The 111676-nt window shown below is 69.9% G+C and carries 105 protein-coding genes, 2 tRNA genes and 1 riboswitch (2 of these 108 cut by a window edge); of the genes, 56 read left to right on the top strand and 51 right to left on the bottom strand.

Annotation, left to right across the window (positions count from 1 at the left end):
* The 3 genes from JUB13_RS18820 to JUB13_RS18810 all read right to left on the bottom strand — a co-directional run.
* Positions 1-530, bottom strand: the 5' end (the start) of a protein-coding gene (locus JUB13_RS18820; RefSeq protein ID WP_207481677.1) for an endo-1,4-beta-xylanase. It extends 610 nt beyond the left edge of the window; 530 of the gene's 1140 nt are visible here — the first part of the coding sequence; its start codon is at positions 528-530; its stop codon lies beyond the left edge, outside the window.
* Between the two features lie 122 nt (positions 531-652).
* Positions 653-2068 (bottom strand): FAD-binding oxidoreductase, encoded by a 1416-nt coding sequence (locus tag JUB13_RS18815; RefSeq protein WP_207481675.1) that lies wholly within the window; start codon positions 2066-2068, stop codon positions 653-655.
* Complete coding sequence (locus tag JUB13_RS18810) at positions 2065-3123, bottom strand: L-threonylcarbamoyladenylate synthase (protein WP_207481673.1); 1059 nt, start codon at positions 3121-3123, stop codon at positions 2065-2067. The genes JUB13_RS18815 and JUB13_RS18810 overlap by 4 nt, the downstream gene beginning before the upstream one ends.
* A gap of 165 nt (positions 3124-3288) precedes the next feature.
* Here JUB13_RS18810 and parA point away from each other — a divergent pair, with 165 nt between their 5' ends.
* The 4 genes from parA (at position 3289) to JUB13_RS18790 (ending at position 6662) form a co-directional block, all read left to right on the top strand.
* Positions 3289-3927, top strand: coding sequence for a ParA family partition ATPase (parA, locus tag JUB13_RS18805; RefSeq protein WP_207481671.1), 639 nt, complete (start codon positions 3289-3291; stop codon positions 3925-3927).
* A 142-nt stretch (positions 3928-4069) separates the two neighbouring features.
* Positions 4070-5014: an ABC transporter substrate-binding protein gene (locus JUB13_RS18800; RefSeq protein ID WP_207481669.1), complete on the top strand. Its 945-nt coding sequence runs from the start codon at positions 4070-4072 to the stop codon at positions 5012-5014.
* Positions 5015-5091: 77 nt separating this feature from the next.
* A complete protein-coding gene (locus JUB13_RS18795; RefSeq protein WP_207481667.1) occupies positions 5092-5874 on the top strand; it encodes an ABC transporter permease in 783 nt (260 codons plus the stop codon).
* Entirely contained in the window at positions 5871-6662 is a 792-nt protein-coding gene (locus JUB13_RS18790; RefSeq protein ID WP_207481666.1) for an ABC transporter ATP-binding protein, read from the top strand. Before JUB13_RS18795 ends, JUB13_RS18790 begins: the two co-directional genes overlap by 4 nt.
* A gap of 27 nt (positions 6663-6689) precedes the next feature.
* Here the strand turns inward: JUB13_RS18790 and JUB13_RS18785 are convergent, their stop codons facing one another.
* Complete coding sequence (locus JUB13_RS18785; RefSeq protein ID WP_236025055.1) at positions 6690-8051, bottom strand: App1 family protein; 1362 nt, start codon at positions 8049-8051, stop codon at positions 6690-6692.
* 131 nt (positions 8052-8182) lie between these two features.
* On the opposite strand from JUB13_RS18785, the gene JUB13_RS18780 reads away from it, so the two are divergent.
* Together JUB13_RS18780 and JUB13_RS18775 are read left to right on the top strand one after the other, a co-directional pair.
* Positions 8183-8386, top strand: a complete 204-nt coding sequence (locus tag JUB13_RS18780) for a hypothetical protein (protein ID WP_207481665.1) — start codon at positions 8183-8185, stop codon at positions 8384-8386.
* 161 nt (positions 8387-8547) lie between these two features.
* Complete coding sequence (locus tag JUB13_RS18775) at positions 8548-9651, top strand: TRAP transporter substrate-binding protein (protein WP_207481733.1); 1104 nt, start codon at positions 8548-8550, stop codon at positions 9649-9651.
* A gap of 61 nt (positions 9652-9712) precedes the next feature.
* Here JUB13_RS18775 and JUB13_RS18770 read toward each other — a convergent pair whose 3' ends face one another.
* Positions 9713-10309: a TetR/AcrR family transcriptional regulator gene (locus JUB13_RS18770; RefSeq protein ID WP_207481664.1), complete on the bottom strand. Its 597-nt coding sequence runs from the start codon at positions 10307-10309 to the stop codon at positions 9713-9715.
* A 205-nt stretch (positions 10310-10514) separates the two neighbouring features.
* Here JUB13_RS18770 and JUB13_RS18765 point away from each other — a divergent pair, with 205 nt between their 5' ends.
* Complete coding sequence (locus JUB13_RS18765) at positions 10515-10913, top strand: RidA family protein (protein WP_207481663.1); 399 nt, start codon at positions 10515-10517, stop codon at positions 10911-10913.
* Between the two features lie 109 nt (positions 10914-11022).
* Here the strand turns inward: JUB13_RS18765 and JUB13_RS18760 are convergent, their stop codons facing one another.
* Positions 11023-11727 (bottom strand): GntR family transcriptional regulator, encoded by a 705-nt coding sequence (locus JUB13_RS18760; protein WP_207481662.1) that lies wholly within the window; start codon positions 11725-11727, stop codon positions 11023-11025.
* A gap of 95 nt (positions 11728-11822) precedes the next feature.
* Here JUB13_RS18760 and JUB13_RS18755 point away from each other — a divergent pair, with 95 nt between their 5' ends.
* Positions 11823-13112, top strand: a complete 1290-nt coding sequence (locus JUB13_RS18755) for a benzoate/H(+) symporter BenE family transporter (protein WP_236025054.1) — start codon at positions 11823-11825, stop codon at positions 13110-13112.
* 49 nt (positions 13113-13161) lie between these two features.
* On the opposite strand, the gene JUB13_RS18750 is transcribed toward JUB13_RS18755, so the two are convergent.
* The 5 genes from JUB13_RS18750 to hutI all read right to left on the bottom strand — a co-directional run bounded on the left by JUB13_RS18750 (position 13162) and on the right by hutI (position 18996).
* On the bottom strand, positions 13162-13671 hold the full coding sequence (locus JUB13_RS18750; RefSeq protein WP_207481661.1) for a HutD/Ves family protein: 510 nt from the start codon (positions 13669-13671) through the stop codon (positions 13162-13164).
* Between the two features lie 4 nt (positions 13672-13675).
* A complete protein-coding gene (gene hutU, locus JUB13_RS18745) occupies positions 13676-15349 on the bottom strand; it encodes a urocanate hydratase (protein ID WP_207481659.1) in 1674 nt (557 codons plus the stop codon).
* A 64-nt stretch (positions 15350-15413) separates the two neighbouring features.
* The gene (gene hutG / locus JUB13_RS18740) at positions 15414-16247 is read right to left on the bottom strand and encodes an N-formylglutamate deformylase (protein WP_207481657.1); all 834 of its coding nucleotides are present in this window, start codon (positions 16245-16247) and stop codon (positions 15414-15416) included.
* Positions 16244-17791 carry a histidine ammonia-lyase gene (gene hutH / locus JUB13_RS18735; RefSeq protein ID WP_207481655.1) on the bottom strand — a complete coding sequence of 516 codons (1548 nt, stop codon included), beginning with the start codon at positions 17789-17791 and terminating at the stop codon, positions 16244-16246. Before hutH ends, hutG begins: the two co-directional genes overlap by 4 nt.
* The gene (hutI, locus tag JUB13_RS18730) at positions 17788-18996 is read right to left on the bottom strand and encodes an imidazolonepropionase (protein ID WP_207481654.1); all 1209 of its coding nucleotides are present in this window, start codon (positions 18994-18996) and stop codon (positions 17788-17790) included. Before hutI ends, hutH begins: the two co-directional genes overlap by 4 nt.
* 90 nt (positions 18997-19086) lie before the next feature.
* Here hutI and JUB13_RS18725 point away from each other — a divergent pair, with 90 nt between their 5' ends.
* From JUB13_RS18725 to JUB13_RS18710, 4 genes are all read left to right on the top strand, one after another.
* Positions 19087-20445 (top strand): formimidoylglutamate deiminase, encoded by a 1359-nt coding sequence (locus JUB13_RS18725; protein ID WP_207481652.1) that lies wholly within the window; start codon positions 19087-19089, stop codon positions 20443-20445.
* Complete coding sequence (gene hutC, locus JUB13_RS18720; RefSeq protein WP_207481650.1) at positions 20442-21194, top strand: histidine utilization repressor; 753 nt, start codon at positions 20442-20444, stop codon at positions 21192-21194. The genes JUB13_RS18725 and hutC overlap by 4 nt, the downstream gene beginning before the upstream one ends.
* Before the next feature lie 116 nt (positions 21195-21310).
* Complete coding sequence (locus JUB13_RS18715; RefSeq protein WP_207481648.1) at positions 21311-22054, top strand: class I SAM-dependent methyltransferase; 744 nt, start codon at positions 21311-21313, stop codon at positions 22052-22054.
* 145 nt (positions 22055-22199) lie between these two features.
* Positions 22200-22274 (top strand) — tRNA-Met (locus tag JUB13_RS18710).
* 229 nt (positions 22275-22503) lie between these two features.
* Here the strand turns inward: JUB13_RS18710 and JUB13_RS18705 are convergent.
* The 5 genes from JUB13_RS18705 to JUB13_RS18690 form a co-directional block, all read right to left on the bottom strand.
* Complete coding sequence (locus JUB13_RS18705) at positions 22504-23232, bottom strand: FkbM family methyltransferase (protein ID WP_207481647.1); 729 nt, start codon at positions 23230-23232, stop codon at positions 22504-22506.
* Between the two features lie 177 nt (positions 23233-23409).
* Positions 23410-24171, bottom strand: coding sequence for a hypothetical protein (locus JUB13_RS18700; protein WP_207481646.1), 762 nt, complete (start codon positions 24169-24171; stop codon positions 23410-23412).
* 600 nt (positions 24172-24771) lie between these two features.
* Positions 24772-25383, bottom strand: a complete 612-nt coding sequence (locus tag JUB13_RS18695; protein ID WP_207481645.1) for a LysE family translocator — start codon at positions 25381-25383, stop codon at positions 24772-24774.
* A gap of 321 nt (positions 25384-25704) precedes the next feature.
* Positions 25705-25836, bottom strand: a complete 132-nt coding sequence (locus JUB13_RS31845; RefSeq protein WP_268914385.1) for a hypothetical protein — start codon at positions 25834-25836, stop codon at positions 25705-25707.
* A gap of 300 nt (positions 25837-26136) precedes the next feature.
* Entirely contained in the window at positions 26137-27105 is a 969-nt protein-coding gene (locus JUB13_RS18690) for a LysR family transcriptional regulator (RefSeq protein WP_207481644.1), read from the bottom strand.
* Positions 27106-27171: 66 nt separating this feature from the next.
* Between JUB13_RS18690 and JUB13_RS18685 the strand changes: the two genes are divergently transcribed.
* Positions 27172-28182, top strand: coding sequence for a zinc-dependent alcohol dehydrogenase family protein (locus tag JUB13_RS18685; protein WP_207481643.1), 1011 nt, complete (start codon positions 27172-27174; stop codon positions 28180-28182).
* 628 nt (positions 28183-28810) lie between these two features.
* Here the strand turns inward: JUB13_RS18685 and JUB13_RS18680 are convergent.
* Positions 28811-29263, bottom strand: a complete 453-nt coding sequence (locus JUB13_RS18680; protein WP_207481642.1) for an Lrp/AsnC family transcriptional regulator — start codon at positions 29261-29263, stop codon at positions 28811-28813.
* Between the two features lie 186 nt (positions 29264-29449).
* On the opposite strand from JUB13_RS18680, the gene JUB13_RS18675 reads away from it, so the two are divergent.
* The gene (locus JUB13_RS18675) at positions 29450-30412 is read left to right on the top strand and encodes a nucleoside recognition domain-containing protein (protein ID WP_207481641.1); all 963 of its coding nucleotides are present in this window, start codon (positions 29450-29452) and stop codon (positions 30410-30412) included.
* A gap of 208 nt (positions 30413-30620) precedes the next feature.
* On the opposite strand, the gene JUB13_RS18670 is transcribed toward JUB13_RS18675, so the two are convergent.
* On the bottom strand, positions 30621-30905 hold the full coding sequence (locus JUB13_RS18670; RefSeq protein WP_207481639.1) for a hypothetical protein: 285 nt from the start codon (positions 30903-30905) through the stop codon (positions 30621-30623).
* Between the two features lie 254 nt (positions 30906-31159).
* Between JUB13_RS18670 and JUB13_RS18665 the strand changes: the two genes are divergently transcribed.
* On the top strand, positions 31160-31441 hold the full coding sequence (locus JUB13_RS18665; RefSeq protein ID WP_207481637.1) for a hypothetical protein: 282 nt from the start codon (positions 31160-31162) through the stop codon (positions 31439-31441).
* A gap of 228 nt (positions 31442-31669) precedes the next feature.
* Here JUB13_RS18665 and JUB13_RS18660 read toward each other — a convergent pair whose 3' ends face one another.
* From JUB13_RS18660 to JUB13_RS18650, 3 genes are read right to left on the bottom strand one after another with little or no spacing between them, the layout of a single operon-like run.
* Entirely contained in the window at positions 31670-33607 is a 1938-nt protein-coding gene (locus JUB13_RS18660) for an MFS transporter (RefSeq protein ID WP_207481635.1), read from the bottom strand.
* On the bottom strand, positions 33604-34302 hold the full coding sequence (locus JUB13_RS18655) for a hypothetical protein (protein WP_207481633.1): 699 nt from the start codon (positions 34300-34302) through the stop codon (positions 33604-33606). The genes JUB13_RS18660 and JUB13_RS18655 overlap by 4 nt, the downstream gene beginning before the upstream one ends.
* 7 nt (positions 34303-34309) lie before the next feature.
* A complete protein-coding gene (locus JUB13_RS18650) occupies positions 34310-35332 on the bottom strand; it encodes a DUF1611 domain-containing protein (protein WP_207481632.1) in 1023 nt (340 codons plus the stop codon).
* Positions 35333-35696: 364 nt separating this feature from the next.
* On the opposite strand from JUB13_RS18650, the gene JUB13_RS18645 reads away from it, so the two are divergent.
* A complete protein-coding gene (locus tag JUB13_RS18645) occupies positions 35697-37277 on the top strand; it encodes a gamma-glutamyltransferase family protein (protein WP_207481631.1) in 1581 nt (526 codons plus the stop codon).
* Positions 37278-37286: 9 nt separating this feature from the next.
* Here JUB13_RS18645 and JUB13_RS18640 read toward each other — a convergent pair whose 3' ends face one another.
* A complete protein-coding gene (locus JUB13_RS18640) occupies positions 37287-37508 on the bottom strand; it encodes a hypothetical protein (protein WP_207481630.1) in 222 nt (73 codons plus the stop codon).
* A gap of 263 nt (positions 37509-37771) precedes the next feature.
* Between JUB13_RS18640 and JUB13_RS18635 the strand changes: the two genes are divergently transcribed.
* From JUB13_RS18635 to JUB13_RS18625, 3 genes are all read left to right on the top strand, one after another.
* Positions 37772-38368, top strand: a complete 597-nt coding sequence (locus JUB13_RS18635) for a DUF2231 domain-containing protein (protein ID WP_207481629.1) — start codon at positions 37772-37774, stop codon at positions 38366-38368.
* A 37-nt stretch (positions 38369-38405) separates the two neighbouring features.
* Positions 38406-38732, top strand: a complete 327-nt coding sequence (locus JUB13_RS18630; protein WP_207481628.1) for a hypothetical protein — start codon at positions 38406-38408, stop codon at positions 38730-38732.
* Positions 38733-38899: 167 nt separating this feature from the next.
* Complete coding sequence (locus JUB13_RS18625; protein WP_207481627.1) at positions 38900-40048, top strand: acyltransferase family protein; 1149 nt, start codon at positions 38900-38902, stop codon at positions 40046-40048.
* Here the strand turns inward: JUB13_RS18625 and JUB13_RS18620 are convergent.
* Positions 39979-40758: a GDSL-type esterase/lipase family protein gene (locus JUB13_RS18620; RefSeq protein ID WP_207481626.1), complete on the bottom strand. Its 780-nt coding sequence runs from the start codon at positions 40756-40758 to the stop codon at positions 39979-39981. The genes JUB13_RS18625 and JUB13_RS18620 overlap by 70 nt on opposite strands.
* A gap of 345 nt (positions 40759-41103) precedes the next feature.
* On the opposite strand from JUB13_RS18620, the gene JUB13_RS18615 reads away from it, so the two are divergent.
* The 4 genes from JUB13_RS18615 (at position 41104) to JUB13_RS18600 (ending at position 46517) form a co-directional block, all read left to right on the top strand.
* Entirely contained in the window at positions 41104-43149 is a 2046-nt protein-coding gene (locus JUB13_RS18615; RefSeq protein WP_207481624.1) for an elongation factor G, read from the top strand.
* A 159-nt stretch (positions 43150-43308) separates the two neighbouring features.
* Positions 43309-43776 (top strand): Dps family protein, encoded by a 468-nt coding sequence (locus JUB13_RS18610; RefSeq protein ID WP_207481621.1) that lies wholly within the window; start codon positions 43309-43311, stop codon positions 43774-43776.
* 364 nt (positions 43777-44140) lie between these two features.
* A complete protein-coding gene (locus JUB13_RS18605; RefSeq protein ID WP_207481620.1) occupies positions 44141-44395 on the top strand; it encodes a hypothetical protein in 255 nt (84 codons plus the stop codon).
* A gap of 70 nt (positions 44396-44465) precedes the next feature.
* Positions 44466-46517: an ATP-binding protein gene (locus JUB13_RS18600; RefSeq protein ID WP_207481619.1), complete on the top strand. Its 2052-nt coding sequence runs from the start codon at positions 44466-44468 to the stop codon at positions 46515-46517.
* Between the two features lie 210 nt (positions 46518-46727).
* Here JUB13_RS18600 and serB read toward each other — a convergent pair whose 3' ends face one another.
* Positions 46728-47624, bottom strand: a complete 897-nt coding sequence (gene serB / locus JUB13_RS18595; RefSeq protein ID WP_207481618.1) for a phosphoserine phosphatase SerB — start codon at positions 47622-47624, stop codon at positions 46728-46730.
* Between the two features lie 62 nt (positions 47625-47686).
* On the opposite strand from serB, the gene miaA reads away from it, so the two are divergent.
* From miaA to JUB13_RS18560, 7 genes are all read left to right on the top strand, one after another.
* Positions 47687-48703, top strand: a complete 1017-nt coding sequence (gene miaA / locus JUB13_RS18590; protein ID WP_207481616.1) for a tRNA (adenosine(37)-N6)-dimethylallyltransferase MiaA — start codon at positions 47687-47689, stop codon at positions 48701-48703.
* An 84-nt stretch (positions 48704-48787) separates the two neighbouring features.
* The gene (locus JUB13_RS18585) at positions 48788-50545 is read left to right on the top strand and encodes an acetolactate synthase 3 large subunit (protein WP_207481614.1); all 1758 of its coding nucleotides are present in this window, start codon (positions 48788-48790) and stop codon (positions 50543-50545) included.
* A 62-nt stretch (positions 50546-50607) separates the two neighbouring features.
* On the top strand, positions 50608-51114 hold the full coding sequence (gene ilvN, locus JUB13_RS18580) for an acetolactate synthase small subunit (RefSeq protein WP_207481612.1): 507 nt from the start codon (positions 50608-50610) through the stop codon (positions 51112-51114).
* A gap of 82 nt (positions 51115-51196) precedes the next feature.
* Complete coding sequence (ilvC, locus tag JUB13_RS18575; protein ID WP_207481605.1) at positions 51197-52216, top strand: ketol-acid reductoisomerase; 1020 nt, start codon at positions 51197-51199, stop codon at positions 52214-52216.
* A 93-nt stretch (positions 52217-52309) separates the two neighbouring features.
* Complete coding sequence (locus JUB13_RS18570; protein ID WP_456237115.1) at positions 52310-52681, top strand: chorismate mutase; 372 nt, start codon at positions 52310-52312, stop codon at positions 52679-52681.
* 97 nt (positions 52682-52778) lie between these two features.
* A complete protein-coding gene (locus JUB13_RS18565; RefSeq protein WP_207481604.1) occupies positions 52779-52988 on the top strand; it encodes a hypothetical protein in 210 nt (69 codons plus the stop codon).
* A gap of 36 nt (positions 52989-53024) precedes the next feature.
* On the top strand, positions 53025-53288 hold the full coding sequence (locus tag JUB13_RS18560) for a DUF3072 domain-containing protein (RefSeq protein WP_207481603.1): 264 nt from the start codon (positions 53025-53027) through the stop codon (positions 53286-53288).
* 96 nt (positions 53289-53384) lie between these two features.
* Here the strand turns inward: JUB13_RS18560 and JUB13_RS18555 are convergent, their stop codons facing one another.
* Positions 53385-54029, bottom strand: a complete 645-nt coding sequence (locus JUB13_RS18555; protein ID WP_236025053.1) for a sigma-70 family RNA polymerase sigma factor — start codon at positions 54027-54029, stop codon at positions 53385-53387.
* 564 nt (positions 54030-54593) lie between these two features.
* On the opposite strand from JUB13_RS18555, the gene JUB13_RS18550 reads away from it, so the two are divergent.
* The 5 genes from JUB13_RS18550 to JUB13_RS18530 all read left to right on the top strand — a co-directional run bounded on the left by JUB13_RS18550 (position 54594) and on the right by JUB13_RS18530 (position 59209).
* Positions 54594-55634 (top strand): rod shape-determining protein, encoded by a 1041-nt coding sequence (locus JUB13_RS18550; RefSeq protein ID WP_207481600.1) that lies wholly within the window; start codon positions 54594-54596, stop codon positions 55632-55634.
* A 70-nt stretch (positions 55635-55704) separates the two neighbouring features.
* Complete coding sequence (mreC, locus tag JUB13_RS18545; RefSeq protein WP_207481599.1) at positions 55705-56610, top strand: rod shape-determining protein MreC; 906 nt, start codon at positions 55705-55707, stop codon at positions 56608-56610.
* Positions 56607-57122, top strand: coding sequence for a rod shape-determining protein MreD (mreD, locus tag JUB13_RS18540; protein ID WP_207481598.1), 516 nt, complete (start codon positions 56607-56609; stop codon positions 57120-57122). The genes mreC and mreD overlap by 4 nt, the downstream gene beginning before the upstream one ends.
* Position 57123: 1 nt before the next feature.
* Entirely contained in the window at positions 57124-59049 is a 1926-nt protein-coding gene (mrdA, locus tag JUB13_RS18535; RefSeq protein WP_207481597.1) for a penicillin-binding protein 2, read from the top strand.
* 84 nt (positions 59050-59133) lie between these two features.
* Positions 59134-59209 (top strand) — tRNA-Lys (locus JUB13_RS18530).
* A 97-nt stretch (positions 59210-59306) separates the two neighbouring features.
* Here JUB13_RS18530 and JUB13_RS18525 read toward each other — a convergent pair.
* Positions 59307-59498: a hypothetical protein gene (locus JUB13_RS18525; protein ID WP_207481596.1), complete on the bottom strand. Its 192-nt coding sequence runs from the start codon at positions 59496-59498 to the stop codon at positions 59307-59309.
* A 105-nt stretch (positions 59499-59603) separates the two neighbouring features.
* Here JUB13_RS18525 and JUB13_RS18520 point away from each other — a divergent pair, with 105 nt between their 5' ends.
* Positions 59604-60512, top strand: a complete 909-nt coding sequence (locus JUB13_RS18520; protein ID WP_207481593.1) for a LysR substrate-binding domain-containing protein — start codon at positions 59604-59606, stop codon at positions 60510-60512.
* A 35-nt stretch (positions 60513-60547) separates the two neighbouring features.
* On the opposite strand, the gene JUB13_RS18515 is transcribed toward JUB13_RS18520, so the two are convergent.
* Both JUB13_RS18515 and JUB13_RS18510 read right to left on the bottom strand, forming a co-directional pair.
* Positions 60548-61204, bottom strand: coding sequence for a sensor histidine kinase (locus JUB13_RS18515; protein WP_207481591.1), 657 nt, complete (start codon positions 61202-61204; stop codon positions 60548-60550).
* Between the two features lie 263 nt (positions 61205-61467).
* Entirely contained in the window at positions 61468-61767 is a 300-nt protein-coding gene (locus JUB13_RS18510) for a hypothetical protein (protein WP_207481589.1), read from the bottom strand.
* Positions 61768-61880: 113 nt separating this feature from the next.
* Between JUB13_RS18510 and JUB13_RS18505 the strand changes: the two genes are divergently transcribed.
* Positions 61881-62882 (top strand): esterase-like activity of phytase family protein, encoded by a 1002-nt coding sequence (locus JUB13_RS18505; protein WP_207481586.1) that lies wholly within the window; start codon positions 61881-61883, stop codon positions 62880-62882.
* Between the two features lie 3 nt (positions 62883-62885).
* Here the strand turns inward: JUB13_RS18505 and ggt are convergent, their stop codons facing one another.
* Positions 62886-64646: a gamma-glutamyltransferase gene (gene ggt, locus JUB13_RS18500; RefSeq protein WP_207481584.1), complete on the bottom strand. Its 1761-nt coding sequence runs from the start codon at positions 64644-64646 to the stop codon at positions 62886-62888.
* 118 nt (positions 64647-64764) lie between these two features.
* Between ggt and JUB13_RS18495 the strand changes: the two genes are divergently transcribed.
* The 3 genes from JUB13_RS18495 (at position 64765) to JUB13_RS18485 (ending at position 67247) form a co-directional block, all read left to right on the top strand.
* Complete coding sequence (locus tag JUB13_RS18495) at positions 64765-66093, top strand: aspartate aminotransferase family protein (RefSeq protein WP_207481581.1); 1329 nt, start codon at positions 64765-64767, stop codon at positions 66091-66093.
* 203 nt (positions 66094-66296) lie between these two features.
* Positions 66297-66767, top strand: a complete 471-nt coding sequence (locus JUB13_RS18490) for an Hsp20 family protein (protein ID WP_207481579.1) — start codon at positions 66297-66299, stop codon at positions 66765-66767.
* 114 nt (positions 66768-66881) lie between these two features.
* Entirely contained in the window at positions 66882-67247 is a 366-nt protein-coding gene (locus tag JUB13_RS18485; protein ID WP_207481577.1) for an SPW repeat protein, read from the top strand.
* A 13-nt stretch (positions 67248-67260) separates the two neighbouring features.
* On the opposite strand, the gene JUB13_RS18480 is transcribed toward JUB13_RS18485, so the two are convergent.
* From JUB13_RS18480 to JUB13_RS18470, 3 genes are all read right to left on the bottom strand, one after another.
* Positions 67261-68538, bottom strand: a complete 1278-nt coding sequence (locus JUB13_RS18480; RefSeq protein WP_328702964.1) for an NAD(P)/FAD-dependent oxidoreductase — start codon at positions 68536-68538, stop codon at positions 67261-67263.
* 2 nt (positions 68539-68540) lie between these two features.
* Positions 68541-69341 (bottom strand): phosphatase PAP2 family protein, encoded by an 801-nt coding sequence (locus tag JUB13_RS18475; RefSeq protein WP_207481575.1) that lies wholly within the window; start codon positions 69339-69341, stop codon positions 68541-68543.
* A gap of 160 nt (positions 69342-69501) precedes the next feature.
* A complete protein-coding gene (locus tag JUB13_RS18470) occupies positions 69502-69771 on the bottom strand; it encodes a hypothetical protein (protein ID WP_207481574.1) in 270 nt (89 codons plus the stop codon).
* 116 nt (positions 69772-69887) lie between these two features.
* Here JUB13_RS18470 and JUB13_RS18465 point away from each other — a divergent pair, with 116 nt between their 5' ends.
* Positions 69888-70514 (top strand): response regulator transcription factor, encoded by a 627-nt coding sequence (locus JUB13_RS18465; protein WP_207481572.1) that lies wholly within the window; start codon positions 69888-69890, stop codon positions 70512-70514.
* Here the strand turns inward: JUB13_RS18465 and JUB13_RS18460 are convergent.
* Positions 70481-71920: a sensor histidine kinase gene (locus tag JUB13_RS18460; protein WP_207481569.1), complete on the bottom strand. Its 1440-nt coding sequence runs from the start codon at positions 71918-71920 to the stop codon at positions 70481-70483. The two genes, JUB13_RS18465 and JUB13_RS18460, sit on opposite strands and share 34 nt — an antisense overlap.
* A gap of 245 nt (positions 71921-72165) precedes the next feature.
* Complete coding sequence (locus tag JUB13_RS18455) at positions 72166-72492, bottom strand: peptidoglycan-binding domain-containing protein (protein WP_207481568.1); 327 nt, start codon at positions 72490-72492, stop codon at positions 72166-72168.
* A 179-nt stretch (positions 72493-72671) separates the two neighbouring features.
* Here JUB13_RS18455 and JUB13_RS18450 point away from each other — a divergent pair, with 179 nt between their 5' ends.
* On the top strand, positions 72672-74015 hold the full coding sequence (locus tag JUB13_RS18450; RefSeq protein ID WP_207481567.1) for a glutamine synthetase family protein: 1344 nt from the start codon (positions 72672-72674) through the stop codon (positions 74013-74015).
* A gap of 36 nt (positions 74016-74051) precedes the next feature.
* Here JUB13_RS18450 and JUB13_RS18445 read toward each other — a convergent pair whose 3' ends face one another.
* Entirely contained in the window at positions 74052-74336 is a 285-nt protein-coding gene (locus tag JUB13_RS18445; protein WP_207481566.1) for a hypothetical protein, read from the bottom strand.
* A gap of 283 nt (positions 74337-74619) precedes the next feature.
* A riboswitch (glycine riboswitch) is annotated at positions 74620-74710 on the top strand.
* 248 nt (positions 74711-74958) lie between these two features.
* On the opposite strand from JUB13_RS18445, the gene JUB13_RS18440 reads away from it, so the two are divergent.
* From JUB13_RS18440 to JUB13_RS18410, 7 genes are all read left to right on the top strand, one after another.
* Positions 74959-76569 (top strand): ABC transporter substrate-binding protein, encoded by a 1611-nt coding sequence (locus JUB13_RS18440; RefSeq protein WP_207481565.1) that lies wholly within the window; start codon positions 74959-74961, stop codon positions 76567-76569.
* A 72-nt stretch (positions 76570-76641) separates the two neighbouring features.
* Entirely contained in the window at positions 76642-77583 is a 942-nt protein-coding gene (locus tag JUB13_RS18435) for an ABC transporter permease (protein WP_207481563.1), read from the top strand.
* Positions 77583-78470 carry an ABC transporter permease gene (locus JUB13_RS18430; protein ID WP_207481560.1) on the top strand — a complete coding sequence of 296 codons (888 nt, stop codon included), beginning with the start codon at positions 77583-77585 and terminating at the stop codon, positions 78468-78470. Before JUB13_RS18435 ends, JUB13_RS18430 begins: the two co-directional genes overlap by 1 nt.
* Positions 78467-80152: an ABC transporter ATP-binding protein gene (locus JUB13_RS18425; protein ID WP_207481559.1), complete on the top strand. Its 1686-nt coding sequence runs from the start codon at positions 78467-78469 to the stop codon at positions 80150-80152. Before JUB13_RS18430 ends, JUB13_RS18425 begins: the two co-directional genes overlap by 4 nt.
* A gap of 4 nt (positions 80153-80156) precedes the next feature.
* Positions 80157-81683: a M81 family metallopeptidase gene (locus JUB13_RS18420; protein WP_207481557.1), complete on the top strand. Its 1527-nt coding sequence runs from the start codon at positions 80157-80159 to the stop codon at positions 81681-81683.
* Positions 81684-81703: 20 nt separating this feature from the next.
* Positions 81704-82867: a M20 aminoacylase family protein gene (locus tag JUB13_RS18415; RefSeq protein WP_207481555.1), complete on the top strand. Its 1164-nt coding sequence runs from the start codon at positions 81704-81706 to the stop codon at positions 82865-82867.
* A 32-nt stretch (positions 82868-82899) separates the two neighbouring features.
* Positions 82900-84033 carry a M20/M25/M40 family metallo-hydrolase gene (locus JUB13_RS18410; RefSeq protein ID WP_207481554.1) on the top strand — a complete coding sequence of 378 codons (1134 nt, stop codon included), beginning with the start codon at positions 82900-82902 and terminating at the stop codon, positions 84031-84033.
* Positions 84034-84098: 65 nt separating this feature from the next.
* On the opposite strand, the gene JUB13_RS18405 is transcribed toward JUB13_RS18410, so the two are convergent.
* Both JUB13_RS18405 and JUB13_RS18400 read right to left on the bottom strand, forming a co-directional pair.
* Entirely contained in the window at positions 84099-85331 is a 1233-nt protein-coding gene (locus tag JUB13_RS18405) for an MFS transporter (protein ID WP_207481553.1), read from the bottom strand.
* A 116-nt stretch (positions 85332-85447) separates the two neighbouring features.
* Positions 85448-86014 (bottom strand): TetR/AcrR family transcriptional regulator, encoded by a 567-nt coding sequence (locus JUB13_RS18400; protein ID WP_207481552.1) that lies wholly within the window; start codon positions 86012-86014, stop codon positions 85448-85450.
* 86 nt (positions 86015-86100) lie between these two features.
* Between JUB13_RS18400 and JUB13_RS18395 the strand changes: the two genes are divergently transcribed.
* Together JUB13_RS18395 and JUB13_RS18390 are read left to right on the top strand one after the other, a co-directional pair.
* Positions 86101-87015 (top strand): SDR family oxidoreductase, encoded by a 915-nt coding sequence (locus JUB13_RS18395; RefSeq protein WP_207481550.1) that lies wholly within the window; start codon positions 86101-86103, stop codon positions 87013-87015.
* A gap of 123 nt (positions 87016-87138) precedes the next feature.
* Entirely contained in the window at positions 87139-87615 is a 477-nt protein-coding gene (locus JUB13_RS18390) for an SRPBCC family protein (protein ID WP_207481549.1), read from the top strand.
* 29 nt (positions 87616-87644) lie between these two features.
* Here JUB13_RS18390 and JUB13_RS18385 read toward each other — a convergent pair whose 3' ends face one another.
* From JUB13_RS18385 to JUB13_RS18355, 7 genes are all read right to left on the bottom strand, one after another.
* Entirely contained in the window at positions 87645-87950 is a 306-nt protein-coding gene (locus JUB13_RS18385) for a hypothetical protein (protein ID WP_207481548.1), read from the bottom strand.
* A gap of 136 nt (positions 87951-88086) precedes the next feature.
* The gene (locus JUB13_RS18380; RefSeq protein ID WP_207481547.1) at positions 88087-88311 is read right to left on the bottom strand and encodes a hypothetical protein; all 225 of its coding nucleotides are present in this window, start codon (positions 88309-88311) and stop codon (positions 88087-88089) included.
* Positions 88312-88443: 132 nt separating this feature from the next.
* The gene (locus tag JUB13_RS18375) at positions 88444-89490 is read right to left on the bottom strand and encodes an agmatine deiminase family protein (RefSeq protein ID WP_236025052.1); all 1047 of its coding nucleotides are present in this window, start codon (positions 89488-89490) and stop codon (positions 88444-88446) included.
* Positions 89491-89632: 142 nt separating this feature from the next.
* A complete protein-coding gene (locus JUB13_RS18370) occupies positions 89633-90514 on the bottom strand; it encodes an ABC transporter permease subunit (protein WP_207481546.1) in 882 nt (293 codons plus the stop codon).
* Entirely contained in the window at positions 90511-91509 is a 999-nt protein-coding gene (locus tag JUB13_RS18365; protein WP_407928159.1) for an ABC transporter permease subunit, read from the bottom strand. The genes JUB13_RS18370 and JUB13_RS18365 overlap by 4 nt, the downstream gene beginning before the upstream one ends.
* Entirely contained in the window at positions 91509-92654 is a 1146-nt protein-coding gene (locus JUB13_RS18360) for an ABC transporter ATP-binding protein (protein WP_207481541.1), read from the bottom strand. Before JUB13_RS18360 ends, JUB13_RS18365 begins: the two co-directional genes overlap by 1 nt.
* A gap of 77 nt (positions 92655-92731) precedes the next feature.
* Complete coding sequence (locus JUB13_RS18355) at positions 92732-93829, bottom strand: polyamine ABC transporter substrate-binding protein (protein WP_207481538.1); 1098 nt, start codon at positions 93827-93829, stop codon at positions 92732-92734.
* A gap of 236 nt (positions 93830-94065) precedes the next feature.
* Between JUB13_RS18355 and JUB13_RS18350 the strand changes: the two genes are divergently transcribed.
* Both JUB13_RS18350 and leuA read left to right on the top strand, forming a co-directional pair.
* The gene (locus JUB13_RS18350) at positions 94066-95106 is read left to right on the top strand and encodes a hypothetical protein (protein WP_207481536.1); all 1041 of its coding nucleotides are present in this window, start codon (positions 94066-94068) and stop codon (positions 95104-95106) included.
* A 369-nt stretch (positions 95107-95475) separates the two neighbouring features.
* Positions 95476-97143, top strand: coding sequence for a 2-isopropylmalate synthase (gene leuA / locus JUB13_RS18345; protein WP_207481533.1), 1668 nt, complete (start codon positions 95476-95478; stop codon positions 97141-97143).
* A 96-nt stretch (positions 97144-97239) separates the two neighbouring features.
* Here leuA and JUB13_RS18340 read toward each other — a convergent pair whose 3' ends face one another.
* The 4 genes from JUB13_RS18340 to JUB13_RS18325 all read right to left on the bottom strand — a co-directional run bounded on the left by JUB13_RS18340 (position 97240) and on the right by JUB13_RS18325 (position 102251).
* Positions 97240-97857, bottom strand: coding sequence for an ATP-dependent Clp protease proteolytic subunit (locus tag JUB13_RS18340; protein ID WP_207481531.1), 618 nt, complete (start codon positions 97855-97857; stop codon positions 97240-97242).
* Between the two features lie 140 nt (positions 97858-97997).
* Positions 97998-98720, bottom strand: a complete 723-nt coding sequence (locus JUB13_RS32090) for a TrmH family RNA methyltransferase (RefSeq protein ID WP_328702963.1) — start codon at positions 98718-98720, stop codon at positions 97998-98000.
* A 137-nt stretch (positions 98721-98857) separates the two neighbouring features.
* A complete protein-coding gene (gene uvrB, locus JUB13_RS18330; RefSeq protein ID WP_407928158.1) occupies positions 98858-100999 on the bottom strand; it encodes an excinuclease ABC subunit UvrB in 2142 nt (713 codons plus the stop codon).
* Between the two features lie 553 nt (positions 101000-101552).
* Positions 101553-102251, bottom strand: a complete 699-nt coding sequence (locus tag JUB13_RS18325) for an NERD domain-containing protein (RefSeq protein ID WP_207481529.1) — start codon at positions 102249-102251, stop codon at positions 101553-101555.
* A 194-nt stretch (positions 102252-102445) separates the two neighbouring features.
* On the opposite strand from JUB13_RS18325, the gene JUB13_RS18320 reads away from it, so the two are divergent.
* Positions 102446-103651: a pyridoxal phosphate-dependent aminotransferase gene (locus JUB13_RS18320; RefSeq protein ID WP_207481527.1), complete on the top strand. Its 1206-nt coding sequence runs from the start codon at positions 102446-102448 to the stop codon at positions 103649-103651.
* A gap of 142 nt (positions 103652-103793) precedes the next feature.
* On the opposite strand, the gene JUB13_RS32085 is transcribed toward JUB13_RS18320, so the two are convergent.
* Both JUB13_RS32085 and JUB13_RS18310 read right to left on the bottom strand, forming a co-directional pair.
* Positions 103794-104360 carry an acyloxyacyl hydrolase gene (locus tag JUB13_RS32085; protein ID WP_207481525.1) on the bottom strand — a complete coding sequence of 189 codons (567 nt, stop codon included), beginning with the start codon at positions 104358-104360 and terminating at the stop codon, positions 103794-103796.
* Between the two features lie 168 nt (positions 104361-104528).
* Positions 104529-107642, bottom strand: coding sequence for a phosphoenolpyruvate carboxylase (locus JUB13_RS18310; RefSeq protein WP_207481523.1), 3114 nt, complete (start codon positions 107640-107642; stop codon positions 104529-104531).
* Positions 107643-107837: 195 nt separating this feature from the next.
* On the opposite strand from JUB13_RS18310, the gene JUB13_RS18305 reads away from it, so the two are divergent.
* Both JUB13_RS18305 and JUB13_RS18300 read left to right on the top strand, forming a co-directional pair.
* A complete protein-coding gene (locus JUB13_RS18305; RefSeq protein ID WP_207481520.1) occupies positions 107838-108701 on the top strand; it encodes a universal stress protein in 864 nt (287 codons plus the stop codon).
* A 221-nt stretch (positions 108702-108922) separates the two neighbouring features.
* Positions 108923-109297: a c-type cytochrome gene (locus tag JUB13_RS18300; protein ID WP_207481518.1), complete on the top strand. Its 375-nt coding sequence runs from the start codon at positions 108923-108925 to the stop codon at positions 109295-109297.
* Between the two features lie 43 nt (positions 109298-109340).
* On the opposite strand, the gene pepN is transcribed toward JUB13_RS18300, so the two are convergent.
* Positions 109341-111676, bottom strand: partial view of an aminopeptidase N gene (gene pepN / locus JUB13_RS18295; RefSeq protein ID WP_207481516.1) — the 3' portion only. 316 nt of this gene lie beyond the right edge of the window; only the last 2336 of its 2652 coding nucleotides appear in the window; the start codon falls outside the window, past its right edge; it ends in the stop codon at positions 109341-109343.

The following is a 111676-nucleotide window of genomic DNA, read 5'->3' as shown; positions in this document are numbered from 1 at the left end:
GGCGTGCGGGCCCAGCCCTGCGTGTGGAAGGGCTCGTTCACGACGTCCCAGGAATGCAGCTTCCCGGCGTAATGCGCGGCGGTCCGCGTCACGTGCCGCTCGATCGCATCCCGCAGGCGCCTCGGGTCGCGAATCTGCTCAACCCAGTCCGGCTGGGCATGGCCCTGGACGAGGTGATGGCCACGCATGCGCAGCCCGTTCCGCTGGCACCAGGCCAACAGGGCATCGGGCGCCGAATAGTCGACCCGGCCCTCCTCGGGCTCCACCTGGGTCCACTTCATCTCGCCTTCGGGCACCAGCATGCCGGCCTCGCGCACGAAGGCATCGGCGAAGGCGTCGTCCTTGAACAGCCTCGGGGTCGACCCGCAGGCTCCGTAGACGAGGCCGGCCCGCGCGGCATGGTCCCTGAGCGGCCGCGCGCCGGACGCCTGGACGGCGGGCGCGGCCGCGACGGGCGCGGCGGCCGTGGCCGCGCTCAGCCCGGCTGCGGCCGAGGCGACGAGGAAGGAGCGTCGATCGAGTCCGGTCATGGGGCCGATATGGGGCAGGGCGCCCGAACGGCCCAGGCGGCAATCGGATAGGGCGGCCACCCCCGACGGGCGGCGCCCGTCGGGCGGCCCTGCCCGAGGCGCGCGCCTCAGGGGGGCCCTCCTCAGGGCATCAGGAGCTTGCCAGGGTTCATCAGCCCCGCGGGGTCGATGGCGGCCTTGAGCCTGCGCATCAGCTCGAGCTCCAGCGGGGATTTCACGCGCGCCAGCTCGGCCGTCTTGAAGGTACCGATCCCGTGCTCGGCGCTGATCGACCCGCCGAGCTCCAGCACCAGGTCGTGGACCGCCCGGTTGATCTCGTCCCAGCGGGCGAGATAGGCCGCCGTGTCCGCCCCCTCGGGCTGGGTCAGGTTGAAGTGGATGTTGCCGTCGCCGACATGGCCGAAGGGCACCGGCCGGATCCCGGGCACCAGGGCTTCGACCAGTTCCGTGCCGCGGGCGATGAACTCGGCGACCCTGGAGACCGGGATCGAGATGTCGTGCTTGATCGACCCGCCCTCGTGCTTCTGGGCCTCGACGATCGCCTCGCGGATGAACCACAGGCGCTTGGATTGCTCGTCGCTGGCCGCCAGCACGGCGTCCTCGACCAGGCCGGCCTCGACCGCCTCGCCCAAGGCCGTCTCCAGCGTCTCGCGCAGCGTCTCGTCGTCCGTGCCGCTCGCGACTTCCAGCAGCACGTACCAGGGGTGCCGGCCCTGCAGCGGGTCGATGGTGCCGGTCACGTGCCGCAGGGCGAAGTCGATGCCGTTCCTCGGCATCAGCTCGAAGGCGGTCAGCGCGTCCGAGGTGGCGGCGCGCAGGATCGAGAGCAGCTCGATCGCCGCGTCGGGCGAGGGGACGCCGAGCAGCGCCACCTCGCGCCGGCGCGGACGCGGGAACAGCTTGAGTGTCGCCGCGGTGATCACGCCCAGGGTCCCCTCGGAGCCGATGAAGAGGTCCTTCAGGTCGTAGCCGGTGTTGTTCTTGCGCAGCGCGTTCAGTCCTTCCCAGACCCGCCCGTCGGGCAGCACCACCTCGAGCCCGAGGACGAGGTCGCGCGCATTGCCGTAGCGGATCGTCAGGATGCCGCCGGCATTGCTCGCGAGGTTGCCGCCGATCTGGCAGCTTCCCTCGGCCCCGAGGCTCAGCGGGAACAGCCGGTCGACCGAGGCCGCGGCCTCCTGCACCTGCTGCAGCACGCAGCCGGCCTCCACCGTCACGGTGAAGTCCAGCGGGTCCATCCTGCGGATCCTGTTCATGCGCGACAGGCTCAGCACCAGCTCGGTGCCGGCATCGGGAATCGAGCCGCCGACCAGCCCCGTGTTGCCGCCCTGGGGCACGATGGGGATCCCGGCCTCGGCGCAGGTGGCGACGGTGAAGGCGACCTCCTCTGTGCTCGCCGGGCGCGCCACGGCGAGCCCGTTCCCGTGCTTGCGCCCGCGCCATTCCATCAGGAACGGCTCCATGTCTTCGGGCGCGGTCAGCAGGCCCGACGGGCCGAGGCGGTCGCGCAGGCGGTCGAGGGCGTCGCGGGGCGTCATGTCGGGGGTCTCGGCTCCGGTTCGGTGCGTGGGGCGGCGGCGCGGCGCAGGCGGTCGTTGATCGCGACGCCCAGGCCGCGCTCCGGGATCGGCATCACGGCGATCGCCGCGTTCTCGGGGCGGTCCAGGCTGCGCAGCATCGCGAACAGGTTGGCGGCCGCCTCTTCCAGGTCGCCCGAGGGGCTCAGGTTCAGCCGCTCGCGCCCGCCGCGCAGGAAGGCATCCGGGCCGAAGGCGAGCAGCGCCTCGTCGGGGCCGACCTGGGCGGCGTCCAGCCGGACCGGCCGGCCCGGCGCGTAGTGGCTGGCGAGCTGCCCGGGCGAGCGTGGCGCGGCGGGATCCTCGGAGGGGACGGAAACGGGGCCGAGCAGCGCCTCGAGCCGCTCGCGGGTAATGCCGCCGGGCCGCAGGATCGCGGGCCGAGCGCCGGACAGGTCGAGCACGGTGGATTCCACCCCGACCTCGCAGCGGCCCGCCGCCAGGATCAGGCCGACGCGGCTGCCCAGCCCCTCGGCCACGTGAAGGGGCGTCGTCGGGCTGACCGAGCCCGAGCGGTTGGCGCTGGGCGCCGCGACGGGGCGGCCCGCCGCGCGCAGCAGGGCCCGGGCGACGGGATGCGCGGGGATGCGGACCGCGATCGTGTCCAACCCCGCGCTGACCAGGAGCGACACCGGGCAGCCGGGCCGGCGCGGAAGGACGAGGGTCAGCGGGCCCGGCCAGAACGCCTCGGCGACGTCGCGCGAGCGATCGCCGAAGAGCACGATCTCCTCGGCGGCGGCCGTGTCCGGGACGTGCACGATCAGCGGGTTGAAGCTGGGGCGGCCCTTGGCCGCGAAGATGGCGGCGACGGCCCGGTCGCTCGTGGCGTCGGCGCCGAGGCCGTAGACGGTCTCGGTCGGGAAGGCGACGAGGCCGCCCGCCCGGATCAGCTCGGCGGCGCGGCCGATCGCCGCGTCGGACGGGTGCAGCAGCGCGGGACCCTCGGCGGAGCCGGGGGCGGGGACGGCTCCAGGCGCGGGGCCAGACACGGGGCTGGTATCGGGCTCGTCGGACATCGCGCCCTTTTAGACGCTTCGGCGCCGCGGGGGAAGCCGACACGGGCCGCGGAGGGGGCTATCGCGCAGGCTGCGGACGGCCGCCGGCCGCTGGTCGAAATCCTTGCCTTTGCTGCACCGCGAGGCACACTCGTCGCGGCGGGGCGGCGAAGAGCGAGGCGGAACATGACGGGCAAGGTGATCACGGTGGCGCAGCAGAAGGGCGGCGCCGGCAAGACCACGCTGGTGGCCCATCTCGCCATCGCTTGGCACGAGGCCGGTCGCAGCGTCGCCGTGGTCGACATCGACCCGCAGGCGAGCCTGACCCGCTGGTTCGAGGCGCGGAACGCGGCGCTGGACGGCGCCGCGGGGATAGAGCACGTCCAGATCACCGGCTGGCGTGCCCAGCGCGAGGTCGAGCGCCTCGCGCGCAACCACGACATCGTGGTGGTCGACAGCCCGCCGCACATGGAGATCGAGGCACGCGTCGCCGTGCGCTCGGCCGACCTGGTCGTGGTGCCCGTTCAGCCGAGCCCAATGGACCTCTGGGCGACCGAGCCGACGTTGAAGCTCGCCAGGGACGAAAAGGTCAGGGTCCTGCTGGTGGTCAACCGCGTGCCGCCGCGCGCCAAGCTCGCCGATACCCTGATCGACCGCATCCAGGAGCTCGGGGCCGATGTCGCCCGCACTCATGTCGGCAACCGGGTCCAGTTCGCCGCCGCCCTGCTGGACGGGCGCAGCGTCACCGAGACCGCCCGCCGGACCCGCGCCGCCGAGGAGGTCCAGGAGCTGGCGGCGGAGATCCTGGAGCGCATCGGCGGCTGACCGGCGCAGCCTGGGAAGCCGCGTGGCGAGCCGCGCCGCCGGCCGGTGTGCGGCGCAGCAATCTCGCGACGTTTGTCTAGACAATTGAATCCTGTTGTGGTGGCATCGCAGCAAAGCCAACCAATGAACAGGGAGTAGGAAGATGAAGGCGATACCGTTGCTTGCCCTCGCGGCGTTCCTGGCCGGCGCGGCGCCTGCCGTCGCGCAGGAGACGACCGTCGCGATCGGCTATTCCGGCTGGACGGGCTTCGCGCCGCTGACGCTGGCCAAGGAGGCCGGGATCTTCAAGAAGAACGGCCTGGACGTCACCCTCAAGAAGATCCCGCAGGCGAGCCGCCATCTTGCCATCGCCTCGGGCGACATCCAGTGCGCCGCGACCACCGTCGAGACGTGGGTGGTGTGGAACGCCAACGGCGTCGCGACCAAGCAGATCTTCCAGCTCGACAAGTCCTACGGCGCCGACGGCATGGTCGTGCGCAACGACATCGCCTCGATCAAGGACCTGAAGGGCAAGACCGTGGCGGCCTCGGCCCCCGGCACCGCGCCCTACTTCACCCTCGCCTGGTTCCTGAAGAAGAACGGGCTCTCGGTGAAGGACGTCACGGTGGTGAACCTGGAGCCCGGCCCCGCCGCCCAGGCCTTCATCGCGGGCCAGAACGACGCCGCCATGACCTACGAGCCCTACCTGTCCTCGGTGCGCGCGGCGCCCCAGGCCGGCAAGATCGTCGCGACGACGCTCGACTATCCCATGATCATGGACACCTTCGGCTGCACGCCGAAGTTCCTGGAGGAGAACCCGAAGGCCGCGAAGGCTCTCGCCGACAGCTACTTCGAGGCGCTCGACATGATCAAGGCCCAGGAGGCCAAGTCCTACGAGATCATGGGCGCCGACGTGAAGCAGACGGGCGAGCAGTTCGGCGCGTCGGCCAAGTTCCTGCGCTGGCAGGACCGCGAGGCGAACGCCAAGTTCTTCGCCGGCGACCTGCAGGCTTTCTCCGCGGAGGCGGCCGACCTGCTGCTGGAGATCGGGATCATCAAGCAGAAGCCCGATCTCGCCACCATCATCGACAACCGCTTCATCAAGTGACGGGCCGGGAGGGGCGGCGACGCCCCTCCATCTCCGCCGGGACATGGCGTCCCGGCCGTCCGGCCCCGGGACCTGCCATGCCCATGCTCCGTCCGCTCGAACCCGTCGGCCGAGGTCCCCGCCTCGTGCTCGGGGTCTCGTTCTTCGTGCTCTTCGTCGCCGTCTGGGCCTTTGCGACCCTCGGCGGCTACGTCTCCAGGACTTTCCTGGCCGATCCCCTCACCATGGTGCAGGACGGCTGGCTGCTGCTGACCCGCTTCGGCTTCCTCGGCGATATCGGGGTGACGGTCTGGCGCGTGCTCGGCGGCTTCGTGCTGGCAGCCGTGGTGGCGGTGCCCCTCGGCATCCTGATGGGGGCCTACAAGCCCGTCGAGGCCTTCCTCGAGCCCTTCGTCTCCTTCGCGCGCTACCTGCCGGCCTCGGCCTTCGTGCCGCTGCTGATCCTGTGGGCCGGCATCGGCGAGACGCAGAAGCTGCTGGTGATCTTCATCGGCTCCGTCTTCCAGATCGTGCTGATGGTGGCGGTCGCCGTCGGCCAGACCCGGCGCGACCTCGTCGAGGCCGCCTACACGCTGGGCGCCACGGACCGCGGCGTGGTGCGCCGGGTGCTGATCCCCGCCAACGCGCCCGAGATCGCGGAGATACTGCGCCTCGTGCTCGGCTGGGCCTGGACCTACGTGATCGTGGCCGAATTCATCGGCTCGTCCTCGGGCATCGGCCACATGATCATCGAAAGCCAGGCGCTGCTCGCGACCGGGCAGATCATCTTCGGCATCATCGTGATCGGGCTGATCGGCCTGGTCTCCGACTTCGCGTTCAAGGCGCTGAACCGGGCGCTGTTCCGCTGGAGGCTGGCATGAGCCAGGCCAAGCTCCTGGTCGAGGGCGTCTCGCGCGTCTTCCCCGCCGCCCGCGGCGGCAAGCCGACCCGCGCGCTGGAGCCCGTCGACCTGCAGGTCGGGGCCAACGACTTCATCACCATCCTGGGCCCCTCGGGCTGCGGGAAGTCGACGCTGCTGCGGATCGTCGCCGGCCTCGACCGGCCGAGCAGCGGGCGGGTGCTGCTGGACGGGCGCCCGGTCGCGGGGCCGGGCCCCGACCGCGGCGTGGTCTTCCAGTCCTACACGCTGTTCCCGTGGCTGACCGTCGCGGAGAACATCGAGTTCGGCCTGCGCGAGAAGGGCATGCCCGCCGCAGAGCGCCGCGGGATCGTCGAGGCCTATCTGGACAAGGTCGGCCTGCGCGGCTTCGAGGGGCACTATCCGCGCCAGCTCTCGGGCGGGATGCAGCAGCGCACGGCGATCGCCCGGGCGCTCGCCAACGACCCCGAGATCCTGCTGCTGGACGAGCCCTTCGGCGCGCTCGACAACCAGACGCGCGCCCTGATGCAGGAGCTGCTGCTGGGCATCTGGGAGCGCGAGGCCAAGACGGTGCTGTTCGTGACCCACGACATCGAGGAGGCGATCTTCATGGCCTCGCGCGTCGTGGTGATGACGGCGCGCCCGGGCCGCATCAAGGCCGACGTCCGCGTCGACCTTCCGCATCCCCGCCACTACACCATCAAGACCTCGCCGGAGTTCTCGGCGCTCAAGGCCCAGCTCACCGAGGAGATCAGGGCCGAGGCCGTGCTGGCCGCAGCCGAGCACTGAGCCCCCTGCCTCAGGCCGAAGCGCGTTTCAGACACGGCGCTTCGGCTCGACCACCACGTTGGGCGGCGCCTCGGCCATACCTTCCGCGTGGGGGCCGTCTGCGGTGCCGCCATTCGCGGCCTCGCCCTCCACGGCCTGCCTGAGCGCGCCCTGGGCCACCGCCTCGGCCGTCGCCGCCCGTCCCGGGAGCGCCACGCGCCGGGTGCCGGCGCGGGCGAAGCGGCCGCGCCCCGCCGCCATCTCGGCCGCGACGGTCTCGGCAGTGCGCGGCGGCACGAGGCCCAGCCGCGCCGCATGCTCGGCCATGGCCGCGCTGTCCGAGGCCAGGACCAGGCTGCTGCCCGACTGCGCGACCGCCATGGCGAGCTGCTCGATCTCACCGATGCGGGCGGGATCGCGCGAGACGTTGCGGATCATGACCGTGAGCACCCGGCCGGGATTCTCGTCGACGATTCGCCGGTAGATCTCGGGGTCGTGCTGGCCGCTGTCGCCGATCAGGACGAAGGGCCGGTCGCGGTAGAGGTCGAGCATGGCCCGGATCAGGACGTCCTTGTGGTCCTCGGCCCGGCGCGGCAGGGGCGAGCGCCAGGACAGGCCCCATTCCCGCAGGAACAGGATCGGGCCGATCGGGACGTCGTGGATGCGGAAGAAGGCATCCAGCACGTCGTAGATGCCCCAGGGCGCGCGCGATACATAGAGCAGGGGGTTGCCCTCGGCGCCGCCGGCCCCGGCGTGGAGCGCGCGGTACAGCGCCGGCACGCCGGGAAAGGGCATGCGGGTCTCGGCGCCCTCGACGAACAGGCGCCACAGCATGCCGAGCTTGCTGGCGACGCCGGTCACCATCAGCGTGTCGTCGATGTCGCTGATGACGACGAAGCGGGACGTCTCGGGCGGCACGTAGATCTGGCCCTCGGCCTGGACCGGCCGCTCGCCCTCGAGCTCCAGCGCCATGGCATGCCAGGCGCGATCCGCGGGCGGCGGCTCCCGCGGCTCCAGATGGATCCTGAAATAGCCCTCGGCATCGGTCTCGGCCCGGCACTCCGCGCCGAGGAAGCGGGCGCGGACGGTCGCGCCCGCCACCGCCCGGCGCGCGATGCGGCGTCCGATGTCGCGCAGATGGGCTGCCACGTCATCGCGCGGCGGCTCGCCGTGGGGTGCGGCCGTGGGAGCGGACTGCAGGAAGGCCCGCCCGATCAGGAAGGCCTCGCGCCGAGACCCGTAGCCGCGATAGGGCTGCAGCACGATGCCGCCGCGGCCCTGCGCCGTGCGCACGGGGCGTGCCGCCAGGGCCAGGAGCCTGGTCGCCGCGTTGCGCCATGTCGTCGTCCTGCCGCCGCGGGTCATGCCCTGCGCGCCCCTGGTCCCACTGCCCATCGCAGCCGGATCCATCGAAATCGGATCCGCCGAATCCGGCCTGCCAGCCTCAATGGCCAGCGGCGCAAAAGATCCTCCTTCGCCATGCGATTTGCCGGGACGGCCGCTGTTGACGGGCTATCACGCAGCCACCGGCGGAGGGAGACATGGAGAACCCCGAATCGGAGAGGGCCGAACCGGGCGGGCGCGGCGCGGACCAGCCCGCGGACCCGAACCTCCGAAGCCCCGAGGATGCCGGGCTGACCGGCGGCGCAGGGCAGAAGGCCATTCCGGACGCCGAGGCGGCCTCCTCCGCAGCGCCGGCTGGCGCCGAAGGGGCGGGGCAGGACGGGCGCCAGAACGGCGGCTGATCGGCCGCCGGCAAGGATTTCCGCCGCAGGGGCGGTCCTGGCAGCCATGCGCATGCCGGATGTGACATCGCGTCGCGCTTTCGCTAGTCCCTTAGGGTCCCGCCAACTGTGCGGCGGGCGAACGGCATCGAAGAAGCATGAAGAACAAGGAAGGGACCAGCATGGAGAGACGCTCGTTCATTAAGACCGCCGGCCTGGGCGCGATCGCCACCGCGGGCGCCGGCACCGTCGCGGCCCCCGCGATCGCGCAGAGCGCTCCCGAGATCCAATGGCGGCTGGCCTCGAGCTTCCCCAAGAGCCTCGACACGATCTACGGCGGCGCCGACACGATCGCGCGCCACGTGGCCGAGGCGACCGACGGCAAGTTCCAGATCCGACCCTATGCCGCTGGCGAGATCGTCCCCGGCCTGCAGGTGCTCGACGCGGTCCAGAACGGGACGATCCAGGCCGGGCACACGGCCAGCTACTACTACGTCGGCAAGGACCCGACCTTCGCCTTCGACGCGACGGTGCCGTTCGGGATGAACACCCGCCAGCTCATGGCCTGGATGTATGGTGGTGGCGGCATCGATGCGATGCGCGACTTCTTCAAGGACTACAACATCGTCCAGTTCCCCGCGGGCCATACGGGGACGCAGATGGGCGGCTGGTTCCGCAAGGAGATCAAGACGGTCGCCGACCTGTCGGGCGTGAAGATGCGCATCGCCGGCATCGCCGGGCAGATCCTCTCCAAGCTCGGCGTGGTGCCGCAGCAGATCGCGGGCGGCGACATCTATCCCGCGCTGGAGAAGGGCACGATCGACGCGGCCGAGTGGATCGGCCCCTATGACGACGAGAAGCTCGGCTTCAACAAGGTCGCCCAGTACTACTACTATCCCGGCTTCTGGGAAGGCGGGCTGCAGCTCTCGCTCTACGTGAACAAGCAGGAATGGGAGAAGCTGCCCAAGACCTACCAGGCGATCCTGCGCGATGCCTCGAACGTGGCCACCACGAGCATGCTGGCCAAGTACGACGTCGAGAATCCCAAGGCGCTGAAGCGGCTGGTGGGCGGCGGCGCCCAGCTCCGCCCGTTCCCGCGCGAGGTGATGGAGGCGGCCCACAAGGCGGCCTTCGAGCTCTACGACGAGATCGCCGCCACCAACCCGCGTTTCAAGAAGATCTACGAGGGCTGGAAGCCGTTCCTGGACGAGCAGCACCTCTGGACCCGCGTGGCCGAGTTCACCTACGACCAGTTCGTCCTCGCCGCCAGCGCCCGCCGGCGCTGAGCGCGGACAAGACTACCAGGAGGCCCCGCGGCATGCCGCGGGGCCTTTTTTCTGCTCCGCGTCAGCCCCGGTTGGCCAGCAGGCCCCCGGCCAGGACCCGGAACGCCTCGACGGCCTTCGGCAGGACATCCTGCGGATGGTCGCTGGCCGCGACCCAGAGCGCGGCGTTCAGCGCCGCTCCGGTCAGCAGCCGGGCCGCCGCCTCGGCATCCACAGGCCGGACGGTTCCCTGCGCGATCAGCTCCTCGAGCTTCTGCCGCGTCGTCTGGAGGCAGCTGTCCTGGCTCGGCCAGCGCGAGGGATCGCCCAGGAACGCCGGCCCGTCCAGCAGCACGATGCGCTGGACCTCGGGCTCCAGCGCCATCTCGATATAAGCGGCGCCTTCCGCCAGCAGCCCCTCCCAGTCGTTCTTCGCTTGGTTGCCGATCGCGAGCGCGCGTGCCGCCATCTCGGCGTCGATCTGGTTGACCACCGCCTGCAGCAGCCCGCGCTTATCGCCGAAGTTGTGGTAGAGCGCCCCGCGCGTCAGCCCGGCCTCGGCCGTCAGCTCGTCCATCGATGCGGCGGCATAGCCCTTCTCGGCGAAGGCCCGGCGCGCCGCCTTGATCAGCTTGGCGCGGGTCTCCTCCATCATCTCGGAACGTCGCTTCCCGGCCACAGCCCTCTCCCCCCATCGGACATACGCATCGTATGTGAGTTGACATACGCGGCGTATCTGTGATGTGGTTCACATACGGTGCGTATATCAATTCGCGCGGCAACCGTGAAGCCCGAAGCTGGACGTGCCTGCCCATACCGACGGGCCGGCGTGGTCCTCCCGCGAACCATCCACCAATCACCCATCAGCGACGAGGAAGACGACGATGCCCCAACGCGAAGCCATCGTTCCCGCCAACCGCCACGCGCTCTACGAGAAGCACCGCTACTCGGCGGCGATCCGCTCTGGCGACCTGCTGTTCGTCTCGGGCCAGGTCGGCAGCCGCCCGGACGGCTCGCCCGAACCCGACTTCGGAAAGCAGGTGCAGCTGGCCTTCGACAATCTCGGAAACGTGCTCAGGGCCGCCGGCTGCACGCTCGATGACGTCGTGGACGTCACGACCTTCCACACGGATCCTGAGGCCCAGCTCGAAACCGTCATGGCGGTGCGCGAGAGGGCCATCGGCGGGCCGCCCTACCCGAACTGGACGGCCGTGGGCGTGAACTGGCTTGCCGGCTTCGATTTCGAGATCAAGGTGATCGCCCGCATACCGCAGGGTGCCTGAGCGGGCTTTGACCGGCTTCGCACAGGTCCTGCTTGCCGGCCTTGATCCCTGGAAGCGCGCTGCTCGGCAGCCACGGACTGACTGGAGTGGGTGAAGGAAACAGCCGCTTTCACCCACCCCTGGTCCGGAAGAACTCGGCGATGGTGGCCGCCGCGCGGTCCAGATGGGCGTGCAGGACGGCCACCGCCGCCGCGACGTCGCGCGCTTCGGCGGCGGCCAGCAGGGCGCGATGCTCGTCCTGGGACAGGTGCTCGCGCCCCTTGGCCGCCAAATGGAAGCGCAGGTAGCGGTCCGCGGCGGCGAGCTGCTGCTCGGTCAGGGCCAGAAGCTTGGCCCGCCCGGCCCGGGAATAGAGCGCCATGTGGAAGCGCCGGTTGAGCTCTCCCAGGGATCCCGGATCGGGATCGGTGTCCATCTCCGCGATCAGGTCGCGGGCGCGGCCGAAATCCTCGGGGCCCAGGGCGGGGATCGACAGGGCCAGGGCTGCCGGCTCCAGCGCGCGGCGGATCGCGTAGTTGTCTGCTGCGTCCTCGGCCGAGATCTCGGTCACCACCGCGCCCTTGTGCGGTACGAAGTCGATCAGCGCCTGGGCCTCGAGCTGCCGCAGCGCCTCGCGCACGGGCATGCGGCTGACGCCGAAGGCCTCCGCCAGCTCCTCCTGGCGCAGGGCCGTGCCGCCGGGTAGCCGCCCTTCGAGGATCGCGGCCTTCAGTGCGGCCTCGACGAATTCCGTGGCGGTGCGATGGCGCCCGCCGGCTGCCGCGACGACCGCCGCAAGCTCCGAGCCGGACCCCTTCTGCCTCTGCGTCTGCATCCGATATCCAGGTGTTGATTGGATCCAATCTCATGGTACCCTGCATGGCCGGCCGGGGCAACGCCCGGCAGCGGCGCAGCGCGGGGAGGACCATCATGGCAGAAGCGGCAGGGGGCGCGACGGCGGGCGTGATGCCGGGCGCAATGGGAGCCGGGGCAATGGCCGGAGCAAGCGTTGGGGCGACGGTGACATCGGATCCGACGGACGAGCGGGAGAGGCCCACGCCGGGCGGATCGCCGGTTCAGCTCCTCTCGGCGGGCCTGCTGGCCGCCGTGGTGGGCTTCGGCAGCTCCTTCGCCATCGTGCTCCAGGGGTTGACCGCCGCTGGGGCCAGCCCGGCCGAGGCGGCGTCGGGCCTCTTCGCGCTCTGCATCGTCATGGGCGGGCTCGCCATTTGGCTCAGCCTGCGCTGGTGCATGCCGGTCAGCATCGCCTGGTCGACCCCGGGCGCGGCGCTGCTCGTCGCGATGGGCGTGCCGGAGGGCGGCTTCCCGGCGGCCGTCGGCGCCTTCCTCGTCGCGGCGGCGCTGGTGGTCGTGGCGGGGTTGTGGCGGCCTTTCGGACGCGCGGTGGCCTCGCTCCCGGTCGCGCTCGCGAACGCCATGCTGGCCGGCGTCCTGCTCGACCTCTGCCTTGCCCCGGTGCGGGCGGTCGCATCCATGCCGGCGATGGCGCTGCCCGTGGTGCTGGTCTGGGCGCTGACCTGGCGCTTCGCCCGTCTCTACGCCGTTCCCGCGGCGGTCGCCGTGGCGGCGGTCATGGTCGTGATGGGCGCGCCCATGCCTGCGGGCGCGCTCGCCGATGCCTGGCCGCATCCGGTCCTGGTGATGCCGGCGTTCACGCTGGAGACGCTGGTGGGCATCGCCCTGCCGCTCTTCATCGTCACCATGGCCTCGCAGAACGTGCCGGGCCTCGCGGTGATGAACGCCAACGGCTACCGACTCGATCCCGGACCGGTCTTCGTCACGACCGGGCTGGCGAGCGGCGCTGCGGCGGCCTTCGGCGGGCATGCCGTGAACCTGGCCGCCATCACCGCGGCCCTCTGCGCGGGGCCCGAGGCGCATCCCGACCCGGCGCGCCGCCATGTCGCCAGCATCACCTGCGGCATCGCCTATCTCGGCTTCGGGCTCTTCGCGGGCTTCGCCGCCGCCTTCATCGCAGCCTCGCCGCCGCTGCTGATCCAGGCGGTGGCCGGGCTCGCCCTGTTCGCGAGCTTCGGGGCCGCCATCTCGGCCGCGCTCGCCCGCGAGGAGGAGCGGCTGCCTGCCGTGCTGACCTTCGTCACCACCGCATCGGGCGTCTCGATGCTGGGCATCGGGCCCGCCTTCTGGGGCCTGCTGGCCGGCGGCGGTCTGATGGCCCTGGCGCGCTACCGCCGGGGCTGAGGGCCCAGACGCGTCCGGATCTGGCGCGTCCGGATCTGGCGCGTCCGGATCAGACGCGCCAGAGGTCGACGACGAATCGCGGCACCACCGGGATCGCGGGCTCGTCCTCCACCAGCCAGGCATCGCCCGCGCGGTCGAGCACCAGCATCAGGTCGCCCTGGCGCTCGATGCGCATCGGCTCGACAGCGTCGATCCGGGCGAGGCGGTGGCGGAAGGCGCCGCGCCGCGTCATCACGTTAAGATCGGTGACGGGTCCGCCCACCGGCTCGCCCTCCACGGGCAGGTCGGCGGGAAATGCCATGGGCGGGGAGGCGAGGTCGAGCCGCACGGTCTCCCGCCCCGCGAAGCGCAGCGCCAGCGTGCCGTCCAGCACGGCGAGCGTGCGATCGATGCCCGGGAAGGCCGAGAAGGGCCCCGGCACCGCCACCGTCGCCATGCTGACCCGCCAGTCGAAGGCGTCCAGCGCCGCGCCCGGCGGGGATATCGCCACCTCCACCGTCTCGCCGCCGCCGTTCTTCCAGGGCATGCGGCGGAACTCGGCCCGGCTGATCCCGCGCATGGGATCAGCCCAGGGCCGGCAGGTTCAGCCCGTGCTCGCGCGCGCAGTCGATCGCGATCTCGTACCCGGCATCGGCATGGCGCATCACGCCGGTCGCGGGGTCGTTCCACAGCACCCGCTCGATCCGCCGGGCCGCCTCGGGCGTGCCGTCGCACACGATCACCATGCCCGAATGCTGGGAATAGCCCATGCCCACGCCGCCGCCATGGTGCAGCGACACCCAGGTCGCGCCCGAGGCGCAGTTCAGCAGCGCGTTCAGCAGCGGCCAGTCCGAAACCGCGTCCGAGCCGTCGCGCATGGCCTCGGTCTCGCGGTTCGGGCTCGCGACCGAGCCGGAATCCAGGTGGTCGCGGCCGATCACGATCGGCGCCTTCAGCTCGCCGCGGGCCACCATCTCGTTGAAGGCGAGGCCCAGACGATGCCGCTGGCCGAGCCCGACCCAGCAGATGCGCGCCGGCAGCCCCTGGAAGGCGATGCGCTGCGCGGCCATGTCGAGCCAGTTGTGCAGGTGCGGATCGTCGGGAATCAGCTCCTTCACCTTGGCGTCGGTGCGCGCGATGTCCTCGGGGTCGCCCGAGAGCGCGGCCCAGCGGAACGGGCCGATGCCGCGGCAGAACAGCGGGCGGATATAGGCCGGGACGAAGCCCGGGAAGGCGAAGGCGTCCTTGACGCCCATGTCCTGCGCCATCTGGCGGATGTTGTTGCCGTAGTCCAGCACCGGCACGCCCTGACGCCAGAAGTCCAGCATCGCCTCGACCTGGGTGGCCATGGAGCGCTTGGCCGCCTCGACGGTCCCCTTGGGGTCGTGGGCGCGCCGCTCCTCCCACTCGGCCAGCGTCCAGCCGGCGGGCAGGTAGCCGTTCAGCGGGTCGTGGGCCGAGGTCTGGTCGGTCACGGCGTCCGGCCGAACGCCGCGGCGGACGAGCTCGGGGAAGATCTCGGCGGCGTTGCCCAGCAGCCCAACCGAGACCGGCTTCCTCTCGCGGCAGGAGCGCTCGATGATCGCCAGCGCCTCGTCCAGATCGGTCGCCTGCATGTCCAGGTAGCGCGTGCGCAGCCGCATCTCGATGCGCGAGGGCTGGCACTCCACCGCCAGCATGGAGGCGCCCGCCATGGTCGCCGCCAGCGGCTGCGCGCCGCCCATGCCCCCGAGGCCGCCGGTCAGGATCCAGCGGCCCGACAGGTCCCCGCCATAGTGGCGCCGGCCGACCTCGGCGAAGGTCTCGTAGGTGCCCTGAACGATGCCCTGGGTCCCGATATAGATCCAGGAGCCGGCCGTCATCTGGCCGTACATCATCAGCCCCTTGCGGTCGAGCTCGTTGAAATGGTCCCAGTTGGCCCAGCCCGGCACCAGGTTGGAATTGGCGATCAGGACCCGCGGCGCGTCGGCATGGGTGCGGAACACGCCCACCGGCTTGCCCGACTGCACCAGCAGCGTCTCGTCGCCTTCCAGCCGGCGCAGGGCGGCGACGATGCGGTCGAAGCTGTCCCAGTCGCGCGCGGCGCGGCCGATGCCGCCATAGACCACCAGCTCCTGCGGGCGCTCCGCGACCTCGGGGTCGAGGTTGTTCATCAGCATGCGCAGCGGCGCCTCGGTCAGCCAGCTCCGGGCCGAGATCTCGGACCCGCGCGGCGCGCGGATGATGCGGGCGTTGTCGAGGCGGGGATTGGCGGTCATGGGGTCCTCGTCTGTCTCGGACGCCTTTGGGGCGTCTGTTTGGCGTCTTCTGGTGCGGGGCTCGTCAGGCGCCGGCCCAGCGCAGCGCGGACTGCAGCAGGCCGGTCAATGCCGCGCGCACGGGGGCGGCGCGCGCCTCGTCCCAGGGGCGCGGCCAGTCGGCCGGGGTGACGGGGCCCGGCGTCTCGTCCATGTAGCCGCGGCAGGCCAGCTCCATCTGCACGGCGTGCACGCCGTCATCGGGCCGGCCGTAGTGGCGGGTGATCCAGCCGCCCTTGAAGCGGCCGTTCACGACGCGCGAGAAGGCGGTTCCGGCGCAGGCCGCCTCGACCAGGCCGGCCAGCTCGGGATCGCAGCTCGCCCCGCCATTGGTGCCGATGTTGAAGTGCGGCAGCTCGCCCTCGAAAAGGCGCGGGATCACGGAGCGGATGGAATGGGCGTCGTAGATCACGACGCGGGCATGGCGCGCGCGCAGGCGGGCCAGCTCCTCGGCCAGGGCGGCGTGGTAGGGCTGGAACCAGCGCGCGCGCCGCTCGGCCACCTCGTCCTCGTCCGGCGCCTGGCCGGGGCGGTACAGCGGCTCCCCGTCGAAGGTCTCGACGGGGCAGAGGCCCGTGGTCGCCTGGCCGGGATAGAGCGAGGCTCCCGAGGGATCGCGGTTCACGTCGATCACGGTGCGCGAGACCGCGGTGTGCACGACCGTCGCGCCGAGCCCACGGGCGAAGGCGTAGAGCCGGTCGATCCACCAGTCCGTGTCCTTGCGCCCGAGCTCCGGCGACACCAGCCGCGCCTCGATTTCCGGCGGGATCTCGGTCCCGGTGTGCGGCAGGCTCAGCAGCAGGGGCGCATCGCCCCGAGTCACGGTCAGCCAGGGTGTCGCGTTCGCCGAGGGGGTCACGATGCGTCTCCGTCGAGATCGGGCAGGAGGCCGGTGCCAGCGGCCTCGGCCAGCGCGCCCGAGGCGGCGAGCCCGGTCGCGAATGCGATCTCCGGCCCCAGGAACCGGTCGTCCTGCAGCATGGGGACGCGGGCGCGCAGCAGCGCCTTGGCCCGCTCCAGCGGATCGCTCGACCGCAGCGGCGCCCGGAAGTCGCATCCCTGGGCCGCGGCCAGGAGCTCGATCCCCAGCACCGCCGCGACGTTGGCCGCCATGGGGCCCAGGCGCCGCGCGCCATGGGTCGCCATGGAGACGTGGTCCTCCTGGTTGGCCGAGGTCGGGATGGAATCGACGCTGGCGGGATGGGCGCGCTGCTTGTTCTCCGAGACGAGCGCGGCCGCCGTCACCTGGGGGATCATGAAGCCCGAGTTCAGGCCAGGCCGCGGCGTCAGGAAGGCCGGCAGGCCCGACAGGGTGGGGTCCGTCAGCAGCGTGATCCGCCGCTCGGCCAGCGATCCGATCTCGCACAGCGCCAGGGCGATCATGTCGGCGGCGAAGGCCACCGGCTCGGCATGGAAGTTCCCGCCCGAGATCACCTCGCCGGTCCCGGCGAAGACCAGCGGGTTGTCCGAGACGCCGTTGGCCTCCACGGCGAGGGTCGCCGCCGCTTGGCGCAGCAGGTCCAGGCAGGCGCCCATCACCTGGGGCTGGCAGCGCAGGCAGTAGGGGTCCTGGATGCGGTCGTCGCCGGTCCGGTGCGAGGCGCGGATCGCGCTGCCCTCCATCAGGCCGCGCAGGGCTGCCGCGACCGCGATCTGGCCGCGATGGCCGCGCAGACGCTGGATCCGCTCGTCGAAGGGCCCGTCGGACCCGCAGGCCGCGTCCGTGGACAGGGCGCCCGTCACCAGCGCCGCCTGGAATGCCCGCTCAGCCTCGAACAGCCCGGCCAGCGCCAGGGCGGTCGAGACCTGAGTCCCGTTCAGCAGCGCCAGGCCCTCCTTGGGGCCGAGCTGCAGCGGGGCGATGCCGGCGCGCGCCAGCGCCTCGGCCGCCGGCAGCGTCTCGCCGTCCAGCCGGGCCTCGCCCTCGCCTAGGAGGACCGCGCTCATATGCGCGAGCGGGGCGAGGTCGCCCGATGCGCCGACCGAGCCCTGGCCCGGGATCACCGGCGTCAGTCCGCGCTCCAGGCAGGCCAGCAGCGTCTCCAGCGTCGCCCAGCGGATGCCGGACGCGCCGCGGGCGAGGCTCGCCGCCTTCAGCGCCATCACCAGGCGGACCACCGCGTCGGGCAGGGGCTCGCCGACGCCCGACGCGTGCGAGAGCACGAGGTTGCGCTGGAGCGTCGCCAGGTCCGCCTCGTCGATGCGCACCGAGGCGAGCCGCCCGAACCCCGTGTTGATGCCGTAGACGGGCTCGCCCTTCGCCAGGATCGCGCGGACGGCCTCGGCGCCGGCCTCGACCTCGCCGCGGCAGGCTGGGTCGAGCGTCACCGCGGCGCCGCGGTAGGCCGCGCGCCAGGCGCGGAGCTCCATCGCGCCCGGGCGCAGGGTCACGGTTTCGGTCATTGGCCCCTCCAGACGCGGGCATGCAGCGGGTTGAAGCCGATGCGGTAGACCAGCTCGGCCGGGCTGCCGATGTCCCAGATCGCGAGATCGCACCACTTGCCGGGCTCGAGCGTGCCCGTCTCGGCGAGCAGGCCCAGGGCGCGCGCGGCTTCGCGCGTCGCGCCGGCCAGGCATTCCTCGACGCGCAGGCCGAACAGCGTCGCCGCCATGTTCATGGCCAGCAGCAGCGAGGTCAGCGGCGAGGTGCCGGGGTTGCAGTCGGTCGCGACCGCCATGCGCACGCCCAGGCGCCGGAACGCCTCGATCGGCGGGCGGCGGGTCTCGCGCAGGGTGTAGAAGGCGCCGGGCAGGATCACCGCGACGGTGCCCGCGCGCGCCATGGCGGCAGCCCCGTCCTCGTCCGTGCATTCCAGGTGGTCGGCCGACAGCGCCCCATGCTCGGCCGCCAGCCTGGCGCCGCCGAGGTTCGAAAGCTGGTCGGCATGCAGCTTGACCGGCAGGCCCGCCGCGCGGGCGGCCTGGAAGACCCGCGCCGTCTGCTCGGGCGAGAAGGCGATGCCCTCGCAGAAGGCGTCGACCGCATCGGCAAGGCCCGCCGCGGCCACGGCGGGGATCATGTCGCGGCAGACGCGGTCGATATAGGCGTCCTTGTCGCCGGCGGCCTCGGGCGGCAGGGCGTGGGCGCCGAGGAACGTCGTCGCGACCGCGACCGGGCGCCGCGCGGCGAGGGCCCTGGCCGCGCGCAGCATGCGCAGCTCGGTCTCGAGGTCGAGGCCGTAGCCGGATTTCACCTCGACCGTCGTCACGCCCTCGGCCAGCAGCGCATCGAGCCGCGGCAGCGTGGCCGCGACGAGATCCTCCTCGCCGGCGGCGCGGGTCGCGCGCACCGTCGAGACGATGCCGCCGCCGGCCCGCGCGATCTCCTCGTAGCCGGCGCCGTCCAGCCGCATCTCGAACTCGCGGGCGCGGTCGCCGGCGAAGACCAGATGGGTGTGGCAGTCGATCAGCCCGGGGGTGACCCAGCGGCCGGCGCAATCGATGCGCTCGGCGGCGTCGGCCCCGGCGGGCAGCGCGTCCATGGGCCCCGCGAAGGCGATGCGGCCGCCGGCGGCGCCGACGGCCCCACGCTCGACCACGTCGAGCCCGGGCACCCCTTCGGAGAACCGGGCCAGGCGGGCATTGACCCACAGCCTGTCGAAGCGCATGAGGCTTGCTCCGTCCCGCTGTTTGCTCTTATTGTCTATACATAATCAGCGGCAAAAATGCTTGTCCAGGCGAAAAGCGAGGTGGGGTCGATGCGCCGGTCTCTCTTCTTGGAGCATGCCCTGCTGCCCTCGGGCTGGGCCATGGATGTCGGGCTCGACATCGAGGACGGCGCGATCGCGGCGGTGCATCCGGGCGCGGCGCCGGCCGGGCGCGAGCGCATTCCCGGCATCGCGATTCCGGGCCTTCCGAACTTGCACAGCCACGCCTTCCAGCGCGGCATGGCCGGGCTGGCCGAGACGCGCGGGCCGAGCGGCGACAGCTTCTGGACCTGGCGGCAGGTGATGTACCGGTTCCTCGGCCGCCTCTCGCCCGAGGACGTCCAGGCCATCGCCGCCTTCGCCTTCATGGAGATGCTGGAGGGCGGCTTCACCGCGCTGGCCGAGTTCCACTACCTCCACCACGACGTGGACGGGCGCCCCTATGCCGACCTCGCCGAGATGTCGGCGCGCATCGCCGCCGCCGCAGCCGAGACCGGCATGGGGCTGACGCTGCTGCCGGTCTTCTACGCCTATGGCGGGTTCGGCGCGCAGCCTGCGGGCGAGGGGCAGCGACGCTTCCTGAACGACCCCGAGCGCTTCCTGCGCCTGGCCGAGGGGGCGCGGAAAGCAATCGCCGGGCTGCCGGACGCCGTGGTCGGCATCGCGCCCCACTCGCTGCGCGCCGTGACTCCCGGGACGCTGACCGAGGTGCTGGCGGCGACGCCGGCCGGGCCCGTCCACATCCACGTGGCCGAGCAGGTGAAGGAGGTCGAGGACTGCATCGCCTGGTCCGGGCGCCGGCCGGTCGACTGGCTGCTCGGTCATGCCGCGGTGGACGGGCGCTGGTGCCTGATCCATGCGACCCACATGGACGGGGCCGAGACCGCGGCCCTGGCGCGCAGCGGTGCCGTGGCGGGGCTGTGCCCGATCACCGAGGCCAATCTCGGCGACGGGATCTTCCCGGGCGCGGACTATCTCGCCCGGGGCGGGCGCTTCGGCGTCGGGTCCGACAGCAATGTCGAGATCACCGCGCCGGGCGAGCTGCGCCTGCTGGAATACGGGCAGCGCCTGTCCCGCCGGGCCCGCAACGTGATGGCGGCGGCCGAGGGCGAATCCGTCGGGCGGCGGCTCTACGACGCCGCGCTGGCCGGCGGGACGGCCGCGACCGCCCGGCGCCTCGGCGCCATCGCGCCCGGCAGCCGGGCCGATCTGGTGGTGCTCGACGCCGGGCATCCCGACATGGCGGCCGCCGGCGACCGGTGGCTGGACGCCTATGTCTTCGTGGCCGGCCGCGCGGCCATCGACCGCGTGCTCGTCGGCGGAAGGACGCTGGTCGAGGGCGGCCGGCATCTCGGCCGCGCGGCCATCGCGGGCGCCTATGCGCGCGCCATGGCGCGGATCGCGGCATGACGGCGCGCCCGCCCGGCGGGGCCGAGGATCTGCCGCGCTATGCCGAGATCCGGCGCGACCTGGAGGGGCGGATCCTTTCGGGCGAGTGGCCGCCGGGCTATCGCGTGCCGTCCGAGTTCGAGCTGGTCGAGCGCTACGGCTGCTCGCGCATGACGGTGAACAAGGCGCTGTCGGCGCTGGCGGCGGCAGGGCTGATCAACCGGCGCCGGCGCTCGGGCTCCTTCGTCGCGGCCCCGCGCTCGCAGGAGACGGTGCTGGAGATCCACGACATCCAGGCCGAGATCGCGGCGACCGGCAAGCCCTACCGCTACGAGGTCCTGGACCGCGCCGCGCGGCCCGCCACCGCCGAGGAGGCCGGGCGCCTGGGCGTGCGGCCGGGGGCGCAGGTGCTGGCGCTGCTGGTGCGGCACTTCGCCGACGGCCGTCCCTTCGTGGTGGAGGACCGGCTGGTCGACCTCGCGACCGTGCCCGAGGCGCTGGACGAGCCCTTCGCCGCGGCGCCGCCGGGTACCTGGCTGATCGGCCGGATCCCCTGGACCGAGGCCGAGCACTGCATCGAGGCGGTGGCTGCGGAAGCGCCGCTCGCCAGGCTGCTGCAGGTCGCCAAGGGCACGCCCTGCCTCACCGTCGAGCGCAAGACCTGGCAGGCCGGCAGCCCGGTGACCTGGGTGCGCCTGAGTTATCCCGGCGACCGGCACCGTCTGGTCGCGCGCTTCAGCCCCGCGGGGGGAAGGCGCCAGGGCGCCTGAGGGCGCCCGAAGAACACCCAAAGGGCCGCCAAGCCTGTTAACAGGATCTTTGCGCCCGGCGGCCATGGTCGGGCGACCGGGGATGCGCGGCGCGATCGGCCGCGGGAGGCGACGGCATGGACCAGGTGGCATTCGGCGCATTCTTCAACGAGGAGCTCGACTTCCATGTGGAGGGCGGCTTCGACAAGGCCGATGTGCTGCTGTTCTACGTGCTCCTGCAGACGCAGCAGGCCGCCGGGGTGGAAGGCGACCTCTGCGAGCTCGGCGTGCACCAGGGCCGCTCGGCCATCGTGCTGGGCAAGGTCAAGCGCCCCAATGAGCGGCTCTTCTGCCTCGGCGCCTTCGACGAGCCCGAGGCCGGGGTCTTCCGGGCCCATGCCCGGCGGCTGATGCCGGAATCGCTGGCGACGGTGGTCGAGATCCGCGTGCCCGAGCCGATGGAGCTCGCGGGGCCGCCGCCGGCCATGGAGGGCGCTACGCTGCGCTTCCTGCACCTGGATGCCGGCCGCGGCCACCGCGAGATGCTGAACGACCTCCGCAACTTCGCGCCGCTGGCGGCGGGTGGCGGGATCCTGGCGCTGGAGGGCGTCTTCGACCCCATGAGCCCGGGCGTCGCCAGCGCCATGACGGCCTTCTGCCTGTCCGAGGCGGGGCAGGGCTTCGTGCCATTCGCCACGACCCCGGCGAAGGCCTATCTCTGCCACCGACCCTTCGCGCCCTTCTTCCAACGCGCGCTGGTCACCAGCGGCGCCGCCGGCACCCTTTCCCTGACTGACGGGCTGGGCGGGCCAGTGCTGGTCTGCTTCGCGCGGGCCGAGACCGGCCCTTCCCGGGACGCGCTGCTGGCCGCGATCGGCTGATCCCGGCCCCGTCCGGCCATCCGTGGGCGGGAGGCCGGAAAGCCGTCGTCGAGAGGCCCGGAACGGCTTGACAGCCGGGGGCGCCCCCTCCTATATCCAGGCTCCCCGGGCCGACCGGCCTCTGGCCGCGACACCCGGACCCTATGGCAGCGTAGCTCAGTGGTAGAGCAGGGGAATCATAATCCCTTGGTCGGGGGTTCAAATCCCTCCGCTGCTACCAATCGGAAAGCCCGCCGGACCAAAGGTCCGGCGGGCTTTCTTGTACCGGGGCGAAAGTCCGGGCGGCGGCTCGACCCGGATCCGCTCCGTATCTATCGGATCCGTCGGACAGCGCGGCACCCTGCTCCTGCCGCTTCCGCCGTGCTCGATGCGCTTTCGTCCGCATGGGGCCGGTTTCCCGCTGGCACATGGGGGACCGGCAAGCCGCCAAAGGAATAGGGGGCCTTTCCTCAAGCGCCTGCCTGACGGTGGCGCGCCACGATCAAACCATCGGGCTGGTGCGGCGGCGCGGGATCCTCATGCAGTATCTCGTAATGTGCCGAGAGGATCCTGCGGACCCCTTCAAACAAATCCGGCCCGTGAGTGCCGACGATCAGCATCTTGATTCGGCCCGATGCCAATGCTGCGGGGGCGGCGGCCAGAACCCTCAGCTCAAGACCTTGTATGTCCACCTTCATCACGTCGACGGGGCCGATCTGACCAAGCAGGCTCTCAAGGGTGAGCGATCGAACTTTAATCGTGCCCCTGTCGCTGCGGCGGCCCGGCGGGATCAGGCGGCTTCCATAGCTTTCGGGGACGAATTCCGCCTCGCCATCGACGTCGGATAAAGCCTCTTTCCGCAAATCGATGGTGCCGGCCGCCAAGCCATTCAAATCCGCATGTGCGACGATGGCATCGGCATGGGCCGGCAGGGGCTCCAACGCCACGACGCGCGCCGAGGGCCAGTTCCGCTTGACGAGGACGCTATAGTAGCCAACCCCGGCGCCGACATCCACGATCACGGGTTCGTTGTGGTCCACAAGATCGATGCAGCGCCGCAGCCACCACTCCTCCACCGGCTCGTGTAGATTCGGATTGCCGTCTTCCTGATAGCGAGCGATCTGAAGATCCAGCATCGTGCTGCGGAAGAGCATGACGCCATTTGAGAAGGTATAGACTGATTTAGCGTCTTCTTTCATGCCGAAGCTCGATGAAAAAAGTTTCAAATAAGGTCGACTTCTTTTCGGCGATGAGGGAATTCGTGGGTCGGCTGGTCGGGCGGGTCTCCCTCGCAGAGCCATGATACCACATCCAACGCCCTGGTTTGCGGTCGTGTGATATCGTTCATGATGTTGTCGACCAGTCCCATTGGATCGTCAGCGCGAGTTTACGCGGGCCAGGAAGACCTTCCAGGAATCGACCAACAATGCCGCGAGCTTCGGTGCCTGCGACCGCAGCTCTGATAACTCGTCCAGAATGGACTCCCATTCCTTCACGGTTCTCCTGATCGATATGATGTCGCCGATTTCGATCTTCTCCGGTCCGATTTTTTCCCACACCCGATTCAGTTCAACGCGTGACTTTAGTGCCTCGTCCAACTCGATTTCGGCATATTGCAGCAGTTTATGCCGCTCACTGAGTTCGCGCTTGATCCGCATCATTTCACGATCATCGGCGCCCGGCTCCGGATCTGTATCCCTGCAAGCCTGTGCCAGAGCCTTGGTGTCAGCGAAGAATTTCTTTGTCTTATCCACCATAGGCTCAAGAACGCGTTTGTTCGTGTTCGCGGTCTTGGCGAGAGTGGTCAGCATCTTTTCGAGATCGGAGTATTGGCGCGCGACGTTCTTGTTTTCTTTTTCGACCAGATCGAGCCCGTCTGTCAGCACCCGTTTCGTCGAGTCGTGAAGGACCGGCTTACAAGACTTGATGATCTTGTCCATCACCGTCTTGATGCGGGAGAGAACGACGCGCCGTTGCTGAAGCAGGTGCAGCTGCTGCGCACCGCCAAGCCTTGCCTGGTTCGCGGCAAGTATATCCCATTCCGTCAGCTCCTTCCCAAGACCGGGGTCCGGAAGGGTCTTCGGCCTGTTGGCCTTCCACCAGGCGCTGGAAAGCTCAAAGCGGCTATCGGACTTCACGATCACCCCCTCTGGTTGCAGACGCGGTGCGACTTTATCGAAGGTGGTGGGGCATGCCAATACAAAGGGACGGGGCAATAGAAAGGGATGGGACGCGCCGCTGGAAGACATGACTGCGCGCAAACCGGGCCAGTGCCGGCGCCCCCGGCACAGTTCGGCTCTGCGTCGATCGAGCGGATGCGAGGCCGTCGGCTTGATCAGGGCGGACGGCGCACGCGTCCTACAGCGGATTCAGAAGCTTCCCTTATGGGAGGGGGTGCCGACTTGCACATAGATCATCTGTATGACGCAAACGGTCTCTCCACAGCGGACGGTTCTGCAGAGCTGCCGGCACCAAGCAACTGACGGGAAAGGGAAAGCGGCGGAATCATGATACATTGCTCGGGGGTTCAAGTCCCTCCGCTGCTACCAATCGAAAAAGCCTGCCAGGCCATCGACCTGGCGGGCTCCTTCGTTCCCGGCCGACGCAGTCCCAAGCCGCCGGCGCGGGGCGGACATCGAAAGGGATCATGGCGAAGAGCTGGCTGGCGATCCGCGCGCCGCTCTGACGCGCGGTCCCGAATGCCGGCCATCCCGCGGACGGCCGGCTCAACGGAACGTTCAGCGCTCGGCCACCGCCAGCCTGGCGCCGAGCGCCACGAAGGCGCCGGCGAAGGTGCGGCGCATCCAGGTCAGGACCCGCGGGCGCGAGATCACGTGGTCGCGGACCGCGGCGGCAAACAGGCCATAGGCCACGAAGACCGCGAAGGTCATCAGCATGAATACGATGCTGAGTTCGAGCATGCGGGCCATCGGATGCGGCTCGCCCGCGCTCACGAACTGCGGCAGGAAGGCCAGGAAGAAGATCGACAGCTTCGGATTCAGGATGTTCACCAGCACCGCGGTCATCGTCACCTGGGCCGCCGACCGGGCATCGAGCTCCGTCTCGACGCGCAGGGCGCCGTGCTCGCGCAGGGTGTTCCAAGCCATGTACAGCAGGTAGGCCACGCCGAGATACTTGAAGACCTGGAAGGCCAGCGCGCTGGTGTGCAGCAGTGCCGCCAGGCCCATGATCGCGGCCGCCATGTGCGGAATGATGCCCAGCGTGCAGCCGAAGGCGGCGACCATGCTGGCCCGGGCGCCGCGCGACAGCCCTGCGGCCAGGGTGAAGAGCACGCCGGTGCCGGGCGAGGCGACGACGATGAACGAGGTGATCAGGAACTCGACGCTCATGGCGGGATCCTCCTGCGGTCGGCATGCGGTGTCGACGAACCGCGGTGTCGCCTCGTGCAGCAGCATGTCGCGTCAAGCGAGGCCGGAAAAGGAAAAAGCCGGTGTCTAGCTTCAGAGGCCCCACTCATGGCTTGGTCCATCCCATCGCTGATTTCCGGCTCAGGATCGTTGAGACGGAGCCGACACGCGGGCTCACAATATGTGACCAGGCTCACGCTGGATTAGGTGGGCTTGCAATCATCGCCGCCGCTCAGATCGGCTGCGACGAAGTGGCTGATCGAAGCGGAAGGCCGGCCGCGCCGCGAGCATCCGCTCCGAAAGCTAGCGGGTGCATGCGGCGTCGAGCCGCCCGGACAGGAAGACCCGATTGTCCGCCGGCTTGGCAGCGAACCACTCCGCCAGTGCCTGCACCGTGTAGCCGTGGCGCGTCAGCTTCGGCTCGAGATCGTCCATCGCGCCCTATAGTCGCGCATTCCCCAAAATCACTTCTTCTGGCGAGATTCCGCTTCTCGAAGCCGGGGGTCGCAAGTGCCTCGATGATCGTCGCATTTCTCGGCTTCAAGTCACTTCGGGGGAGCGCCTTCGCGTCGAACATGGCCGATTTGATTGGGGCGCGGCAGGGTATCACCGGCGAGTAGCTGGCAGAACTCCCCGTCGCCCTTTGGTGGGCAGAGCCAGATGATCAGTGGCCTTTCACAGTAACGCAAAGGTTCCGCTGGCGCGCATCGCGGGCAAGGCCTTTGCCGGGCCCTTTCAAAGCGACGATCTCCAGGGCGGCGGCGACAGCTTCGTGGTGATCCAGTCGGCGAAGGCGCGCGTCTTTCCGGCGGTGAAGCGGCCAGAGGGGCGGATCAGATGGATGGCGACTTCCCCACCGTTGCCCGCGCCCACGGTCCAATCCGGCAGCAACCTGACCAGGCGCCCGTCCGCCAATTCGCGGCCGACCAGCCATTCAGAGCACATCATGATGCCCTTTCCGGCCACTGCGGCATGCACGAGGCTGTCGACGTTGTCTGTCAGCAGCGGTCCGGACATATGGACCCGCGCACGCTCGCGTCCCCGACCAAAATGCCACTCCCTGGGCGAGTCGAACAGGGCGAAGAGCAGGGCGTCGTGTGCCGCGAGATCGGTGGGCGCCTTCGGCGCTTGCCGGTCCGCGAGGTAGGACGGGGCGGCGCAGACCAGCCGACGCTCACCCCCCAGCTTGCGCGCCACAAGCGAGCTGTCCGGCAGGTGGCCGATGCGGATCGCAAGGTCCATTCCTTCCCCCACCAGATCGACGAAGCGGTCACTGTAGAAGGCCTCGATCCGTACGCGGGGAAAGGCGGTCAGAAACTCCGGCAGGATCGGCGCGACCCACAGGCGCCCGAAGGCCTCTGGCAGGGACAGCCGCAGCGTGCCTTGCGGTCCGGTGCCGGCGTCGGCGGCCTCGCGTTCCGCGTCGGCCAGCAGGGTCAGGGCGATCCGCGCCCGGTCGGCGAAACGGCGGCCGGCCTCCGTCGGTGTAACCCGCCGCGTCGTCCGTTCCAGCAACCGGACGTCAAGCCGACGCTCCAGCGCCGAAACCCGGCGCGATACCACGGAGGCGTCACGCCCCAGCACCCGGGCGGCCGGTGCGAAGCCGCCCGCATCGAGCACCGCGAGAAAGGCGGCAACCTCCTCCAGACCCTGGTCACTCAATTCATGCATCGTTCGCAGCAATATCATGCACCGGGGCCGCATTAAAGGCGGACTCGCAAGCGGCTAGCCTCACGGTCATCGATCAACCGACCTTGAGGAGTGTTCCCAATGCGCGCCTATCAACTCGAAGCCCCCCGCCTCGACGCCCTGCGTCTGGTCGACGTTCCGCAGCCCCGCCCCGGGACGGGCGAGGTGCTCGTCCGCCTGCGGGCGGCCAGCCTGAACTATGTCGACCTCGCGGTGGCGACTGGCGCCTTCCCCGCGGCGCTTCCGCTCATCCCCGTGACCGATGGTGCCGGGGAGGTGTTGGAGGCCGGCCCCGGCGTTTCCGGAATTGCCATCGGCGACCGCGTCATCCCGCATTTCCTGCCGGACTGGTCCGCCGGGCCGCTGCCGCCCCCGGCCAACCGGCGGATGCGCGGCATCAACATGCCGGGCTCCCTCGCCGATTGCGCGGTGGTGCCCGCCGCGAGCCTCGTGCCGATCCCCGATCACTTGTCCTTTGCCGAAGCGGCGACCCTGCCGATCGCGGCGACCACGGCCTGGAGGGCGGTGCGGACAGGTGTGGTGCGTCCGGGGAGCACGGTGCTTCTGCTCGGCACCGGTGGCGTCAGCCTGTTCGCCCTGCAATTCGCCAAAGCGTCGGGAGCGCGGGTGATCATTACCTCCTCGTCTGACGAGAAGCTGGAGCGGGCGAGGGCGCTTGGCGCCGATGAAACCATCAACTACGCGGCAAGCCCGGACTGGGATGCGCGGGTTCTGGAGCTGACCGGCGGGGTCGGCGCCGACCTTGTGGTGGAGACGGGAGGCTCCAAAACCTTTGCGCGTTCCCTGAACGCGGCAGCCAGCGAGGGCACGGTCTTCGTCGTCGGTTTTCTCAGCGGCGACGCACTGGAGGCCTCTCTGTTTCCGATCATTCTGAAGATGCTGAAAGTCATCGGCAGCAATACCGGATCGGTGGCGGATCTGCGGGAGGCGGTCCGCGCGATCAATGCGACCGGGCTCCGCCCGGTGGTCGACCGCGTCCATCACTTCAAGGATGCGGCCGGCGCCTACGCAACGCTGGCGCATGGCAGTCATTTCGGGAAGATCGCCGTGACTTTGGAGGATGGGCGCTGATTGAAGGGCGGACCACTGACCGGCCCCAAGTGTTCATGACGCAGCGGCGTCGAGGCGGAAATCGCTCGCGGCTGGCGGTACTGGGGTCATGTCGGCCCTGAGGCAGTGGGAGAACAGCAATTGTTCTCGCCAAGGTCTCGGAGCCGGGCGCCCCAGCGGGAAAGCCGCTCTCGACGAGGCGTGAAGGTCAGCAAGGAGCCCAGAAGGAGCCCAGATGCAGGGGGGCGCGATGGGACTGCCTGTCTCCTCGCTTCGTGGAGAGATGCTCTTGATACCGAGGGGGCAGGCAGTGTCGCCCTCGGCGACACCAGGAGGGCACCCTCCCCGCGGATCCCCCTGCATTGTTTCCGTGGACCAGCGATCGCGCTGCCGAGCACAACGCATCGGCAATCGCGCAGGTCCCTCAACAGCAACCTGAACGCGGCGCCGGAGCTGAAGGGGCACACCTGATCCGGTTCCGGCCGAGTTCCGGAGACGGCGGGCGCCGCCTGTTCGAGCATCTCGGGATTTGAGGAGCGTGAACTCGAACCGATCACGGTTCTCGCGAGAGGGGGCGTGATCCTCCTCCGCTGGCGCCCTCGCCGATACTATGCGACGAGGCTCCGAACCACAGGAGCCGCCACCGTCGCTAGAGCGGGATGTCAGTGACCTCCTTCGCCGTCCGGATAACGAACATCGTGTAGTAGCGCGCGACGTTACTATGGTTCCGGAACAGGCGCTCGCACACCGAGTCGAACTCGTCCATGTCGGTGAGCCGCAGCATCAGGACGGCATCGGTCTCACCGCTGACGCTATAGGCCTGTACAACTGACGGCTCCCTCGCGGCGGTCCGGAGGAACTCGCGCATATGCTCCTCGCCGTGGCGCTCCAGGTGGATCGTCACGATCGCCTTCAGGCGGCGGCCGGCCTTGGCCGGCGCGAGGACGGCAACGACGCGATCGATCACGCCGGTCTCCTTCAGCCGCCGCACGCGGCGCAGGCAACTCGACGGCGAGAGCCCCACCAAGTCGGCCAGCTCGGCATTCGTCCGCGAGGCGTCCTGCTGGAGGTGGGTCAGCAGCTTCTTGTCGATGTGATCCATGTACCGACTCTGCAACGTAGTTGCGTCGCGGTGCAATATAGTTGCATCGACATGCAAATTTTGACCGCTTCTGCGAAGCTGACTGCGTTAACTACTGGGGCTCCGCAACCATGGAGCCGTTCAATGCCGGCCCTAAATATTTTCCGTCGCAAGACCCTGGACACGCTCGGCCTTTACTGGGAGCTCGTGCGCGTCATCGTTCCCGTCGCGTTCGCCACGCAGCTGCTGCATGAGCTTGGCGGTATCCGGGCCATCTCCCCGCTGTTCGAGCCAGTGATGACGCTGCTCGGGCTGCCGCCGGAGCTCGCCCTCGCTTGGCTGACAGGGCTGCTCGTCGGGATCTGGGGCGGACTGGTCATCGTGTTCACGCTGGTCCCGGTGACGGACCTCAGCACGGCGGACGTCACGGTCTTCTCGGTCCTGCTGCTGTTCGCGCATGCGGTTCCGATCGAGCAGCAGATCATCAAGAGGGCTGGGCCTTCCCTGCTTGTCACCGCGACGGTTCGGATCGGAGGCGGCCTCCTCTTCGCCGTCCTCCTGCACCAGGTGCTCGCCGTCACCGGATGGCTGTCGGATCCGGCAACGCCATCCTGGACGCCGGCGGACGCGGGCGTCGGCTGGATCGGCTTTCTCGCCAGAACTGCGCAGATGCTGGGCATGATGTTGGCGATGCTGCTCGCGCTGAGCTGGCTGATGGAGCTCCTGAGGATCTCGGGCATCCTCGATCGGATGAACCGAGCACTCGCGCCGATCTTCTGGCTCGCGGGGATCGACGCGCGAACGGTCCCCTTCGCGGCCATCGGACTGCTATTGGGGATCACCTACGGTGGCGGTCTCCTGATACGCGAAGCCCGAACCGGCGAGATCGAGCCACGGCAGATTTTCCTCGCCTGCGCATTCATGGGCCTAGCCCACAGCATCATCGAGGACACGCTCGTGGTCGTGGCGTTCGGCGCGGACCTGACAAGCGTGTTGGTTGCGCGGCTCGCCTTCGCTGTGTTCGTGACCGCGATGATCGCCAGATTGATCTACTCGATCCCGGATCGCCTGTTCTACAGACTCTTCTACAACGGGCGAGTTGATCGGTTCGGGAGGATTCCTCCGTCGTTTCCGCACAATAGGCGGCCAACGACCGCCTCTCGATGCTGAAAGCCGCAGGCCGCCGCGGCGGGCGGCTCGGCGCGGCTGTTCCGCGCGCGTGCCGGCCGAGCGGCAGCGCGGAGCCGTGCGGGACCTCCAACGTCCGCCGCAGCTCGTCCTCCGCGGCTTCACCGACGAGGACGATCAGCCGAGTTTCGAAGGAGAATGTAACTGGCCCGGCATCCCGCCGGTCCGCCTGTCTCCTGCCGGCGGTAAATCAGCCGTCGCAGTGGCCGCAGCCGCAGGCGTCCAGCGGGCGCAGGACGAGGCCGACCATCTCGCCGCGCCGGGGGCCGTCCGCGTCCGCGGAGCGGCCTTCCTGCCGGCGGTCGGTGTCCGGTCCGGAACCGGGCGGCCCGGCGTGCGTCGCAGGATGATCGTAGGCGGCGACCCGGTAGGCGGTTCCGCCCATGGTGACCACCAGCCCCGGCAGCATCCGTCCTGCGGGGTCGTCCACTGGGCAGGGTCCGTAGTGGACGGGGCCGTATGGTTCGATCCGCACCTTGCGCACCGGCGTGAATTCGGGCGGGCTCTGGTCGGTCAGGTCGGTGTCTCCGCAGCGGGGCCGCCGGTGCCGGGCACGATCCCGGTCGCATGGTCATGGACATACTAGCAGCCGCGCCCGCATTTCGCGATGCGGCCCCTGGGGCGGGACGTGACGGCGTCCGGTAGCGGGCCCTGCGTGACGGGCTATGCCGAATTGCAGATGTGTGACTTGACCTTGGGAATAGGTGCGGTATCGATTGGAGGTTGTCGATGCGGGGCCGACCCATGCGTACCGGTGAGTCCGGCGAGGACTTCCTTCCCTTGAAGCTGCTTGCGGAGACCGTCGATACGCTCCGCAAGTCGGGCTTCGTCAGCCTTCGCTCGGTCAGCGCCGCGCTGAACGACGCAATCACCACCGGCGAGCCCGACGCCATCGGCTTTGCGATGCGGTCCTTCCAATCGCTCGACGGGACCACGCGCCAGGAGATTGCCGAGCGCGCGATCCGGCGCGCCTACGAGCTGGCGACGAGCCACGGCACCAAGGCGCCCTGAGCGCCTGTCAGCGCGGGACCCGTCAGCGCCGGATCAGATAGGCGAAGGCGACCCCGGCGAGCACGTAGGCCACGAGGCCGAATCCGGCTTCGCGCACGACCCATGTCATGATGTCCATCGTGTTCATGACAGCACAACGGAGCGGGAACACCTGGAGTCGCGGGGTGCTCTCGGGGTAGCCCGCCCGTCCGGGTGGACGTGCCGGCGCGCATATGCCCCGGGGCAGGTTCAGGGGCGCTGCAGGGCCCCTGCATCCCCGTCGTCGGGGCGCGCCAGCTTCAATCCGGCGGTCGCGAAGAGCAGTCCCAGCACCAGGGCGCCGGTGCCGAGCAGGCCGATCGCGTCGGCGAAGCCGAAGGACGACAGCAGCGCCGCGGCGATCATGGGGCCGAGCGCGCCGCCGCCGCGCTCGACCAGGCGGAAGCTGCCGAGGACGTTCGCCTGCCCGTGCCGGGCGCATTCGGTGCGGGTGCCGTCCAGCAGGATCGCGATCAGCATCGGCGAGATCATGGCGCTGCCGATGCCGAACACGCACATGGCGAAGACCATGGTCCACATGCCGGGCGTCAGCGCCACGCACACCATCCCGAAGGCGGCGAGCAGGCCGCCGGTCGAGGCGAAGAGCCGATGCGCGGCGTGCGCATCGGCGTAGCGGGCGAGGGAAGGCTGCAGGAAGATGATCGCGACGAAGTAGGTCATCAGCGTGCGCCCCACCGCCGCGGGACCGAGGCCCAGCTCGGTCAGGTAGAGCGGGGCCAGGAACACCAGGAAGCCGGTCGTGGAGACCTGCAGCGGAATGGCGGAGAGCAGCGTCACGGCAAGGAAGCGGCGGTTGCGCAGCAGGTCGGCCAGCACCCGCAGTGACGAGGCCCGTGCCACCGGCGGCACGTTCTCCGGGCGCTTCGGCATCAGCGTCAGGGTCAGCACGGCGGCCAGCGCCGCCAGCCCGATGGAGACCGCGAAGGTGGAGGCGAAGCCGATGCGCTGGGCCAGGATGCCGCCGACGGCCGAGCCCGAGACCGAGGCGATGATGGAGGCGCCGGCGAACAAGGCGATGCCGTGCGCCCGGTTGCGCGGCCCGGTCAGCGCGGCGATGTGCGCCAGAGCCGCCACGGAGACAAGCGCGTAGCCGATGCCGTTGAAGACGCGCGCCAGGACCAGCTCGGGCAGGCTGGTCGCCAGCGCCGATCCCAGATAGCCCAGAACCGCCGGCAGCATCCCCGCCAGGAAGACCTGCCGTGCCCCGAAGCGCTCGGTCAGGCGGCTGCCGACCGGCGTCAGCAGGACCATGGCGACGAGGTAGATGGTGAAGGGAAGCGCCACCGCCATGTCTCGCGGCAGGTCCAGGAGCGGCTCGTAGAGCGAGGCGGCGAGCTGCGGCAGGAAGGGGCGCGACATCTCGTGGCTGAAGAAGAAGGCCAGGAGCGGCAGGCGGATCGCGTTCAGGGACTCCGCGGCCGGCGCCATCCCGTCCGTGGCGGGGCCGCGCATGGCTGCGCCCGGCGCGCGCGCCTCCTCGACGAAGAGCGTCAGAAAGCTGCCGATCTCGTCCCTGCTCTCGCGCATGGGCCGGGCGCTCACCGGCAGGCCGGCGGCCACGCGGGACGCCCAGGCGCGCAGCCGGTCGATGCGGTCGGAGAGCAGCAGGGCCAGAACCACCACCACCACCTCGACCGCGATCACCAGGGAGATCACGAAGCTCGTCAGGATGTCGTAGACGATGTCGAGCTGGCGCTCGTGCACGAAGGCCGGATCGCTGCCGACCACGACCGCCCCTACGGTCTCGCCCGTCAGGACGATCGGCACCGCGCTGCTGACGTAGCTGTCCGGCCGCTCGGGCGGAACGCCGGTCCGGAAGAGGATGCGGCCCTGCGCATCGCGCACGGCGATCCAGCGGATTTCGGCATGAGTCCTGCGCTGCGTCTCCAGCAGCTCGCCGACGCCGACGAGCCGGTCGAAGGGGACGCCCAGCGAGAGAGCCCGCTCGACGGCATCGGCGGCAAGGCGCCCGACGGTCGCGGCCTTGGCCGAGAGCGCGGGCTCGAGCTGCCGGTCGAATACCCCCAGTGCCAGCCAGGAGAACGCGCCGAGCGCGAGGACCACCACCAGCGCCGCCGCAACCGTGATGCGCGTGATCAGGCGCTTGAGCGGGACCGACTGGATCATGGCGCGGCCCGCGGGCTGCCCAGCACCACCCGGGCCACTTCCCCGCCATAATCCGCGGTGCCGCGCCGCCGCGCCCGCACCTCCGCGAGGCGGCCTGCCATGGTGCCGAACTCATTGGACACGGGGCGCAGGAGGTAGGAGGCCAGGGCCAGCGCCGCCGCGCCGCAGACGAGGCCGACGCCGATCCCGACCAGCACCAGGATCCGCCGCACCTCGGCCAGAGCGGCATCCGCCCCGGTCGTCGAGTAGATCACTGCGAGCGTGCCGGCCCTGACGCCCCGGGCATCGCGGATCGGCGCCGCGATTGCGGCGCGCCCCCCGGCAGCCGTCGGAACCGGCACGAGATCCCGGCTCTCCCAGACGGCGCCGAGCGCGAGCCCGTCCAGCGGCGCACCTTCGGACGCGACGGTCACGGCGCCGTCGGCATCGACCACCGCGAGCCCGAGAATCCCGTCGCCGTTCTCGACGTAGCGCGTCAGCGTTCCCTGCAGGCTGGTCAGGCTCGCGGCCGACACGCCAAGCGTGATGCCGCCTTCGATCGTCTCCTGTGCGTCGAGCAGGACCGCCGCGGCACGCGACTGCATGACCTCGCGATAGGTCTTCGCGAAGCGCTCGAAGTTCATGTAGGCCGTAAGGGCGAGCGCGGCGGCCAGCGGCACCACGATTCCGGCGGCAACCTTCAGGGCCAGGCGCATCGGCGCGTCACTCCGCGCCCGGCCGGGCGGCCGCGGGAAACTCAGAGAGCAACCTGTCGGCAATGGCCGCTGCACCGAAGCGCACAGGATCGGTGGCCGGCAGCGCCAGCGCCCCGGCAGTCGCGGCAAGGCAGGCGCGTGCCTGCGCCTCGTCCAGCCCCACGGTGTCGAGACCGATGCCCACGAAGCACGCGGACGCCTCTCGGCGCCGGGCGAAGGACAGGGCCGCCTCCATGTGCGCGCGCAGGGACGCGACTTCGATATCCGTGACGCCGCCGCCGGTCGTCGTGGGACGGTGGCACAGCACCAGCGCATGAGCCGCGACGCCGTTCAGCAGTCCGAACGGCGTCGCTGTCCGCGGAGACAGGGCCGGGCCGCGCCCCTCGACGACGTCCCAGTGGTCCGGCGCGGCCGCGGGGCTGAGCCATTCAGCCGCGCCGGCGATGAAGTCGGTGGCGATGGCGTCGAGCGGCACGCCGGCCCCGGCGATCACGATGCCGGCCGGACTGGTGCCGCGGAAATCCGCATCGAACCCGCGCCGGCGCAGCTCCCGCGCGAGCGCAAGGGCCATCGGAAGCTCGCCCGCCTCGGGACCACCCGTGCCGAGGGTGAGCAGCCTGCGCCCCCCGCGCGGGCGGGCCGATGCGGCTGCGAAGCGCCGGTCGGGGCGGCAGATGTCCAGCAGGCGCGCGTCACGGCGCCGCGCGGCGGCCTCCAGCCCCGGCACGGAGCCCAGCGGGACATCCAGCGCGCCCGCGATGTCGAGCCCGGCCTCCAGCACTTCCAGAAGCGCCGTCTGCCAGTGCGGCGGCAGCGTGCCCTCCGGGGCGTCCGCAAGCACGAGACAGCGGGCGCCGAGCGCCGCGGCGGCCGCAGGGTCGAGGTCGGGAAGCCCGAGATCGGCGCTGTCCGGCAGACGCATCTGGCCGATGCACCACTCCGGCCGGCCGTCCCTTATGGCCCGGGCCGTTCCCGTGGCGGGGTCGGGGCCGACGCCCGCGAGCAGCAGGTAGGGGGGCCTCAGTTCCATGCAGATCCCGACATACAGATCCCGCCATGCAAGCCCCGCCATGCAGACCCGGGGGCGGCCGCTCGGCGGGGCGGTCCCGGCCCGGCACTTATACCGCGAAATCTGTTACCATTCCGTCGATTCGCGCGGCAATCATAGAGAATGATGCATTTTCCCGGCAGGGGCGCCGACCGGGCGCTCTCCGACCATCCCGGTCTCCCGCGGCGGTGACCCGGCGCAAAGCCGGTCTAGAGCGGATCGCGATCTGGCATGGACACGTGATCGCCAGGATCTGCGCCGACCACGACGGGGCGAGAGCGGTTTGAGCTTCAAAGCGATGCTCAAACCGCTCTAGGCTCCGAGCCGGATTGTGGCCGGAGGGATCTTGCGCGACTTCACGAAACCGGGCCGCTCGGCCGTCCATGCCGTCGACTGCGCCGTCGCGACCTCGCACCCCCTGGCTTCCGTCGCCGCCATGGACGTCCTCGGGGCGGGCGGCAACGCGGTGGACGCCGCCATCGCGGCCGCGGCCGTGCTCTGCGTGGTCGAGCCGGCGATGACCGGCATCGGCGGCGACGCCTTCGCGCTCTACATGCCGGCCGGTGCCGCCGAGCCCCTGGCGATCAACGGGTCCGGCCGCGCGCCGGCGGCCGCCGATCCCGCCTGGTACCGCGAGCGCGGCCTGGATGCGATCGCGCAGGGCAGCGCCCATGCCGTGACGGTGCCGGGCGCGGTCGCCGCGTGGTGCCGGCTGGTAGAGGACCACGGCACCCGGTCGCTGGCGGAGCTGCTGGCGCCCGCGATCCGCTATGCCGAGGAGGGCTATCCGGTGGCGCCGCGCGTCGCCTGGGACTGGGGGCGCGAGGCGCCGCGCCTGGCCGGCGATCCCTGGGCCAGCCGCCATCTGCTGGTGGACGGCGCCGCGCCGCGGGTCGGAACCCGGCACAGCCAGCCGGCCCTCGGCGCCACGCTGCGGCGGATTGCCGCGCAGGGTAGGGCAGGTTTCTACGAGGGCGAGGTGGCGGCGGACCTCGTCGCACGGCTGCGCGAGCTCGGCGGGCTGCACACGGAGGAGGATTTCGCGAGGGAGGCCCCGGACTACGTCACGCCCATCCGGACGGGCTATCGCGGCTTCGACGTCTGGGAATGCCCGCCCAATGGCCAGGGCGTGGCGGCGCTGCTGATCCTGAACCTGCTGTCCGGCTTCGATCCCGGCACGCTGGACGAGGCCGACCGGGTGCACCTGCATGCGGAGGCCACCAAGCAGGCCTATCACAACCGGGACCTGCTGGTCTGCGACCCCGAATGCCTGCCGCTGCCGGTCGAGACGATCCTGTCGGATCGCTTCGCGGATGGCCTCCGCCGCCGTATCAGCATGGATCGCGCCGGCGTGCCGGCCCCCTGGGACGCCACGGAGCACCGCGACACGATCTGCCTCAGCGTGGTCGATCGGGACGGCAACGCGATCTCGTGGATCCAGTCCCTCTTCCACGCCTTCGGCAGCGGGATCGCCGGGCCGCGCAGCGGCGTCATGCTGCAGAGCCGCGGCACCTCGTTCCGCCTGCTTGACGACCATCCGAACCTGATCGGCCCGCGCAAGCGGCCTATGCACACCATCATTCCCGGCATGCTGACGCGGGGCGGACGGGCGGTGATGCCCTTCGGGGTCATGGGCGGGCACTATCAGGCGGCGGGACATGCGGCCCTGGTCTCGGCGCTGCTCGATCGCGGACTGGACCTCCAGGAGGCCGTCGACGCGCCGCGCAGCTTCGCCTTTGGCGGGGAGCTGCAACTCGAGGCCGGCATCGACGCGGCCATCGCGGCCGAGATGGAGCGGCGCGGACACCGCATCCACCGTCTCGACGGGCCGACCGGCGGCGCGCAGGCGATCTGGATCGACCGCGATGCCGGCCTTCTGACGGCGGCGTCGGACCCGCGCAAGGACGGCTGCGCCCTCGGACGCTGAGGGGGCTCCTTAGCCGGGCCCGACGGCCCGCGCCACCTCCTCGGCGGAAAGCTGCCGGTCAAGGCCGCGCGTTCCCAGCAGTGCGGCCGTGCTCAGGGCCAGGCGCCGCGCGCCCGCGGCATCGATCCCCTTTGCCAACGCCGCCTCGCGCGCCTGGTCGTAGAGGTCGCGCAGGAACTTCTTCTCCCGCGCGTTGAGCGGCCTCCGCGGCGAGGCTCCGCCATTCTGCATATCGAATTCCCTCGTGTCCTGCCGGCTGCGCGGATTGCGGCCTTTCCCGCATGGGGGCGGCCGTCGGCGCGGCCGTTCGACGGACATCATAGATGATCCGATCGACTTCCGGCTCGGGTATCGCGGCACGCCGGCGGGCGGCCCAGCCGCCTCCTGCAGGCTTTCCATCCGGCCCGACGTCCGGGCCGGCGGCCAAGTCGTTCCGGGGCCGGAACCGAAAACGTTCCGGACCCGTTGAGATCCGCAGGATTGCGGAGAACGACATGAGCATTGCCCACGAACTTGCCCGCCGTGCGGGCTATGACCGGCACGGCGACCAGGCTTCCGGCGTGCCCAGCACGGCTGCGATCGGCGGCCACCCGATCCATCCCATGCTGATCCCCTTCCCGCTGGCCTTCCTCTCGGCCACGCTGGCGACGGACCTCGCCTATCTGCGGACGCGAAATCCCTTCTGGGCCGAGGCGTCGCGCTGGATGCTGCGCGCCGGCCTCGCCTCGGGCGCGGCCGCGGGCGTCTTCGGCGCCGTCGACTACGTCACGATCCACCGGGCGCACCGCTCCGGCGTCGGCAAGGTCCATGCCCTGGGGAACATGGCGGCCATGGCGCTGGCGGCAGCGAACCTCGCGGCGCGCCACGACGATCCCGAGGGCGCGGTGGAGGGCCGCGGCGTCGCCCTGTCGGGTGCGGTCGCCGCCCTGCTGGGTCTCACCGGCTGGGCCGGGGGCGAGCTGTCCTACCGGCACGGCGTCGGCGTGAGCAGCAGCCACGAGCAGCCTCCCCTGGTGGGCGCGCCCGAGGGCCGGCCGCGGCCGCGGCCGCGGACCCATGGCGAGCGACCGCGCGCCGTGGCGGGTTGGTAATGCGGGTAGTGATGACGGGCTGGTGAGGGAGGCGGCGATGGCGGACGAGACCCGAGGATCCCGACTTGAATCCGAGCAGGTCCGCGCTGCGACGGACCGCGGCGCCTTGCGCGACAAGATCCCCGTCGAGGATCCCGCGACCGCTCCCCTGGGCACCGATGCCGAGAGTTCCGGCGTCCGTCCCCAGGTGGCGGCCAGCAGGGCCGGGCTCAAGGATCCCGGGCCGGAGTCGTCGCGCTGGCGCGCGGGCTTCCGCGCGGGTCCGGTGCCGGACACCGCGACCAGCATGGGCGCCATGTTGGTCGGTGTGGCGCTGGCAGTCGTGCTCGTGCTGGTGGTCGCGGTGGTCGCCGGCGTGTTCTGACGCCGCCGGTCCTTTCCTGGCCATCCTCCCGCAGGACTAACGCCGCCGCGCGGTGCGTTCCGGCCGCGCGGCCCCGCATGTGCCGGGGCTTAGCACCGCTGCTGTCGTGCGCGCCCGCCGGCGCCGTTCCAGTCTTGCGCAGGTGCCGGGGACCGGGAGGGAGCCGCATGGCGGGCGTCGGGCAATCGGAACGGGGGCATCTTCCCAGCCTCGAGGTGCTGCGCGGGCTCGCCGCGGCGCTGGTCGTGGTCTATCACGCCGGCCGCATGATGGCGGGGCAGGGGGGCGCGGTGCCGCTCGGCGGCGTGTTCGAGCCCGGCCATTCCGGCGTCGACCTCTTCTTCGTGCTCAGCGGTTTCGTGATCGTCTACGCGCACTGGCAGGACCGCGGGCGGCCTTATGCGCTCGGGCGCTACGCATGGCGCCGGCTGTCCCGGATCTATCCGCCCTACTGGGCGGCAATGGCGGTGATGCTGGCGCTGTTCGTGGCAAGCCCTTCGGCCAGCGGGCGGGAGACCCAGCCCCTGGTCGTGCTCGGCTCGCTGCTGCTCTATCCCGTGCCGGGCGGCCTGGTGCTGGACGTCGCCTGGACCCTGGTGCACGAGGTCACGTTCTACGGTCTCTTCGCCTTTCTCCTGCTCGGCCGGTGGATCGGGGCCGTGGTGCTGGGCGCATGGCTCTGCGCCATTCTCGCCGGGCTCGCGAAAGGAGCGGGCCTGCCCGGGCTGGAGGCTCTGTCCGATCCCTACCAGATCCAGTTCTTCCTCGGCATGGCCACGGCGCTGCTGGTTCTGAAAGGCCTGCCGCGCAGCGGTGCCGGGGCGCTGCGGGCGCTGGGGGCCGCGGGCTTCGCCGCTGCGTACCTGGCGGAATGGTGGGGCCTCGCCGATCCTCGGGCCGCGGGCTTCCGGCTGGCCTACGGGGCGGCGGCGGCGCTGCTGATCCTCGGCTGCGCAGCGGCGGACCGCCTTCAGGCGCGGGGCGCGGCGGAGCCGCTGCGCATCCTCGGCGCCGCCTCCTATTCGATCTACCTCGTGCATGTGCCGGTGCTGCTCGTGGTGCTGGAGGCGGCGGAGCGCACCGGGCTGCTGGCCGCGGCGCCACCAGGCCTGCTGCTGGCCGGCGGCTCGGCTGCGGCGATCCTCGGCGGCATCGCGTTCTCGGCGGTGGTCGAGCAGCCCTTGCTCAGGCTGTGCCGGCGCCTGGCGCGGGGGCGTATCCCGCCGTCGGGATCGGCCGGGCTGCTTCAGCCCTCGGCCGGCCTGCCCGTGCCGGTGGCGAGCGAGCCTGCAAGCAGCCTCGCCCAGACGCGCTGACCCTCCGCCGAGAGATGCCAGCCGTCCGGCCCCGCATAGGCGGGGTCGAGGCCGCGGGATCCCCTGGCCATCCCCTGCCAGGTGTCCACGAAGGTGCAGCCGGGATGCGATCGGCATGCCTCCTCGATGCCGCGGTTGAGGGCGCGGATCCGCTCGTTGCGGAGCCAAGGGCGGCTGGCGACCATCGGGTTGCCTTCGTCCACCGGCAGCACCGCGCCGACATGGATCCCCGGGCCTGAGGGAACCATCGCCAGGAGCTGCGCGTATTCCGCCGCGATCTCCGCGGGGTCGCGGTATTTCAGGTCGTTGACGCCTATGGCCAGGACCAGGGCGCCGGCGCGGCCCGCCGACCGGTGCAGCGGAAGCCGGTGCATCAGCCCACGGACGGTATCGCCCCCGACGCCGAGCCCGACCGCGCGATGGTCCACGATCCCTGCGGGCAGCTGCTCGACCATGCTGTCGCCCAGCAGCAGCACGGCGCCGTCGGGGACCGCCGCGTCGCGCCGCGCCAAGGCGACGGCCTTCTCGAAGTACTCTGGCCCGAACTCCTCCGGCTGCACGAGGCCGAGCGTCTTGCCGGCGAGGTGCAGGAAGTTCGACTTCGCCAGCATCACCCCGGCCGCGGCGTGCAGGCCGACCAGGTAGGCAGCCGCGAGCGCTGCAAGCAGCCGGCCTCGTCTGGGGCGTCCGTCCCCCGGCTTCCTGGTCATGGGGCATTCCCCCGCGGTGGCGCGAGACCCGCATCCTGGAGCGGCGGCGCGGCACGACGCAATTCCGCCATTGGCCTGCTGCGGTTCCGCATAGGCCCGTCGCCGTGCGGACATGGTGGTGTGCCGTCCTGCGGCAAGACGTCCCCGCCAAGGGGGTAGCGGGTCCTTTTCCCTGGACTCCCTTGCGCAGGCGGGTGGAGCATGACCCCGTAAGTCCCGCGGATCCGAAGGCGGGACGGGGTTCGGCCTCGGGGGATCGGCCGGGCCGAGACCTATGGCGCCGTGCTCCGGCCGATCCCCCGCGCGCCCGTTCCCCAAACGCCACCAAGTTGGGGAGGTGCCCTCATGTCCAGCACGAGATCGGCGGCGCCACGGTGCGCCGCCTTGGTCGGACCTTATCTCAGCGGCAAGACGACCCTGCTCGAGAGCCTGCTTTCTGCCGCCGGGGCCGTGGCGCGCAAGGGCAGCGTCCAGGACGGAAGCGCCGTCGGCCTCACCTCGCCGGAGGCCAAGGCGCGGAAGATGAGCACCGAGATCGCGGTGGCCTGCTGCGAGTATCTAGGCGACCGGTGGACCTTCCTGGACTGCCCCGGCTCGGTGGAGCTCGGCGCCGAGGCTCTCTCGGCCGCGATGGTGGCCGACGTCGCCGTGGTGGTCTGCGAGCCCGATGCCGACAAGGCCATGGCGCTGGGCCCGCTGCTCAAGCGGCTGGATGATGCCGGCATTCCCCACATGCTGTTCGTGAACAAGGTCGACACGCTCGGCCAGGACGGTCTGCGGATCCGCGACCTCGTCCAGGCGCTCCAGGCCGTGTCCGCGCGCCCGCTGGTGCTGCGCGAGGTCCCGATCCGCGAGGGCGGCGGGGTGACCGGCTACGTCGATCTCGTCAGCGAGCGCTGCTACCAATACAAGCCCCACGCCGCCTCGGACCAGGTCCCGATGCCGGATACCGTGCGCGAGCGCGAGGCGAGCGCCCGCCAGGAGATGCTCGAAGCGCTGGCCGATTTCGACGACGAGCTCCTCGCCAAGCTGCTCGACGAGGTGCCGCCCGAGAAGGCCGAGGTCTATGGCCAGCTCCGCAAGGATCTCCAGCGCGACCTGATCGTGCCGGTCTTCTTCGGCTCCGCCGAGAACGACAACGGCATCCGCCGGTTGCTGAAGGCGCTGCGCCACGAGACTCCGGAGCCGGCGGCGGCAGCGGAACGCCTCGGCATCGCCGAAGGTGCGGGCGTCGCGGCCCAGGTCTTCCGCACCCTGCACGCGCCCCATTCGGGAAAGCTCAGCTTCGCGCGGGTCTTCCGCGGCACGGTGGCCGACGGCATGACGCTCGCTGGCGAGCGGGTCTCCGGCCTGTACCGGCCTCAAGGAGGAGAGCAGGCCAAGCTCGCCCAGGCAGGCCCGGGCGAGGTCGTGGCGCTCGGACGGATGGCGGGCGTCGGCACGGGCGACCTGCTGACCGATACGGGCCCTTCCGCGCGCTGCCCGGCATGGCCGGAACCCGACGCGCCCGTCTACGGCCTGGCACTCCAGGCCGTGAACCGGAACGACGAGGTCAAGCTTTCGGCAGCCCTGCAGAAGCTGCTCGAGGAGGATCCCGGGCTTCGTTTCGAGCAGAATGCCGATCTGGGCGAGCTGGTGCTCTGGGGACAGGGTGACATCCACCTGCAGCTCGCCCTGGACCGGCTGCGCGGGAAGTACAACCTTCCGGTCCGGTCCCGGGCGCCCCAGGTCGCGTACAAGGAGACGATCCGCAAGGGCTGCGCCCAGCATTCGCGCTTCAAGCGGCAGACCGGTGGGCACGGCCAGTTCGCCGACGTCCATGTGGAGGTCTCGCCGCTGCCGCGCGGTGGCGGCTTCGCCTTCTCGGACCGGATCGTGGGTGGCGCGATCCCGCGCCAGTTCATCCCGGCCGTCGAGGCCGGGCTCCGCGAGGCCCTGGCCTCGGGGCCGCTGGGCTTTCCGGTCGTCGATGTGGCCGTCGCCCTGACCGGCGGCCAGTTCCATGCCGTCGACAGCTCGGAACAGGCCTTCCGCACCGCAGGACGGCAGGCGATGGCCGAGGCACTGCCGAAATGCGAGCCCGTCCTGCTGGAACCCGTCATGTCGGTCGCCATCGACTGTCCGGCGGAATGCACGGCCAAGGTCCAGCGGCTGGTGACCGGGCGGAGGGGCCAGCTTCTGGGCTACGACCTCAGGCCCGGCTGGACTGGGTGGGACGAGGTGCGGGCGACGATGCCCCAGGCGGAAATGCACGACATGATCCTGGAGCTCCGCTCGATCACCCAGGGTGTCGGCACCTTCACCTTCGCCTTTGACCACTTGGCCGAGCTGATCGGCCGCCTCGCGGACAAGGCGGTCAGTCAGCGCCACGCCCACATGGCCGCGCAATGAGATCAGGCGGGGCCTTCCGCACGGGCGGCCCCGCCGATGCGTCTTCGCGTGGCGAGCCGCGCGGGGCACATGCCGGGAATTCCAGATCGGCGCAGAGGCGGGCTTGCCGCCGCGCGGTGGCGACGCCATCCTTCGGACAGACTAGAAAGGAGTACGGGGATGCAGATCGACATCGGCATCAGCGAAGCCGACCGCGCCAAGATCGCGGAGGGATTGAGCCGCCTTCTCGCCGATACGTACACGCTGTACCTGAAGACCCACAACTTCCACTGGAACGTCACGGGCCCGATGTTCAACACGCTCCATGCCATGTTCATGGAGCAGTACACCGAGCTCTCCACCGCCGTGGACGAGATCGCCGAGCGGATCCGGGCCCTCGGTCATCCGGCACCGGGTAGCTATGCCCAGTTCGCGAAGCTCACCGCGATCCGCGAAGAGACGGGCACCCCGACCGCGGAGGAGATGCTGCGCCAGCTCGTCGAGGGGCAGGAGACGGTGGTGCGCACCGCGCGGGCCGTGTTCCCCCTGGCCGACGCGGCCAATGACGAGCCCACGGCGGATCTCCTGACCCAGCGCATGCAGGTTCACGAGAAGACCGCGTGGATGCTGCGCAGCATGCTGCAGTGATCCCTGGAACTTGAATCTTGGGAACGGGATCCCGGGGACGGCGGCGCATCCCCCGCTCCCTGGGACCGGACTTGCAGGCACGCGTTGCCGCACCATTTCTCCTGGCCGCAGGCGGAACGCCGGCAAGCCGACGAGGACCGGACGGGGGACCAGGGTCTCCGGAATCGCTCGGGTCCTCTGCCGCGCCAAGCCTGTCCCGTGACGAGGGACAAGGCCTCCGGCCTCGACTTCGGGGCACGTCATGAATCCGGGGTGGAAGCCCTCCGCGTGGCGCGGCCAGTCTTGGTTAATGCTTTCAACCGATAACCAATAATTAACCTTAACAGGACTAGCTTCGAACCATCGAAACATCGAGGTTCGCGCTATGGCCGATGGCTTCTCCAATCTCCGCATCATCGATGCAGAACGCGAAGTTCAGCTCGCGGTTATGGTTCCTGAAAGGGTGAAGCGGGCAGTCCGTCGCCATGCCGAGCGCGAGGGCACCACGCTTCGTGGCGTGCTTCTGCGCCTGCTGTGCGAGGCCGGCGTGATCGAGGTCGGTGATCTGGACCTTGGCGACCGGCGGGCCAGCGCGGCCGCCCTGCGCACGCGCATCCATCCCAGCGCCGACAAGCACTGATACAGCGCTTCCCCAAGCGCCGGCGCCTTGCGGCGTCCGTCCCTCACGCCGACCGGACCTCGGAGTCCCCATGCGGTACCCGGCCCAACTCACCGTGATTGCGACCCTGGCGGCCGCCGCCGCGCCGGCGCTGGCCGTCATTCCCCATCGCATCGCGGCGGCGACCGCGGTTCCGCAGCAGCCTGCTGCGGAGGTCGCGGTCGCCTCGGACGAGGCGCCGCCTGCCTCCCCGGTCTCGGCCGTCTCCTCCGGTCCGCTGGGCACCCTCTCTCCGGTCCCCGCGGTCATGGGTGGGGAGATCGCCGCCGCTGCCAGTGTCCTGACCTCGATCACCGCGCTGAAGCTCGGCCTGGCGGCCGGGGTCGGGCTGGTCGCTGCCGGGCTGGGCAGGGGGTGGAACAGGGGCCTGCGGCGCATCGCCGAGACGGCAGGGACGCGGATGGGGCGCTGGGTGCGCGGCGATTTTGGTGTCCGGGTGCGCAAGGGGGCTTCGGCGGGCGTGGTCGGCCGCTTCGGCGGACGGCTCTGGACGGCGGCGGCAGGCCTCCTGCGCGACCGCGAGCGCGACCGCCTCGCCGCGTTGACGGCCGAGCACCGTCTTGCGGCCGTGCTGGCCGGTGTCGACGAAGCCGTTCTCGGCATCGACCGGAGCTGGAACGTCACCTTCCTCAATGCACGGGCGCTCGACCTCGCAGGATGCGGCGATGCCGTCGGCCGGCCGCTGTGGGATGTCCTTCCCGAGATGGCGGCGCCGGCCCTCGCGGCGCCGCTGTGCAAGGCGATGCGGGGCGGTTTCCCGGGCGAGCACAATGTCAGGCTGGGTCCGTCCGGCCGGCGCGGGACCATGCGCGCCGTGCCCAGCGGCGAAGGGTTCGTCCTGTGCCTCGGTGGCGTCGCGAATCCGGGCGCCGTGGACGAGCCTGTCGTGACCCGGGAGATCGGCTCGGTCCGTGCCGAGGCCGGGCTGCGGAACAGCTTCCTGGCGGGGGCGGCGCACGAGCTGCGCCAGCCCGTCCAGTCCCTGATGCTCTTCGGCGGCATCCTTGAGGACCGGCTCACCGGGCACGATGCGGCGCCGGTCGCGGCAGCCCTGAACCGCTCGCTCCGCACTGTCGGGGCGCTGATCGACGATTTCCTGGATGTCTGCCGCATCGATGCGGCTGCCGAGCCGCGTTCGGTTCCGGTGCCGCTGGGACCGATCCTGGAAAGGCTGGACGCCGAGTACCGGCCCTATGCCGAGGCGCATGGCCTGCGCCTGTCGGTCGCGCCGACGCACGCCATCGTCCGGTCCGACGCCACCCTTCTCGAGCGCATGCTGCGCAACCTTGTGGAAGGCGCCCTGCGCCAAGCCTCCGCCGGCGGCCGGGTGGTAGTGGGCCTCCGCCGGGCCGGCGGCGATTACCGGCTGGAGGTGCTGGACGACGGCCCCGGCCTTCCCGAGGAACGCAGGGAGGCACTGGCCGCCGCTCTGGCCTCGACGCTGACCGACGGGCCCGGCCCCGGCAGCGCCGGCGAGGGGCTGGGCCTCGGGCTCGCCGTCGTGCGGCACCTCGCCGGGCTGCTGGGCCACCCGCTCGGCCTGCGGCCGGTGCGCGGCGGCCGCGGCACGGCCTTCGCGATCGAGCTGCCCGCAGCCGACGCCGTCGCCCCGTCCCCCGCGCCCGAGGCGGAGGCGGTGGCCCAGCGGCTGGCCGAGCCCGCGGCCGGTACCGGTTCGGTCGCCGCAGGCGCCGCAGGGCTGGCCCTGGTGATCGAGGACGAGGCCGTGATCCGCGAGGGCCTGCGCCGCGTGCTGGAGAACTGGGGCTGGAACGTGGTCGAGGCCGGCAGCGCTGCCGAGGCGCTCGGCTTGGTCAGCGGGCGGAAGCCCGACCTGATCCTGGCGGACTACCAGCTCGGCGGGGGCGCGCGGGGCACGGACGCGATCCGCAAGGTCGAGGCCGCCTGCGGCGCGCCGGTTCCCGCCATCGTCCTGACGGGCGACACGGCACCCGAGCGCGAGCGGGAGATCCGCGCGGGCGGCCATGCCCTGATGCACAAGCCGCTGTCCGCCGCGGCGCTGCGGCGCCTGATCGACACCCTGGCTCCCGAGCGCCACGCGCTGGCGGCGGGCGCGCGCTAGGCCGTGAACGCGAAGATCACCGCGATCATGAGCGCGAAGACGCCGAGGGGCACGGCGACCGCCAGGAAGGCTCCGATGACCGAGAGCATGAACCGCATGGCCCGTTCATGTTCGCACGGCCATCGCCCCGTCGGCGAAGACGCTTAGGGAGTGCCGGCCGCGGCCCTGCGGGCTGCGGCCTATCCGGGAGTTCGGAGTGGTTTCCGCCCGTCAAGAGCGTATGTCGCTGTCCCGATATCCCTGCGCGTAGAGCAGAGCCGTCAGGTCGGCGTGGTCGATCCGCGAGCGGGCCTCGGATGCGACGGCAGGCTTGGCGTGATAGGCGACGCCCAGCCCCGCGGCCAGCAGCATCGGCAGGTCGTTGGCGCCGTCGCCGACGGACATCGTCTCGCGCATGGGAATGCGCTGCTCGCCCGCGATGCGGATCAATGCCGCCAGCTTGGCATCCTTGTCGAGGATCGGCTCGACTGGCCGGCCGGTCAGGCGGCCCTCGTCGATCTCCAGGTCGTTCGCCTGGTCGGCATCGAATCCGAGCCGCTCGCGGATGCGCGCGGTGAAGAACTTGAACCCGCCCGAGACCAGCACGCAGCGAGCGCCGTTCGCCCGCATGGTGGCGACGAGCTCGCGGGCGCCCGGCATCAGCGTGACGCGGCCATAGGACTCCTCGAGCGCCGAGACCGGCAGGCCGGCGAGCAGCGCGACGCGCTCGCGCAGGGCATCCTTGAAGTCGATCTCGCCGTTCATGGCCCGCCACGTGATGGCGGCGACCTTGTCGCGGATCCCGACCATCTCGGCGAGCTCGTCGAGCATCTCCTGGTGAATGATGGTCGATTCCATGTCGGCCACCAGCAGCCGCTTCCGACGATCCGCCAACGGCTGGACCACCAGATCGCAATGCCGGCCCGGCAGCGCCGTGTCCGCGGCGGCCAGGGCCTGGTCGATGGCGAGCCCGCCGAAGGGCAGGTCACAGGCGATCCCGGCGGCCAACCAGTCCGGCCGCCCGACCTCGGCGCCCAGATCCCGCAGGGCGGCGCGCGCCGCGGAGACCGTGCTATCGTCGAGATCCGCCCGCTCGGGCGCGGCGATCAGGGTGAGGACGAGGTCCATGGCGGCAGATCCGGGCAGGGGCGAAGGCGTCGCCTTTATGGGGGCGGCGAGGGCATTCGTCCATGCCTGAGACGACGCGCCCGACGCATCCTGCGGCAGCCGCCTCGGGTGCCGGCGCGGCGGCCGGCGCCCCAGTGGTGGTGGTGGTGGGAGGCCCCACCGCGTCCGGCAAGTCCGCGGTCGCGCTGCACCTCGCCGAGGCGCTGGGCGGAACCGTCGTGAACGGCGACAGCATGCAGGTGTACCGCGAGCTCCGCGTCCTCACGGCCCGACCGGGCGAGGAGGAGGAGCGGGCCGTCCCGCATCGGCTCTACGGCGTCTTGCCGGCCCGCGAGCGGTGCTCCGCGGCTCGGTGGCGGGACATGGCGCTGGAGGCCATCGACGGCAGCGCCGCGGCAGGGCGCCTGCCGGTGGTCGTCGGGGGCACCGGGCTCTATCTTCGGACGCTGATGGAGGGGATCGCCGAGATCCCTGCAATCCCCGAGCCGGTCCGGGCCGAGGCCCGCGCACGCCATGCGGCGCTGGGTGGCCCTGCCTTCCATGCCGAGCTTGCCGCGCGCGACCCCGCCATGGCGGCGCGCATCTTTCCCGGGGATACGCAGCGGCTGATCCGGGCCTGGGAAGTGCTGTCCGCAACGGGCCGCTCCCTCGCCGCGTGGCAGCAGGATGGGCAGCAGGATGGGCAGCAGGATTGTGGAGCGGCCCGGCCGCGCTTCCTGCAGGTTCTGGTGCTGCCGCCGCGTCACGTCCTCTATGCGCGCTGCGACCGGCGTTTCCTGACGATGCTCGAGCGGGGAGCACTGGACGAGGTTCGTGCCCTGGACGCGCTTGACCTCGATCCCGATCTGCCGATCCTGAAGGCTCTCGGCGTGCCGGAACTGCGCGCGCATCTCAGAGGCGAGCTTCCGCTCGACGCGGCGGTGGCCGCCGCCCAGATGCAGACACGCCGCTATGCCAAACGGCAGACGACATGGTTCCGCAACCAATGGTCCCATGCGCATATCTGCCATGTCGAGGGCGAGCAAGAATCGGACAAGGCGGTGCGCGAAATCAATACGATCTTGCGCGAAATCCGTTGACCACCTGCGGCGCAGCATTTAGGTTGCCGCTCCCGGCCCCCGAGTGAGCCGGATCTTGCGTCCAGATCAGGATTCGTGAAAGCCATGTCCGAGAAGCTGACCGGAGCGGAAATCCTCATCAAGGCCCTGCGCGACCAGGGCGTTGACGTCATTTTCGGATATCCCGGCGGCGCCGTACTTCCGATCTATGACGCGCTCTTCAAGCAGAACGACGTCCGGCACATCCTGGTCCGGCACGAGCAGGCGGCGGTCCATGCCGCCGAGGGCTACGCCCGATCGACGGGAAAGGTCGGCTGCGTGCTGGTGACCTCGGGGCCGGGGGCGACGAATGCCGTCACCGGACTCGTCGACGCGCTGATGGACAGCATCCCCATCGTCTGCCTGACCGGGCAGGTGCCGACCCACCTGATCGGCAACGACGCCTTCCAGGAGGCGGACACGACCGGCATCACCCGGCCGGCCACCAAGCACAATTATCTTGTCAAGCAGGTGGACCAGCTCGCCCGCACGGTGCATGAGGCCTTCTACGTGGCGCGCACCGGCCGTCCGGGCCCCGTGCTGATCGACCTGCCGAAGGACGTCCAGTTCGCCGAGGGCACCTACACCGCCCCGCAGGAGGTCCGGCACAAGACCTACCGGCCGCAGGTCAAGCCCGAGATCGCGCGCGTCGAGGAGGCGATCGAGCTGATCGCCTCGGCGAAGCGGCCGATCCTCTACACCGGCGGAGGTGTCATCAATTCCGGGCCCCTGGCATCGCAGCTGCTGACGCAGTTCGCGCGCATGACCAACATCCCGGTCACCAGCACGCTGATGGGCCTGGGCGCCTTCCCGGCCTCGGACCCGCAGTGGCTCGGCATGGTCGGCATGCACGGCACCTACGAGGCCAATCTGGCCATGCATGGCTGCGACGTGATGATCAATCTCGGAGCGCGCTTCGATGACCGCGTGACCGGGAAGCTCTCGGCCTTCGCGCCGGGATCCAAGAAGATCCACATCGACATCGACCCGTCCTCCATCAACAAGAACGTGGCGGTCGACATCCCCGTGGTGGGCGACTGCGCGCATGTGCTCGAGGACATGATCCGCATCTGGAAGGCTCGACAGAAGCAGCTCGACAAGGCGGCTCTGAAGAGCTGGTGGGCCCAGATCGGCACCTGGCGGTCGGTCGACTGCCTGCGCTACCAGCGCACCGACAAGGTCATCAAGCCGCAATACGCGCTCGAGCGCCTGCGCGAGCTGACCCGTGGCCGCGACCCCTACGTCACCACCGAAGTCGGCCAGCACCAGATGTGGGCGGCCCAGTTCCTGCCCTTCGAGCAGCCCAACCGCTGGATGACCTCGGGCGGCCTCGGCACCATGGGCTACGGCCTGCCGGCGGCCATCGGCGTGCAGATCGCCCATCCGGACGCCCTGGTGGTGGACGTGGCGGGCGAGGCCTCGATCATGATGAACATCCAGGAGCTCTCGACCGCGGTGCAGTACAAGCTGCCGGTCAAGATCTTCATCCTGAACAACCAGTGGATGGGCATGGTCCGTCAGTGGCAGGAGCTGCTGCACGGCTCGCGCTATTCCGAGAGCTATTCCGAGGCGCTGCCCGACTTCGTGAAGCTGGCCGAGGCCTTCGGCTGCGTCGGCCTGCGCGCGACCTCCGTCGACGAGCTGGACGGCGTGATCACGCAGATGATCGAGACCCGTCGTCCGGTTGTGGTTGACGTCTGCGTCGACCAGAAGGAGAACTGCTTCCCCATGATCCCCGGCGGGAAGGCCCATAACGAAATCCTGCTCGGCCCCGACGACAAGCCGGGCCAGGCGACGCCGGAGGAAGGAATGGTCCTGGTATGAGCGCCGAGTCCGACACGCTCGCCCCTCCCAGGCCCTCTCCGTCCTTCATGGAGTTCCGACCCATGGACCCGATCATCGAGAAGCACACAATCTCCGTGCTCGTCGACAACGAGCCCGGCGTGCTTGCCCGAGTCATCGGCCTGTTCTCCGGCCGCGGCTACAACATCGAGAGCCTGACCGTCGCCGAGACGGATGCCGAGCAGAAGCTGTCGCGCATCACCGTCGTGACCAGCGGCACGCGCATGATCATCGAGCAGATCAAGGCGCAGCTCGACCGCCTGGTCCCCGTGCACAAGGTGCGCGACCTGACGGACGAGGGACCGCACATCGAGCGCGAGCTGGCGCTGATCAAGGTCGCCGGCACGGGCGAGCGGCGCATAGAGGCGCTGCGCCTGGCCGACATCTTCAAGGCGCGGGTGGTCGACGCCACCCTGACTTCCTTCGTCTTCGAGATGACCGGGGCGGTCGACGAGCTCGACGATTTCATCGGGCTGATGCGCCAACTCGGACTTGTGGATGTCAGCCGGACCGGCATTGCCGCCATTTCCAAAGGGCCCGCGGCCCTGTAACGAACGAAACGCGTTTTAAAATCCCTTTCTCCAACGACCTTCCCGGCAGGAGCCGGGCCGGGCCAGCAACGAGGTGTCCATCATGCGCGTCTATTACGATCGCGACGCAGACGTGAACCTGATCAAGGGCAAGAAGGTCTGCATCGTCGGCTATGGCAGCCAGGGCCACGCCCATGCCGCCAACCTGCGCGACAGCGGGGTGAAGGAGGTGATCATCGCGCTGCGCCCCGGTAGCGCGACGGTCGAGAAGGCGCGCAACGCCGGCTTCACCGTGATGTCGCCGGACGAGGCGGCCAAGATCGCCGACGTGGTCATGATGCTGACCCCGGACGAACTGCAGGCGGACATCTACCGCGACCAGCTTCACCCCAACATGAAGCAGGGCGCGGCCCTGGCCTTCGCGCACGGGCTGAACGTCCACTTCAACCTGATCGAGCCGCGCAAGGACATCGACGTCTTCATGATCGCGCCGAAGGGCCCGGGCCACACCGTGCGATCGGAGTACCAGAAGGGCGGCGGCGTGCCGTGCCTGGTCGCGGTGCACCAGAACCCGTCGGGCAACGCCCTCGAGGTGGCGCTGTCCTACGCCTCGGCGGTCGGCGGTGGCCGCGCCGGCATCATCGAGACGACCTTCAAGGAAGAGTGCGAGACCGACCTGTTCGGCGAGCAGGCCGTTCTCTGCGGTGGTCTGACTGCCCTGATCATGGCTGGCTACGAGACCCTGACCGAGGCCGGCTACGCGCCCGAGATGGCCTATTTCGAGTGCCTGCACGAGGTGAAGCTGATCGTCGACCTGATGTACGAGGGCGGCATGGCCAACATGCGCTACTCGATCAGCAACACGGCGGAATACGGCGACTACACGCGCGGCCCGCGCGTGGTGACGGCAGAGACCAAGGCCGAGATGAAGCGCATCCTGGACGACATCCAGTCCGGGCGCTTCACCCGCGACTGGATCTCGGAGTGCAAGGTCGGCCAGCCCAGCTTCAAGGCCATGCGCCGCCGGCATGCCGAGCACGATATCGAGAAGGTCGGCGAGAAGCTGCGCGCCATGATGCCCTGGATCGCCGCCAACAAGCTGGTGGACAAGGCGAAGAACTGAGGGTAGGTCCGGGCGCCTAGGCGCGCCCGGACATCCGGCGTGGTGGGCGCTGCCCGGTATCCGGGCGGCGCCCTTTCCATGGGGGAGAAGACCTTGACCGACACCAGGGCGACCGACACCAGGGCGACCGACACCAAGGCGATGAGGGCGGGGACGGCCGACGCGGCGGGGGGAGCGGCGATCCCGGCCGAACTGCAGCGTCTGCGCGAGAGCATCGACAACATCGATGCCGCCCTGGTGCACCTGCTGGCGGAGCGGTTCAAGTGCACGCAGCGGGTGGGCGAGCTGAAGGCGCAGCATGCGCTTCCCCCGGCCGATCCTGCCCGGGAGGCCGCCCAGATCGCGCGGCTGCGGCGCCTTGCCGAGGCGGCCCATCTGGATCCGGCCTTCGCTGAGAAGTTCCTGAACTTCATCATCGCGGAGGTGATCCGTCATCACGAGGCTCTGCGCGCCGAGCGAGGCTGACGCGCCGGAGACGGGCCGGCCTGGATCGTAACGGAGCCGGGCGGGGGCTGTTGACATGGGAAAAGGGGAATCGCCCCCTCGTCAGCAAGGAACGCCCATGTCAGACCGCAGGCATCCCAATCCCGACACGCCGGCACCGCCGAGCGAAGGCACCATCGATGGCGGCTTCGGCGCGGCCCGCGTTCCGCAGCGTCCGCGCCCCGAACATGGTCCGATCGGTGTGGATGCCGGCAAGGCAGAGGCGCTCGGCATGCGCCCCAAGGGCGTAGCCGAGGACAAGCCCGCCGAAAAGCCCCGCAGGCGCTGACGGTCCGCACCGCTTCCGAGCCTTCCGGAGAGTCCCATGGCCGACGACAAGCGCTCCGATCGCGAGCAGTCCCATGAATCGCCGAGCGCCGAGGCGGCGCGCGTCCAGCCCGAAGCCCCCATGACGGCGAACCAGGCCGGGCGCCTGCGCACCCTATCCGCCGAGGCGGGCGTGCCCTTCCAGGAGGATGCCGCCATGACTGCCGCCGAGGCCGAGCGGCGGATCCACGATCTGCAGAACCGTAGCGGCTACGGCGACGACCCGCCAAAGCCCGTTCCCGAGAAGCCGAAGGGTGCCTGAAAGCGGAACGCCGCCCCTGGCGGGGGCGGCGTTCGTTCGACGGTGCCGACCATTCTTTGCCGCCGCGGCTTCGTGACGCCGCGGCGCTTTCCCGTCCTACGCGCGGCGCCGGCCCTGGACGTGGCTGCCGTAGCCGAGGCCGATCAGCGCCTGGCGCAGGGCCAGGACCGCCTCGCGGCGCTTCTCGGGGCTGGCGGACTTCGGGAACTGCATGACCTCGGCGACCTTGTCCATCTCGGCCTCGTTGCCCTCGAGGCGGAGCTCGCCGTCCATCAGGCGCCGCAGGGCCTCGCGGCCGCGGCAGAGGCGGGACTTCACCGTGCCGACCTTGGCGCCGAGGACGTCGGCGGCCTCCTCGTAGCTCATGCCCTCGAGGCCGATCAGCAGCAGCACCTCGCGCATCTCGGGGGTGAGCTGGGCCAGGGCTCTGTGCAGGTCGCGCATTGCCAGGCCGTGCTCCTGGCCCGCGGGTACCGGCGGGCTCAGCGCCTCAAGCGTGTCGTCGGGCGCCGTGGTGGTGCGGGCGCGGCGGAGCTCGTTGATGTGGGCGTTGCGAAGGATCGTGAACAGCCAGGCGCGCATGTTGGTGCCCGGCGTGTAGCTGTCGAGCCGGGTCAGCGCGCGCTCCAGCGTATCCTGCACCAGGTCGTCCGCGCGCTCGGGATGCCCGACCAGCGCGCGTGCGAAGCGGCGCAGTGCCGGAATTTCCTGCTCGAGGCGGGCCAGGGTGTTCTCGGTCATGGGAGCCTCCAAAGCCGTCCCGGTGGTCATGTCAGCCTCGGTGTTCTTGTTCGCACGGCACGTCGGCGGGCGCCGGCATGCCGTCCTTGTCTGCTTAACAATATGTAAAGATCGACGGTCAGCGCGACCGTCCAATGGGGAGGAAAATCTCTTCTTTTCGTCATAAGGCTATGCGTCGTATGATCCGATCGAAAGTGGTGAGTGTTCAGGGTGCAGTGCGGGGCATTCTTATGAAATGCGGTATTGTTCCCTTGTCATTCCTGGGAAAGCGGCGGTTTCTACTCCGCTTCGGGGGAGTCGCGCCCAGACCGGCCGTCAGTGTCTTCTGTCCTTTGGGCAGGTCGCCTTGGCGCCCGTCATATGCGACATGCGGTGGTCATATGGGTAGCCCGCCGAATGGCTTCGTCCGCCTTAAGCAATTGGTTACCAAAAACCTGAAGACTGCGCCTGCCGAACTCAGTGCTTGAGCGCGGCATGGCATTCATCTAGGAACACGCTGGTGGCGAGCACGCGCCGCCAGCAGGCTGCTGCGGCCGTTCCCAAACCGACGAGTAAGCTCGACCCATGCTCTCCAGACTGCTCGGCTTCCTTTCGGCCGATATGGCCATCGACCTCGGCACCGCGAACACGCTGGTGTACGTCAAGGGCCGCGGTATCGTCCTGAACGAGCCGTCGGTCGTGGCGATCGCCAACGTCCGCGGCAAGAAGCAGGTTCTCGCCGTCGGAGACGAGGCGAAGATGATGCTTGGCCGCACGCCCGGCAACATCCAGGCCATCCGGCCCCTCAGGGACGGCGTGATCGCCGACTTCGAGGTCGCCGAGGAGATGATCAAGCACTTCATCCGCAAGGTGCACAACCGGCGTAGCTTCGCCAGCCCGGAGGTGATCATCTGCGTGCCGTCGGGCTCGACGGCGGTGGAGCGCAGGGCCATCCAGGAATCGGCCGAGAGCGCCGGCGCACGCCGCGTCTACCTGATCGAGGAGCCCATGGCGGCCGCCATCGGCGCCGGGCTCCCCGTCACCGAGCCGACCGGCTCCATGGTCGTCGACATCGGCGGCGGCACCACCGAGGTTGCCGTGCTGTCGCTGGGCGGCATCGTCTATGCCCGCTCGGTCCGCGTCGGCGGCGACAAGATGGACGAGGCGATCATCGGCTACATCCGCCGCACCCATAACCTGCTGGTGGGCGAGGGCTCGGCCGAGCGCATCAAGAAGGAGATCGGCTCCGCCTATCCGCCGGAGGACGGCGAGGGCCGGATCATGGAGATCAAGGGCCGCGACCTGATGAACGGCGTGCCGAAGGAGCTCATCATCTCCGAGCGGCAGATCGCGGAATCGCTGGCCGAACCCGTCTCGGCCATCATCGAGGCGGTCAAGGTGGCGCTCGAGCACACTGCGCCCGAGCTGGCGGCCGACATCGTGGACAAGGGCATCGTGCTGACCGGCGGCGGGGCGCTGCTGGGCAATCTGGACTACGTGCTGCGGCACGCCACCGGCCTGCCGGTGTCGATCGCCGATGATCCCCTTTCCTGCGTGGCGCTCGGCACCGGGCGTGCGCTCGAGGAAATGAAGACCCTGAAGAACGTCCTGATCAGCATGTACTGAGCAGGACGGCGAGCAACCCGGAAGCGGGCGGCTCCGCCGCCCAGCCCCAAGGCCCGAGTGGAAAGCGCCCGTGAAGTCACGCGCCAACGGCTCCGTTCTCCGCCTTGCCGCCCCGCTGAGGGCCTTCGCGCACCGCTTCTCCTTCGCCCTGCTCCTGATGGCGGCGGTCGGCCTGATGATGGTCGGCAAGGCGGACACGGTCGTGGTCGAGGGCGTCCGAGCCCGCATCGTGGACGCCTTCACACCCATCCTCGGGGCCTTCTCGGCCCCGGCCGCTTCGGCGGCCCGGATGATCGAGGCCGCCGACGAGCTCGTGCGCCTGCATGCGGAGAATGACCGGCTGCGCCGCGAGAACGAGCTGCTGACCCAATGGCAGCAGGCGGCGCTGCGGCTCGAGGCCGAGAACCGCAGCCTGCGCGGGCTGCTGAACGTGCAGGCCGACCCACAGGCGAGCTTCGTGACGGCCCGCGTGGTGGCGGATGCCGGCGGAGCCTATGTCCGCTCCCTGATCGTCACGGCGGGCCGGCGTGACGGCGTCAAGCGCGGCCAGGCGGCCCTGTCGGGCCACGGGGTGGTCGGGCGTGTCGTCGAGGTCGGCGAGTGGTCCTCGCGCATCCTGCTGATCACCGACCTGAACGCGCGGCTGCCCGTCGTCGTGGAGCCGTCGCGCACGCGCGCCGTGCTGGGCGGCGACAACGCCGACCAGCCGCGCCTGCTCTACCTTCCGCCCGAGGCGCCGGTCTCGGTGGGCGACCGTGTCGTCACCTCGGGCCATGGCGGTCTGATGCCTGCGGGGCTGCCCGTCGGCGTGGTGTCGTACGCAGGTGAGCGTGGCGTGCGGATCCAGCCCTTCGAGGATCTCGGCCGCATCGAGCACGTGCAGCTCGTCGACTTCGGCGGGACCGGATCGCTCGTCGGCGACACCGGCCCGGCGGTGGAGCCCGCGGAGAAGGTGGGGATGGGCCGCCAGCCATGATGGGTGGCTTCTGGCACAAGCTCGACCAGGCCGGCCGCAACGTCGCACCGCTCTCCACCGTCCTGGTCCTGATGCTCGTCGGCATGGTGCCGCTCCATCTTCCGGGCTGGGGCCCGGTGGCGCCGCAGCTCGTCCTGATGGCACTCTTCTACTGGGCCATTCACCGCCCTGACCTGGTGCGCCCGTCGCTCGCCTTCCTGATCGGCCTGCTGCAGGACCTGCTGACGGGCATGCCGTTGGGCGTCAACCCGCTGGTCTACGTGCTGGTCTACCTGGTCGTGCTGAGCCAGCGCCGCTTCTTCCTGATCGGGTCCTTCGGCATGCTGTGGCTGGGCTTCGCACTGATCGCGGCGGGCGCTTCGGCGGTCTACTGGATCGCCGTCTGCGTGCTGAACATGTCGCTGGTCCAGGCAGGGCCCGCGGCGGCCCAGGCGATCCTGACCATCGCGCTGTTCCCGATCTTCTCGTGGATCTTCATGCGCCTGCACCGCGCCTTCCTGCTGGAAGCCTGAGATGGACCGGGACAACGACCGCTACCGGCTGCTGACGCGGCGCTCCCTGGTCCTGGGCGGCATCAAGCTGGGCCTCGTCTCGACCCTCGTCGGGCGCATGTATTACCTGCAGGTCCTGGAATCCGACCGCTACACGATGCTGGCCGAGGAGAACCGCATCAACATGCGGCTGGTCGCTCCCTCGCGCGGGCAGATCCTCGACCGTTTCGGCGTGCCGGTCGCGATCAACCGGCAGAACTTCCGCGTCGTCGTCGTCTCCGAGCGTGCCCGCAAGGCGGACCGGAACCTCGAGCAGACGCTGATGCACCTCTCGGAGCTGATCGAGCTCACCGAGAGCGACATGAAGCGGGTGATGCGCGAGATCCGGCGCAAGCGGGCCTTCGTGCCGGTGACCGTCAAGGAGAACCTGACCTGGGAGCAGGTCGCCCTGATCGAGATCAATGCTCCGGACCTGCCGGGCGTCTCCATCGATGTGGGCGAGATCCGCAGCTATCCCTTCCAGGGCACGACCGCGCATCTGCTGGGCTATGTGGGCGCCGTCGCCGAATCCGAGCTGAACGGAGATCCCGTGCTCTCCCTCCCGGGCTTCCGGATCGGGAAGAACGGGGTCGAGAAGTACCACGAGAAGGATCTGCGCGGCGTCGCCGGCAACAGCCAGCTCGAGGTCAACGCCGTCGGCCGCGTGATCCGCGAGCTCGACCGCAAGGAGCCCGAGCCCGGGCGCGACGTGACGCTGACCATCGACATCGGGCTGCAGCAGTTCGTGCAGGACCGGCTTACCGCCGAGGACAGCGCCGCTTGCGTGGTGATGGACGCCCATACGGGCGGCATCTACGCCATGTGCTCGCATCCGAGCTTCGATCCCAATCAGTTCACCCAGGGCATCCCTGCCGATCTCTGGGAGGAGCTGACTACCCAGCCCACGCACCCGCTGACCAACAAGGCCATCGCGGGACAGTACGCCCCGGGATCGACCTTCAAGATGGTCGTCGGCCTGGCGGCGCTGGAAGCTGGCATCGTCAACACGCGCCACAGCGTCTTCTGCTCGGGCCACATGGATCTCGGCGACCACCGGTTCCACTGCTGGAAGAAGCACGGGCACGGGTCCCTGGGCTTCGTCGAGGCGCTGGCGCAGTCCTGCGACGTCTTCTTCTACGACCTGTCGCGGCGCATCGGCATCGACCGGATCCACGACGTGGCCAAGCGCTTCGGCCTCGGCCAGCGCCTGGAGCTCGACATACCCGGCGAGCGGTCGGGCCTGATCCCGAGCCGTGAATGGAAGCGCGCCTATCTCGGCAAGCCGTGGACCGGCGGCGAGGACCTGAACGCCTCGATCGGGCAGGGATATGTGCTGGCGACGCCCCTCCAACTCGCGGTGATGACGGCCCGGCTGGTCAATGGCGGCTTCGCGGTGAAGCCGCATCTCACCAAGCAGGTCGAGCGCAGCTACGCCGAGCAGACGGAGTGGCCGTCCATCGGCGTCCAGAAGGCCCATCTCGATCTGATGCGCCAGGGCATGTGGGCGGTCACGAACGGGCCGACGGGAACCGCGCACAAGGCCCGCATCCCGGAGCCCGGCTACGAGCTCGGCGGCAAGACGGGGACCAGCCAGGTCCGCCGCATCACCATGGCCGAGCGCAGCACGGGCGTTCTCAAGAATGAGCAGCTGCCCTGGCGCGAACGCGACCACGCCCTGTTCGTCGGCTACGCCCCCGCGCACAACCCGCGCTACGTCTGCTCGGTGATCGTCGAGCACGGCGGCGGCGGCTCGTCCGTCGCTGCGCCCATTGCCCGCGACGTCCTCTACGAGGCGCAGAAGCGCGACGTGGCCCGTGGCGTTGCGCTGACGGCCCAGGCGCCGGCCGAGCCCGGCCGCGTCATGGCGCCGCCGATCGCCACCGTGGGCGGCCAGCGGAACGGTGGCTGAGCGCGCATTTCGCCCCTCGACAAGCCCAGGGATAGCCGCTATATCACGCGCCTCACGAGGCGACGCCCCGAGCGGCGCTGCAGTGGGCGCATAGCTCAGTTGGTAGAGCAGCTGACTCTTAATCAGCGGGTCCAAGGTTCGAGTCCTTGTGCGCCCACCACTTTAAGGGCCCGGAAGCGAGAGCTTCCGGGCCCTTTCCATATCCAGCGCGGGCGTGGAGCCAGGCTTGCGCTCCTCAGAGGCCAAGCCGATCGGCCTCAATCCCGGTACGGATCGCGCGGGCGCAGGAAGCGCCCTTCGGAGAGGCCGAGATCCTGCCGCATGCCCTCGGTCAGCGTATCCGGATCGAGGGCCGGCCTGCGCCGTGTCCACAGGCCAACCAGGGCGCGGACCAGGTCCATCTGTGGAAGCATGGGGAGCGATGGGCGGGCGAGCGATATGCGAGCCATGGCGTGCGTCCCTCCGTCGACGTCGTGCGGCAGCTTCGCCGAGGGGGGCGCGGCTTTCCAACGAAAGCGCTGCGGGTTATCATAAGGCCTGCTTATGGGTCGTCCATGCCGCTGCCGCCCTTGTCCGCCGTCCGCTGCTTCGAGGCCGCAGCCCGCCACGGAAGCTTCACCCGCGCCGCCGAGGAGCTCGGCCTGACGCAGGCTGCCGTCAGCTACCAGATCCGACTGCTCGAGGACCGGTACGGACCGCTCTTCCTGAGAAAGCCGCGTGGCGTGGAGCTTACCGAGGGCGGGCGGATCCTGGCGCCACGCGTGAGCGAGGCCTTCGCTGCCCTGAACGCGGCCTTCGACGGGCTGGAGATGCGCTCCGACGGCGTGCTGTCGATCACGGCTGCCACTACCTTCGCCTCCAACTGGCTGGTGCCGCGGCTGGGCGGCTTCCAGCACGCCCATCCCGGAATCACGATCCATCTCGACACGACGGCGCGCCTCGTCGACTTCAGCCGGGAGGAGTTCGATCTCGGCGTACGCGTTGGTATCGGCGGCTGGCCGGGGCTGGTCGCGCACCGGCTGATGCCCGAGGAGTTCACGCCGATGCTCGGCCCGGCGCTGTTGGCAGCCGCGGGCCCCCTGCGCATCCCGGCCGACCTGCTCCGGCTGCCGCTGATCGAGCCCGGGGACCCCTGGTGGCTGGAGTGGTTCGGCGCGGTCGGGCTCCAGCCCGGCGACCTGGGGGGACGCGCGGGGGTGCGGCTCGGCACGCAGCAGCTCGCCGGCAGCGCCGCCATGGCAGGGCAGGGCGTTGCGATCCTGAGCCCCCCCTTCTTCAGGCGCGAGATCGAGACCGGCAGCCTGGTGGCTCCCTTCCCGCAGGTCCATGTGACGCGGGCCAGCTACTGGCTGGTCTACCCCGAGGCGCGCCGCAGGTCGCGAAAGGTCCGCGCATTCCGGGACTGGCTTCTGGGCGTCATCGCCGAAAAGTCGGGGGCGCAGCAGGCCGCCCCTTCCGGCTGAGGGGATTTCCGCGCGCCGGATCGCAAGGCGACGGGTCAGGCCGGGAAGGTCACGCGGACCTCGGTGCCGCCGGTGCCGCTCGGCCCAGCCGCGAGCGTCGCGCCGATCTGGCCGGCGAGCGCATCCGCCAGCATCATCGCCGCATCCGCCTCGGCATCGAAGCCGGCGGGAAGGCCGCGGCCGTTGTCGGCCACCAGCAGCTCGGCCGTCGCGGCATCGGTGCGCCGCAGGTCGATCCGAATCCACCGGTCGTGCGGGTAGGCGTGCCGAAGGGCCGTGGTGACGATCTCGTTCAGGATGAGGCCGAGCGGCACGGCAAGAGACAGCCCCACGGTCATGGATTCGGTCTGAATCCGGGTCTCGACCCCGGCCGCCCCGGCGAGCGAGGCGCAGGTGGTGGTCGCCAGCTCTTCGAGATAGCGGCCCAGCTCGACCTCGGTCTCTGAATTCGATTCATGGAGGTGGCGATACGCGATGGCCAGCGCCTCGATGCGCTGGAGAGTCTGGTCATAGGCCTGGCGCGCCTCGGCGTCGCGGATCCGCGCGCTCTGCAGCTTCAAAAGGCTGATGACGAGTTGGAGGCTGTTCTTGGCCCTGTGCTGCAGCTCGCGCAGGGCGGCTTCCTTCTCCTGGAGCGCCTGGCGCAGCCGTTGCGTCTCGTCTTCCAAGGCTTCGCGCACAGGTCGGTCCATCGCTTTCCCGGGCCGATTGCCGGCGGGCCCGCCGCCGCACCGGACCGCTCCGGCCGCCAGCGAGCCGGAATGGTGCTGAGTTGTACCGCAGCCATGCCCAGCCACAAATATCATTTCCGGCGTAGCCAGAGGTGGCATCCGGCTTGGCTGTAGAATTTTATTAAAGACTATAAAGAATCTGATACACTTTGCTCGCCGCCGGCGGATTACCCGCCGCGAGGCACTCCCGTCAGCTGCGGTTTCTGCAGCCCAGCTAGGGCTGTTCAATCGCCCAGCAGGCGCGACCAGAAGCTCTTCTTCTTGGGTGGAGTCCTGCGGGCGGGCGGCCTCGCGGTTGGCGCCTTCCTGAGGACGAACTCGTCGCGGAAGCGGTTGAAGTCGTCGGCGCGGCCGAACTTGAAGCGCACATGCAGGATCGGCGTCTTTCCGCCGCCGGTCTCCTCCATGCCGAGGAATTCGAGTCCCCACAGACCTTTGACATTGGCGCGGATCCAGTCCTCCGCCTCGTCAACCTTGCCATGCCCCTTGAACTCGTGGGTGATCTCGAAGGCGTATCCGGACATGGGCCTCTCCCGCATTCGGCACGAAAGTGCTAACGCCGGTTCGGGACGAAGGCAAGGGGCGGCCTGCCCGGAAAGGCCGTTGCGCAGGACCGGCGCCGTGGCAATGTCCGGCCATGCCCTGCCGTACCAGACCGATCTTCCGCTTCGCCGCCATCGCCCTCCTGTCGGGATGCTCGCTGATGGTGGCGGGCATCCGCTCCGAGCCCATCCCGCTGGACCCCGACCGGCCGGGCGTGACCCGCGCCGGGGAGTTGGACTTCGTCGGGGCGCTTGCCCTCGATGCCAGCCAGGTGCCGGGATTCGGCGGCCTGTCGGGCCTTTGGATGAGCCCGGACCGAAGCCGCATGGTTGCGGTGACCGACCGCGGCGGTCTCGTCGGGGCCGAGCTTCGCCATGATGGGCATGGCCGTCTGATCGAGGTGCGGGACGTGCGCGTCCGGGCCCTGCCGGATGCGGACGGACGCCCGGCTAACGGCAGTCGTGCCGATGCGGAGGACCTGGCGCGGCTACCGGACGGCCGCTGGGTCGTCTCCTTCGAGCGGCGGCACCGCATCCAGGTCCATGCCCGGAATGCCGACCGGCCGGACGGCCCCGCCACGGTGCCGCCGGCCCCCAGGGGCTTCGGCGCAATGGACGGCAATTCCGGCGTCGAGGCGCTGGCCGCATTCCCCGACGGGCGCCTCCTGGCGATCGAGGAGGGGCCGGCCGGGCGGGCGCTGCACCAAGCCTGGATCTGGGACGGCGAGGAATGGGCGGCGCTTTCCTACCTTACGCGGTCGCCTTTCCGGCCGACGGCCGCTGCGATCCTGCCCGACGGAGGGCTGCTGGTTCTGGAGCGGCGGTTCGGGGTGATCAGCGGCTTCGGCAGCCGGATCGTCCATGTCCCTGCTGCAACCGTCGCCGCTGCCGCGGCGGGCGCCCAGGGCGCCGCCCCGGGCGGGCTGCTCGAGGGGCGCGAGCTGGCGCGCATCGAGCCGCCGCTGATCTCCGACAACTTCGAAGGCATCGCCGTCCTTCCTGCGGCCGGCGGAGGCCTCGACATCTACCTCCTGAGCGACGACAACTTCATGCCGTTCCAGCGGACGATCCTGGCGCAGTTCCGCTGGCAGCCCTGAGGCTCACTCTCCCGCCGCCACGCCTTCGCGCCGGGGATCGGCGCCCCCGATCAGGCGCCCGTCGCGGAACTCGATGGCGTGCAGGCCGCTATTCTGCTCGCGCACGGCCACGGGGTGCCCCATGGCCTCCAATGCCGGCTTCAGCGTCGCCGCGTCCGTGCCCTCCTCGAGCTCGGCGGTGCGGCCGAGCGTGACCGCATGGGGTAGGGCCACGGCGCGCGCGGCATCGAGCTTCCAGTCGATCACACCCATGATCGAGCGTGCGACATAGCCGATGATCCGCGCGCCGCCCGGCGAGCCCGTCACGAGGCGGGGCCTTCCATCGGGCCCGAAGACGAGGGTGGGAGCCATGGAGGAGCGCGGGCGCTTTCCGGGCTCCACCCGGTTGGCGACTGGCCGCCCCTCCGCTTCGGGCAGGAAGGAAAAGTCGGTGAGCTCGTTGTTCAGAAGAAAGCCCCGGACCATCAGGTGGGACCCGAATCCGCCTTCGATGGTGGTCGTCATGGAGACGATGTTGCCGTCGCGGTCCACGATGGAGATGTGCGTGGTCGAGGGGATCTCAAGCGAGGCGTCGGGTGCCCAGAGAGATCCGTCGCGCCATGAGGGGTTGCCTGCCTTCGGCTCCGGCATGGCCCGGCCCCGGTCGATGGTCTGGGCCCGCAGCGTCAGGTAGGTCGTGTCCAGCAGCCCGCCGACAGGGACCGGCACGAAGTCGTCATCGGCGACGTAGAGGTTCCGGTCGGCATAGGCGAGCTTGCTGGCTTCCATGAACAGGTGGGTGGCCTCCGCGGACAGTGGGGCCAGGCCCGGCATGTTGAAATGCTCCAGCAGGCCGAGGATTTGCAGCACGGCGATCCCGCCCGAGCTCGGTGGCCCCATCCCGCACACGCGGTTGCGCCGGTAGGTGCCGCAGACGGGCTCGCGCTCGGCGACCTTGTAGGCCGCGAGGTCCGCTTCCGAGAGGCGCCCGGGGTTGCCCGGCGCCTCGCGCACGGTGCGCACGATGTCGCGCGCGATCTCGCCCTCGTAGAAGGCCGAGGGACCATTGGCCGCAACCGCTCGCAGCGTTGCCGCGAAGTCCGGGTTGCGCAGGAGCGTTCCGGCCTTCAGCGGCTGGCCCTGTGCGTCGAGGAAGTAGCTCCGCGTGGGCTCGAAGCGGCGCAGCGCGTCGGCGCTGGACGCGATCAGCGCGGCAAGGCGGGGCGAGACCTCGAATCCCTGCTCGGCGCGCTCGATGGCCGGGCGGAACAGCCGCTCCCAGGGCAGCCGGCCATGGGCCTTGTGGACGTGATCCAGCAGCCGCACGGTGCCGGGCGTGCCGACCGAGCGCCCGCCGACCACAGCCTCGCCGAAGGGCAGGGGCTTGCCATCGGCGCCGAGGAACAGGTCCGAGGTGGCCTCGGCCGGGGCCGTCTCGCGCCCGTCATAGGTGACGAGGCGCCCCGTCTTCGCATCGAAATGCAGCAGGAACGCACCGCCCCCGATGCCCGAGGACTGCGGCTCGACGAGGTTCAGCATCAGCTGCACCGCGATGGCCGCGTCGATCGCGCTGCCGCCCTCCTTCAGCACGTCGAACCCAGCCTGCACGGCGAGCGGATTCGCTGCTGCGACCATCATGGCCGCGGCCTCGACGGCCGGCTTGGCGACGAAGCCGGTGGCGGCCTCGGGGGCCGGCCGTGCGATCTCCTGCGCCAGGACCGGTATCGCCGCCAGCCATGCTCCAACTCCCAGGGCCAGGGCCTTCCGGACGGTCGTCCCGCGCATTCCGTTTCTCCTTCCTCCTGGACGTGGCCGAGCGTGCCGCAAGACGGCCGGCTTGCCCAGGGTGCTCCGCCGCGGCTAGGCTCTTGCCACGCGGAAGGGAACCGAAGGAGTAGCCTCCATGGACGGCGCCACGCCTGTCACGCCGAACAATCTCGAAGCCTTTTGGATGCCGTTCACGGCTAACCGGCAATTCAAGGCGGCGCCGCGGATGCTGGTTTCGGCCCAGGGCATGCACTACACCTCCGGCGACGGCCGGCAGATCCTGGACGGGACCGCGGGACTGTGGTGCGTGAACGCCGGTCATGCCCGTCCGCAGATCGCCGAGGCGGTCGGACGGCAGGTCGCCGAACTGGACTACGCCCCTGCCTTCCAGATGGGCCATCCCAAGGCTTTCGAGCTGGCGGCCCGGCTTGCGGCCATGCTGCCGGGCGACCTGGACCACGTCTTCTACACGAACTCCGGCTCGGAGTCGGTCGACACGGCCCTGAAGATCGCGCTGGCCTACCAGCGCGCCCGCGGGGAGGGCAGCCGCACCCGGCTGATCGGCCGCGAGCGCGGCTATCACGGCGTCGGCTTTGGCGGGATCTCCGTCGGCGGCATCGTGAACAACCGCAAGTTCTTCGGCTCGTTGCTCAACGGCGTCGACCATCTGCCGCAGACCTATTCGCGCGAGCACCAGGCATTCACCCGCGGCGAGCCGGAGTGGGGCGCCCACCTGGCCGATGAGCTCGAGCGGATCGTCGCGCTGCACGATGCCTCCACCATTGCCGCCGTGATCGTCGAGCCCGTCGCCGGCTCCACCGGCGTGCTGATTCCGCCGAGGGGCTATCTGCAGCGCCTGCGCGAGATCTGCGACCGGCACGGCATCCTGCTGATCTTCGACGAGGTCATCACGGGCTTCGGCCGCCTGGGGGCACCCTTCGCGGTGGACTATTTCGGCGTCGTTCCCGACATGGTCACCACGGCCAAGGGGATCACAAACGGCGTGGTGCCCATGGGCGCCGTCTTCGTTCGCAAGGGCATCTACGACGCCTTCATGCAGGGTCCTCCGCAGGCCATCGAGCTGTTCCACGGCTACACCTATTCCGGCCATCCGCTGGCCTGCGCCGCGGCGCTCGCGACGATCGACATCTATCAGCAGGAGGGGCTGTTCCAGCGCGCAGCTGACCTGGCGCCCGCCTGGGCGGACGCGATGCATTCGCTGAAGGGTACCCGGCACGTGATCGACTGCCGGAACATCGGCCTCGTCGGGGCCATCGAGCTGGAGGGCATCCCGGGCCAGCCCACCAAGCGCGCCTTCGAGACCTTCCTGAAATGCTACGAGCGCGGCGTGCTGATCCGCACCACGGGAGACATCATCGCCCTGTCGCCGCCGCTGATCATCGAGCCCGGGCAGATCGAGCAGATCGTCACCACGATCCGCGAGGTCCTTCAGACCGTCGATTGAGCCCTTCCCCAAGCCGGTCGCAGGCCGGCTGCGGCCTCTTTTGCCGCAGGGGTATTACCTCCAAGGTGGCGCCGGCGGGGATCTTGATCCCCGCCGCCCGCTGATTAACTCGGAATCTGCCGGGGCCTCTTCTCAGGCCCGGCATCGGCGCGGCGCCCAGCCGCTGCCGCTCGTATCCATGTTGCTCGAAGGAGGATGTGGCTATGAGATCCGTGGTCGACTTTTCTCCGCTGTACCGCTCTCTGATCGGCTTCGACCGGCTGGTCGACCTGCTCGACGAGGCGACGCGCCTGGCGCCGGTCGATAGCATTCCCCACTACGACATCGAGAAGACCGGCGAGGACAGCTATCGCATCACGCTGGCCGTCGCGGGCTTCGGCCCCCATGACATCGAGGTCAGCACCGAGCGCAACGTCCTTCGCGTGCGCGGACGCAGGAAGGAGGCCTCCACCTCCGGCGAGGTCCTGCATCGCGGCATCGTGCTCGGCGACTTCGAGCGGCGCTTCGATCTCGCCGACTATGTCCGCGTCGAGCGGGCCAACCTGGACGGCGGCCTGCTGCGGATCGAGCTGGTCCGCGAATTGCCCGAGGCCATGCGGCCCCGCCAGATCCCGATCGGGACGGCGGCGCCCGGCGCAGACCAGACCAGACAGATCGAGCAGAAGGTGGCCTGAGCAGGTCAGGCAGTCCGCGCGAGCGCCCCGCCATGCATGGGGCGTGACCTGGCCGCGCAGGCCGGTGGCGCGCGGCTGCCGGCCTGAATGCCCATGATCCGGATGGAGGCTGCAATGAGCTTGCTTGAAAGGAGACGTGAGGAATCGGTCATCGACGTGCTCAATGCCGTTCTCGCACTGGTGTTGTTTTGCGCGCCGTGGGTATTCGGCTTCGCCGGCCAGTCCGCGGCGGCGTGGAACGCGTGGCTGACTGCCGTCGTGATCGGCGGCATCGCTGTCGCCGCGGTCTTCGCCTTCGCCACGTGGGAGGAGTGGGCGAACCTGGTCCTCGGCCTCTGGGCGGTGGTCTCGCCCTGGGTTCTGGGATTTGCCGGCCTTCCGGCCGCCATGTGGAGCCATGTCGGCGTGGGCGTGGGCGTGGCGGCGCTGGCGGCGATCGAGCTCTGGCTGACGCGCCATCCGCCTCGGGTAGCCGCCTGACGCCCTCCGGGCTCTAGAGGAGGTCGCGCAGCCGGTACCAGGCCATGGCGGCGACCAGCAGCGGCGTGCGCAGATGCCCGCCGGGAAAACGGGCATGGGGGATGCGGGCGAAGACGTCGAACCGCTCCGCCGTGCCCGCGACCGCCTCGGCGATCAGCTTGCCGCCGAGGCCGGCGAGGGCGACACCGTGGCCGCTATAGCCCTGGGCGAACAGGATGTTGGGATCGACGCGGCCGAACTGCGGCGTCCGGTTCATGGTGATCGCGACGTGCCCACCCCAGAAGAACTCCGTGCGCGCGTCCGCGAGCTGCGGAAAATAGCGGAGCATGGTGCGGCGCAGGGCGCTGTCCAGGCCGGGCATGTCGCGGCCGCTGTAGCTGACGCCGCCGCCGAAGAGCATCCGGTGGTCGGATGTGAGGCGGTAGTAGTTCAGCACGAAGTTCACGTCGGCTACGGCCAGTCCCGACGGGATCAGCGCCCTGGCCCGCGCCTCGCCCAGGGGTTCGGTCGTCAGGATGTAGGTCGAGACAGGCATGATCCTCGCGCCGAGCTCGGGAAGGACGCTGTCGGCCCGGGCATTGGCCGCGATCGCCAGATAGCGTGCCGTGACCCGTCCGCCCGGCGTGATGGCGGCAGGTCGGGGGCCGCGCTCGATCTCAGTAACGGGCGATCCCTCGAAGATGCGGACGCCGACGGCCTCGGCGGCGCGGGCCAGGCCCAACGCGTAGTTCAGCGGGTGGAGCTGGCCGGAGCCCTCGTCAAGAAGCCCGCCGAGATAGCGCTCGGACGCGACGAGGCCGCGCACCTCATCGGCTCCGACGCGGCGCGCCTTGGCATAGCCGAGGTCCTCGCGCCACTCGCGCTCGATCGCCGCCAGGTCGCGCTCGTGGCGCTGCTTCGTGGCAGCGAACAGGTATCCCCAGCGCAGGTCGCAATCGATGGCGTGCCGGGCGACCCGCTCGGCGATCAGCGCCTTGGCCTCCTCGCTCATCTCCCAGAGCCGGTGCGCGTCCTCCCGGCCGACCAGGCGGGCGAGCGTGCCGATCGACGGATTGAAGCCGGTGACGATCTGCCCGCCGTTTCGGCCGGACGCGCCCCAGCCGACCCGCTGGGCCTCCAGCAGGACGACCGAGTAGCCGCGCTCCGCGAGGTGCAGCGCGGCGGACAGCCCGGTGTAGCCGGCACCGATCACGCAGACGTCGCACTCGACCGGCCCCTCGAGCGCGGGGCGGTCCGGCACCGGCGTCGCCGTCGCGGAGTACCACGAGGCCGCGTGAGGAAGGCGGGACACGGCTATCGTCCTTCCCGGCGCCCGTCGGGCCCCTCGGAGCCGAGAAGCCACGGCATCCAGCCGCGCCATCGTGCCGCGGTCGCCCGCGGCCCGTACAGAAGCGCGTGGATCAGCCCGACCGCCAGCACCATGAAGATGCCGGCGAAGACGACATCGCTGAAGAAGTGGCCGCCCATCCCGATCCGCAGCAGCCCAGCAAGGCTGCCCGCGGCGAAGCCGGCGGCGAGCACCAGCCCCGAGCGGCGGCGGACCACATAGGCGAAGGCGTGCAGGTAGAATCCGACGGCCGCGTCGCCCGCCACGAAGGAGCAGTTGTGGTCGCACTGGTCCGAGAGGACGAGGGGTGGGGAATGGTTGCGGTTGCCGCCGAAGGCCTCGACCTGCCACGGCCGGGCGCGGTCCCAGTTGTCCTTGAGCACCGTGTTGGCAAGCAGTCCCGGCGCCAGCAGCAGCGTCGCCAGAAGGAAGAACCAGTCCCTGCACGCGAGCCCGAGCAGCGGCCGCTCATAGCCGGCCCGCCACCGGCGCAGCAGCGTCGCCGCCAGCCCGAGCAGGAACGCGGCGAAGAGCGCCCTCGCGCCGATCTGGATGGCCTCGTGCAGGAATTCGGGAACTGGACGTTCACGCCAGATGAAGCCGCGCCCCGCCTCGAAAAATAGGCGCGAGACCGCGATGTCGATGCCGGGAACCAGGATCAGGAGCACCAGGGCGGTCAGCGCCGCGGCGCCCACCCAGTGGGCGCGCCGGGCGGCCCGGCCGGCGGGCCGGAATGCGTTCCATCCCTCGGCCAGCCGCAACCGCAATCCACCGCTCCTCGAACGCGAAAGCCGCCGGAGATCCGGCGGCGCCCGTTTATCGCAAGTGGCATCGCGCCTGTCCAGCGTCGGCCAGGGCCTGCAGGACGCTCCGCACGGGGGTCGCCGCGGCGGCCTGCTCAGGAGGACAACAGCGGAATCACGCGGGTCAGGGCAGCGGTTCGGCCTTGCCGATCTTGGCGACCGGCGCGGCCGTCACGGGGGGCGCCGCCCGGTCCTGCGCAGCGGCGCTCTGCGTGGCCGGACGCTGGCCGGTGGCCGGTGCCGCCTGCGCGGGCTGGCCCTGGCTCTGAGTGTTGGTCTGCTTCACGACATATTTCGTTCCGTCGCTGATGCCGCTCGCGACGAGTTCGACCGGGCCGCACGCCGCGAGCGTGCAGGCGACCAAAGGAAAGACGAAGAGGCCGAGGGTTTTCATGGCTCATGACCTAACGCGAACTCCCGATCCGCTGCAAGCGACAAACCCGGGACGCTTGACCTCGGAGCACCTCTTGTCCCAGTTTGCTGACGCCAACAAACCCAGGAATGCGTCTTATGCGCGTGGTGATTGCCGACGACCATTCGATCGTCCGCAGCGGTCTGCGCTATGTCGTCACCGAGATCGATCCGCAGGCCGAGATCCAGGAGACCGAGAGCTATGCCGCGCTGACCCGCGTCCTGGAGGAGGGGGCGAAGCCGGATCTCGTGATCGCCGATCTCTGGATGCCTGGCTATGTCGGCCCGGGCGACATGGCGGGAATCTGCCGCAGGGCCGCGCCGGCGCCGGTCGCCGTGATCTCCATGACCACCAACCCCGACGAGATGCGGACGGTCCTGTCCGCGGGGGCGAAGGCCTTCATCCCGAAGTCCACCGAAGGCGAGCAGATGGTGGGCATCCTGCGCCTGGTGATCTCCGGCGGTGGATACATCCCGCCGGAGCTCGGGCTGGGGACCGTCTCGTCCAGCAGCGCCGGCGGCATCGAGCAGTTGAGCCGCCGCCAGCGCGACGTCCTCGAGCTGCTGGCGCAGGGGCTGACGAACAAGGACATCGGCGAGCGGCTGGGACTGGAGCTGCCCACGGTCAAGTCGCACCTCGCTGCGATCTTCCGTACCCTGGGCGTCGAGAGCCGCACCCAGGCCGTGCTCGCCTATAAGAGCTGGGGCCGGCCCTCGGGCTTCTGAGGCGCATCGGCCGCTGGCATCACCACGGCGAAGACCGAGCCGCGGCCGAGTCGCGATTGCAGCTCGAGCCTGTGGCCAAGCAGGCGCGCAAGCCTGTCGGCGATCGCGAGGCCGAGGCCGATTCCCTGGCTCCGGTCGCGGCCCTCGGTGGCGAGCTGGGCGAACTCCTCGAAGATGCGTTCCTGGTCGGACTCGGCGATGCCGGGGCCGGTGTCCCAGACCTCGACGCGGAGCTCGTTCCCGCGCCGACGGCAGCCGAGCAGCACGCCGCCGGAGCGCGTGTAGCGCACGGCGTTGCCCAGCAGGTTGCGCAGGATGCGCTCCAGCAGGTCGGGATCGGTCAGGGCCGTCGCCGTTGTGCGGCCGACGATGAGCCGAAGTCCCTTGGCCTCGGCCTGCGGGCCGAGCTCGCGGCCCAGCCGCTGAAGCACGGGCATCAGGCCGGTCGCCCGGGGGACCGGCCGCACCGCCCCCGTCTCGGCCGCCGCAAGGTCGAGCAGCGCGCGCAACAGACGCCGCATGCCGTCCTTCGCCGCACGCATGTCGGAAAGGATGGCCTCGGCCTGGGGGTCCGTCTCGATTCGCCGGCCCAGCGCGCGCATGAACAGGCCCATGGCTTCCAGCGGCGAGAGCAGATCGTGGCTCGCCATGGCAAGGAAGCGCGACTTGGCCTCCGAGGCCCGCTCGGCACGCCGTCGTGCGGCGTCCAGCTCCCGGGTCCGCGCATCCACCTGGGTCTCCAGCTCGGCGCCCCACCGCGCGAGCTGCCCGTTCATGGCGGCGATCTCGTCGACCTGGCGCTGCACCAGCCTTGCGGTCGGCCGGAATACCCAGAGCGCCGCGGCGACGAGGGTCAGCAGGGTCAGCAGCAGCGTCGCCAAATTGAGCGCGGCCAGGCGGTGGTGCGCCGCCTCGTCGATCTCCTGGTATTCGCGGACCGTCCGGCCGATGCGCTCGAGAAGCTCGGTCGGCATCACTGCGACGATCTCGGCCAGCTCGGGGCTGCCGGGGCGAAGCGCGAGCGTCGGGGCGCCGGCGATGCGCTCCAGCACGGCGAGGGCACGCCGCATCGGACGGTCCAGTCCGGTCTCGGGGTCGAAGTAGAGCGACAGAAGAAGGGGATCGCCGTCCTCGGTCGCGGCATTCGCGAGCTGGCCGTGGGCGTCCGCCAGTTCTGCCGTCGCCTGCGCCAGGGCACGCCATGCCGTCTCGTAGTCCTTGGCGGTCTCGGCATGGGCCATCAGCATCGCCTGGAGCACCGCATGCTGCGAGAGCAGGCCCTGGCGCCCGCTGACCTTGACCAGGGTCAGCGTCGTGTGGTGCGAGGACATGACCGTCCAGAAGGCCCCCTGCGTCAGCCCCGTCAGAGCGCCGAGGGCCGCCAGCACCAGGAGGCTGCGCCGCATGACCCATCGGGCCGTCTGCTGCCCTGTTGCCCGATGCCCTGCCGCCTGATGCCCGGCTGTCGGATGCCCAGCTGTCGGATGTCCCGCCGTCGGCTTTCCTGCCTCAGCGACGTCCACCCCGCCCGAGAGAAGGTTCAAGATCCGCTCCGCCCAGCCCCATCGCAGCCATTCTCCACCGGACTGTGCCGCAGTGCAAAGGCGCGGACGGAACGCCGGGGCCGCCCGGCCCCGGCGGGCGGTGCCTGTCAGCGGCGCGTCGATCGTCCAGTCGGCGCGCAGCGGAGGTTCATGGTTCCCACCGACTGCGTCAGCGGCTCGGAGACGATCCCTGTCTGGGGAACGCCGGCGGCCTTCTGCCATGCGATGATGGCGCTGCGTGTCTGCGGGCCGTAGCGGCCGTCCACGGACCCGCCGTAGCAGCCGGCGGTCTTCAGCTTCGTCTGCACGTCAGGCAGCACCTGCCGCATGGCGTCCGGCGGCAGCTCCTGGCTCCACCAGGTGTCGGGGACCGCGGCCCCTGCCGGCACCGGCAGGAGAAGGATCGCCGCGATCAGGGCTGCTTTCCGCGTCATCGGGTGTGCTCCGCTCGACTATGGTTTCCACGGCACGCCAACAGACGGGAGCGCCCCATCTCCCCGGTGATCCGCCGAGCGAAAGCTGGCGCCCGTCCGCGCGTGGCGGCATCATAGCGGATATCAGAGGCGACATGGAGACGGCCGGGCGCCCGCAGGGCGCAAGGCGCGGAAGCGTTATGGATTCCCTGAACCAGTTCATCCGGGAGCATCGTATCACCGAGGTCGAGTGTCTGGTCCCCGACATGTCGGGGGTGGCACGGGGCAAGATCCTGCCCGCCGAGAAGTTCCTGCGGATCCTGCGCGAGCGCGGGCTGCGCCTGCCGGAATCGACATTCGTGCAGACGGTGACGGGCGACTTCCCCGACGAGGAAGACGTCACCAGCCCTGCGAATTCGGACATCTACATGGTCCCGGACGAGCGGACCGTGCGCCTCGTGCCCTGGTACAAGGAGGCCACCGCCCAGGTGGTCTGCGACTGCTTCTACGCCGACGGCTCGCCCGTCGACATCTCGCCCCGCTGGGTGCTGCGCCGCGTGCTCGAGCTCTACGAGAAGCGCGGCTGGTCGCCCATCGTCGCGCCCGAGCTCGAATTCTTCCTGGTCCAGATCAACAAGGACCCGGACTACCCGCTGATGCCGCCCACCGGGCGCTCGGGGCGCACCGAGAGCGGCCGTCAGGCCTACGGCATCGACGCCGTGAACGAGTTCGACCCCATCTTCGAGGACGTCTACGACTACTGCGAGGCGCAGAACATCGACATCGACACCCTGTCCCACGAGGCCGGGGCGGCGCAGATCGAGATCAACTTCAACCACGGCGACGCGCTGGAACTCGCCGATCAGGTCTTCCTGTTCAAGCGCACCGTGCGCGAGACGGCGATTCGCCACAGCGTCTACGCGACCTTCATGGCCAAGCCGATGCAGAACGAGCCCGGCAGCGCCATGCACGTGCACCAGAGCCTCGTCGAGCGCGAGACCGGGCGGAACCTGTTCGCCGAGGCGGACGGGTCGGACTCGCAGCTATTTATGCACTACATCGCGGGCCTGCAGCGCTACCTGCCCTCGGCCATGCCGCTGCTGGCGCCCAACGTGAACTCCTATCGGCGGCTCGTGGCTGGATCGGACGCGCCGATCAACGTCCATTGGGGCCGGGACAACCGCACGGTGGGCTTCCGCGTGCCGGTGTCGTCGGCGGAATCCCGGCGCGTCGAGAACCGTGTGGCCGGCGCCGACGCGAACCCCTATCTGGCGATCGCGGCGTCGCTGGCCTGCGGCTATCTCGGCATCGCGCACGAGCTGGAGCCGTCGGACCCCGTGAAGGGAAGCGCGCACCGGCTGGCCTTCAGCCTGCCGCGGCACCAGTTCGACGCCCTGAACAAGTTCAATGCCAGCAAGCCGCTGCGCGAGATATTCGGCGACCGCTTCGTCTCGGCGGTCAGCTATGTGAAGCAAGCCGAATATGATGCGTATCAGCGCGTGATCAGCTCCTGGGAGCGGGAGAACCTGCTGCTCAACGTGTAAGGATCCCCCGCCCGCAGGGGGCCGGCGCCAGCCCTGTCAGGAGGCGTCGGCGTCGCGCTCGTCGATGCCGGGCTCGCCGCTGTCGGTCGTCCCGCCCGAGGACATGATCCCGGGATTGCGGCGGGCGTCCGGAACCTGCGTGGGATCCTGCGGCCGCCCGTCGTCGGGAAAGATGTGCTCGCCCTTCGCGGGCGTGTCCGGACCAGGCTGGTCCTGCGACTCGCGGGTGTAGTTCTTCGCGTCGGTTCCGCGCGGGTGGGCGCCGCCTTCCGTCTGCGGCGTGATCGAGCCGCCGCCCTGCGGATGCTTGGGTGTCGCCATGGTCTCCTCCCTAGGTTTGGGTGCGGCTCCCAACAGCCGCGGGAGGACGCGGTTCCGGGGCAGGGGGCGCCCGCCACAAGGAGCCGCTGCCTCGCATCAAATCGAGGCCCCGTTTTTAGCAAAATACGCTCGATCGCGGCGGCCGGCTCCGCATGATCTGCGCGAGAATCGGGCAAAACCTGCCCTGATCCGGTTCAAGGCGTCATAACCTTGGGCAATGATCGGGATTCTCGATCTCCGTGCATTTGGCGGGTTGCAAACCGTCATAATGCATTTTTAGTATTCCCGTATCGCGAGAGAGAGCGCCTCCCGAAGGCGCCGCCGAAGGGGCAACCGCCCAGGAAACTCTCAGGCAAAAGGATCGCGATGCGAGACGCGCTGGAAAGTGGCGGTCAGTGGCCGCCCGCCGACGGAGCAAGCCGGATCGCCGCCCTGGCGGCCGGTGAATCTCTCAGGCCCCGAGACAGCAGGGCACGCGGCCGCACGGCCGAAAGACGGAGAACCGCCTCCGCGGGCTCTCCGGACGCCTGTATTCGCCGTCCGCCCTGGACGGAGGGGAGATGTCGCGCCGCAAAGACGAAGACCTGACGCCTTCACAACCACATAACAGGGAGCCTGCCGCATGCATGCCGATGTCGATGCGCGTCCGCGCCGCTGGTTAAAGGGAGCCTCGCTTCTTTTCCTCTCCGCCCTTGCTCTGTCGGGCATGTCCGACAGGCCGGCGCAGGCGCAGACCGTGACGGCGGTCATGCATTCGGGGGTGCGGATCCTCGACCCGATCATCACCACGGCGCATATCAGCCGCAATCACGGCTACATGGTCTTCGACACCTTGCTGGCCATGGACAGCAAGTACCGGCCGCAGCCCCAGATGGCGGAGTACAAGGTTTCGGAGGACGGCCTCACCTATACCTTCACCTTGCGGGACGGGCTGCTCTGGCACGACGGAACGCCCGTCACCGCCGAGGACTGCGTCGTGTCCCTGAAGCGCTGGGCGGCCCGCGACGCGGGCGGCCAGATGCTGATGGACCGAACCGAGTCCCTGGCCGCGGCCGACGCGCGCACCATTACGCTGAAGCTGAAGGAACCCTTCGCCTACACGCTGGACATGATCGCCAAGCCCTCGGCCGTTCCGGCGTTCATGATGCCGAAGCGGATCGCCTCGACCGCGCCGACCGAGGCCATCCCGGAGCAAATCGGGTCCGGCCCCTTCCGTTTCGTGGCGGGCGAATTCCAGCCGGGCGTCAAGGTCGTCTACGAGAAGTTCAAGGAATACAAGCCGCGCAGCGAGCCCGTGGACTGGCTCGCCGGCGGCAAGGTCGTGAATGTCGACCGGGTCGAGTGGGTGACGATGCCCGACGCCCAGACCGCGATCAACGCGCTGATGTCCGGCGAGATCGACTACATGGAGCAGCCGCCGGTCGACCTGCTTCCGATCATGGAGGGCAACGAGGACATCACCGTCGACATCTTCAACGAGCTCGGCTACCAGACCATGGGCCGGATGAACTTCCTCCATCCGCCCTTCAACAATCCCACGATCCGCCGGGCCGCCCTGCTGGCGATGAACCAGGAGGACGTGCTCCAGGCGCTGGTGGGCAACCCCGAATACTACTCGGCCTGCGCGTCCATGTACGGCTGCGGCGTTCCCCTCGCGAGCGATTCGGGCGCCGGCCCCATCACGAAGAAGGGCGATCCCAAGGAGGCGCAGCGGCTCCTGAAGGAGGCCGGCTACGACGGGACGCCCATCGTCCTGATGCAGCCCACCGACGTGACGAGCGTCAGCCCCCAGCCGGTCGTCGCGGCCCAGCTCCTGCGCAAGGCCGGGTTCAACGTGGACCTCCAACCCATGGACTGGCAGACGCTGGTCGGACGGCGGGCGAGCCAGAACCCGCCGTCTCAGGGCGGCTGGAACATGTTCTTCACCAACTGGGTGATCCCCGAGGTCTGGACACCCCTGGTGAACCCCATGCTGAACGGCCGCGGCCCGAAGGGTGCCTGGTTCGGCTGGCCCGACGATCCCAAGCTGGAGCAGCTCCGCAACGCCTTCGTGCAGGCCAAGACGCCCGAGGCGCAGAAGGAGGCCGCGGTCGCGATCCAGACCCATGCCTACGAGACCGTGAACTACATCCCGCTCGGGCAGTACACCTCGCCCGCGGCCTGGCGGAAATCGCTGACAGGGATCGTGAAGGCCCCCGTGCCGATCTTCTGGAACGTGAAGAAGTCGAAGTGAGCGAACCCGCGTGAAGACGGGCCCCGGCGCCGAGGTGCCGGGGCCCCGCCGCGAGGCTGTCGAGGAGCTCCGATGCCCGGCTATCTCCTGCGCCGCATCTTGGCCGCGATCCCCGTGATGGTCGTGGTCGCAGTCTTCGTGTTCCTGTTGCTGCGCCTGACTCCGGGCGATCCCGCGGCGGTCCTGGCCGGCGACATGGCGACGCCGGAGCAGCTGGCCCGCATCCGCGCCTCGCTCGGCCTCGACAAGCCGGTGATCGTCCAGTTCGTAAGCTGGATCGGCCAGCTCCTGCGGGGCGACCTCGGCACGTCGCTGATCTCCCAGACGCCGGTCACGACGCTGATCGCCCAGCGGATCGAGCCGACGATCAGCCTGGCGCTGCTGACGCTTCTCCTGTCGATCCTGATTGCCGTCCCGCTCGGCGTCCTCGCGGCCTGGCGCCATGGCGGCATTACCGACAAGGCAGTCATGAGCTTCTCGGTGCTGGGCTTTTCCGTGCCGGTCTTCGTGATCGGCTACATCCTGATCCAGATCTTCGCGATCGACCTGAAGTGGTTCCCGGTGCAGGGCTTCCGCAGCATTTCGGACGGGATCGGGCCGTTCCTGCAGCGCGCGACGCTGCCTTCGCTCGCCCTCGCCTCGATCTACGTCGCGCTGATCGCCCGCATGACCCGGGCCAGCATGCTCGAGGTGCTCGGCGAGGACTATGTGCGAACGGCGCGCGCCAAGGGCCTGCGCGAGACGGCGGTGCTCTTCCGCCACGCCCTGCGGAACGCCGCCGTGCCGATCATGACGGTGATCGGGACCGGTTTCGCGCTGCTGATCTCGGGCGTCGTCGTGACCGAGAGCGTCTTCAACGTTCCCGGAATCGGGCGCCTCACGGTGGATGCGATCCTGGCCCGCGACTATCCCGTGATCCAGGGGCTGATCCTGCTGACGAGCGCGCTCTACGTGCTCATAAACCTGGTCATCGACCTCTCCTACAGCCTCCTGGACCCGAGGATCCGCTACTGATGGCCGAGACCGACACCCACGCGGCGCCGGTCGCCGGCCCCGCGCAGCGGCGCGGCCGGAACCTGTCGCTGCGACGCCTCGCGCCCGTGCTCGCGGGCGGGATCCTGCTGCTGATCGTCGCGGCGGCCCTGCTCGCGGGAGCCCTGGCGCCGCACGATCCCCTGCAGATGATGCCATCGCAGCGCCTGAAGCCGCCGAGCGAGGCCTATCCGCTCGGCACGGACGCGTTCGGCCGCGACCTGCTCTCGCGGATCCTCTACGGAGCGCGGATCTCGCTGATGGTGGGCGTCGGCGTCACCGTGATCACGGTCGCCGTGGGCCTGCCGCTCGGCCTGCTGGCGGGGTTCTTCCGGACCCTGGATTCGGTGCTGATGCGGATCATGGACGGGATGATGGCGATCCCGAGCCTGCTGCTCGCCGTCGCCATTGTCTCGCTGTCCGGCGCCAGCATCTGGACGGTGCTGATGGCCATCACCATCCCCGAGGTCCCGCGCATCGTCCGGCTCGTGCGGTCCATCGTCCTGTCGGCGCGGGAGGAGCCCTATGTGGAGGCGGCGATCTCGCTCGGCAGCAGCCTGCCGCGAATCCTTCGCCGGCATCTGATGCCGAACACCCTGGCGCCGCTGATCGTGCAGGGGACCTATGTCTGCGCCTCGGCGATCCTGACCGAGGCGATCCTGTCGTTCCTGGGCGCCGGCATAAGCACCGAGACGCCGTCCTGGGGCAACATCATGGCGGAGGGGCGGATGTACTTCCAGATCAGGCCGTCGCTGATCTTCTGGCCGGGCCTGCTGCTGTCCGTCTGCATCCTCTCCATCAACCTTCTGGGGGATTCGCTTCGCGACATCCTCGACCCGCGGCTCAAGCAGCGCGGAGCGGAGCGGTGAGCGCCCCCATCCTGTCCGTCCGCGACCTCGTGGTCGGCATCGGTCCCGATGCCGCCTCGCCCATCGTCCTCGACGGCGTCTCGCTCGACATCGCGGCCGGCGAGACGCTGTGCCTGGTCGGCGAAAGCGGATCGGGCAAGTCCGTCACGTCGCTGGCGGTGATGGGGCTGCTGCCGCGCGGCGCGCTGGTGGCGCGGTCGGGCCGGGTGCTGCTGGAGGGCGAGGACCTGCTGGCCGCCGACAGGCGGCGCCTGAGGGCCCTGCGGGCCAGCCGCATGGCCATGATCTTCCAGGAGCCCATGACGGCGCTGAACCCCGTCATGCCGGTCGGACGCCAGATCGATGAGGTCCTGCGCGCCCACACGTCCCTGACGCCGGCCGAGCGGCGCCGGCGCGTCCTGTCGATGCTGGAGCAGGTCCACCTGCCGGACGTCGCGCGCGTCTTCGCCTCCTATCCGCACCAGCTCTCGGGCGGCCAGCGCCAGCGCATCATGATCGCCATGGCGCTGATCCTCGAGCCGAAGCTCCTGATTGCCGACGAGCCGACCACGGCTCTCGACGTGACGACCCAGAAGGAGATCCTGCGCCTCGTCCACGAGCTCCAGGAGAAGCAGGGCACCTCGGTTCTCTTCATCACCCACGACATGGGGGTGGTCGCCGAGATCGCCGATCGCGTCTGCGTGATGCATCAGGGCACGGTCGTCGAGACCGACACCGTCGACGCGATCCTGCGCGCGCCGCGAAAGGACTATACGCGCAGGCTGCTCTCCGCGGTTCCGAGCCTGACGCCCCGCGCCCCGCGCCCCGTGGCCAGCGCCGAGATCGTGCTGGAGACGGTCGAGCTCGGGAAGGTCTATGCGCGGCGGCGCTTCCTGCGCCGGGCCGAGGAGACCGTTGCCGCCGAGGCCGTCAGCTTCGCGCTTCGGCGCGGGCGCACGCTCGGGATCGTCGGCGAGAGCGGGTCGGGCAAGTCGACTGTCGCGCGCTGCGTCATGCGGCTGGTCGACCCGACCGCCGGCGCCATCCGCGTGAAGGGGCGGGACATCTCGAGCCTGTCGCGCTCGGCTCTGCAGCCGCATCGCAAGCGGATCCAGATGGTCTTCCAGGACCCGTACCGGTCCCTGAACCCGCGCGTCACCGTCGGCGAGAGCATCGCCGAGGGGCCGACGAACTACGGCGTCCCGCGCGACGCCGCCTTTGCCCGCGCCCGCTCGCTTCTGGAGATCGTCGGCCTGCCGCCGGACGCGATCACGCGCTATCCCCACCAGTTCTCGGGAGGGCAGCGCCAGCGGATCGCCATCGCCCGCGCGCTCGCCATGGAGCCCGACGTGCTCGTGGCGGACGAGGCGGTGTCGGCCCTGGACGTCTCGGTCCAGGCGCAGGTGCTCGCGCTGCTGGACGACATCCAGGAGCGGCTCGGCGTCTCGCTGCTCTTCATCACGCACGACCTGCGGGTGGCGGCCCAGATCTGCGACGACATCGCCGTGATGCAGAAGGGCCGCATCGTCGAGTACGGGGCGGCGTCCGAGGTCCTGACCGCGCCCCGCCAGGCCTATACGCGTCAGCTCCTCGACGCGGCACCGGGCCGCGACTGGGACTTCGCCCGCTTCATGCCGCGCGAGCCGGCCGCTCCGGCAGCAGCTCCCGTGGCCGACGTCGCAAAGCCTTCCGGAGGCCATTGATCCCATGACACGCCCGCGCATCGCCATCGGCGGCTTCCTGCACGAGACCAACACTTTCGCCCCCAGCATGGCGGGCTACGACGACTTCGTTCAGGGCGGCGGCTGGCCGCGCCTGGCCGAAGGGGACGAGATCTTCGAGCGCGTCCGCGGCGTCAATGTCGGCGCCTCCGGCTTCATCGAGGCCGCCGCCGAGAAGGGGTGGACCCTCGTTCCGACCCTCTGGTGCGCGGCAAGCCCCTCGGCGCATGTCCGGCAGGACGCCTACGAGCGGATCGCGACGCGGATCGTGTCGGCCATCGAGGCCGCAGGCCCGCTGGACGGCGTGTATCTCGACCTGCACGGCGCCATGGTGGCCGAGCATCTCGACGACGGCGAGGGCGAGATCCTTGCCCGGGTTCGTGCGGCGGTTGGCCCCGGAGTGCCCGTGGTGGCGAGCCTGGACCTGCACGGCAATGTGACCCCCGGGATGGTGGCGGCGGCGGATGCGCTGATCGCCTACCGGACCTATCCCCACATCGACATGGCCGAGACCGGGCGGCGCTCGGCCGTGCATCTTGCCGGCCTCCTCGGCACGGACCGCCGGGACGCGAAGGTGTTCCGCCAGCTTCCGTTCCTGATCCCGATCGCCTGGCAGGGCACCGGGATGGAGCCCAGCCGCAGCATCTACGGGCGTCTTGCGGACATGGAGGGCGGCGCCATCCGTACCCTGTCCTTCCTGCCGGGCTTTCCCGCCGCGGACTTTCCCGACTGCGGGCCTTCGGTGCTCGTCTACGGCACGGGGCAGGCGGAGGCCGAGGCCGTGGCGGACGAGCTCTGCGCCCTGATCCTGCGCAGCGAGACCGCCTTTGCAGGCCGCGTGCTCTCCCCCGATGAGGGTGTCCGGGAAGCGATGCGCATCGCGCAGAGCGCGAACCGCCCCGTGGTCATCGCCGACACCCAGGACAATCCTGGCGCCGGCGGGGATTCCGACACGACCGGCATGCTGCGCGCGCTGGTGGCGAACGGCGCGCGCAGGGCCGCGATCGGCGTCATCGTCGATCCCGCGGCGGCGGCGGCGGCCCATGCCGCCGGGACCGGGGGCACGCTGACGCTTTCCCTGGGCGGGAAGTCGGGCACTCCCGGCGACCGGCCCTTCGAGGGCACCTTCGCGGTGGAGGCTCTGTCCGACGGCCGGTTCGTCGCTCCTGGCCCCTTCTACGGCGGCAGCCGGATGAATCTCGGCCCGTCCGCATGCCTGAGGATCGACGACGTGCGGATCGTCGTCGGCTCGCGCAAGGCACAGATGGCGGACCAGGCCATGTATCGGCAGGTCGGCATCGAGCCCCGCGAGCAGGCGATCCTGGTTAACAAGAGCTCCGTGCATTTCCGGGCCGATTTCGAGCCGATCGCCGAGACCGTCCTCGTCTGCGCCGCGCCGGGCCCGATGCCGGTCGACCCGGCGGCGCTGCCCTGGACGCGCCTGCGCCCGGGCATGCGCCTGTCGCCGGGCGGCCCTGTCTTCGATCGGCCCGCCGGGCAGCCGAAATCCTGACATCCCGAAGAGGATCACCAATGCCAACGCTTGCGCCCATCGACGGCTTCGCCGACGAGCTGACCGCCATCAGGCGGGATATTCATGCCCATCCGGAGATCGGCTTCGAGGAGGTCCGCACCTCCGCCCTGGTCGCCGAGAAGCTGCAGTCCTGGGGCATCGAGGTGCATCGCGGCATCGGGCGGACCGGCGTCGTCGGCATCCTGGCGGGGCGGGGCGGACCCGGCCGGCGCATCGGCCTGCGCGCCGACATGGATGCTCTGCCCATGGACGAGACGACGAACCTGCCCTGGCGCTCGACGATTCCGGGGCGCTTTCACGGATGCGGCCATGACGGGCATACGACCATGCTGCTCGGCGCCGCGCGCTATCTCGCCGAGAACCGGGACTTTCCCGGGACCGCCGTCTTCATCTTCCAGCCGGCCGAGGAAGGGCTGGGCGGCGCCCGCGCGATGCTGGCGGACGGGCTGTTCCAGCGCTTCCCCTGCGACGAGGTCTACGGGCTGCACAACTCGCCCTATCTGGAGCCCGGCCAGGTCGCCGTATGGCCCGGGAACGCCATGGCGGCCGCCGATTTCTTCGACATCCGGATCAAGGGCCGCGGCAGCCACGGCGCGATGCCGCAGCTCGCCCGCGATCCCGTCGTGGTGGCGTTCAACCTGGGCCAGGCGCTGCAGACCATCGTCAGCCGCAATGCCGACCCCATGGAGGCCGCGGTGGTCTCGATCACGCAGGTCCATTCGGGCTCGGCCTACAATGTGATCCCCGAGGAGGCCAGCCTGTGCGGGACGGTGCGCACCTTCTCGCCCAAGGTCGCGGAGCTCGTGCGCGAGCGCATGCGCGCGATCGCGCAGGGCATGGCGCTGTCCTTCGGCGTCGAGATCGAGGTGGACATCCGCAACATCTTCGACGTGCTGGTGAACCATGACGAGCAGGCTGCCGCCCTGGCCGATGCCGCACGCGACATCGTCGGCGACACGAACGTGCTGACGACGCCGCGGCCGATGATGGGGAGCGAAGATTTCGCCGACATGCTGCGCGCCGTTCCCGGATCCTATTGCTGGGTCGGCCATGGCGGGACGGTCCCGCTGCACAATCCCGGCTTCATCTTCGACGATGCGATGCTGCCGGTCGGGGCGAGCCTGCTGGCCCGGATCGTCGAGCGGCGCCTCAGCGCCGCCTGAGCCGTCCATCCCGGACCAACCCGGAGAGAGCAATGGACCTGAACGCGCTTCCCTTCGATGCCGACGCGATGCTCGACGGTCTCGGGCGCTGGGTGACCTGCGAGAGCCCCACCTTCGATCCCCGCGCCGTCAATGCGATGATGGATCTCGCCTCTGGCGATCTCGCCGCGGCCGGCGCCACGGTCGAGCGGATCCCGGGGCCGCCCGGGCTCGGCGACTGCTTCCGCGCAGCCTTCCCCCATCCCCGCGCAGGCGAGGGGGGGATCCTGATCATGTCCCACCTGGACACGGTGCATCCCGTCGGCACGCTCTCGGCCCTGCCGTTCCGGCGCGACGGGAACCGCTGCTTCGGCCCGGGCATCCTCGACATGAAGGGCGGCGCCTTTGCGGCGCTGGAGGCGGTGCGCCAGATCGGGCGGGCCGGCCTGCAGACGCCTCTTCCGGTCAGCTTCCTGTTCACCTGCGACGAGGAGATCGGGAGTCCCGGGACCCGCGAGCTCATCCTCGCCGAGGCGCGCCGGCACCGCTACGTGCTGGTTCCCGAGCCCGCCCATGCCGGCAACGGCGTCGTCACGGGGCGCTATGCGATCGCGCGGTACAACTTCGCGGCCCACGGCCGGCCGAGCCATGCCGGCGCGGCGCTGAAGGAGGGACGCTCGGCCATCCGGCACATGGCGCGGCAGATCCTCGCGATCGAGGAGATGACGACGGACGATTGCACCTTCAGCGTGGGCGTCGTCCAGGGCGGTCAGTGGGTGAACTGCGTCCCCACCACCTGCCGCGCCGAGGCGCTCAGCATGGCCAAGCGCCAAGCGGACCTGGACGAAGGCACCAGGCGGATACTGGCCCTGTCCCGCGAAGAGCCCGACGGAACCCGCTTCGAGGTGTCGCTGGGCGTCGTGAGGCCAGTCTGGGAGCCCGGGCCTGGGACAATGGATCTCTACGACCGTGCGCGCGGCATTGCGGCAGGGCTCGGCTTCGATCTCGGCCATGGCAGCGCCGGTGGCGGGTCGGACGGGAACTTCACTGGCGCCGTGGGGATCCCCACCCTCGACGGGCTGGGTCTGATGGGGGCGGGCTACCACACGCTGGAGGAACACATCCTCGTCGACAGCCTGCCGCAGCGCGCGCGGCTGATGGCGGGCCTCCTGCTCACCCTCGCCTGAAGGGGGTGTCGGCACGGCGGGTCCAAAGGGCGCTGGCGGGGACCAGGCGGGCTCAGGGCGCGGGTTCAGGGCGCGGGTCCAGGGCGGGGCACGCCGACCCGGCGGTCGCGCCCGGCCGCCAGGCCGAAGCCCGCGGCCACCAGCGTGATCGCCGCGAACAGCGCGCCTGCCGCCGTCCAGTCGCCGGGGCTCCCATGCAGCAACCCAAAGGCGAGCGGGCCCAGCGAGGCCAGCGCGTAGCCGAAGCTCTGCGCCATGGCCGAGAGCGCGGCAGCCGCCTGGGTATCGGGCGCGCGCAGGACCAGCAGCAGGAGCGCCGTCGCGAACAGCCCCCCGAGCCCGAGGCCGAGCACTGCTGCCGACAGCCAGACGATTGCCGTCGGTCCGAACATGCAGCCCATCATCCCGGCGAGCGACAGCCCCAGCATGGTGACCGCCGTGCCGCCCTGCCGGCGGCGCCCGGCCGCCAGCATGGGCGTCAGGAACGAGGACGGGATCTGGAGCGCCACCGCGATGGAGGCGGCGAAGCCGGCGGCCAGCGGGTCGAAGCCGCGCTCGCGCAGTACCGGCGCGAGCCAGGCGAAGACGATGTAGGCCAACGAGGACTGCAGCCCCATGAACAGCGTCACCTGCCAGGCCAGCGGGTCCCGCCACAGGGCGCCGATCGATCCGGCGCCCGGGGCCGCCGCGGGCGCCGGATGGCGCACCAGCGGCAGCCAGGGGAGCGCCGCCATGAGGGCCGGCAGCGCCCACAGCGCCAGCGCGGCGTTCCAGCGGTTGTCCAGCGCCTGCGCCAGCGGGACGGTCAGCCCCGCCGCCAGGGTCGCTCCGCCCACCAGCGCCATGGTGTAGACGCCGATCATCAGGCTCGCCCTTCCGGGGAAGTCGCGCTTCACGATGCCCGGCAGCAGCACGCCGGCGACGCCGATGCCCGCCCCCGCGACCACGGCGCCCGCAAGCAGCGCCGGCACGCTGGGGATCGCCCGCAGCGACAGCCCAAGGGCGAGGACCAGCAGCATCGCGAAGACTGTCCGTTCCATGCCGAAACGGCGCGCAAGGCGCGGGGCGAGCAGGCCGAAGACGCCAAGACAGAGCACGGGCACCGTGCTCAGCGCGCCTGCGGTGGCAGTGCTCATCCCGGTGTCGCGCATCGCGTCGACCAGCACGGGGCCGAGGCTCGTCAGCGCAGGACGGAGATTGATCGCGGTCAGTACCAGCGCAACCGCTCCCCACGTCAGCGTCGGGCTCGCCGTCGTGCGGGTCGATGCTACGGGCTTGCCGGCGGCGTCGGGCGTCATGGATTGGCCTTGCGGGGCAGGGGGCGGCGCGCATCCGCCGCCCGGCTGAACGGGGACGCCACCATAGCGTGTCCGCGCGGGTCCGGAAGCTGCCCGGTCGCAGGGCAGGGCTGTCCTCAGGCCGCCAGGCCTGCCGCGATGCACCAGGTCGACAGCGCCCGCGCGACTTCCTCCTCGACCGGACGGACCTGCTCGAAACCCCACCACAGCACGATACCCTGCCACTGCGCCATCATCATGCGGCCGAGCGGGAACCCCCGGCGCCCCTCGGGGTCGAGGCGGCGGTCGAGCGCGCGCTCCAGCGCCGCCCCCCAGATCGCGCCACGCTGCCGAAGCACCGGGTCCCGCAGGTCCTCACGCAGCAGCAGCAGGCCATCGGCGAAACTGTCGGCATCGGCATAGCCGTGCGAAAGGCCAACCAGCATCTCGACGGCGCCTCTGGGCGTCGGCGCTGCCGTCCCGTCCAGCTCGGCCGTCCGGGCATCCAAAGCGTCCCAGGCCAGTAGGATCGCCGCACGGACCATGCCGTCCCTGGATCCGTAACGCTGGACCAGCGTGGCCCCGGACAGGCCCGTCTCGACCGCGGCCGCCGCGAAGGTCACCCCCTCCGGGCCGACGCGCCGGACGAGATCCAGGACCGCCGCCAGCGCCACGTCATCAGGAATCGTCCTGCGCCTGCCCATGAGTTTCTCGACTGTAAACGAACGTTCATTTATATATGGCCGCCGGTTGGACCGGATGTCGAGTGCATAGCCGCAAGGGAGGATCCATGTCGTGGAGCCTGGAAGGCAGGGTCGCGCTGGTCGCGGGGGCGACCCGCGGGGCTGGACGGGGCATCGCGGTGGAGCTGGGTGCCGCGGGTGCGGTCGTCTACGCGACCGGGCGGTCGACGCGGAACCAGCGGTCGGAGTACGGCCGGCCCGAGACCATCGAGGAAACGGCCGAGCTCGTCGATGCCGCCGGCGGCACCGGAATCGCGTTGCAGGTCGACCATCTTGTGCCCGATCAGGTTCGTGATCTGGTCGCCCGGATCCGCCGCGACCACGGGCGGCTCGACGTCCTGGTCAACGACATCTGGGGTGGCGAGCACCTGTTCGATTGGAACAAGCCGGCCTGGGAGCATTCCCTGGAGAACGGCCTGCGCATGCTCAGGCTCGCCATCGACACCCATCTGGTGACGGCCCACCATGCCCTGCCGCTGATGATCGAGCGGCAGGGCGGCCTTCTGGTCGAGGTCACCGACGGCACCGCCGAGTACAATGCGCGCAGCTATCGGCTCTCGCCCTTCTACGACCTCTGCAAGACGGCGCCGATTCGGATGGCCTGGGCGCATGCCCGGGACCTGGCGCCATACGGTGCCACCGCCGTCTCGATCACGCCGGGCTGGCTGCGCTCCGAGATGATGCTGGAGCACTACGGCGTGACGGAGGCGAGCTGGCGCGACGCCTGCTCTGCCGAGCCGCATTTCGCGATCTCCGAGACGCCGCGCTTCGTGGGGCGCGCGGTCGCGGCGCTGGCGGCTGATCCGGACCGCGCGCGCTGGAACGGAGAGTCGCTGTCGAGCGGACAGCTTGCACGCGTCTACGGCTTCACCGACCTGGACGGCTCGCGTCCCGACTGCTGGCGCTACATCGACGAGGTCCAGGACGCGGGGCGCCCGGCCGACGCGACGGACTACCGGTGAAGGGGCGTCCCCGGGCCTCCAGGCCATATGGGACGCGCACCTTCCGTTTTTTCTCTTGTCGTGTCGGGACGGGACGGCACCATGGGTTCGGGGGCGCGACCACCCGAATCAAGTGAGGACCCGATGAGCATCGATCCGAGCTTTCCCGCCGAGCGCGAACTGGTGCTGACCCGTCTGATCGACGCGCCGCGCGCCAATGTCTACCGGGCCTGGACCGACCCCGGGGTGGTGACCCGCTGGTTCACGCCGCCGCCCTGGAAGACCGTCCATGCTGAGATGGACGTGCGCCCGGGGGGATCCAGCCTCGTGGTGATGCAGGGCCCGAACGGGGAGGAGATCCCGAACCGCGGTGTCTATCTGGAGGTCGTGCCGGGCGAGCGGCTGGTGATCACCGACGCCTATGTCCGCGCCTGGGAGCCCGCCGAAAAGCCTTTCATGACCGCGATCCTGACCTTCGCCGACGAGGACGGGAAGACCCGGTACACCGCGCGGGCGCGCCATTGGACCGCCGAGGACCGCCGGCGGCACGAGGAGATGGGCTTTCACGAGGGCTGGGGCATCGCCACCGACCAGCTCGAAGCGGTTGCAAGGACCCTTTAGCGCGCGAGGACCTGTCGGCTTCGGCGGCTCTAGACCCGCACGTCCACCAGCGAGCCGCGGGGATGCGCGGGGCCGCCGGCCGCCATGGCGTTGGTGCGCGCGTTCAGGGAGCCCGCCAGGGTATCGCGGGAATGGCCGGTCTCGGTCCCCGATTGGTTGCGGCGCGACGCATCGACGCGACCAGCCGCCTGGGGCGCCTGGGCCGTCAGCGTGGCCTGCGGCTGGGTCGTCGCCGCGGCGGCGATCACCGCCGGCTGCAGCGTAGCCTGCACCGTCTGCGGCGCGACGGCCGGCTTGACGGGTGGCGGCGGGGGAGGTGGCATCCCGATCTGCATGATTCGGATGTTACTCCCTTCGGCGCCGCGAATCCAGGGAAGTGCCGGAGGGCTTCCGGCGCCCGCCTTCCGGGCCGCCTTCCAGAGCGGCCGGACCGCCCCTCGCGCAGAGGCGGGGCGATCCGGCCGACCCCGGCTACTGCTGCTGGTTCGGGGCCTGGGGCCCGCCCGCGGGCGGCGTCATGGTGCCGGAGGCGGAGGGAGCCGCCGGGTCGGTATTGGGCGTCATCGAGGACGGCGCCGAGGAGCCGGAATTGCTGGCGGGCTCCTGCCCGCTGCTGCCGCTGCTTCCGTTCTCGTCGCAGGCCGCAAGGCCGAGCGCGAGCACGCCGGCGACGGCGGCAAGCTTGAGCGTCCTCATGATGTTCTCCTTGGTCGTGGCAACCACAGGTTCAACCACGGCTCAGGAGATCCGGTTCCGGTTTGGCCGGACCGCCCCCGTGTGACAATGCGCGGGTGGTCCGGCGGGGCGGCAGGCCGCTTGGAGCCCGGCTCAGTGCCCGGCGGCTGGCTGCTGCTGCGTGATGCAGTGGATGCCGCCGCCGCCGCGGACGATGTCCATGGCCGGGATCTGCACGACCTCGTGGTCCGGGAAGATGCGGCGGAAGGTGCGGAACGCCTCGTCGTCGGCTGAATCCTCGAAGGCCGGCATTACGAGCCCACCATTGGCGAGATAGAAGTTCGTGTAGGACAGGGTCAGCCGGACGCCGTTGGCGTCGCGCCGGGCCGGCTGGCGCACCGGTACCACCTCGAGCTCGCGGCCCTTGGCGTCCCGGGCCAGCCGCAGGCGGTCCAGGTTGTCCTGGAACCGCTCGAAGTTCGGGTCGCCCGTGTCGTCGGTGGTCAGGGCGATTACCACGCCGGGCCGCGCGAAACAGGCGATCTCGTCGATATGGCCGTCGGTCTCGTCCTGCTCGTAGCCGCGGCCGAGCCAGATGATCTCCCGGATCCCGAGATGGGCGCGCAGATGCGCCTCGATCTCGGCCTTGGACAGACCGGGGTTGCGGTTCGGGTTCAGCAGGCATTCCTCGGTGGTCAGCAGCGTGCCTTCGCCGTCCACGTGGAAGGCGCCGCCCTCCAGGATCAGCGGCGCCTCGTAGGCCGGCAGCCCCAGCTTCTCGAGGATGCGCGTGCCCAGCGTCGCGTCCACCTGGTGGTCGGCGTAGTTGCCGCCCCAGGCGTTGAAGCGCCAGTGCACGCCGGCGACCCCGCCCTTGCCGTCGACCACGAAGCTGGGCCCGGTGTCGCGGATCCAGCTGTCGGAGATCGCCAGCGGCAGGATCTCGATCCCTGGCCCGACGGCCAGCGACGCCTCGGCCGCGTCCTCGGGATTGCAGACCATGGTGACGGGCTCGAAGCGCGCGATCGCCTGGGCGACCTCGGCATAGGCGGCGCGGGCCTCGTCGATGCCGCAGGCGAAGGTCTCCGGGCGGCAGGGCCAAGCCATCCAGCAGCGGTCGTGCCGCCACCATTCCGCAGGCATGAAGTAGCCGTTATCGGCCGGCGTCGTCATGGCGGCGACCTCTTTCGTTGCATCCAATGTCATGATCCCGCGCAGACACTAGCGGTGGCGGCACGGGCTGGCAATCAGGCCCGCGCCTGCCGTGCCGGACGGGCGCGGACCCCGGGGATAGGGAACATGCCGGGGCTGCATCCGTTGCGCCGCCCCGCGGCCGGCACCGTCAATGCGGCGGCGCGTCCTGCGGCGGGGAGCTTATCGGCATGAGCTCCCCCGCGCCCTGGCGGGCGAGCTGCTCGTCGCGCCGTCGCTGGCGCTCCTGCCGAGCGCTCCACAGGCCCGCGGCCAGGATCCCGGCCGAGACCAGGCCCACGATGATCGTCGCCAGCGCGTTGATCTCCGGCGTGACGCCGAGCCGGATGCTCGAGAAGATCTCGATGGGCAGGGGCGTCGCGCCCGGGCCCGACACGAAGTTCGAGATCACCACGTCGTCCAGCGACAGGGTGAAGGCCAGCAGCCAGCCCGAGACCACCGCCGGCGCGATGATGGGCAGGGTGATCACGAAGAACACCTTGGCGGGCCTGGCGCCCAGGTCCATGGCAGCCTCCTCGATACTTTCGTCGAGCGAGGCCATGCGCGACTGCACGATCACCGCCACGAAGGCCATGGTGAAGGTCACATGGGCCAGGGTGATCGTGGTCATGCCACGGCCCTCGGGCCAGCCGATCAGGTCCTCCAGCGACACGAAGAGCAGCAGCAGCGACAGGCCGGTGATCACCTCCGGCATCACCAGCGGCGCCGTGACCAGCGCGCCCACGATGGCGCGCCCGCGGAACCGGCCGAAGCGGGCCATGACCATGCCCGCCATGGTGCCCAGCACCGTCGCCCCGGTCGCGCTCAGCGCCGCGATCTGCAGGCTGAGCCAGGCCGCGGAGAGGAGCTGCTGGTTGCCCAGGAGCGAGGCGTACCACTGCGTCGAGAAGCCGCCCCACAGGGTGACCAGCCGGCTGGCGTTGAAGGAGTAGATGACCAGCAGCAGGATCGGCACGTAGAGGAAGGCGAAGCCGAGCGCGAGGATCATGTAGAGGAAGTTGGGGCGCCTCATCGCCGGGCCTCCGCGGCCTGCTGCTTACCCTGCTGGTGCTGGAAGATCATGATCGGCACCACCAGGAGCAGGAGGAGCGCGATCGCGACCGCCGAGGCGACCGGCCAGTCCCGGTTGGCCGAGAACTCGTTCCACAGGACGGTCCCGATCATCAACGCGTCAGGCCCGCCGAGCAGCGAGGGAATCACGAACTCGCCGACCGCCGGGATGAACACCAGCAGGGAACCCGCGATCACGCCCGGCAGGGACAGCGGAAGCGTCACAGAGACGAAGGCCTTCCAGGGCCGTGCGCCGAGATCGGCCGCCGCCTCCAGCAGCGTCAGGTCGAGCTTCTCGAGCGTCGCGTAGAGCGGCAGGATCATGAAGGGCAGATAGCTGTAGACGATGCCGATGTAGACCGCCGTCTCGGAATAGAGGATGTGCAGCGGCGCGTCGATCACGCCGAGCCAGAGCAGGAACTGGTTCAGCAGCCCCTCCTGCTTCAGGATCCCGATCCAGGCGTAGACCCGGATCAGGAAGGAGGTCCAGAACGGCAGGATCACGAGCATCAGCAGCGGCGAGCGCCATTCAGGCGCCGCGCGCGCGATGGCATAGGCCATGGGGTAGCCCAGCAGCAGGCACATCAGCGTCGAGAGCGCGGCGATCTTCAGCGAGTTCAGGTAGGCGACCGCGTAGAGCGAGTCCTCCAGCATGAACAGGTAGTTGCCGAGGTTCAGGCGCAGCGTCAGGACGTTCTCCGCCCAGGCGAACAGCGGCTCGTAAGGCGGCATGGCGATGGCCGCCTCGGACAGGCTGATCTTCAGAACGATGCCGAATGGCACCAGGAAGAAAAGCAGCAGCCAAAACACCGGGACGACTGTCACCAGGCTGCGGCCGCGCGGCAGCAGCCTGTGCCGCAGCGCGCGCTGGAAGCCGCCGCGCGCGGCGAGCGTGGGGGGCGCCGCCACCGGGGTCGCTGCGGCCGGCTTGGCGGCCGGAGGCGGGGAGGCCTGGATCATTGCGTCAGCACCACCCCGGCCAGGGGCCGCCAGCTCACGACGACGCGGTCCTCCCAGGTGATCGGCATCTCGGCGGCGCGGTTCGTGTTCGGCATGGTGACACGGACTGTCTTTCCCGTGTCCAGCGCCACGAGATAGGTCGAGAACTGGCCGAGATAGGCGATTTCCCGCACGGTGCCGACGACGGCGTTGCGCGTTCCTGGACCCGCCGCGCCCTCCTTCGAGACCGACATCTTCTCGGGGCGGATCGCCACGGCGACCTTGGCGCCGCGGGGCACCACCGCGCCGTGGCTGATGTAGAGGTCGCATGCCACCTCGTCCGACCGGACGAGGATATGGTCGGGCTCCTCCTCGACGACGATGCCCTCGAACAGGTTCACGTCCCCGATGAACCCCGCCACGAAGCGGCTGCCGGGGTACTCGTAGACCTGCGCCGGCGTGCCGACCTGCGCGATCCAGCCCGTGTTCATCACGGCGATCCGGCTGGACATGGTCATCGCCTCCTCCTGGTCGTGGGTGACCATGACGAAGGTGACGCCAACCTGCTCCTGGATGTTGACGAGTTCGAAGGCAGTGCGCTCGCGCAGGCGCTTGTCCAGCGCCGAGAGCGGCTCGTCGAGCAGCAGCAGCTTCGGGCGCTTCACGAGGCTGCGCGCCAGTGCGACGCGCTGGCGCTGCCCGCCCGAGAGCTGATGGGGCCTGCGCTTGGCGAAGGGGCCGAGCTGGACGAGATCGAGCACCTCGGCCACGCGGCGTCGCGTCTCGTCCTTCGGCACATGGTCCTGCTTCAGACCGAAGGCGACGTTCTGCTCCACCGACATGTGCGGGAACAGCGCGTAGGACTGGAACATCATGTTGACCGGCCGCGCATAGGGCGGAACGCCGGTCATGTCGACGCCATCGATGAAGATCCGGCCCTCGGTAGGCGTCTCGAAGCCGGCCAGCATGCGCAGCAGCGTCGTCTTTCCGCTGCCGGATCCGCCGAGAAGCGAGAAGAACTCCTTGCGGTAGATGTTCAGGCTGACGTCGTCGACGGCGACGAAATCTCCGAACTTCTTCGTGACTTTCTCGATCCGGACATAGGGCTCCTCCTTGGGATCCTGCCATGGATCGAGCGTGGTCTTCCTGATCGGCTGGACCATCGCCGTGGTGCACCTCCAGCAAAGACGACGCCCCGGCCAGGATCCTGTGCCGGGGCGCCTCCAGTCGCGCGTTGCCCTTACTTGCCGGTCTTGATCCGGGTCCAGCTTCGGGTGCGGTCGCGCTCGGTCTTCGACGACACGGCGGTCACCGTGAACATCTTCTTCTTCAGCTCCTCCGGCGGGAAGACGCCGGGGTCGTTCCGGATGTCGTCGCTCACGAACTGGAGCGAGGCCGGCACGGCATTGCCGTAGCTCACGTAATTCGTGATGCCGGCCATCACCTCGGGCTGCAGGACGAAGTTGATGAACTCATGCGCGGCGGCCAGGTTCGGCGCTCCCTTGGGGATCGCCATCATGTCGTACCAGATCTGCACGCCCTCCTTGGGCATGACGTAGGAGATGGTCTGGCCGCTCTTGGCCTCCTCCGCGCGTGCCTGGGCCTGCTTCACGTCGCCGGAATAGGCCAGTGCGACGCAGCTGTCGCCGGCTGCCAGATCGTTGATGACGGTACCGGTCGTGAAGTTCTTCACGTGGGGCCGGACCTTGAGCAGCATCTCCTCGACCTTCTTGAGGTCCTCGGCCTTCTCGGAGGTCGGGCTCAGGCCGAGGTAGTTCAGCGCGGTCGGGATGGTGTCGGTTGCCGAATCGAGGATCGTCATGCCGCACTTCGACACCTGCGCGGCCCATTTCGGATCGAAGATCAGGGCGAAGCTGTCGAGCGGCGCGTCGGGCGCGACGGCCTTGATCTTCTCGGCGTTGATGCCGAGCCCGATGGTCCCGCCCTGGTAGGGAACGCCGTAGTCGTTGTTGGCGTCCGACTTGGCGAGCTGCTTCATCAGCTCTGGGTCGAGGTTCTTGAGATTCGGGATCTTGCTCTTGTCGAGCTTCTGGACGGCGCCCGCCTTGATCAGGCGCGACAGGGTCGGCTCCAGGGTCGGCACGATGATGTCGTAGCCGGAACGGCCCGCCAGCAGCTTCTGCTCCAGCGTCTCGAGGTCCGAATAGACGTCGTACTTGGCGGTGATGCCGGTCGCCTTGTTGAAGTCTTCGAGGGTCGTCTCGCCGATGTAGTCGTTCCAGTTGTAGATGTTGACCTGCTTCTGCTGGGCCTGCGCAGGCCCGGCCAGGAAGGCCGCGGCGGCGGCCGCGGCGATGGCCGTGATCGTCCTCGACATGCTGTGGTTCCCTCGACCTCGTTACGCGCCGGATCGCCTGGGGCCGCCAGGGACCGTATGGGCGCCATTGCACAGACCGGACCCCCCCTTGTCAACGGCCGGTGCGGCACTGCGGCATGGTCTGGGGGCGTCGCGGGCGAAAACTTGATGACGTGTTGATCTACATCTGTGAAACTTTTTCTGCTTTCGATTGTAACGGCCTCCCGACGGGTGGCCCCGAGCCGCGGAGAACCGCCATGGCCGTCAGCATGCCGTCCTATTTCATGTTCAACCTCAAGAACATGGACTCGACGTACAAGCAGATCGTCTGGGACACCATGTCCGAGGACGAGCAGAGCGCAGCCTCGGCGGAGTGGCGCTCGCTCTACAATGCCAGCGGCAGCCCCTCGGCGGGCTCGACCGGCTCCAGCGCAGGGCCGACGACGATCTCCTCCTCGGGGCCGGCGGACCGGTTCCAGCGGGCCTCCAACCAGCTCGACCTGGACAAGGACGCGACCTATTCCGCCGCGCCGACGGCCACGGCCCTCTCGGGCTTCAACTCGCTTCTCTCGGGCCTTTCGACCAGCGGGCTGATCTTCGCGGGGCTGGAGAAGAACGATGCCAGCACGGATGCGGCGACCCAGGCGCGCGCCACGGCGGCCTACAACGTGATGATCGGGCGCTTCGGCGGCGGGCAGGGCGTGCTCGGCTACGACGTGAACGGCGACGGCGCGATCAACGGGCAGAACGAGCTCTTCGGCAATGCCCGCACGGCCGGCAGCGTCGACTTCCACGTGGATTTCAGCCGCATCGACGCGACCAGCTCGGTCAGCTTCACGCTCGAGGGTGAGGCCGATCCTCAGACCTTCACCATGACTACCCAGCGCAACGTCGCGGACCTTGCGGCCGCCATCAACCTGGCGGTGCAGGCGCGCGACCTGCACGGCGTTGCGGCGTCGGTCGTGGATGGCAAGCTGCGGATCGCGGCGCTCGACAGCTCCAAGGACATCACCTCCGGCAGGCTGTCGCAGACGAACGGCGAGTTCGCGGGATCGCTGAACCTGCAGTCGGGCATGCTGGACGTGAACGAGTTCTTCACGGTGGATGCCGACGGCAATGCTACTCTGGACACGGCCGGCGGGCGCAGCGCCGCGGCGCTGATGCTGCTGGCATCTAATGGCGGGTCGACCCGGATCGATCAGAGCGCCTCGGGGCTCGTCAACGGCGTCGACACCACCATCACCGCCGCGCTGGTCCTGAAGCGGAACCAGGGTGCCCGCATCAACATCAGCATCTGATTCCCGCCCCGGCCCCCGGCCCGCTCCGGCATGCTCCGGCACCTGGGCGCTTGCACCCGGCTGCGTTCCGCTCTAGGGTGCCGCCCATGGCGAGAATGACCGCTTCGGCCCTGCTGCGACTTACGAGCCCGGCTCTCTGAAGAGCCGGTTGTCGCTCGTCCCGTCCCCAGCATCGTCCGCAGCCATGACCACGTCCGTCGCCAGCCGGGGCTCCGCCCAGTCTTCCGATCGTCCGCACCACGCCCGCCACCGCACGGCGGTCGCGCGCACACGCCACATGCCCCTCCTTCGACGCTCCTCGCGCTGACGACCGGTCCCGGCGCCCGCCGGGACATCCGAGAACCGCCGAGTGACACCGAGGAGACGACCATGGGCACCATGCCCTTCCACCGATACAAGGCGTACCAGCCCGTCAACCTGCCGGACCGGCAGTGGCCGAACCGGATCCTGACCGCGGCGCCGACCTGGTGCAGCGTCGACCTGCGCGACGGCAACCAGGCGCTGATCGAGCCCATGGGCCCAGCCGCAAAGCTGAAGATGTTCAGGCTGCTGGTCGAGATGGGCTTCAAGGAGATCGAGGTGGGCTTTCCCTCGGCCTCGCAGACGGACTTCGACTTCGTCCGCCTGCTGATCGAGGAGCGGCTGATCCCCGACGACGTGACCATTCAGGTGCTGACCCAGGCCCGTGAGCACCTGATCCGCCGTACCTTCGAATCTCTGGTTGGGTGCAAGCGGGCCATCGTCCACGTCTACAACTCGACCTCCACGCTGCAGCGGCGCGTGGTCTTCGGGCTGGACCGGCCCGGGATCCGGCAGATCGCGGTCGAGGGCGCGACCCTGGTCCGCGACATCGCGGCGGAATACCCGGAGACGGACTGGACCTTCCAGTACTCGCCCGAGAGCTTCACCGGGACCGAGCTGGACTACGCGCTGGAGGTCTGCGAGGCGGTCCTGGACGTCTGGAAGCCGACGCCGGCACGCAAGGCCATCGTCAACCTGCCGGCGACGGTCGAGATGTCGACTCCGAACATCCATGCCGACCAGATCGAGTGGTTCTGCCGGAATCTCTCGCGCCGCGACAGCGTGGTAATCAGCCTGCATCCCCACAACGACCGCGGCACCGCGGTCGCGGCGACCGAGCTGGGCCTGCTGGCCGGGGCAGACCGGGTCGAGGGCACGCTGTTCGGGAATGGCGAGCGGACGGGCAATGTCGACATCGTGACGCTGGCGCTGAACCTGTTCTCCCAGGGCGTCGACCCGCGGCTGGAAGTGCGCGACATCGACCGCATCGTGGCGGTCGCGACGGAATGCACGAACCTGCCCGTTCATCCGCGCCATCCCTATGCCGGCGAGCTGGTCTACACGGCCTTCTCGGGCTCGCACCAGGACGCCATCAACAAGGGCATGGCCGCGCTCAAGAAGGTGAACGACGAGACCTGGGAGGTGCCCTACCTGCCCATCGATCCTGCCGATCTCGGGCGCACCTACGAGGCAGTGATCCGCATCAACAGCCAGTCCGGCAAGGGCGGCGCGGCCTACCTGATGGAGCGCGACCACGGGCTTAGCCTGCCCAAGGCCCTTCAGGTGGAGTTCGGCGGCGTCGTGAAGCGGCTGACCGATCTCAGCGGCACCGAGATGAGCTCGGCGGATCTGATGAAGGCCTTCGAGGCAGAGTATCTCGAGACCGACGGGCCGATCGTCTTCCTGGAGCACCAGTCGGTCCCCTCGCGCGGCGGGCGGCACCTGACCGCGCGGATCCGCGAGAACGGCGTCGAGAGGACCATCGAGGGCAGCGGGACGGGTCCGATCGACGCCTTCGTCGCGGCCCTTGCCGCCGAGTGTGGGATCGAGCTGAAGGTGCTCGACTACCACGAGCATTCGGTGGGCGTCGGCTCCAACGCGATGGCGGTCGCCTATGTCGAGATCGAGGCGCCGGCGGGCAAGCCGCGCTTCGGCGTCGGCCGCGACCGGAACATTTCGGCGGCCTCCCTCCGGGCGGTTGTCAGCGCGGCGAATCGCGTGCTCCGCGCCAGCTGAGGCCGGCCGGGCGACCGCGTCAGGACTACGTGCAAAAGGAAGAAGGCCGGGTGCTGCCACCCGGCCTTCTCTTCGTTCCGGCCCCTGCCGGAAGTCTCAGTCCAGTTCGGAGATCGAGCCAACGATGTGCTGGACGATGCCGTAGTCGCGGGCCTCCTCGGCGCTCATCCAGTAGTTCCGGTCGGTGTCGCGCTCCACGCGCTCGATCGGCTGGCCGGTCTCGCGGGCGATCGTCTCGTTGATGCGCCGGCGCATCTTGATGATCTCCTTGGCCTCGATCGCGATGTCGCTGGCCTTGCCGCCAGCGCCGCCCAGCGGCTGGTGGATCATGAAGCGCGTGTTCGGCAGGCAGTAGCGGTTCTCCTTCTTCGCGGCCAGGAAGATGTGCGCGCCGGCCGAGGCCACCCAGCCCGTGCCGATCACCTTCACCTCCGGCTTCACGAAGCGGATCATGTCGTGGATCGTGTCGCCGGATTCCACATGGCCGCCCGGCGAGTTGATGAAGAACCGGATCGGCTCGTCGCCCTCCATCGCGAGCGCCAGCATCTGGGCGGACGCGATCTGGGCGACCTTCATGTTGATCTCGCCGAAGAGCAGGATGGTGCGCGCCTTGAAGAGGTTCTGCTGAACCGTCGAGAAGGGCAGGCCGATCGGCGCGTCGGGCTTCTGCTTGTCGTCGCGCTCGTCGTCATCGTCGTCCAAGACCCAGTTCATCAAGCTCTCCTAGGGCTCCGTGGCTCGAAACCGTGCATAGCGGGATTCGAACATGGGTTCAACCGGCCTTCCCGGGTAGATCTCTTCGTCGATCCGGCGCCGAATTCCGCCCTTCGCCGGGTCGATGTCACATGCCCGTGTCACATGCCGGCGCGGGTCGCGGCATGGATCAGGATCGCCGCCGTGGCGGCCACGTTCAGCGACTGCACCGCGCCGGTACCGGGGATGTAGCCGATCTCCTCGCAGGCTTCGAGCGTGGCGCGGGGGAGCCCTTCCTCCTCGTTGCCGAGGACGAGCGCAACGGGGCGACCGTCGGCGCCGGCGGCCAGGGTGGCCGGATCCAGGGGGCGGCCCCGCTCCAGAGCCGTCCCGATGACGCGGTGGCTCGCGCGCAGCCGCCGGATCTGGGCGGCGAAGCCGCGGGCCCGGTAGAGGGACACGGCCTCGAAACCGCCTTCGGCAACCCTGTAGGCCGCCTCCGACGGGCCAGCCTGGCCCGCATGATCCGAGAGGACGAGGCGGCCCAGCCCGAAGAAGGCGGCGGTCCGGACGATGGCGCCGAGATTGTGGGGATTGCCAACGCCGTCCAGCATCAGCAGCGGTCCGCGCCAGTCCTTCGCCGCCTGCGGATCGAAGAGCGGGACGGGCAGCGGGCGCGCGACCGCGACGACCCCGCCATGGAGCACGGTTCCCGCGATGCGCCCGAGCTCCTCGGCCTTGACAAGGCGATAGGGCCTGCGGGCACGCGCCATGGCGGCGCAGGCCTCGCTCAGCAGCGGCGCGCGCCGCTCGTCGAAGAACAGGCGCTCGACATCGGCCGGCCTGCGGGCGAACAGCGCCTGCACCGCCGGCACTCCCGTCACCCGGACGAGATCCGCCGGGCGCTCCACCCCGCCGGGGCCGCCTGGACCGCCCGCGCCCCTCACGCCGGGAGTGGCATGGGGCGGCCGGCTGCGCTCGCGCCGAGCCGTCGCGGGGGCCGGGCGCCGCCGCGAGCCGGTCACGGTCCCCGGCGCCGCCGGGCGCCGCCCTTGCGGCCGGCGTTGGATCGGGCCGCGGCGGAGGAGTTCTCGCTGCGGCCCCCGGTCATCCCCATGGCCCTGGCCGGGGCATTGACCCCGAGCTCCATGTTCTCCAGGCGGCGGATCTCGTCGCGCATGCGCGCCGCCTCCTCGAATTCCAGGTCGGCGGCCGCGGCACGCATGCGCTTCTCCAGGTCGGCGATATGGGCCTTCAGGTTGTGGCCGATCAGATTGTTGCTGTCGGCCTCGCCGGCCTTGACGGTCACGTGGTCGCCGCGCTCGTAGACGCTCTCCAGGATGTCGCTGATCTGCTTGCGCACGGATTCCGGCGTAATGCCGTGCTCGGCGTTGTAGGCCTCCTGCTTCTCGCGGCGGCGGTTCGTCTCGTCGATGGCGAACTTCATGCTGTCGGTGATCCGGTCGGCGTAGAGGATGGCGCGGCCTTCCACGTTGCGCGCCGCCCGGCCGATGGTCTGGATCAGCGAGGTGCGCGAGCGCAGATATCCCTCCTTGTCGGCGTCCAGGATCGCCACGAGCCCGCATTCCGGGATGTCGAGCCCCTCGCGCAGCAGGTTGATGCCAATCAGCACGTCATAGGCGCCCAGGCGCAGGTCGCGGATGATCTCGATGCGCTCCAGCGTCTCCACGTCGGAATGGATGTAGCGCACCCGGATCCCGGCCTCGTGCATGTACTCGGTCAGCGCCTCGGCCATCTTCTTGGTCAGCGTCGTCACCAGGACGCGCTGGCCCTTGGCCGCGCAGTCCTTGCACTCGGCGATCAGGTCGTCCACCTGGGTCTCGGTCGGCCGGATGATCACCTCCGGGTCGATCAGCCCGGTCGGGCGAACAACCTGCTCGGCGAAGACGCCGCCGGTGCGTTCGAGCTCCCAGTTGCCCGGCGTGGCCGAGACGAAGATCGTCTGCGGCCGCATGGTCTCCCACTCCTCGAACTTCAGCGGCCGGTTGTCGCGGCACGAGGGCAGGCGGAAGCCGTATTCGGCCAGGGTCGACTTGCGCATGAAGTCGCCGCGGAACATGGCGCCGAGCTGGGGCACCATGACGTGGCTCTCGTCGACCAGCAGCAGGGCGTTGGGCGGCAGGTACTCGAACAGCGTGGGCGGCGGCTCGCCGGGCTTGCGGCCCGTCAGGTAGCGCGAATAGTTCTCGATGCCCTGGCATACGCCGGTGGCCATCAGCATCTCGATGTCGAATTGGGTCCGCTGCTCGAGCCGCTGCGCCTCCAGCAGCTTGCCCTCGGCCTCGAACTCGGCGATGCGGGCCTTCAAGTCCTCCTGGATCTGCTTGATGGCCTGGTGCAGCGTCGGCCGCGGCGTCACGTAGTGGCTGTTGGGATAGATGCGCACGGCGGGCAGCGCCATCAGCTTCTCGCCGGTCAGCGGATCGATCTCGTGGATCGACTCCAACTCGTCGCCGAACAGCGAGAAGCGCCAGGCCCGGTCCTCCATATGGGCCGGGCACAGCTCGATCGTGTCGCCGCGCACCCGGAAGAACCCGCGCCCGAAGGCGATCTCGTTGCGCTTGTATTGGAGGTCCACCAGCCGGGCCAGGAGCTGGTTGCGGTCCACCATCTGGCCGGCCTGCAGGTCGAAGGCCATCTCGGAGTAGGTCTCGACAGAGCCGATGCCGTAGATGCAGGACACCGAGGCCACGATCACGACGTCGTCGCGTTCCAGCAGCGCGCGCGTGGCCGAGTGGCGCATGCGCTCGATCTGCTCGTTGATCTGGCTTTCCTTCTCGATATAGGTGTCGGTCCGCGGAACGTAGGCTTCGGGCGTGTAGTAGTCGTAATAGGATACGAAGTACTCGACCGCGTTGTTCGGAAAGAAGCTCTTCATCTCGCCGTAGAGCTGCGCGGCCAGCGTCTTGTTGGGCGCGAGGATCAGCGTCGGGCGCTGCATGGCCTGGATCACGTGGGCCATGGTGAAGGTCTTGCCCGAGCCGGTGACGCCGAGCAGCACCTGGTCGCGCTCGTTTCGCTGCAGGCCGGAGATCAGCTCCTCGATCGCGCGGGGCTGGTCGCCCGCGGGCTGGAACTCGGAGACGACTTCGAGCCGGCGGCCGCCTTCGAGACGGGGCAGGGCACCGGGGCGGGGGATCATGAGCGGCATGGACATGGCGCCATCAACATAGGCGTTCGCGTCCCGTTCCGCTACCTGGCCCTTCGACACGGCCTTCTGCCAGCAGCCTTGCCGGGTGACCTGGATGCCCGTCCGTATCGGTGCCTGCGAGAACCGGCTCGTCTGGATCTTCAGCCGCGCGCAGAGATGGTTCAGGGCGACGAGGCTGAGCGCCACGGCGAAGGGCTGGTAGATCCGGTAGATGCCGACGCTGTCGAGAAGGGTGCTGCACGCGTTCGATCCGAAGTCGCGGCTCGCCTCGACGATCATCCAGACGAGGAACTGGCAGAACTTGGAGATCGCCAGGATTTCCAGCCAGGCCAGGACGTCGCTGCCCCGGCGGCCGGTGGTCGCGTAGTACCGCCGCCTGATGCTGCCGAAGCCGACGACCGTCACCAGCCCGCGGGGAGCGCGTGATCGATCGGGTCGGCGGCGCGGTCCGCGAAGACGACAGCCGCGCAGGAGGCGATGAACCAGGCTGCCGACAGGGTGGCGATCCCGGACATGGGATCCCCGCGGCGCTGCCGCCGGCCTCTCAACGGCGTGCGGCGATCGGCTTGGACATCGCCGCCGCGGCGGTCGAGGCCTTGACGCCCCGGGTCACGGCGCCGGACTTGCGGGCCTGCTCGATCCGCTTGCGGCTCGATTCCACCATCGTCGTGATCTGCGGCCAGGCCGACTCCACGGCCTGGCTGGGCGTGCCGTCGATCTTGAGGATATCGTGCACCCAGCGGTCGAAGTCGCTTGCCCGGACGGCGCCCTTCGGCGCGCCTTCGGGGAAGGTGACTGTGTCGGGGAAGACGATCAGCGCGCGGACCCGGACGAGCGGAAAGCGCCGGCGGAAGGCGCGGATCAGGGGCTCCAGCTCGAGCAGCGGGTTCACGCAGGGGGTCGCGCGCCCGCGGTAGTTGATGGCCCACTGCCGGTGGTACTCGGATCCGCGGATCTCGCCCTTGGCGCCCATGGCGACGGTGCCGACCAGCAGGATGCTGGCAGGCAGCCTCACGATGTGCTCGATGCAGATGATGCGGCCCTGCTGGTCGACGATCCTGACGTCGTGATGGCAGGGGTGCTGCAGGGCGTCGATGGTCCGGCCGAGTTTCAGCCGCTCGCCCTTCAGCATCGGGCCGCCGCGGGATGCCGAGGGGCTGCGCGTCACGTAGAACAGCAGAAGCCCCAGCACCAGGAAGGCGCCGTAGGTCAGCAGATAGGTGAAGTCTCCCTGTCCGTCCACAGGCCGATCCTGAAATTTTTCGATAAATTCGCGCTCAGTTATATCAGGCGCTGCGACATCCTGTCCATCCGCGCGGGCAAGGGTCTGCTCGGACCCTTTCGCGGCGACGCGCGTGCGCTCCGCGGCGACTTGCCTCCGCCTGGCTCAGGGGATACGGTCGCGCGTCGTCAAACAGCCGTTCCGGAACCCCGGCCATGTCCTTCCTTGCGCAGCGCCTGTCCCGCATCAAGCCGTCCCCGACCATCGCCGTCACCCAGAAGGCGCGCGAGCTGAAGGCCGCGGGGCGCGACGTGATCGGCCTCGGCGCAGGCGAGCCCGACTTCGACACGCCCGAGAACATCGCCGACGCGGCGATCCGCGCGATTCGCGGCGGCGATACGCGCTACACCAACGTGGACGGCACGCCCGCGCTGAAGCAGGCGATCTGCGCCAAGTTCAAGCGCGAAAACGGGCTCGAGTACCGGCCCGAGCAGGTGACCGTCGGCACGGGCGGCAAGCAGGTGCTCTACAACGCCCTGATGGCGACGCTGAATCCCGGCGACGAGGTGATCATCCCGGCGCCCTACTGGGTCAGCTATCCCGACATGGTCGAGCTCGCCGAGGGCACGCCCGTCATCGTGCCGTGCCCCGAGGCGCGGAATTTCAAGCTGCAGCCCGCCGACCTCGAGAAGGCGATCACCCCGAAGACCAAGTGGGTGATCCTGAACTCGCCCAGCAATCCGACCGGCGCCGCCTACAGCCGCGCCGAGATGAAGGCGATCACCGACGTGCTCGTGCGGCATCCCCATGTCTGGGTGATGACCGACGACATGTACGAGCATCTCGTCTACGACGGCTTCGAGTTCGTGACCCCGGCGCAGGTCGAGCCCTCGCTCTACGAGCGCACGCTGACGGTCAACGGCGTCTCCAAGGCCTATGCCATGACGGGCTGGCGCATCGGCTACGCGGCTGGCCCCGTCGCGCTGATCAAGGCCATGGGCGTGATCCAGAGCCAGAGCACGTCGAACCCGTCCTCGGTCAGCCAGGCCGCGGCGGTCGAGGCGCTGAACGGGCCCCAGGACTTCATCCCGGCGCGCGCCGAGAGCTTCCGCCAGCGTCGCGACCTCGTCGTCTCCATGCTGAACCAGGCCAAGGGCATCACGTGCCACCGGCCCGAGGGCGCCTTCTACGTCTACCCGTCCTGCGCGGGGACCATCGGCAAGGCTACGAAGTCCGGCCGGCGGATCGAGACCGACAACGATTTCGTCGAGGCGCTGCTCGAGGAGGAGGGCGTCGCGGTGGTCCAGGGCACGGCCTTCGGCCTCGCCCCGTTCTTCCGCATCTCCTATGCGACCTCGACCGAGGAGCTGGAGGAGGCCTGCCACCGGATCCAGCGCTTCTGCGCTTCGCTCCGCGACTGACGGGCGTGCGGCCGGGCGAGGACGCGGCCGCTACTTCCTGCGCACCGTGCGTCCCGCCGGCGCCTCCCCCAGGGAGGCGCCGGCTTCGCTTTCAGGGGGTCATACGCAAGGCGCTTGATGGCTTCCATCAAGCGCCTTGAGTTTAGATCCCGGTGAGGGCGGAGAAGGGCACGTGGAGATAGGCGCCCACGACGTTGGCGCCGGGGTTCGTGTCCGTGATCCCGCCGTTCGAGATGTGGCTGAACTGGACGCTGACCCGGTAGCCCGAGGTGAACTCGTAGCCGACCTCGATCATGCTGCGGAACTCGAGGATCGAGCCCAGGTCCTTGCCGTCGCCGTCGTGATACAGGCCGGCGCCGAAGCTGGGCGTCACGATGACCGGGCCGAGCTTCAGGTCCAGCGCGACGCCGCCCAGGCCGTAGACCGCGGCGTCCGCCGTCGCCTCGATCCCGACGAACGGGCGCAGCCCGGCCCAGCCGCCATAGGTCCAGACCGGCGCGTACCGATACTCGGCCCGGAAGTCCACGGTCTCGAAGCGGTCGTCGCTTTCCGAGGAATCGAGGAACCCCGCATTCGGGTCCAGCCAGTGCTGGTCGAAATGGGCGATGCCGAAGCTGAGCTGGGCGGGGGACTGCTGGGCCTGCGCAGGCGCGGCCAGCAGCGGGGCGGCGAGGGTGGCGAGGCCGAGGGCAAGGGCGCGAGGTTTCACGGTGAGCTTCCATCCACTCAGTGATCGTTCGAGCACTACCCCGGAACCCCGGGGGTGGCAATCGACTTTCGAGATGCAGGCCGAATGGAGGATAACCGCAGTACGTGCATGGCACGGCGGCGCGCATGGCGCCGCTTGCCGCACGGAACGCCTGCGTCTGCGACTGGATCAGCCGAAGAAGCCGTAATGGTGGACCAGCGCGATGCCGGTGCGGCGCACGAGCTCGTGCAGCGACAGCATGGGATCGAAGAGCTGCTCGTTCTCGCGCCGGTAGTTCTGCCCCTCCTCGCTGACATAGGTCGCGCGCTCGCCGAAATCGTCGGTGGGCGCCGCCATGCCTTCCGCCGGGAAGATCGATCGGAGCTCGTCCACGGCGCCGGGCACGTCCAGGTGCAGGACCCGGGCGATCACCCTGGCATGGGTCGTGTTGTGCTGGCTGGAGAAGGGGGGCACGTGCGTCGCGAGCCGGTAGATCTCGTGCATCAGGGCGAGGCGCACCGCGTGGAGCACGCCGACCGACGAGCCTTCTGTCCCCGGTCCCGGCACGGAGCCGCTTCCGGGGCTGCCGGCCGAACCTCCTTGGGCGCCGAGCGCGTCGCGCAGGACCCACCAGTCGCCGAGCAGCTTGCGCAGGATCTTGACCTGACGGGCGTGGAGCTGACCCTCCTCCAGGAAGGCCGCGAGGGTGCGCAGCTCCTCGGCGCGAGCGGCCTCGCCCTCGCGGCCGGCGCGCAGCAGCCAGGTCGCGGGATCCAGCGTGTCCACATAGGCGCGCAGCGCGTCGGGCTCGGAGATCGCGAGGCCGTAGCCCACGACCCCGAGGAGCTGTCGGAACCGGGGGCTGCGCAGCAGGAGCTGCCGGAACCTGCCGGGATCCTTCGCGATCGCCTCGCCGACGCCGGAGATCGCATTGGCCGGGAGGCCGAGCTGCATCAGGATCGCGTTGTGCGGGATCGCGCGGGTCTGGGACGCGCTGGGAGTCTCGCTGCCGTCGCCGCCCTCCTGCTGCCGCTTGGTCGCGCGGCTGCCCGAGGGATAGAGCAGCCCGGGCCCGTAGGTGGACAGCAGCAGCGCGTAGTTCGGGTCGCGCATCAGGGCGACCTGGAACTCCTTCACCGTGGTGAAGAACTCCGTGATGTAGTCGGGATCCTCGTAGAACGGGTCGGGCTCGAAGGGCCGGCGCGCGGGCCCGTACTGGCCGAACATGTACTCGATGACGCGCGTGACCACGGCGAAGGCGCCGGCGGGCGTCACGAAGGGCAGGTAGCCGTCGCCGCCCTGGAAGCTGGTCTCCTGCTTGTAGGCGATGCCGTTCTCGGCCAGGAAGGCGAGGAAGGTCGGCGGAGACACGTAGCTCAGCCGGTCCGGGAAGCCGGCCGGGTGCGCCCCGCGGCCGATCGACTCGCCGTGGGTGTCGAAGATGACGAGCTCGACGCCGTCCAGCCCGTGCTTGGGGAAGAGGCGTGCGATCCGCATCTTCAGCCGCTCGATGGAGGCCGCGGCCGGCGTCTGGCCGAGATAGCGGCCGGCATCCGAGTAGCCCGTCTGAATGCACAGGCGGCCGCGGCGCCGGACATAGGCCCGGTAGTGCGGGTTCTCCAGGAGCTGCTCGATCACCCGGCTGCCAACCTCGAGGGCGCGTTCGGTCTCGAACAGGGGGCTGATGTCGACGCGGTCCTCGACCCCGAAGAGCCGGGCGTAATAGAGCGCCGTCAGGGCCGTGAAGGCGGTCTCGCATTCCGCGATGAGGAAGCGGACCGGCGTGCCGGCATCCGCGTATTTCAGCATCTGCGCGATCAGCATGAAGAGCCGCTTCGCCGAGGTCCGCTCGGCGAGCAGCGATCCGAAGTTCACGCTTGCGGGCTCGACGCTGTCCAGCAGCTCGTTGACCGCGTTCAGATAGGACTGGCGGAAGCGCGGATCGTCGGGTGCGGTCTCCATGCCCACGGTCTTGCGGATCGCATTGTGGAGCTGGGTGGCGTTGATCCGAACATGGGTATGGGCGAGGCCCAGCCCATGCCCGGCCAGGTCGGCGCGCAGCACGCAGAGCCGGCGCACGGCCTCGGGCGCGATCTCGTCGGCCGCGAGCGTCAGGCGGATCGCGCGATCGATCAGCTCCACCGCAGCGGCCGCGTCGGTCATGCGCAGCGCCAGACCGTCGTGCATGCGGCGGGAAATGCGGGCGATCCGTGCCGGGGCGTCCTCGCCGGCAGGCCCCATGGCGAATGCGTCGGCCTCGTCGGTGGCCTCGTTCACCGCCAGCGCCAGACGGGATTCCAGCAGCTCGAGCGCTTGACCGGCGGTCTCGGGCCAGCGGGCCTCGGCACGCGCCGCGCGCAGCTCCTCGCGGCAGTGGCGGAGCTGCGCGACCTGGACCAGCAGGCGCTTGTGCAGCGTGTCGGTCCACCGGATGTCGGAGCGGCCGTCCAGGTCGTAGCCGACCCAGCTCGCCACCGTCATCACGCGCGGCACCAGCTCGGTCCAGCGGTCCGGCCAAGCCTCGGCCGCGACGTCGAGGGCGATCTCGTGCACGCGGCGCAGGGCGGCGCGGGCATGGCCGATGGCGACCAGCGACAATGCATGCTCGCGATCCAGGGTGAGGGCGGAATCCGGCCGATGGACCCGGCTGGCCATGGCTGCGACCAGCTCCGCGCGGGTGCCGTCGGTGAGCGGACGTCCGTCGCCGGAGCGGCCGGTGGCCAGCGTCGCCAGGATCTCCATCAGCTCGCCCGACAGGTTGAAGGTCGGGTGCGCGGTGAAGACGATGCCGAAGACCTCGCGGCCGAGGATCTGCTGGAACGCCTCGAAACTGACGGCACCGTCGTCCTCCAGCCCGGCCAGCCGGCGCAGCAGCCCACGCAGCCGTTCGGCGTTCGCCTCCGGATCGGTCTCGCCGAGCAGCCGGCCGAGCCGGGCGGCGCGGTAGAGGAAGCCCTCGGCGGCCAGATGCTGGACCAGGCGCTCCAGCACCCCATAGTCCAGCGAGCCCGCCTGCAGCCGCCGCGTGAGCGTCAGGGCGAGGCGCATCACCGGATTGGACGCGGGGTCGTCGAGCGCGGCGCGCCCGAGCTCGTCGAGCTCCGCGCGCAGCTCGCCGGCGAGCTGCGCCAGATCGGCCTTGCCGCCGCCGGGGAACAGCGCCTCGTCGGGCTCGATCTGCGGATCCGTCGGCACCGATGGCCGGTCCGCCGCGGGCAGCACGGGTACGATGCCGCTCAGGGCGTTTCCGACGGCTTCGGCATCCTCGGCGCGCAGGCGGCGCTTGGTCTTGGCGGACGGCATCGCGGCGTCTCTCGCGGGTGCAGCATGGGGCGGCTGACCTTCGCGCGCATGCAAGAGGCTGTCAATGGTGCGACAATCTGTCCGACGATTTTGCCGTCAGGCCCCTGCGCCGCGTCCTTCCGGCATTTGACCCATGTCACGGTGGCGGGAGCGGCGCGGGGTGCAGGATGGCCCGAAGCTCTACGAAGGGGGGACATGATGAAGCGTATCCTGGTGCCATTGACGGGGCGCGAAGCCGACCGGCAGGCGCTCGACGCGGCCTTCGCCCTGGCCCGCCCGTTCTCGGGCCATGTGGAGGGCATCTTCGTCCGGCTCGATCCCCGCGACGCCGTGCCGATGCTGGGCGAGGGGATGTCCGGCGCCCTGGTCGACGAGATCATGCGCACGGCGGAAGCCGAGGCTGCCTCTCAGGCGCGCATGGCGGCCGACACCTTCGCCGCGGCCGCCTCAGCGGCCGCGGCCGAGACCTGCGAACGCCCGCCAGGGCCGGGCCGGCTGACGGCCGGCTGGGTCGAGACCACGGGGCGCGCGGACGAGGTCGTTCCCGTGCGGGCCCGCCTGGTCGACGTCGTCGTCTTCTCGCGCGTCGGGCTGGACACCGACCCGGCCCTCCCGGCGGTGTTCGAGGCCGCGCTGATGGGGTCCGCCCGCCCGGTGCTCCTGGCGCCGGCCGCTCCGCTCCAGACACTCGGCCGCAGCGTCGCAATCGCCTGGAACGGGGGTCTCGAATCCGCGCGTGCGGTGGCGGCGGCCATGCCACTCCTGCGCCGGGCCGAGACGGTCCATGTCCTGACGGCCGAGACGTCTGTTACCTCCGGCGAGAGTGCCGGCCAGCTTTCCGAGTACCTGGCCTGGCAGGGGATCTCGGCGAAGGTCCAACGCATTAATCCCGGCATCGACCCCGTGGGCGGCGCGTTGACGGCGCGGGCGATGGAGGCAGGCGCCGACCTGCTGGTGATCGGCGCCTACGGCCACAGCCGCCTGCGCGAGATGATCCTGGGCGGCGTGACCCGGCACGTCGTCGGCAACGCGGCCCTGCCCGTGCTCATGGCGCACTGAAGGGGCATGGCAGGCCCCGGGGCCGCCCGGGCCTGCACCGGGATAGGGTGGCAAGACGGGGTGCCGGAACAGACCCTTCGTTCGCACCTGCGGGCGCGGTAGCGCCTTCGGGGCAGCATCAGATATGCGTCGGATTGCCTACTGTCAGGCGCGGGCTTTCATGGTAATTGCCTCGCTTCGACATTCGGCCCGCGGGCCGAGTCCGGCAACCGAGGAACGCCATGAACTACAAGATGCTGTTGGGTCTCGCGCTCGGTCTCGGGATGATGGGGGCCACGGCCGCCCAAGCCCAGGACGCCAAGGCGGGCGAATCCTTCTTCAAGCGCGCCTGCGCCGCCTGCCACACGGTCGAGGCCGGAAAGAACCGCGTGGGTCCGAGCTTGGCCGGCGTGGTCGGCCGCAAGGCCGGTAGCGTCGATGGCTTCGCCTACTCTCCGGCCCTGAAGGGCTCCGGGCTCGAGTGGAACGACGAGAACCTCGACAAGTACATCGCGGATCCCAAGGGCACCGTCCCGGGCAACAAGATGGCCTATGCGGGTGCCAAGAACGAGGCGGACCGCAAGAACCTGATCGCCTATCTGAACAGCGTGAAGTGAATGGTGGCGGCACCGGGGGCGCCAGCCCCCGATGCCGTCGGCATCAGTCCGCAAGGCTCTTCGAAGCGATCTCGAAGACGTCCCGCGACAGGCCCTTGACCGCCGTGATGCGTTCCAGCTCGGCCCGCATCAGCGCCTGGCGGCCGGCATCGTATTTCCGCCAGCGCGAGAACGGCTTGACCATGCGCGAGGCGACCTGCGGGTTGAGGGCGTCGAGCCGGATCACCTGGTCGGCCAGGAAGCGGTAGCCGGCCCCGCTGGCATCGTGGAAACGCACGATGTTGCCTCCGGCGAACCCGCCGATCAGTGCATAGACCTTGTTCGGGTTTCTGATCTCGAAGACGGGATGGTCGAGCAGCGCCTTGACCCGGTCCAGCGTGTCGGTCCGTTGCGAGGTCGCCTGCACACCCAGCCATTTGTTGACGACCAGCGCCTCGTCGCGCCAGCGATCCAGGAAGCTGTCCAGGGCCTCGATGCGCTCGGGGGCGTCGGACTGGGCAAGCAGGCCGAGGGCCGCGATGGACTCCGTCATGGTGCGCGCCATGCGGAACTGGCCGAGGCAGAGCTCGACTGACTCGCGGTCATCCAGCGCCATCAGATAGCCCAGCGCCGTGTTCTTGAGGCTGCGCCGCCCGGCCGCCTCGGCCTCGTAGCCGGGATCCTCGTTGCCCGCGAGGCGGCGGTAGGTTTCCATGAGCGGGGCCCGCAGGGCCTCGGCCAGGCTCCTGCGCACGAACTGCCGTGCCGCATGGATGGCGTCGACCGACACCACGTCCATCTGCTGGCCGAGATAGCCTTCCCCGGGCAGCCCCAGCGCCGCGGCCGCGAATTCCGGGTCCAGCGACCGGTCGCCGAGGATGCGCCCCATGGCGTCGACGAAGCCCGCGTCCAGCGCGAGCGGCCGGCCCGCCTCGTGCTCCGCGACGAGGCGCAGCAGCAGCCGCGTCGCGAGCTGCTGGCCGGCCTCCCAGCGGTTGAAGGCATCGGAATCATGGGCCATCAGGAAGGTAAGCGCGGCGTCGTCGAACTCCGTCCGGAGCTTCACCGGCGCCGAGAAGCCGCGCAGCAGCGACGGGACGGGCGGGGCCGCGACGTCCTCGAAGACGAAGGTCTGCTCGGCCTCCCGGAGGTCCAGGACGCGCGTGGTCGCGCCCGGCGCGGCCTCGCCCGCGAGGCGCAGGGGAATGTCCCGTCCCTGGGCGTCGAGAAGGCCCATCGCGACCGGGATGTGCATGGGCTTCTTGACGGGCTGACCCGGGGTTGGGGGGACGGTCTGCCGGAGCTTCAGCTGGTAGCGCCGGGCGTCCGCGTCGTGACTTCCCGTTGCCTCGACCGTCGGGGTGCCGGCCTGCGCGTACCACAGCCGGAACTGCCCGAGATCGACGCCGGTGGCGTCCTCCATGGCCGCCACGAAGTCCTCGCAGGTCACGGCCTGCCCGTCATGCCGCTCGAAATACAGGTCCATGCCCTTGCGGAAGCCCGCGGGGCCCAGGAGGGTATGGATCATGCGCACGACCTCGGCGCCCTTCTCGTAGACCGTGGTCGTGTAGAAGTTGTTGATCTCGATATAGGTCTCGGGGCGCACGGGATGCGCCATGGGGCTGGCATCCTCGGCGAACTGCGCGGTCCGCAGGGCAGCCACGTTGCCGATGCGCTCGACCGCCCGCGAGTGCATGTCCGCCGAGAACTCCTGGTCGCGGAAGACCGTAAGGCCCTCCTTCAGGCTCAGCTGGAACCAGTCGCGGCAGGTGACGCGGTTGCCGGTCCAGTTGTGGAAGTACTCGTGGGCCACGACGGCCTCGACCCCCTCGAAGTCCACGTCGGTGGCGCTCTCGGGCCGGGCAAGCACGTATTTCGTGTTGAAGATGTTGAGGCCCTTGTTCTCCATGGCCCCCATGTTGAAGTCGGACACCGCGACGATCATGAAGATGTCGAGGTCGTATTCGAGGCCGTAGACCTCCTCGTCCCAGCGCATGGCGCGCTTCAGCGAGGCCATGGCATGGCCGACCTTGTCCTCGTTCCCGGGCTCGACGTAGATGCGCAGGTCGATCGAGCGGCCCGACACGGTCTCGAAGCTGTCGCTGACGCGGACCAGGTTGCCCGCGACCAGGGCGAACAGGTAGCAGGGCTTGGGGAAGGGGTCCTCCCAGGTTGCCCAGTGGCGGCCGCCCTCCAGCTCGCCGGCTCCGGTGGGGTTGCCGTTGCTCAGGAGCACGGGATAGCGGGCCTTGTCCGCGACGATGGTGGTGCGGTATCGCGCCATCACGTCCGGGCGGTCGAGGAAGTAGGTGATCTTGCGGAAGCCCTCGGCCTCGCACTGGGTGCAGAAGTTGCCGGACGACTTGTAAAGCCCCTCCAGCGATGTGTTGTCCTGGGGGC

The organism is Arenibaculum pallidiluteum, assembly GCF_017355985.1.
GTDB lineage: Bacteria > Pseudomonadota > Alphaproteobacteria > Azospirillales > Azospirillaceae > Arenibaculum > Arenibaculum pallidiluteum.
This window is presented reverse-complemented; position numbering and strand designations above follow the sequence as displayed.

Bases quoted from the DNA above. Each gene is read 5' to 3' on its own strand.
- JUB13_RS18515 (WP_207481591.1), bottom strand. From the start codon at position 61,204: ATGGACCGACCTGTGCGCGAAGCCTTGGAAGACGAGACGCAACGGCTG.
- JUB13_RS18465 (WP_207481572.1), top strand. From the start codon at position 69,888: ATGCGCGTGGTGATTGCCGACGACCATTCGATCGTCCGCAGCGGTCTG.
- JUB13_RS18400 (WP_207481552.1), bottom strand. From the start codon at position 86,014: ATGGGCAGGCGCAGGACGATTCCTGATGACGTGGCGCTGGCGGCGGTC.
- hutC (WP_207481650.1), top strand. From the start codon at position 20,442: ATGACGGCGCGCCCGCCCGGCGGGGCCGAGGATCTGCCGCGCTATGCC.
- JUB13_RS18600 (WP_207481619.1), top strand. From the start codon at position 44,466: ATGCGGTACCCGGCCCAACTCACCGTGATTGCGACCCTGGCGGCCGCC.
- JUB13_RS18810 (WP_207481673.1), bottom strand. From the start codon at position 3,123: ATGTCCGACGAGCCCGATACCAGCCCCGTGTCTGGCCCCGCGCCTGGA.
- miaA (WP_207481616.1), top strand. From the start codon at position 47,687: ATGCCTGAGACGACGCGCCCGACGCATCCTGCGGCAGCCGCCTCGGGT.
- hutU (WP_207481659.1), bottom strand. From the start codon at position 15,349: ATGACCGCCAATCCCCGCCTCGACAACGCCCGCATCATCCGCGCGCCG.
- JUB13_RS18310 (WP_207481523.1), bottom strand. From the start codon at position 107,642: ATGCCGTCCGCCAAGACCAAGCGCCGCCTGCGCGCCGAGGATGCCGAA.
- JUB13_RS18350 (WP_207481536.1), top strand. From the start codon at position 94,066: ATGGCCGTCAGCATGCCGTCCTATTTCATGTTCAACCTCAAGAACATG.
- JUB13_RS18420 (WP_207481557.1), top strand. From the start codon at position 80,157: ATGACACGCCCGCGCATCGCCATCGGCGGCTTCCTGCACGAGACCAAC.
- JUB13_RS18450 (WP_207481567.1), top strand. From the start codon at position 72,672: ATGGATTCCCTGAACCAGTTCATCCGGGAGCATCGTATCACCGAGGTC.
- JUB13_RS18785 (WP_236025055.1), bottom strand. From the start codon at position 8,051: ATGGATCCGGCTGCGATGGGCAGTGGGACCAGGGGCGCGCAGGGCATG.
- JUB13_RS18625 (WP_207481627.1), top strand. From the start codon at position 38,900: ATGGCGGGCGTCGGGCAATCGGAACGGGGGCATCTTCCCAGCCTCGAG.
- JUB13_RS18610 (WP_207481621.1), top strand. From the start codon at position 43,309: ATGCAGATCGACATCGGCATCAGCGAAGCCGACCGCGCCAAGATCGCG.
- ilvN (WP_207481612.1), top strand. From the start codon at position 50,608: ATGGACCCGATCATCGAGAAGCACACAATCTCCGTGCTCGTCGACAAC.
- JUB13_RS18635 (WP_207481629.1), top strand. From the start codon at position 37,772: ATGAGCATTGCCCACGAACTTGCCCGCCGTGCGGGCTATGACCGGCAC.
- JUB13_RS18555 (WP_236025053.1), bottom strand. From the start codon at position 54,029: ATGACCGAGAACACCCTGGCCCGCCTCGAGCAGGAAATTCCGGCACTG.
- uvrB (WP_407928158.1), bottom strand. From the start codon at position 100,999: ATGATCCCCCGCCCCGGTGCCCTGCCCCGTCTCGAAGGCGGCCGCCGG.
- JUB13_RS18690 (WP_207481644.1), bottom strand. From the start codon at position 27,105: ATGCGGCCCCGGTGCATGATATTGCTGCGAACGATGCATGAATTGAGT.
- ilvC (WP_207481605.1), top strand. From the start codon at position 51,197: ATGCGCGTCTATTACGATCGCGACGCAGACGTGAACCTGATCAAGGGC.
- JUB13_RS18565 (WP_207481604.1), top strand. From the start codon at position 52,779: ATGTCAGACCGCAGGCATCCCAATCCCGACACGCCGGCACCGCCGAGC.
- JUB13_RS18445 (WP_207481566.1), bottom strand. From the start codon at position 74,336: ATGGCGACACCCAAGCATCCGCAGGGCGGCGGCTCGATCACGCCGCAG.
- JUB13_RS18415 (WP_207481555.1), top strand. From the start codon at position 81,704: ATGCCAACGCTTGCGCCCATCGACGGCTTCGCCGACGAGCTGACCGCC.
- JUB13_RS18550 (WP_207481600.1), top strand. From the start codon at position 54,594: ATGCTCTCCAGACTGCTCGGCTTCCTTTCGGCCGATATGGCCATCGAC.
- JUB13_RS18390 (WP_207481549.1), top strand. From the start codon at position 87,139: ATGAGCATCGATCCGAGCTTTCCCGCCGAGCGCGAACTGGTGCTGACC.
- JUB13_RS18560 (WP_207481603.1), top strand. From the start codon at position 53,025: ATGGCCGACGACAAGCGCTCCGATCGCGAGCAGTCCCATGAATCGCCG.
- JUB13_RS18455 (WP_207481568.1), bottom strand. From the start codon at position 72,492: ATGACGCGGAAAGCAGCCCTGATCGCGGCGATCCTTCTCCTGCCGGTG.
- JUB13_RS18525 (WP_207481596.1), bottom strand. From the start codon at position 59,498: ATGGCTCGCATATCGCTCGCCCGCCCATCGCTCCCCATGCTTCCACAG.
- JUB13_RS18790 (WP_207481666.1), top strand. From the start codon at position 5,871: ATGAGCCAGGCCAAGCTCCTGGTCGAGGGCGTCTCGCGCGTCTTCCCC.
- parA (WP_207481671.1), top strand. From the start codon at position 3,289: ATGACGGGCAAGGTGATCACGGTGGCGCAGCAGAAGGGCGGCGCCGGC.
- JUB13_RS18505 (WP_207481586.1), top strand. From the start codon at position 61,881: ATGCCCTGCCGTACCAGACCGATCTTCCGCTTCGCCGCCATCGCCCTC.
- JUB13_RS18485 (WP_207481577.1), top strand. From the start codon at position 66,882: ATGAGCTTGCTTGAAAGGAGACGTGAGGAATCGGTCATCGACGTGCTC.
- hutI (WP_207481654.1), bottom strand. From the start codon at position 18,996: ATGCGCTTCGACAGGCTGTGGGTCAATGCCCGCCTGGCCCGGTTCTCC.
- mreD (WP_207481598.1), top strand. From the start codon at position 56,607: ATGATGGGTGGCTTCTGGCACAAGCTCGACCAGGCCGGCCGCAACGTC.
- JUB13_RS18650 (WP_207481632.1), bottom strand. From the start codon at position 35,332: ATGGAACTGAGGCCCCCCTACCTGCTGCTCGCGGGCGTCGGCCCCGAC.
- JUB13_RS18430 (WP_207481560.1), top strand. From the start codon at position 77,583: ATGGCCGAGACCGACACCCACGCGGCGCCGGTCGCCGGCCCCGCGCAG.
- JUB13_RS18385 (WP_207481548.1), bottom strand. From the start codon at position 87,950: ATGCAGATCGGGATGCCACCTCCCCCGCCGCCACCCGTCAAGCCGGCC.
- JUB13_RS18620 (WP_207481626.1), bottom strand. From the start codon at position 40,758: ATGACCAGGAAGCCGGGGGACGGACGCCCCAGACGAGGCCGGCTGCTT.
- JUB13_RS18695 (WP_207481645.1), bottom strand. From the start codon at position 25,383: ATGAGCGTCGAGTTCCTGATCACCTCGTTCATCGTCGTCGCCTCGCCC.
- JUB13_RS18520 (WP_207481593.1), top strand. From the start codon at position 59,604: ATGCCGCTGCCGCCCTTGTCCGCCGTCCGCTGCTTCGAGGCCGCAGCC.
- JUB13_RS18715 (WP_207481648.1), top strand. From the start codon at position 21,311: ATGGACCAGGTGGCATTCGGCGCATTCTTCAACGAGGAGCTCGACTTC.
- JUB13_RS18340 (WP_207481531.1), bottom strand. From the start codon at position 97,857: ATGAACTGGGTCTTGGACGACGATGACGACGAGCGCGACGACAAGCAG.
- JUB13_RS18370 (WP_207481546.1), bottom strand. From the start codon at position 90,514: ATGAGGCGCCCCAACTTCCTCTACATGATCCTCGCGCTCGGCTTCGCC.
- JUB13_RS18405 (WP_207481553.1), bottom strand. From the start codon at position 85,331: ATGACGCCCGACGCCGCCGGCAAGCCCGTAGCATCGACCCGCACGACG.
- JUB13_RS18795 (WP_207481667.1), top strand. From the start codon at position 5,092: ATGCCCATGCTCCGTCCGCTCGAACCCGTCGGCCGAGGTCCCCGCCTC.
- JUB13_RS18780 (WP_207481665.1), top strand. From the start codon at position 8,183: ATGGAGAACCCCGAATCGGAGAGGGCCGAACCGGGCGGGCGCGGCGCG.
- JUB13_RS18355 (WP_207481538.1), bottom strand. From the start codon at position 93,829: ATGTCGAGGACGATCACGGCCATCGCCGCGGCCGCCGCCGCGGCCTTC.
- JUB13_RS18380 (WP_207481547.1), bottom strand. From the start codon at position 88,311: ATGAGGACGCTCAAGCTTGCCGCCGTCGCCGGCGTGCTCGCGCTCGGC.
- JUB13_RS18665 (WP_207481637.1), top strand. From the start codon at position 31,160: ATGCGGGGCCGACCCATGCGTACCGGTGAGTCCGGCGAGGACTTCCTT.
- JUB13_RS18300 (WP_207481518.1), top strand. From the start codon at position 108,923: ATGAACTACAAGATGCTGTTGGGTCTCGCGCTCGGTCTCGGGATGATG.
- serB (WP_207481618.1), bottom strand. From the start codon at position 47,624: ATGGACCTCGTCCTCACCCTGATCGCCGCGCCCGAGCGGGCGGATCTC.
- ggt (WP_207481584.1), bottom strand. From the start codon at position 64,646: ATGCGCGGGACGACCGTCCGGAAGGCCCTGGCCCTGGGAGTTGGAGCA.
- JUB13_RS18435 (WP_207481563.1), top strand. From the start codon at position 76,642: ATGCCCGGCTATCTCCTGCGCCGCATCTTGGCCGCGATCCCCGTGATG.
- JUB13_RS18605 (WP_207481620.1), top strand. From the start codon at position 44,141: ATGGCCGATGGCTTCTCCAATCTCCGCATCATCGATGCAGAACGCGAA.
- JUB13_RS18320 (WP_207481527.1), top strand. From the start codon at position 102,446: ATGTCCTTCCTTGCGCAGCGCCTGTCCCGCATCAAGCCGTCCCCGACC.
- JUB13_RS18685 (WP_207481643.1), top strand. From the start codon at position 27,172: ATGCGCGCCTATCAACTCGAAGCCCCCCGCCTCGACGCCCTGCGTCTG.
- JUB13_RS18360 (WP_207481541.1), bottom strand. From the start codon at position 92,654: ATGGTCCAGCCGATCAGGAAGACCACGCTCGATCCATGGCAGGATCCC.
- JUB13_RS18615 (WP_207481624.1), top strand. From the start codon at position 41,104: ATGTCCAGCACGAGATCGGCGGCGCCACGGTGCGCCGCCTTGGTCGGA.
- hutH (WP_207481655.1), bottom strand. From the start codon at position 17,791: ATGACCGAAACCGTGACCCTGCGCCCGGGCGCGATGGAGCTCCGCGCC.
- JUB13_RS18630 (WP_207481628.1), top strand. From the start codon at position 38,406: ATGGCGGACGAGACCCGAGGATCCCGACTTGAATCCGAGCAGGTCCGC.
- JUB13_RS18410 (WP_207481554.1), top strand. From the start codon at position 82,900: ATGGACCTGAACGCGCTTCCCTTCGATGCCGACGCGATGCTCGACGGT.
- JUB13_RS18440 (WP_207481565.1), top strand. From the start codon at position 74,959: ATGCATGCCGATGTCGATGCGCGTCCGCGCCGCTGGTTAAAGGGAGCC.
- JUB13_RS18585 (WP_207481614.1), top strand. From the start codon at position 48,788: ATGTCCGAGAAGCTGACCGGAGCGGAAATCCTCATCAAGGCCCTGCGC.
- JUB13_RS18815 (WP_207481675.1), bottom strand. From the start codon at position 2,068: ATGACGCCCCGCGACGCCCTCGACCGCCTGCGCGACCGCCTCGGCCCG.
- JUB13_RS31845 (WP_268914385.1), bottom strand. From the start codon at position 25,836: ATGGACGATCTCGAGCCGAAGCTGACGCGCCACGGCTACACGGTGCAG.
- JUB13_RS18750 (WP_207481661.1), bottom strand. From the start codon at position 13,671: ATGCGCGGGATCAGCCGGGCCGAGTTCCGCCGCATGCCCTGGAAGAAC.
- JUB13_RS18640 (WP_207481630.1), bottom strand. From the start codon at position 37,508: ATGCAGAATGGCGGAGCCTCGCCGCGGAGGCCGCTCAACGCGCGGGAG.
- JUB13_RS18490 (WP_207481579.1), top strand. From the start codon at position 66,297: ATGAGATCCGTGGTCGACTTTTCTCCGCTGTACCGCTCTCTGATCGGC.
- JUB13_RS18800 (WP_207481669.1), top strand. From the start codon at position 4,070: ATGAAGGCGATACCGTTGCTTGCCCTCGCGGCGTTCCTGGCCGGCGCG.
- JUB13_RS18470 (WP_207481574.1), bottom strand. From the start codon at position 69,771: ATGAAAACCCTCGGCCTCTTCGTCTTTCCTTTGGTCGCCTGCACGCTC.
- JUB13_RS18765 (WP_207481663.1), top strand. From the start codon at position 10,515: ATGCCCCAACGCGAAGCCATCGTTCCCGCCAACCGCCACGCGCTCTAC.
- JUB13_RS18755 (WP_236025054.1), top strand. From the start codon at position 11,823: ATGGCAGAAGCGGCAGGGGGCGCGACGGCGGGCGTGATGCCGGGCGCA.
- JUB13_RS18395 (WP_207481550.1), top strand. From the start codon at position 86,101: ATGTCGTGGAGCCTGGAAGGCAGGGTCGCGCTGGTCGCGGGGGCGACC.
- JUB13_RS18460 (WP_207481569.1), bottom strand. From the start codon at position 71,920: ATGCGGCGCAGCCTCCTGGTGCTGGCGGCCCTCGGCGCTCTGACGGGG.
- JUB13_RS18660 (WP_207481635.1), bottom strand. From the start codon at position 33,607: ATGATCCAGTCGGTCCCGCTCAAGCGCCTGATCACGCGCATCACGGTT.
- leuA (WP_207481533.1), top strand. From the start codon at position 95,476: ATGGGCACCATGCCCTTCCACCGATACAAGGCGTACCAGCCCGTCAAC.
- JUB13_RS18305 (WP_207481520.1), top strand. From the start codon at position 107,838: ATGATGAAGCGTATCCTGGTGCCATTGACGGGGCGCGAAGCCGACCGG.
- JUB13_RS18775 (WP_207481733.1), top strand. From the start codon at position 8,548: ATGGAGAGACGCTCGTTCATTAAGACCGCCGGCCTGGGCGCGATCGCC.
- mrdA (WP_207481597.1), top strand. From the start codon at position 57,124: ATGGACCGGGACAACGACCGCTACCGGCTGCTGACGCGGCGCTCCCTG.
- JUB13_RS18760 (WP_207481662.1), bottom strand. From the start codon at position 11,727: ATGCAGACGCAGAGGCAGAAGGGGTCCGGCTCGGAGCTTGCGGCGGTC.
- JUB13_RS18725 (WP_207481652.1), top strand. From the start codon at position 19,087: ATGCGCCGGTCTCTCTTCTTGGAGCATGCCCTGCTGCCCTCGGGCTGG.
- JUB13_RS18495 (WP_207481581.1), top strand. From the start codon at position 64,765: ATGGACGGCGCCACGCCTGTCACGCCGAACAATCTCGAAGCCTTTTGG.
- JUB13_RS18655 (WP_207481633.1), bottom strand. From the start codon at position 34,302: ATGCGCCTGGCCCTGAAGGTTGCCGCCGGAATCGTGGTGCCGCTGGCC.
- JUB13_RS18680 (WP_207481642.1), bottom strand. From the start codon at position 29,263: ATGGATCACATCGACAAGAAGCTGCTGACCCACCTCCAGCAGGACGCC.
- JUB13_RS18705 (WP_207481647.1), bottom strand. From the start codon at position 23,232: ATGAAAGAAGACGCTAAATCAGTCTATACCTTCTCAAATGGCGTCATG.
- JUB13_RS18510 (WP_207481589.1), bottom strand. From the start codon at position 61,767: ATGTCCGGATACGCCTTCGAGATCACCCACGAGTTCAAGGGGCATGGC.